The sequence below is a fragment of the Pseudomonas capeferrum genome (assembly GCF_013523055.1).
GTDB classification, from domain to species: domain Bacteria; phylum Pseudomonadota; class Gammaproteobacteria; order Pseudomonadales; family Pseudomonadaceae; genus Aquipseudomonas; species Aquipseudomonas capeferrum_A.
The window spans coordinates 1-112,370 of the sequence record NZ_JAAMQM010000018.1; the positions used below are offsets into that span (position 1 = coordinate 1).

At 61.2% G+C, this 112,370-nt stretch carries 105 protein-coding genes and 5 pseudogenes (1 of these 110 running past the window's edge); 55 read left to right on the plus strand and 55 right to left on the minus strand.

The window, feature by feature from the left end; genetic code table 11:
- A pseudogene (gene mhpE / locus G7009_RS19725) lies at positions 1–401 on the plus strand (4-hydroxy-2-oxovalerate aldolase); the annotation flags it as partial.
- Positions 402–521: 120 nt separating this feature from the next.
- Positions 522–1,436 (plus strand): SphA family protein, encoded by a 915-nt coding sequence (locus tag G7009_RS19730; protein ID WP_258197994.1) that lies wholly within the window; start codon positions 522–524, stop codon positions 1,434–1,436.
- Positions 1,437–1,554: 118 nt separating this feature from the next.
- Here G7009_RS19730 and G7009_RS19735 read toward each other — a convergent pair whose 3' ends face one another.
- Together G7009_RS19735 and G7009_RS19740 are read right to left on the minus strand one after the other, a co-directional pair.
- Positions 1,555–2,310, minus strand: coding sequence for an IclR family transcriptional regulator (locus G7009_RS19735; RefSeq protein WP_181131779.1), 756 nt, complete (start codon positions 2,308–2,310; stop codon positions 1,555–1,557).
- A gap of 57 nt (positions 2,311–2,367) precedes the next feature.
- A complete protein-coding gene (locus G7009_RS19740) occupies positions 2,368–2,919 on the minus strand; it encodes a VOC family protein (RefSeq protein ID WP_181131780.1) in 552 nt (183 codons plus the stop codon).
- 97 nt (positions 2,920–3,016) lie between these two features.
- On the opposite strand from G7009_RS19740, the gene G7009_RS19745 reads away from it, so the two are divergent.
- The 3 genes from G7009_RS19745 to G7009_RS19755 all read left to right on the plus strand — a co-directional run bounded on the left by G7009_RS19745 (position 3,017) and on the right by G7009_RS19755 (position 5,849).
- Positions 3,017–3,862 carry a fumarylacetoacetate hydrolase family protein gene (locus G7009_RS19745; RefSeq protein ID WP_181131781.1) on the plus strand — a complete coding sequence of 282 codons (846 nt, stop codon included), beginning with the start codon at positions 3,017–3,019 and terminating at the stop codon, positions 3,860–3,862.
- A gap of 53 nt (positions 3,863–3,915) precedes the next feature.
- Positions 3,916–5,445, plus strand: a complete 1,530-nt coding sequence (gene mhpA, locus G7009_RS19750) for a bifunctional 3-(3-hydroxy-phenyl)propionate/3-hydroxycinnamic acid hydroxylase MhpA (RefSeq protein ID WP_181131782.1) — start codon at positions 3,916–3,918, stop codon at positions 5,443–5,445.
- Between the two features lie 119 nt (positions 5,446–5,564).
- Entirely contained in the window at positions 5,565–5,849 is a 285-nt protein-coding gene (locus G7009_RS19755; protein ID WP_181131783.1) for a HAMP domain-containing protein, read from the plus strand.
- A gap of 35 nt (positions 5,850–5,884) precedes the next feature.
- Here G7009_RS19755 and G7009_RS19760 read toward each other — a convergent pair whose 3' ends face one another.
- The gene (locus G7009_RS19760) at positions 5,885–7,225 is read right to left on the minus strand and encodes an MFS transporter (RefSeq protein ID WP_181131784.1); all 1,341 of its coding nucleotides are present in this window, start codon (positions 7,223–7,225) and stop codon (positions 5,885–5,887) included.
- A 423-nt stretch (positions 7,226–7,648) separates the two neighbouring features.
- On the opposite strand from G7009_RS19760, the gene cfaB reads away from it, so the two are divergent.
- Positions 7,649–8,833 (plus strand): C17 cyclopropane fatty acid synthase CfaB, encoded by a 1,185-nt coding sequence (cfaB, locus tag G7009_RS19765; RefSeq protein WP_181131785.1) that lies wholly within the window; start codon positions 7,649–7,651, stop codon positions 8,831–8,833.
- A gap of 7 nt (positions 8,834–8,840) precedes the next feature.
- Here cfaB and cls read toward each other — a convergent pair whose 3' ends face one another.
- Positions 8,841–10,280 (minus strand): cardiolipin synthase, encoded by a 1,440-nt coding sequence (gene cls / locus G7009_RS19770; protein WP_181131786.1) that lies wholly within the window; start codon positions 10,278–10,280, stop codon positions 8,841–8,843.
- Positions 10,281–10,412: 132 nt separating this feature from the next.
- Between cls and G7009_RS19775 the strand changes: the two genes are divergently transcribed.
- Complete coding sequence (locus G7009_RS19775) at positions 10,413–10,940, plus strand: DUF3617 domain-containing protein (protein WP_181131787.1); 528 nt, start codon at positions 10,413–10,415, stop codon at positions 10,938–10,940.
- Positions 10,941–10,943: 3 nt separating this feature from the next.
- Here G7009_RS19775 and G7009_RS19780 read toward each other — a convergent pair.
- A pseudogene (locus G7009_RS19780) lies at positions 10,944–11,540 on the minus strand (GTP cyclohydrolase, FolE2/MptA family).
- 528 nt (positions 11,541–12,068) lie between these two features.
- Here G7009_RS19780 and G7009_RS27830 point away from each other — a divergent pair.
- The 3 genes and pseudogenes from G7009_RS27830 to G7009_RS19795 form a co-directional block, all read left to right on the plus strand.
- Positions 12,069–12,964 (plus strand): annotated as a pseudogene (locus G7009_RS27830) (GTP-binding protein); the annotation flags it as partial.
- The gene (locus G7009_RS19790; RefSeq protein ID WP_308813338.1) at positions 12,961–13,305 is read left to right on the plus strand and encodes a DUF1826 domain-containing protein; all 345 of its coding nucleotides are present in this window, start codon (positions 12,961–12,963) and stop codon (positions 13,303–13,305) included. The pseudogene G7009_RS27830 and the gene G7009_RS19790, both read left to right, overlap by 4 nt.
- Before the next feature lie 39 nt (positions 13,306–13,344).
- Positions 13,345–14,316, plus strand: coding sequence for a CobW family GTP-binding protein (locus G7009_RS19795; protein WP_181131788.1), 972 nt, complete (start codon positions 13,345–13,347; stop codon positions 14,314–14,316).
- 2 nt (positions 14,317–14,318) lie between these two features.
- Here the strand turns inward: G7009_RS19795 and G7009_RS19800 are convergent, their stop codons facing one another.
- On the minus strand, positions 14,319–14,711 hold the full coding sequence (locus G7009_RS19800) for a DUF3301 domain-containing protein (RefSeq protein WP_181131789.1): 393 nt from the start codon (positions 14,709–14,711) through the stop codon (positions 14,319–14,321).
- A gap of 116 nt (positions 14,712–14,827) precedes the next feature.
- Between G7009_RS19800 and pdxY the strand changes: the two genes are divergently transcribed.
- Positions 14,828–15,700, plus strand: coding sequence for a pyridoxal kinase PdxY (gene pdxY, locus G7009_RS19805; protein ID WP_181131790.1), 873 nt, complete (start codon positions 14,828–14,830; stop codon positions 15,698–15,700).
- Between the two features lie 15 nt (positions 15,701–15,715).
- On the opposite strand, the gene G7009_RS19810 is transcribed toward pdxY, so the two are convergent.
- Positions 15,716–16,201: an acyl-CoA thioesterase gene (locus G7009_RS19810; RefSeq protein WP_219856691.1), complete on the minus strand. Its 486-nt coding sequence runs from the start codon at positions 16,199–16,201 to the stop codon at positions 15,716–15,718.
- Between the two features lie 321 nt (positions 16,202–16,522).
- Here G7009_RS19810 and G7009_RS19815 point away from each other — a divergent pair, with 321 nt between their 5' ends.
- Positions 16,523–18,283: a cation:proton antiporter gene (locus G7009_RS19815; RefSeq protein ID WP_181131792.1), complete on the plus strand. Its 1,761-nt coding sequence runs from the start codon at positions 16,523–16,525 to the stop codon at positions 18,281–18,283.
- Positions 18,284–18,406: 123 nt separating this feature from the next.
- On the opposite strand, the gene G7009_RS19820 is transcribed toward G7009_RS19815, so the two are convergent.
- The 4 genes from G7009_RS19820 to zwf form a co-directional block, all read right to left on the minus strand.
- Positions 18,407–18,814 (minus strand): SMI1/KNR4 family protein, encoded by a 408-nt coding sequence (locus tag G7009_RS19820; RefSeq protein ID WP_181131793.1) that lies wholly within the window; start codon positions 18,812–18,814, stop codon positions 18,407–18,409.
- A 112-nt stretch (positions 18,815–18,926) separates the two neighbouring features.
- Positions 18,927–19,781, minus strand: a complete 855-nt coding sequence (locus tag G7009_RS19825) for a Tim44 domain-containing protein (RefSeq protein WP_181131794.1) — start codon at positions 19,779–19,781, stop codon at positions 18,927–18,929.
- A gap of 176 nt (positions 19,782–19,957) precedes the next feature.
- Positions 19,958–22,141, minus strand: coding sequence for a DNA helicase II (gene uvrD / locus G7009_RS19830; protein WP_181131795.1), 2,184 nt, complete (start codon positions 22,139–22,141; stop codon positions 19,958–19,960).
- Between the two features lie 144 nt (positions 22,142–22,285).
- The gene (gene zwf, locus G7009_RS19835) at positions 22,286–23,728 is read right to left on the minus strand and encodes a glucose-6-phosphate dehydrogenase (protein ID WP_181131796.1); all 1,443 of its coding nucleotides are present in this window, start codon (positions 23,726–23,728) and stop codon (positions 22,286–22,288) included.
- A 103-nt stretch (positions 23,729–23,831) separates the two neighbouring features.
- On the opposite strand from zwf, the gene hexR reads away from it, so the two are divergent.
- Positions 23,832–24,698: a transcriptional regulator HexR gene (gene hexR, locus G7009_RS19840; RefSeq protein WP_181131797.1), complete on the plus strand. Its 867-nt coding sequence runs from the start codon at positions 23,832–23,834 to the stop codon at positions 24,696–24,698.
- A gap of 112 nt (positions 24,699–24,810) precedes the next feature.
- Complete coding sequence (locus G7009_RS19845; protein WP_181131798.1) at positions 24,811–25,026, plus strand: PA3496 family putative envelope integrity protein; 216 nt, start codon at positions 24,811–24,813, stop codon at positions 25,024–25,026.
- Here the strand turns inward: G7009_RS19845 and G7009_RS19850 are convergent.
- Entirely contained in the window at positions 24,968–25,930 is a 963-nt protein-coding gene (locus G7009_RS19850) for a LysR family transcriptional regulator (protein WP_181131799.1), read from the minus strand. The two genes, G7009_RS19845 and G7009_RS19850, sit on opposite strands and share 59 nt — an antisense overlap.
- Positions 25,931–26,119: 189 nt before the next feature.
- Between G7009_RS19850 and G7009_RS19855 the strand changes: the two genes are divergently transcribed.
- The 4 genes and pseudogenes from G7009_RS19855 to G7009_RS19870 all read left to right on the plus strand — a co-directional run bounded on the left by G7009_RS19855 (position 26,120) and on the right by G7009_RS19870 (position 30,544).
- Positions 26,120–27,535: an acetyl-CoA carboxylase biotin carboxylase subunit gene (locus G7009_RS19855; RefSeq protein WP_181131800.1), complete on the plus strand. Its 1,416-nt coding sequence runs from the start codon at positions 26,120–26,122 to the stop codon at positions 27,533–27,535.
- A 10-nt stretch (positions 27,536–27,545) separates the two neighbouring features.
- Positions 27,546–29,354, plus strand: a complete 1,809-nt coding sequence (oadA, locus tag G7009_RS19860; protein ID WP_181131801.1) for a sodium-extruding oxaloacetate decarboxylase subunit alpha — start codon at positions 27,546–27,548, stop codon at positions 29,352–29,354.
- A 517-nt stretch (positions 29,355–29,871) separates the two neighbouring features.
- Positions 29,872–30,069, plus strand: coding sequence for a HipA domain-containing protein (locus G7009_RS27835; protein WP_258197996.1), 198 nt, complete (start codon positions 29,872–29,874; stop codon positions 30,067–30,069).
- A 195-nt stretch (positions 30,070–30,264) separates the two neighbouring features.
- Positions 30,265–30,544 (plus strand): annotated as a pseudogene (locus G7009_RS19870) (helix-turn-helix domain-containing protein).
- Positions 30,545–30,630: 86 nt separating this feature from the next.
- On the opposite strand, the gene G7009_RS19875 reads toward G7009_RS19870, so the two are convergent.
- From G7009_RS19875 to G7009_RS19885, 3 genes are read right to left on the minus strand one after another with little or no spacing between them, the layout of a single operon-like run.
- Positions 30,631–31,305, minus strand: coding sequence for a GNAT family N-acetyltransferase (locus G7009_RS19875; protein WP_181131802.1), 675 nt, complete (start codon positions 31,303–31,305; stop codon positions 30,631–30,633).
- Positions 31,306–31,318: 13 nt separating this feature from the next.
- Entirely contained in the window at positions 31,319–31,765 is a 447-nt protein-coding gene (locus G7009_RS19880; protein ID WP_181131803.1) for a GNAT family N-acetyltransferase, read from the minus strand.
- Positions 31,766–31,776: 11 nt separating this feature from the next.
- Positions 31,777–32,406 carry an FMN-binding negative transcriptional regulator gene (locus G7009_RS19885; protein WP_181131804.1) on the minus strand — a complete coding sequence of 210 codons (630 nt, stop codon included), beginning with the start codon at positions 32,404–32,406 and terminating at the stop codon, positions 31,777–31,779.
- A gap of 88 nt (positions 32,407–32,494) precedes the next feature.
- Between G7009_RS19885 and pdxR the strand changes: the two genes are divergently transcribed.
- The gene (pdxR, locus tag G7009_RS19890) at positions 32,495–34,018 is read left to right on the plus strand and encodes a MocR-like pyridoxine biosynthesis transcription factor PdxR (RefSeq protein ID WP_181131805.1); all 1,524 of its coding nucleotides are present in this window, start codon (positions 32,495–32,497) and stop codon (positions 34,016–34,018) included.
- 280 nt (positions 34,019–34,298) lie between these two features.
- Here the strand turns inward: pdxR and G7009_RS19895 are convergent, their stop codons facing one another.
- The 5 genes from G7009_RS19895 to aspA form a co-directional block, all read right to left on the minus strand.
- Positions 34,299–35,402 carry a polyamine ABC transporter substrate-binding protein gene (locus tag G7009_RS19895; protein ID WP_181131806.1) on the minus strand — a complete coding sequence of 368 codons (1,104 nt, stop codon included), beginning with the start codon at positions 35,400–35,402 and terminating at the stop codon, positions 34,299–34,301.
- Entirely contained in the window at positions 35,399–36,445 is a 1,047-nt protein-coding gene (locus tag G7009_RS19900; RefSeq protein WP_181131807.1) for a histone deacetylase family protein, read from the minus strand. Before G7009_RS19900 ends, G7009_RS19895 begins: the two co-directional genes overlap by 4 nt.
- A gap of 946 nt (positions 36,446–37,391) precedes the next feature.
- Positions 37,392–38,384 (minus strand): AraC family transcriptional regulator, encoded by a 993-nt coding sequence (locus G7009_RS19905; RefSeq protein WP_181131808.1) that lies wholly within the window; start codon positions 38,382–38,384, stop codon positions 37,392–37,394.
- 522 nt (positions 38,385–38,906) lie between these two features.
- Positions 38,907–39,161, minus strand: coding sequence for a hypothetical protein (locus G7009_RS28060; RefSeq protein WP_181131809.1), 255 nt, complete (start codon positions 39,159–39,161; stop codon positions 38,907–38,909).
- 395 nt (positions 39,162–39,556) lie between these two features.
- Positions 39,557–40,981, minus strand: coding sequence for an aspartate ammonia-lyase (aspA, locus tag G7009_RS19915; protein WP_181131810.1), 1,425 nt, complete (start codon positions 40,979–40,981; stop codon positions 39,557–39,559).
- A gap of 179 nt (positions 40,982–41,160) precedes the next feature.
- On the opposite strand from aspA, the gene G7009_RS19920 reads away from it, so the two are divergent.
- Positions 41,161–42,078 carry a LysR substrate-binding domain-containing protein gene (locus G7009_RS19920; protein ID WP_181131811.1) on the plus strand — a complete coding sequence of 306 codons (918 nt, stop codon included), beginning with the start codon at positions 41,161–41,163 and terminating at the stop codon, positions 42,076–42,078.
- Here G7009_RS19920 and G7009_RS19925 read toward each other — a convergent pair.
- Positions 42,070–42,693 (minus strand): hypothetical protein, encoded by a 624-nt coding sequence (locus G7009_RS19925; RefSeq protein ID WP_181131812.1) that lies wholly within the window; start codon positions 42,691–42,693, stop codon positions 42,070–42,072. The two genes, G7009_RS19920 and G7009_RS19925, sit on opposite strands and share 9 nt — an antisense overlap.
- Positions 42,694–42,959: 266 nt before the next feature.
- On the opposite strand from G7009_RS19925, the gene purE reads away from it, so the two are divergent.
- From purE to G7009_RS19945, 4 genes are all read left to right on the plus strand, one after another.
- Positions 42,960–43,451 carry a 5-(carboxyamino)imidazole ribonucleotide mutase gene (purE, locus tag G7009_RS19930; RefSeq protein ID WP_181131813.1) on the plus strand — a complete coding sequence of 164 codons (492 nt, stop codon included), beginning with the start codon at positions 42,960–42,962 and terminating at the stop codon, positions 43,449–43,451.
- Positions 43,452–43,461: 10 nt separating this feature from the next.
- The gene (locus tag G7009_RS19935; RefSeq protein ID WP_181131814.1) at positions 43,462–44,544 is read left to right on the plus strand and encodes a 5-(carboxyamino)imidazole ribonucleotide synthase; all 1,083 of its coding nucleotides are present in this window, start codon (positions 43,462–43,464) and stop codon (positions 44,542–44,544) included.
- 108 nt (positions 44,545–44,652) lie between these two features.
- Positions 44,653–44,898: a GlsB/YeaQ/YmgE family stress response membrane protein gene (locus G7009_RS19940; RefSeq protein ID WP_181131815.1), complete on the plus strand. Its 246-nt coding sequence runs from the start codon at positions 44,653–44,655 to the stop codon at positions 44,896–44,898.
- A gap of 46 nt (positions 44,899–44,944) precedes the next feature.
- Positions 44,945–45,478 (plus strand): DUF3299 domain-containing protein, encoded by a 534-nt coding sequence (locus G7009_RS19945; protein WP_181131816.1) that lies wholly within the window; start codon positions 44,945–44,947, stop codon positions 45,476–45,478.
- Between the two features lie 145 nt (positions 45,479–45,623).
- Here the strand turns inward: G7009_RS19945 and G7009_RS19950 are convergent, their stop codons facing one another.
- Positions 45,624–46,520, minus strand: coding sequence for a D-hexose-6-phosphate mutarotase (locus tag G7009_RS19950; RefSeq protein WP_181131817.1), 897 nt, complete (start codon positions 46,518–46,520; stop codon positions 45,624–45,626).
- Positions 46,521–46,591: 71 nt separating this feature from the next.
- On the minus strand, positions 46,592–46,990 hold the full coding sequence (locus tag G7009_RS19955) for an acyl-CoA thioesterase (RefSeq protein ID WP_003253317.1): 399 nt from the start codon (positions 46,988–46,990) through the stop codon (positions 46,592–46,594).
- A gap of 356 nt (positions 46,991–47,346) precedes the next feature.
- Here G7009_RS19955 and G7009_RS19960 point away from each other — a divergent pair, with 356 nt between their 5' ends.
- From G7009_RS19960 to G7009_RS19990, 7 genes are all read left to right on the plus strand, one after another.
- Positions 47,347–48,636, plus strand: a complete 1,290-nt coding sequence (locus tag G7009_RS19960; RefSeq protein ID WP_181131818.1) for an MFS transporter — start codon at positions 47,347–47,349, stop codon at positions 48,634–48,636.
- Between the two features lie 164 nt (positions 48,637–48,800).
- Positions 48,801–49,799, plus strand: coding sequence for a phosphate ABC transporter substrate-binding protein PstS (locus tag G7009_RS19965; RefSeq protein ID WP_181131819.1), 999 nt, complete (start codon positions 48,801–48,803; stop codon positions 49,797–49,799).
- A gap of 137 nt (positions 49,800–49,936) precedes the next feature.
- Positions 49,937–52,225, plus strand: a complete 2,289-nt coding sequence (locus G7009_RS19970) for an ABC transporter permease subunit (RefSeq protein ID WP_181131820.1) — start codon at positions 49,937–49,939, stop codon at positions 52,223–52,225.
- Positions 52,226–52,243: 18 nt separating this feature from the next.
- Entirely contained in the window at positions 52,244–53,914 is a 1,671-nt protein-coding gene (pstA, locus tag G7009_RS19975; RefSeq protein ID WP_181131821.1) for a phosphate ABC transporter permease PstA, read from the plus strand.
- A 79-nt stretch (positions 53,915–53,993) separates the two neighbouring features.
- Entirely contained in the window at positions 53,994–54,827 is an 834-nt protein-coding gene (gene pstB / locus G7009_RS19980) for a phosphate ABC transporter ATP-binding protein PstB (protein WP_181131822.1), read from the plus strand.
- A 119-nt stretch (positions 54,828–54,946) separates the two neighbouring features.
- Positions 54,947–55,717 (plus strand): phosphate signaling complex protein PhoU, encoded by a 771-nt coding sequence (gene phoU / locus G7009_RS19985; RefSeq protein ID WP_181131823.1) that lies wholly within the window; start codon positions 54,947–54,949, stop codon positions 55,715–55,717.
- A 335-nt stretch (positions 55,718–56,052) separates the two neighbouring features.
- Positions 56,053–56,949 (plus strand): response regulator, encoded by an 897-nt coding sequence (locus tag G7009_RS19990; protein WP_181131824.1) that lies wholly within the window; start codon positions 56,053–56,055, stop codon positions 56,947–56,949.
- Positions 56,950–57,040: 91 nt separating this feature from the next.
- Here G7009_RS19990 and G7009_RS19995 read toward each other — a convergent pair whose 3' ends face one another.
- The 3 genes from G7009_RS19995 to phoB all read right to left on the minus strand — a co-directional run bounded on the left by G7009_RS19995 (position 57,041) and on the right by phoB (position 60,640).
- Positions 57,041–58,381 (minus strand): hemolysin family protein, encoded by a 1,341-nt coding sequence (locus tag G7009_RS19995; RefSeq protein WP_181131825.1) that lies wholly within the window; start codon positions 58,379–58,381, stop codon positions 57,041–57,043.
- Between the two features lie 113 nt (positions 58,382–58,494).
- The gene (gene phoR / locus G7009_RS20000) at positions 58,495–59,769 is read right to left on the minus strand and encodes a phosphate regulon sensor histidine kinase PhoR (protein WP_375139566.1); all 1,275 of its coding nucleotides are present in this window, start codon (positions 59,767–59,769) and stop codon (positions 58,495–58,497) included.
- A gap of 181 nt (positions 59,770–59,950) precedes the next feature.
- Positions 59,951–60,640 carry a phosphate regulon transcriptional regulator PhoB gene (gene phoB / locus G7009_RS20005; protein ID WP_003253341.1) on the minus strand — a complete coding sequence of 230 codons (690 nt, stop codon included), beginning with the start codon at positions 60,638–60,640 and terminating at the stop codon, positions 59,951–59,953.
- A gap of 149 nt (positions 60,641–60,789) precedes the next feature.
- On the opposite strand from phoB, the gene G7009_RS20010 reads away from it, so the two are divergent.
- Positions 60,790–61,158, plus strand: coding sequence for a COG4315 family predicted lipoprotein (locus G7009_RS20010; RefSeq protein WP_181131826.1), 369 nt, complete (start codon positions 60,790–60,792; stop codon positions 61,156–61,158).
- Positions 61,159–61,231: 73 nt separating this feature from the next.
- On the opposite strand, the gene ubiA is transcribed toward G7009_RS20010, so the two are convergent.
- Both ubiA and G7009_RS20020 read right to left on the minus strand, forming a co-directional pair.
- On the minus strand, positions 61,232–62,122 hold the full coding sequence (ubiA, locus tag G7009_RS20015) for a 4-hydroxybenzoate octaprenyltransferase (protein WP_181131827.1): 891 nt from the start codon (positions 62,120–62,122) through the stop codon (positions 61,232–61,234).
- Positions 62,122–62,688 (minus strand): chorismate--pyruvate lyase family protein, encoded by a 567-nt coding sequence (locus tag G7009_RS20020; RefSeq protein WP_219856693.1) that lies wholly within the window; start codon positions 62,686–62,688, stop codon positions 62,122–62,124. The genes ubiA and G7009_RS20020 overlap by 1 nt, the downstream gene beginning before the upstream one ends.
- Positions 62,689–62,828: 140 nt before the next feature.
- On the opposite strand from G7009_RS20020, the gene G7009_RS20025 reads away from it, so the two are divergent.
- From G7009_RS20025 to G7009_RS20040, 4 genes are all read left to right on the plus strand, one after another.
- Positions 62,829–62,996: a rubredoxin gene (locus G7009_RS20025; protein WP_181131828.1), complete on the plus strand. Its 168-nt coding sequence runs from the start codon at positions 62,829–62,831 to the stop codon at positions 62,994–62,996.
- Between the two features lie 34 nt (positions 62,997–63,030).
- Complete coding sequence (locus G7009_RS20030) at positions 63,031–64,179, plus strand: NAD(P)/FAD-dependent oxidoreductase (protein ID WP_181131829.1); 1,149 nt, start codon at positions 63,031–63,033, stop codon at positions 64,177–64,179.
- Between the two features lie 189 nt (positions 64,180–64,368).
- A complete protein-coding gene (locus tag G7009_RS20035) occupies positions 64,369–64,716 on the plus strand; it encodes an HU family DNA-binding protein (protein WP_181131830.1) in 348 nt (115 codons plus the stop codon).
- A 383-nt stretch (positions 64,717–65,099) separates the two neighbouring features.
- Entirely contained in the window at positions 65,100–65,480 is a 381-nt protein-coding gene (locus tag G7009_RS20040; protein WP_181131831.1) for a helicase, read from the plus strand.
- Here the strand turns inward: G7009_RS20040 and G7009_RS20045 are convergent.
- The 6 genes from G7009_RS20045 to exbB all read right to left on the minus strand — a co-directional run bounded on the left by G7009_RS20045 (position 65,477) and on the right by exbB (position 72,190).
- Positions 65,477–66,880 (minus strand): aminoacyl-tRNA deacylase and HDOD domain-containing protein, encoded by a 1,404-nt coding sequence (locus G7009_RS20045; RefSeq protein WP_181131832.1) that lies wholly within the window; start codon positions 66,878–66,880, stop codon positions 65,477–65,479. The genes G7009_RS20040 and G7009_RS20045 overlap by 4 nt on opposite strands.
- A gap of 70 nt (positions 66,881–66,950) precedes the next feature.
- Positions 66,951–69,029 carry an ATP-dependent DNA helicase RecG gene (recG, locus tag G7009_RS20050; RefSeq protein ID WP_181131833.1) on the minus strand — a complete coding sequence of 693 codons (2,079 nt, stop codon included), beginning with the start codon at positions 69,027–69,029 and terminating at the stop codon, positions 66,951–66,953.
- Between the two features lie 3 nt (positions 69,030–69,032).
- Entirely contained in the window at positions 69,033–69,959 is a 927-nt protein-coding gene (locus G7009_RS20055; protein WP_181131834.1) for a hydrogen peroxide-inducible genes activator, read from the minus strand.
- Between the two features lie 93 nt (positions 69,960–70,052).
- Positions 70,053–70,787 carry an energy transducer TonB gene (locus G7009_RS20060; protein WP_181131835.1) on the minus strand — a complete coding sequence of 245 codons (735 nt, stop codon included), beginning with the start codon at positions 70,785–70,787 and terminating at the stop codon, positions 70,053–70,055.
- Positions 70,784–71,212 carry a TonB system transport protein ExbD gene (gene exbD, locus G7009_RS20065; protein WP_181131836.1) on the minus strand — a complete coding sequence of 143 codons (429 nt, stop codon included), beginning with the start codon at positions 71,210–71,212 and terminating at the stop codon, positions 70,784–70,786. Before exbD ends, G7009_RS20060 begins: the two co-directional genes overlap by 4 nt.
- A gap of 3 nt (positions 71,213–71,215) precedes the next feature.
- Positions 71,216–72,190: a tonB-system energizer ExbB gene (gene exbB, locus G7009_RS20070; protein WP_181131837.1), complete on the minus strand. Its 975-nt coding sequence runs from the start codon at positions 72,188–72,190 to the stop codon at positions 71,216–71,218.
- A 166-nt stretch (positions 72,191–72,356) separates the two neighbouring features.
- Here exbB and G7009_RS20075 point away from each other — a divergent pair, with 166 nt between their 5' ends.
- A complete protein-coding gene (locus G7009_RS20075; protein ID WP_181131838.1) occupies positions 72,357–73,214 on the plus strand; it encodes an SDR family oxidoreductase in 858 nt (285 codons plus the stop codon).
- 3 nt (positions 73,215–73,217) lie between these two features.
- Here the strand turns inward: G7009_RS20075 and G7009_RS20080 are convergent, their stop codons facing one another.
- From G7009_RS20080 to G7009_RS20100, 5 genes are all read right to left on the minus strand, one after another.
- Positions 73,218–73,952, minus strand: coding sequence for a hypothetical protein (locus G7009_RS20080; RefSeq protein WP_181131839.1), 735 nt, complete (start codon positions 73,950–73,952; stop codon positions 73,218–73,220).
- Positions 73,953–74,009: 57 nt separating this feature from the next.
- Positions 74,010–74,390: a RidA family protein gene (locus G7009_RS20085; protein WP_181131840.1), complete on the minus strand. Its 381-nt coding sequence runs from the start codon at positions 74,388–74,390 to the stop codon at positions 74,010–74,012.
- Between the two features lie 24 nt (positions 74,391–74,414).
- The gene (gene spoT / locus G7009_RS20090; protein ID WP_181131841.1) at positions 74,415–76,523 is read right to left on the minus strand and encodes a bifunctional GTP diphosphokinase/guanosine-3',5'-bis pyrophosphate 3'-pyrophosphohydrolase; all 2,109 of its coding nucleotides are present in this window, start codon (positions 76,521–76,523) and stop codon (positions 74,415–74,417) included.
- A gap of 59 nt (positions 76,524–76,582) precedes the next feature.
- Positions 76,583–76,846, minus strand: coding sequence for a DNA-directed RNA polymerase subunit omega (rpoZ, locus tag G7009_RS20095; protein WP_181131842.1), 264 nt, complete (start codon positions 76,844–76,846; stop codon positions 76,583–76,585).
- A 187-nt stretch (positions 76,847–77,033) separates the two neighbouring features.
- Positions 77,034–77,909: a LysR family transcriptional regulator gene (locus G7009_RS20100; RefSeq protein WP_181131843.1), complete on the minus strand. Its 876-nt coding sequence runs from the start codon at positions 77,907–77,909 to the stop codon at positions 77,034–77,036.
- A 202-nt stretch (positions 77,910–78,111) separates the two neighbouring features.
- Between G7009_RS20100 and G7009_RS20105 the strand changes: the two genes are divergently transcribed.
- The 3 genes from G7009_RS20105 (at position 78,112) to G7009_RS20115 (ending at position 81,929) form a co-directional block, all read left to right on the plus strand.
- Positions 78,112–79,494 carry a glutamine synthetase family protein gene (locus G7009_RS20105; protein ID WP_181131844.1) on the plus strand — a complete coding sequence of 461 codons (1,383 nt, stop codon included), beginning with the start codon at positions 78,112–78,114 and terminating at the stop codon, positions 79,492–79,494.
- A 3-nt stretch (positions 79,495–79,497) separates the two neighbouring features.
- The gene (locus G7009_RS20110; protein WP_181131845.1) at positions 79,498–80,271 is read left to right on the plus strand and encodes a gamma-glutamyl-gamma-aminobutyrate hydrolase family protein; all 774 of its coding nucleotides are present in this window, start codon (positions 79,498–79,500) and stop codon (positions 80,269–80,271) included.
- A 110-nt stretch (positions 80,272–80,381) separates the two neighbouring features.
- Positions 80,382–81,929, plus strand: a complete 1,548-nt coding sequence (locus tag G7009_RS20115) for an APC family permease (protein WP_181131846.1) — start codon at positions 80,382–80,384, stop codon at positions 81,927–81,929.
- 291 nt (positions 81,930–82,220) lie between these two features.
- Here G7009_RS20115 and gmk read toward each other — a convergent pair whose 3' ends face one another.
- The gene (gene gmk / locus G7009_RS20120) at positions 82,221–82,877 is read right to left on the minus strand and encodes a guanylate kinase (protein ID WP_181131847.1); all 657 of its coding nucleotides are present in this window, start codon (positions 82,875–82,877) and stop codon (positions 82,221–82,223) included.
- Between the two features lie 13 nt (positions 82,878–82,890).
- Positions 82,891–83,754, minus strand: coding sequence for a YicC/YloC family endoribonuclease (locus G7009_RS20125; protein ID WP_181131848.1), 864 nt, complete (start codon positions 83,752–83,754; stop codon positions 82,891–82,893).
- A gap of 221 nt (positions 83,755–83,975) precedes the next feature.
- Between G7009_RS20125 and rph the strand changes: the two genes are divergently transcribed.
- Positions 83,976–84,698 carry a ribonuclease PH gene (gene rph / locus G7009_RS20130; RefSeq protein ID WP_181131849.1) on the plus strand — a complete coding sequence of 241 codons (723 nt, stop codon included), beginning with the start codon at positions 83,976–83,978 and terminating at the stop codon, positions 84,696–84,698.
- 16 nt (positions 84,699–84,714) lie between these two features.
- On the plus strand, positions 84,715–85,083 hold the full coding sequence (locus G7009_RS20135; protein ID WP_181131850.1) for a DUF4870 domain-containing protein: 369 nt from the start codon (positions 84,715–84,717) through the stop codon (positions 85,081–85,083).
- 54 nt (positions 85,084–85,137) lie between these two features.
- Here the strand turns inward: G7009_RS20135 and G7009_RS20140 are convergent, their stop codons facing one another.
- The gene (locus G7009_RS20140; RefSeq protein ID WP_181131851.1) at positions 85,138–85,917 is read right to left on the minus strand and encodes an exodeoxyribonuclease III; all 780 of its coding nucleotides are present in this window, start codon (positions 85,915–85,917) and stop codon (positions 85,138–85,140) included.
- Between the two features lie 80 nt (positions 85,918–85,997).
- Here G7009_RS20140 and pyrE point away from each other — a divergent pair, with 80 nt between their 5' ends.
- Positions 85,998–86,639: an orotate phosphoribosyltransferase gene (gene pyrE, locus G7009_RS20145; protein ID WP_181131852.1), complete on the plus strand. Its 642-nt coding sequence runs from the start codon at positions 85,998–86,000 to the stop codon at positions 86,637–86,639.
- A gap of 337 nt (positions 86,640–86,976) precedes the next feature.
- On the opposite strand, the gene argB is transcribed toward pyrE, so the two are convergent.
- From argB to coaBC, 4 genes and pseudogenes are all read right to left on the minus strand, one after another.
- Positions 86,977–87,882, minus strand: a complete 906-nt coding sequence (gene argB / locus G7009_RS20150; protein WP_181131853.1) for an acetylglutamate kinase — start codon at positions 87,880–87,882, stop codon at positions 86,977–86,979.
- A 30-nt stretch (positions 87,883–87,912) separates the two neighbouring features.
- Positions 87,913–89,286, minus strand: a pseudogene (locus G7009_RS20155) (phosphomannomutase/phosphoglucomutase); the annotation flags it as partial.
- A gap of 132 nt (positions 89,287–89,418) precedes the next feature.
- The gene (gene dut, locus G7009_RS20160; RefSeq protein WP_181131855.1) at positions 89,419–89,874 is read right to left on the minus strand and encodes a dUTP diphosphatase; all 456 of its coding nucleotides are present in this window, start codon (positions 89,872–89,874) and stop codon (positions 89,419–89,421) included.
- A gap of 9 nt (positions 89,875–89,883) precedes the next feature.
- Positions 89,884–91,092 (minus strand): bifunctional phosphopantothenoylcysteine decarboxylase/phosphopantothenate--cysteine ligase CoaBC, encoded by a 1,209-nt coding sequence (coaBC, locus tag G7009_RS20165; protein WP_181131856.1) that lies wholly within the window; start codon positions 91,090–91,092, stop codon positions 89,884–89,886.
- 126 nt (positions 91,093–91,218) lie between these two features.
- Between coaBC and radC the strand changes: the two genes are divergently transcribed.
- Entirely contained in the window at positions 91,219–91,905 is a 687-nt protein-coding gene (radC, locus tag G7009_RS20170; RefSeq protein WP_181131857.1) for a RadC family protein, read from the plus strand.
- Here radC and G7009_RS20175 read toward each other — a convergent pair.
- On the minus strand, positions 91,889–93,478 hold the full coding sequence (locus G7009_RS20175) for an ABC transporter substrate-binding protein (RefSeq protein WP_181131858.1): 1,590 nt from the start codon (positions 93,476–93,478) through the stop codon (positions 91,889–91,891). The genes radC and G7009_RS20175 overlap by 17 nt on opposite strands.
- 361 nt (positions 93,479–93,839) lie before the next feature.
- Here G7009_RS20175 and rpmB point away from each other — a divergent pair, with 361 nt between their 5' ends.
- A complete protein-coding gene (gene rpmB, locus G7009_RS20180) occupies positions 93,840–94,076 on the plus strand; it encodes a 50S ribosomal protein L28 (RefSeq protein WP_181131859.1) in 237 nt (78 codons plus the stop codon).
- A gap of 11 nt (positions 94,077–94,087) precedes the next feature.
- Positions 94,088–94,243: a 50S ribosomal protein L33 gene (gene rpmG / locus G7009_RS20185; protein ID WP_013793373.1), complete on the plus strand. Its 156-nt coding sequence runs from the start codon at positions 94,088–94,090 to the stop codon at positions 94,241–94,243.
- A gap of 102 nt (positions 94,244–94,345) precedes the next feature.
- Here rpmG and G7009_RS20190 read toward each other — a convergent pair whose 3' ends face one another.
- Both G7009_RS20190 and G7009_RS20195 read right to left on the minus strand, forming a co-directional pair.
- Positions 94,346–94,549, minus strand: coding sequence for an I78 family peptidase inhibitor (locus tag G7009_RS20190; protein WP_181131860.1), 204 nt, complete (start codon positions 94,547–94,549; stop codon positions 94,346–94,348).
- A gap of 88 nt (positions 94,550–94,637) precedes the next feature.
- A complete protein-coding gene (locus tag G7009_RS20195; RefSeq protein WP_181131861.1) occupies positions 94,638–94,997 on the minus strand; it encodes a cupin domain-containing protein in 360 nt (119 codons plus the stop codon).
- 195 nt (positions 94,998–95,192) lie between these two features.
- Between G7009_RS20195 and G7009_RS20200 the strand changes: the two genes are divergently transcribed.
- Complete coding sequence (locus G7009_RS20200) at positions 95,193–96,686, plus strand: aldehyde dehydrogenase (RefSeq protein WP_181131862.1); 1,494 nt, start codon at positions 95,193–95,195, stop codon at positions 96,684–96,686.
- Positions 96,687–96,779: 93 nt separating this feature from the next.
- Positions 96,780–97,919 (plus strand): MFS transporter, encoded by a 1,140-nt coding sequence (locus tag G7009_RS20205; protein WP_181131863.1) that lies wholly within the window; start codon positions 96,780–96,782, stop codon positions 97,917–97,919.
- On the opposite strand, the gene G7009_RS20210 is transcribed toward G7009_RS20205, so the two are convergent.
- Together G7009_RS20210 and G7009_RS20215 are read right to left on the minus strand one after the other, a co-directional pair.
- The gene (locus G7009_RS20210; RefSeq protein WP_181131864.1) at positions 97,916–99,469 is read right to left on the minus strand and encodes a phospholipase D family protein; all 1,554 of its coding nucleotides are present in this window, start codon (positions 99,467–99,469) and stop codon (positions 97,916–97,918) included. The two genes, G7009_RS20205 and G7009_RS20210, sit on opposite strands and share 4 nt — an antisense overlap.
- 58 nt (positions 99,470–99,527) lie before the next feature.
- Positions 99,528–100,958: an aminotransferase-like domain-containing protein gene (locus G7009_RS20215; RefSeq protein ID WP_181131865.1), complete on the minus strand. Its 1,431-nt coding sequence runs from the start codon at positions 100,956–100,958 to the stop codon at positions 99,528–99,530.
- 171 nt (positions 100,959–101,129) lie between these two features.
- On the opposite strand from G7009_RS20215, the gene G7009_RS20220 reads away from it, so the two are divergent.
- Positions 101,130–101,354 carry a DUF1127 domain-containing protein gene (locus G7009_RS20220; RefSeq protein ID WP_181131866.1) on the plus strand — a complete coding sequence of 75 codons (225 nt, stop codon included), beginning with the start codon at positions 101,130–101,132 and terminating at the stop codon, positions 101,352–101,354.
- Positions 101,355–101,369: 15 nt separating this feature from the next.
- On the opposite strand, the gene G7009_RS20225 is transcribed toward G7009_RS20220, so the two are convergent.
- The gene (locus G7009_RS20225; RefSeq protein WP_181131867.1) at positions 101,370–102,662 is read right to left on the minus strand and encodes an NAD(P)/FAD-dependent oxidoreductase; all 1,293 of its coding nucleotides are present in this window, start codon (positions 102,660–102,662) and stop codon (positions 101,370–101,372) included.
- Positions 102,663–103,109: 447 nt separating this feature from the next.
- On the opposite strand from G7009_RS20225, the gene G7009_RS20230 reads away from it, so the two are divergent.
- The gene (locus G7009_RS20230) at positions 103,110–103,463 is read left to right on the plus strand and encodes a YkgJ family cysteine cluster protein (RefSeq protein WP_181131868.1); all 354 of its coding nucleotides are present in this window, start codon (positions 103,110–103,112) and stop codon (positions 103,461–103,463) included.
- 3 nt (positions 103,464–103,466) lie between these two features.
- Here G7009_RS20230 and dadR read toward each other — a convergent pair whose 3' ends face one another.
- The gene (dadR, locus tag G7009_RS20235) at positions 103,467–103,955 is read right to left on the minus strand and encodes a transcriptional regulator DadR (protein WP_008366790.1); all 489 of its coding nucleotides are present in this window, start codon (positions 103,953–103,955) and stop codon (positions 103,467–103,469) included.
- Positions 103,956–104,110: 155 nt separating this feature from the next.
- Between dadR and dadA the strand changes: the two genes are divergently transcribed.
- The 5 genes from dadA (at position 104,111) to G7009_RS20260 (ending at position 110,016) form a co-directional block, all read left to right on the plus strand.
- Positions 104,111–105,412 (plus strand): D-amino acid dehydrogenase, encoded by a 1,302-nt coding sequence (gene dadA / locus G7009_RS20240; RefSeq protein ID WP_181131869.1) that lies wholly within the window; start codon positions 104,111–104,113, stop codon positions 105,410–105,412.
- Between the two features lie 108 nt (positions 105,413–105,520).
- Positions 105,521–106,594, plus strand: a complete 1,074-nt coding sequence (gene alr, locus G7009_RS20245) for an alanine racemase (RefSeq protein ID WP_181131870.1) — start codon at positions 105,521–105,523, stop codon at positions 106,592–106,594.
- Positions 106,595–106,958: 364 nt separating this feature from the next.
- Positions 106,959–107,507: a cupin domain-containing protein gene (locus tag G7009_RS20250; RefSeq protein ID WP_181131871.1), complete on the plus strand. Its 549-nt coding sequence runs from the start codon at positions 106,959–106,961 to the stop codon at positions 107,505–107,507.
- A 155-nt stretch (positions 107,508–107,662) separates the two neighbouring features.
- Positions 107,663–108,067: a c-type cytochrome gene (locus tag G7009_RS20255; protein ID WP_181131894.1), complete on the plus strand. Its 405-nt coding sequence runs from the start codon at positions 107,663–107,665 to the stop codon at positions 108,065–108,067.
- A gap of 86 nt (positions 108,068–108,153) precedes the next feature.
- Positions 108,154–110,016 carry an acetyl-CoA hydrolase/transferase family protein gene (locus G7009_RS20260; protein ID WP_181131872.1) on the plus strand — a complete coding sequence of 621 codons (1,863 nt, stop codon included), beginning with the start codon at positions 108,154–108,156 and terminating at the stop codon, positions 110,014–110,016.
- Between the two features lie 71 nt (positions 110,017–110,087).
- On the opposite strand, the gene G7009_RS20265 is transcribed toward G7009_RS20260, so the two are convergent.
- Together G7009_RS20265 and rep are read right to left on the minus strand one after the other, a co-directional pair.
- A complete protein-coding gene (locus G7009_RS20265) occupies positions 110,088–110,660 on the minus strand; it encodes a xanthine phosphoribosyltransferase (protein ID WP_181131873.1) in 573 nt (190 codons plus the stop codon).
- Positions 110,661–110,723: 63 nt separating this feature from the next.
- A protein-coding gene (gene rep, locus G7009_RS20270) for a DNA helicase Rep (RefSeq protein WP_181131874.1) crosses the window boundary here: on the minus strand, positions 110,724–112,370 show its 3' portion. The gene runs 363 nt beyond the window's last position; the window shows 1,647 of its 2,010 coding nt (coding positions 364–2,010); the start codon falls outside the window, past its right edge; it ends in the stop codon at positions 110,724–110,726.

The following is a 112,370-nucleotide window of genomic DNA, read 5'->3' on the forward strand; positions in this document are numbered from 1 at the left end:
GCGTGGCCAATTCCATCGCCGCGGTGGAGGAGGGCTGCGACCGCATCGACGCCAGCCTCGCCGGCATGGGCGCCGGTGCCGGCAACGCACCGCTGGAGGTGTTCATTGCCGCCGCCGACAAGCTCGGTTGGAACCATGGCACCGACCTTTACGCGCTGATGGATGCCGCCGACGACCTGGTACGCCCGCTGCAGGACCGCCCGGTGCGGGTCGACCGCGAGACCCTGGCGCTCGGTTATGCCGGCGTCTACTCCAGCTTCCTGCGCCATGCCGAGGTGGCCTCGGCGAAGTATGGGATCAAGGCCGTGGACATCCTGGTCGAGTTGGGCAAACGGCGCATGGTCGGTGGCCAGGAAGACATGATCGTCGACGTGGCCCTGGACCTACTGAACCGAAGATAAACGTGAATACCCCGGTGATCTGCTCGGAATGCCGGGGGTGAGGTTGCTCCTTCCAAACGATCCCCACCGTTACCGACGGCAGTCAGTGACTCAAACCCTTGTGTGAAAGCTAGGTGAATTATGAAAAACAATAACAAAATAGCATTATTACGATCGGCCTCAGTTGGTTTTATTCTGCTGGTGACAAACCTCTTCTCTCCACAAGGTTCAGCCACCGAAGGTGGAGGGTCTATGTATCCCATGGGAGCGGACAACTACCTAACCGGTTTCCTGGCGCCGCCCGGTCTTTACGGTTTGGTGTATGGCGAGCATTATGAAGCAGACAATATGCGTGGTAACGATGGCGAAAAGTTGCCCATCAATTTTCATGCAAAAGTCGATGCAGTAGTGCCACGTCTGATTTGGGTAACTGACACCACTGTGCTTGGCGGGAGCCTGGCGGGACACGTGATGGCCCCCCTGGCCGACGTGAAGGTGCGGGTGAACGGCGTCAGCCAGCACAGACAAGGTTTGGGCGACATCACCTTCGGTGCTGGCCTGGGTTACCATTACAGTCAGAATCTTCATGTCATCTACGGAATGGATATTTCCGCTCCAACTGGCAGTTATGATCGCGACGACATTGCCAATCTTGGACGTAACTACTGGATGTTTGAGCCCGTTGCGGCTATTACGTACATTGACCCGCAAGGCCTGAATGCCGACCTCAAAGTCATGTACGACTTTAACTCGAAAAACCCCGACACTCACTATAAATCCGGCCAAGAGTTTCATGTCGATTATACCGTCGGCTGGGCGGTGTCTGAGAGTTTGGTTTTGGGGATAGGGGGATATGCCTACCATCAAACAACCGATGACAAACAAAATGGTGATCGTATAGAAGACAACAAAGGGCGCGCCTTTGCCATTGGCCCGTCAATCAAATATAGCTCTCCAAATAAATGGTTCGTCACTGCAAAGTGGCAGCAGGAGACTGAAGTTCGAAATCGGGCACAAGGGAATGCTTACTGGCTGCGACTAGTGATTCCTCTTTGATCCTGAGGTAGCGATAGCAGGCACCGGATTCGAAGAAAGCGCCGGTGCCTTAGGCTTCTCCTCGACAAAGGCACCATTGCTGTTTGTGGTCGAATTTTTGGCGGATTTGGGATTTGAATCAGAGGACAAGGCCAGAGCCGGCTGCTTCTGATTGAATTCGTTGGGCGGTCTGGTGCATCAACTCCAACAGCTTGGTGCGGTCGCTGAGTTCGAAGCGGCTGGTGGAGGCCACTAGGGCGAGGGCGGCGCAGTTCTCCTTGGCGGAGAACTTCACCGGCACCGACAGTGCCGAGATGCCGGCGTCCAGTTCGCCATGGGAGAGGTAGAAACCGTCGCGACGGATCGCCTGCATTCGCTGCTGGAAGCTTTCCCAGTCGGCACCAAGGCCGGCGGCGGCGATTTTCGCGATGTGGCGGTCGTACAGAGCGCGCAGTTTCTTCGGCGGGTAGTGGGCGATGATCACCTTGGGCGCGCCGCCGAGGAACAGTGGGCGCGGTCGGCCGCGCCCGTAGTTCAGCTGCACGTCGCGCTCCGGTCTTTCGTGGTGCAGGTCGAGGAAGAACTCGCCGTCCATGCGCGACAGCACGCAGCGGCACTCGGTCTTCTCCACCAGCTCGCGCATCAGCGGAATGCTGATGCCCAGCAGCGGGTCGGTGGTGCGGATGATGTAGTCAAGCAGGGCAATGCGCGGCCCCAGGGCGTAGTAGCCGCCATTCAGGCGTTGCAGCAGGCCGGCCTGCATCAGTTCCTTGAGGTAACGGTAGCCGGTGGGCGTCGAGCAGCCCAGCGTGTCGACAATGGCGTCGGCCTCCCACACCGGCCTGTCGCTGGTGAACAGGTCAAGTACCGACAGCATGCGATTCAGGCTGGACATAGGAGCTCCCCGGAGAAAAGAGCCCATTGTAGCCATTGCGCGGACGGCGGCGAGTCACTATGCCTGCATCAGCTCGCGCATCCGCGCTTCCCATTCCGCGCGCGTGCAGAAACCCGGCAGGCTGCGCGCGTGGCGCTCGACTTCGGCCAGCAGTTGCGACTCCGGCAGTTCCAGGTCCACCGGCACCTTCATCGGCTGACTGACATACCAGGGAGTGTCGACGAACAGTTCCAGGCGGTTGCCTTCCGGGTCGCGAACGTAGAAGGACACCGCATTGCCGTGGGTAATGGCGTCGATGTCGCGCGCGCCCAGTTCGACGAAGCGAAGATACAGCTCGCGCAGTGTGTCTAGGGAGTCGGCGGTCAGGGAAATCTGGTTAATCGGGTTGAACGCCAGGCTCGCCGGGCGGCCGCTGGCCAGGACGATCTGGTGGTGGGCCCGCGGGTCGCGGCTGAGGAACACTAGCTGCACCGGCCCAGCCGCGCCCTGCAGGCTGCCGCGGTCGGTGACGGTGAAACCGAGCACACCGGTATAGAACGCCTCCATGGCGGCCATGTCGTGGACGTAGATACCCATGTGATTGAAGGAAAGGCCTTTTTGATTCTGCATTTTTATCACCATTAGATAATTATTGACATAAATTTAGTTTAGTAGCAGCCTTTATGCAAGTAGTTATCGAATTGTGATAAAAACAAGGAGTACTAGGGTGAAATTTCTCAGCTTTGCCATCGCCAACCAGCCCAGCTATGGCTATCTCGCCGAAGACGGCATCGTCGATCTAGGCCGCCGCCTGGCTGGCCGCGCCGAAGACCTGCGCACGCTGCTGGCGCAGCCCGAACCGTTGGCCCTGGCACGCGAGGTCGGCGGTGCCGCCGATTATCGCCTGGAAGAGGTGACGCTGCTGCCGGTGATCCCGAACCCGGAGCAGATCTTCTGCGTCGGCCTGAACTACGCCGAGCACGTGGCCGAGACCAACCACCAGAGCACCGAGCAGCCGATGATCTTCCTTCGCGTGCCCGCCTCCCAAGTAGGCCACGGCCAGCCGCTGCTGCTCCCCCGCGAATCAGAGCGCTTCGACTACGAGGGGGAGATCGCGGTGATCATCGGTAAGCCCGGGCGGCGCATCAGAGAAGCCGACGCATGGGACCACATCGCCGGTTACGCCTGCTACAACGACGGCTCGGTACGCGACTGGCAGTTGCACACCGCTCAATGGGGTCCGGGCAAGAACTTCTACCGCACCGGCGGCTTCGGCCCCTGGATGGTGACCAGCGACGAGATCGGCCCGGACGCCGAGATGACCTTGGTCACCCGGGTCAACGGCGTCGAGCTGCAACGCGCCTCCACCCGCCAGATGATCCACAGCATTCCTAAGCTGATCGCTTACCTCTCCACTGTCACCCCGCTGGTTCCCGGTGATGTGATCGTCACCGGCACCCCCGGCGGCATCGGCCTCAAACGCACGCCGCCGCTGTTCCTCAAACCGGGCGACAAGGTCGAGATCGAAGTCGATCGCATCGGCATCCTGGTCAATGGTGTCGCCGACGACTGAGCCTAGTAGGAGACGGGCCCGCCACCGTCGGGCCCACCAGCGAAGAAAAGACAATGAATAACAACAATCCTCTCAACGAACAGGCCACTGCCCTGTACGACGTCGCCATCGTCGGCTACGGCCCTACCGGCGCCGTGCTGGCCAACCTGATGGCCGAATGCGGCCTCAGCGTGCTGGTCCTGGAGCGCGAGGCCGGCGTCGTGCAACTGCCTCGGGCGATCCGCTTCGACGCCGAATGTATGCGGGTGTTCCAGACCATCGGCCTGCTGCCGCGCCTGCGCGATCAGGTGAGCGCAGCGCCGGGCATGAAGTTCGTCAATGCCACCGACGAATTGCTGATCGAATGGCAGCGTCCGGTGACGCTCGGCAGCCACGGCTGGAGCGACTGCTATCGCGTCCACCAGCCCGACCTCGAACAGGCCTTGCGCGAGCGCCTGCAGGAGCGCGCGGGCGTGCAGGTGCTCAGCCGACACGACGTGTATGCCATTAGCGAGCAGGTCGACCACGTGGTGCTGAGCTACGAGAACATGCGCACCGGCGAGCTGCTCGCCAGCCGAGCCCGTTACGTGATTGGCTGCGACGGCGCGCGTTCGCTGGTTCGCCGGCTGATGGGCAGCGCCCTGGAGGATCTGCAACTGCACGAGCGCTGGCTGGTGGTCGACCTGATGCTCAAGCGGCCGATGCCCGAGCTGGGCGACTATTCAATCCAGTACTGCGACCCGCAGCGCCCCAGCACCTACATCTGCGGCGCCGGTGAGCGCCGGCGCTGGGAAGTAATGGTGATGCCCGGCGACGACCCGGCGCAGCTCAACACGCCGGAGTGGATCTGGCAGCGCTTGGCGCGCTGGATCGGCCCGTCGGACGCGGAGATCGAGCGCTCGGCGGTGTACATGTTCCACTCGGTTGTCGCCCGCCAGTGGCGCCGCGGGCGCCTGATGATCGCCGGCGACGCCGCGCACCAGACCCCGCCTTTCATGGGCCAGGGTATGGCCGCGGGAATCCGCGACGCGGCCAACCTGGCGTGGAAGCTGCGCGCGGTGTTGGCCGGCGAGGCCGGCGACGAGCTGCTGGACAGCTACGAGTCCGAGCGCGTCCCCCATGTCCGGGAGTTCATCGAAGGCGCGGTGCGCTTCGGCGACATTATCCAGACCACCGACAGCGACGCGGTCGCCTCGCGGGACGCCAGCTTGAGCCGCGCCATCAAGCGCTTCCGCACCCCGGAGCCGGTCCTCGGTCCTGGCGCCCACGATGGCGCACCCCTGGGCCTCGCGGGGCAGGTGACCCCGCAGTTCCGCCTGGCCGATGGACGCCTGATGGACGACGCCACCGGCTACCGCTACTTGCTGCTCTGCCGACCCGAGATCAGGGCAGTAGCCGCCGCCCTGCCTGGCCCTGCGCTCGTCTGCCGGGTCGCCGAGGAGCCGGCGGTGCTCGCCTGGCTCGATGGCCTGGGCGCATGCGCCGCGCTGATTCGCCCGGACCGCTACCTGCACGGACTGGCGCGCGCCACGGAGGACCTGGAACCGCTATTGTTCCGCGCCTTCCCGTCGTCCCCGGCCCTACGACGTTCGTACTGCCCGTAATCGCACGGCGGGAGAACGCCTCCCGCCACCCCACCACGTACCAGTACCATGGGAGGAGGAAGTCTTAATATTCGTGGCTCCGATCATCATCGGTGACACTGTAACCCCTTGGTCGTTGAGTGCCGTCTTGCCCACCGAAGGTGCTTGGCGAGTTCAAGGAGTTGGTGTTCAAGCTTTTGCTCATCGGCGTCGTCGCCATGCTGCTGTTTGGTGCCTTGACCTCGTTACTTGGCCAAGCCATGGCCCGACCGTTGAATATCGTTGTACAGGCCATCCAGCAATTGGCGTCAGGGGAGGCCGACCTGAGCGCGCGCTTGCCAGTGCGAGGGCATCCGCTGGGGCTGGCATTACAGCAAGCTGCTTCGATTGCTCGCACAGCGCCTGTTCAGGATGACGCCCACTGAATAAGCGCACACAACAAGCAGTGGGGTCCCGAGATTTAGTCCTGAAGGGCCTGGTGGGCAGTTTCGCGGCTGGCGATGACGGCTATTAGCGCCACCGCAGCGGCGGCCAGCAGGTACCAGGCAGGGGCGGCCTTGTTGCCAGTCAGTTGAATCAACCATGTCGCAATGAAGGGCGCGGTGCCACCGAACAGCGCGTTGGCGGTATTGAAGCTGAATGCGAAGCCACTGAAGCGCACGCGGGTCGGAAACAATTCGGCCAGGAAGCAGGGCAGCGTGCCGTCGTTCATTGCCAGTATGACGCCGAAGGCGATCTGGATCAGTAAGATCATTCCCAGGGTCTGGTTGTCGAGCAGGCTGAACAGCGGCACTGTCAGCACTACGAACAACACTGAAGCGGTGACCAGCATGGTCTTGCGTCCAAATCTGTCCGACAGTCGCCCCATCAAGAAAATCAGCCCGATGTAGGTAGCCAAGGAGACGGATGACGCAATGAATGAATCGCTTTCGCTCATGCCCATCTCGGTCGAGAGGTAGGTAGGCATGTAGCTGAGCAGTAGGTAAAAAGCGATGGCATTCAAGCAAGTCACGCCAATGCCGATCACCACGCTGCGCCGGTGCAAGGTCAGCAATTCACGAACAGGGGCAGGGGTGGCACATTCCTTGGCCTCCAGGCGTTGCTCCATCTCCAGGAACTTGGGGGTGTCTTGCAGATTTACGCGGATGTACCGACCCACCAGGCCGAATGGCGCAGCCAGCAGAAATGGCAGGCGCCAGCCCCAGTCATTCAGCGCTTCGGCTGACATTAAGGCATGCAGCGCGGCGACAAATATGGCACCGAACAGCAATCCTGCGGCCGTGCTTGCTGGCACGATGCTGGTGTAGAAGCCACGTTTGCCCTTGGGTGCATATTCGGCCAGGAACGCCGATGCGCCGGCATATTCACCCGAGGCGGAGAAGCCCTGCACCAACCTTATCAGCAGGAGCAGGGCAGGTGCCCATAGGCCGATGTGTTCGCTGGTAGGCAGGATGCCGATACAGAAGGTGGACACGGACATGATCAGAATCGACCATGACAGTGCGCTGCGGCGACCATAGCGGTCGCCCAGATGGCCCCACACCAGGCCGCCTAGAGGACGAACGATAAACGATAAGGCGAATACCGCGAAGGTTGCCAATAGCCCGGTGGTCTTGTCACTGTGGGGGAAAAAGATTGCGGCGATCACTGTCGCCAGATACCCGTAGGCGGCGTAATCGAACCATTCGACGAAGTTGCCCATGAAGCTGGCGCTGGCGGCTCGGCGCAATGCCTGACGCTCACTGGCTTGCTCACGGGCATCCCTGGCCAGGCTTGCGGACAAGGTAGGTGCGTGGGACATGACAATACCCTCTGTGTAATTGTAATTGGCAGGGTGAAAGGTCAATAAACGCTGCGCGCTCTGAGGACGCATGCGTCTGTGTCAAACACGTAGCAATTGGAACGACGTTAGCGCTGCCCTGGCTGGCCGATGTCTCGAACGAGCAGATATATAAGTCGTTCTGTTGTGGTATGAGGTGCACACTGCGGCGCTGTTCAAGCGTACCGCTGAAGACCATTCGAACAGAACGGCACGGGTGGCTTTTGTGCGAATCCGACCTGGAATTGACCAAATCCGTAGTCGGAGGCAAACCAGTAACTGCCGTTCCACGGCGAGGTGAGCACTAGCCCAGTTGTCAGCCGCTGATTGTCCGATTTAGATTTTCTGCCCGAATGGACTAACCTTTTCTGACAGCCACCGATACTGAAAGGGGAGGGTCACTTCATGCTGGCGCAACTTCCACCTGCCTTGCAGAGCTTGCAGTTGCCACTGCGACTCAAGCTTTGGGACGGCAAGCAATTCGATCTCGGTCCCAGTCCTCAGGTAACCATTGTGGTAAAGGAGCCTCAGCTGATTACACAGTTGACGCACCCCAGCCTGAATGAGCTGGGTGCGGCCTTCGTCGAAGGCAAGCTCGAACTCGAAGGCAGGATTGGGGAAGCCATCCGGGTGTGCGACGAGCTGAGTGAAACCTTGCTCAAGGATGCGCTAGAGGCTCCGCCAATTCGCTCCGCCCATGACAAGGCCACCGACGCCGAGGCCATTTCCTACCACTATGATCTTTCCAATGCGTTCTATCAGCTTTGGCTCGATCAGGACATGGCTTACTCCTGCGCCTACTTCAAGCACCCCGACAATGACCTTGATCAGGCTCAGCAGGACAAGTTCGATCACCTGTGCCGCAAGCTGCGGCTCACGGCAGGAGACCATCTGCTGGACGTCGGTTGTGGGTGGGGCGGCCTCGCGCGGTTCGCGGCACGGGAATATGGCGCTACCGTGTACGGGATTACCCTGAGCAAGGAACAACTGAAGCTGGGCCGCCAACGCGTTCATGACGAGGGGCTATCAGACAAGGTCGACCTGCAGATTCTCGATTACCGCGATATCCCTCAGGATGGCCGCTTCGATAAGGTGGTCAGCGTCGGCATGTTCGAGCATGTCGGACATGCCAACTTGGCGCTTTACTGCCAAAAGCTCTACGGCGCCGTTCGTGAAGGCGGCCTGATCATGAATCACGGGATCACCGCCAAGCATGTGGATGGACGACCTGTTGGCAGGGGCGCGGGTGAGTTCATCGATCGCTATGTCTTTCCGCATGGAGAGCTACCGCACTTGTCGATGATCTGTGCGGCCATCTGTGCCAGCGGACTGGAGGTGGTGGACGTCGAGAGCCTGCGCCTGCACTACGCCAGGACACTCAATCTGTGGAGCGAGCGCCTGGAAAACCAGTTGGACAAAGCTGCTGATATCGTTCCGGAAAAAGCCTTGCGGATCTGGCGGCTGTATCTCGCTGGCTGTGCTTACGCGTTTACCAAGGGATGGATCAATCTGCACCAGATCCTTGCCGTGAAACCCTATGCCGATGGCCGCATCGATCTGCCTTTGACGCGTGAGGATCTCTATCGTTGAGCGCCGCTCAGAGAATAGGTGAAATCAATCGCGCGATACGCATCCCGAGCTGTTGCAGGCGGTGCGTATCGCGGATGTCTTCGTTCGTGATTTCGCGCGATTGTTGAAAATCGTCCAATAGCATTGCTTCCACTTTGGCGGTGAATGTCTGGTCTACGGTCAGCAACATCACTTCGAAGTTGAGACGGAAGGAACGGTTGTCGAGGTTGGCACTGCCGATGGCGCTGATCTCTTCATCGATCAAGACCACTTTCTGGTGCAGAAAGCCCGGTTGATAACGGAACATACGCACACCCGCGCGAACCGCTTCGAAAGCGAACAGGCTGGAAGCGGCGTAGACGATACGATGGTCCGGTCGCGACGGTATGAGAATCCGTACATCCACACCGCGCAGCACTGCCAGCCTCAAGGCAGCGAAAATTGCTTCGTCCGGGATGAAATACGGGCTGGTGATCCAGACCCTGGATGTAGCCGAGTGAATAGCTTCCAGGAAAAACAGCGCGCAGGTTTCCTGCGAATCGGCGGGCCCGCTCGCCAGGAGCTGACATAGGACGCCGTTATCAGGATAAGTATCAGGCAGGATCAACGGTGGCAGTTCACGTGTCGCCCAATACCAGTCTTCGGCAAAAGACTCCTGCAGGCATGCCACTACCGGTCCACTGACCTGGATATGTGTATCTCTCCAAGGTGACAGCCGTGCAAGTCTACCTAGGTACTCGTCACCCACATTCAGGCCGCCGAGGAATCCTTTCACGCCATCCACGACCATTATCTTGCGATGGTTGCGGAAGTTGACCTGAAACCGGTTGAACCAGCCACGACGCGTCGCGAAGGCTTTGACCTGTACATTGCCTTCCCTGAGCGTGCGACTGTAGCGAGCGGGCAAGGCGTGACAACCGACACTGTCATACAGCAGGAAGACCTTTACTCCTTGCGCCGCCTTGCGTAGAAGCAACCGCTGCAAGTCTCGACCTATGGCATCGTCGTGGATGATGAAGAACTGGATCATCACCGTTTCCTTCGCGCTTTCGATCGCGTTGAACATGGCAGTGAACGTGGCATCGCCATTGATGAGCAGCTTCACTTCATTGTTCGCCAGACAGGGCATTCGACCCAGTTTCGGCATCGCTCTCAGCGCGGTGTAGGTTTCTGACTGCCGTGCTGCCAACGCCTCCTCTACCCAAGGCTGCCAATTGAGGTTGGCCATGGCCACGTGCATTTCCTGGTTGGCCTGACGCCGGGCAAGGATGTACGCATAGAAGGAGCGGGCGCCGAAGATCAGGTAGGGGATCAACGTCAGGTATGGGATGAAGAGTAGCGACATGGCCCAGGCAATTGCGCCTTGCGCCGTGCGCACGGTGAAGACTGCATGCAGCGCCGCTACGATCCCGAGCAGGTGAACCAGGCCGATCAGATAGCCGAAAAAGTAGGGACTGTGGTAATCCATGCGCGTCCTGCCTTGTTGAACCGATACCGTTTAACAGACCATGTTCACGGTGGGTGGTGCAACCCAGGACGGTAAATCGCGTCTAACCTTCTGTTCGGCTTTCGGCCGGGATCACTCTAGGAGCATTTTCAAATGATTAATCGCCTGCCACTGCTGGCCCTGGCGCTTGGCCTTGCCAGTCCGATCGTGAACGCTCAAATGCTGCAGCCCGGCCTTTGGGAACTGACCACCAGCAACATGCAGGTCGATGGAAAGCCTTTGCCAGATATGGACTTCATGCTAGGTCAGTTGAAGAACCTGCCGCCGGAACAGCGGGCCATGATGGAAGGCGTATTGGCCAAGCAGGGTATTACCGTTGCGGGGAAGGGGGTGCAATCCTGCCTGACACCGGAGCAGGTCCAGACCAACGATATTCCTTTGCAGGATCCACAATCCGGTTGCAACCAGAAAATTACCGATCGCACGGGTAATGTTTGGAAGTTCCAGTTCACCTGCCCGCGTGCTCAAGGGAGTGGGCAGGCTACTTTCCTCAATGACCGTGAGTTCGTCACGCAAGTCAGCGGCACGTTCAACGCGTCTGGCGTCCAGCAGCAGGGCAGCATGAACACGCGGGCTGTGTGGCTCGGCAGTGATTGCGGTACTGTCAAACCACGGACTTGAGTCTTACCACTGCCATTGGCTGACAGCGACTGCGTCGTGGGCATGCAGGCTTTCCGCATGTTCCACGCGCACTTTGAAGGCATGGAAGCACGGTGATGTCTTCAACCTTGCATGGAGTCGTCTGGCAGCATCTTCGCAGAACATCAGGTTCTGTCCATTTGCCAAGGCGAATGCCTGTTCGTCAGCCCGTTTCACAGCTGTTTGAACGGCTGTACCTAGCGTGGCTTCAACTTCATCAATCAGCTCGGTAACGGGAAGATGTTCCAGGACCGCGTCTAGCCGTGCCTGAGTCTTGCAACGCTGCGTTGGCTGTGCGGAGTTGCCACTATGCTTTGGCTTGTTTCTAGCTAGGCCAAAACCGACTCATAGTCCAACGCGCGCTCCGTGAAATCCTCGATAAACTGGTGCTGGATCAGTTGTCTAGCTAGCGCAGCGGAGCAGAGCAGAGCAGGGGCAAGTCGAGGAGTGCAAAGCCTCCACAAATAGTTCCACGTGGAACACTCCGCTTTTCAATGGCGCATCCAGACGTACTGGATAGCGTTTCCACCCCTCCAACGGGCTCGTCAACGCAGGTCGACTGAGAAGATGCTCGAATTTCAACGACAGGTAAGCACTGCTAAAAGGCCTTCATGGCAAGGAAGTAGTTCAGCAAAAGACGTAACGAAAAAAGCGTCAGCTCCTTGTGCTCGAGTTGAGATAGAGCCAGATACAAGCGCAACATGTGAATCCCACGCGATTCACCGTCGTCGAGACTGACCCCCCGCATCGGCAACTGCGCTCACATGCCGCCTCTCGAATTGTAGGGGCAGTGCGATGCCGCACATGCCGTCCCATTCGAGCGGCACTGCTTGCTGGCTGGTCTGAGCTGCAATATCGGGATGCTTCAGGCTGGTCATGATGATCGTTTTCACAGTGTGAACAAGCTTAGCGGCACCCGGTAAGCAGCTACATTGCGCTGCGCAAATCTAGGGCATGAAGGCTGCAATGACCATCCTCAGCTAGACAATCCGCAACTTCATGCATGTCTCCATGAGCATCACTGACGAATACAGCTTGGCGTAAGCTTATTGTTATACTATAACACCTTTAACGCATCGTCCGAATGCTTTTGCCTGATGAGGCACAGTCATGTCTACCCGTTTGCCCGTTCCTGTACTTTCCGGCTTCCTGGGCGCTGGAAAGAGCACCTTGCTCAATCACATGCTGCAAAATCGTGAAAGCCTGCGGGTCGCCGTGATCGTCAATGACATGAGTGAGATCAATATCGATGCCAGTGAGTCCAGCGGAACGTCGGTCTCAATCGCGCCAAAGAAAAGCTGGTAGAAAGGAGCAATGGCTGTATCTGCTGCCCGCTGCGGGAAGACTTGCTCGAAGAGGTCGCGCGCTTGGCGGAGAAAGGGCGCTTTGACTACCTGCTGATCGAATCCACCGGTATCTCCGATCCTCTGCCAGTGGCGGAAACATTTACCTTCCGTGACGAACAAGGGCGCAGTCTGTCGGTCATGGCCCGCCTGGACACCATGGTCACGGTAGACGATGCCTTGAACTTCATGCATGACTACCAGGCGGCTGACTGTCTCGCCAGCCGTGGGGAGACGATGGGGGAAGAAGACGATCGCTCACTGAGCGACCTGCTCATCGAGCAAGTCGAGTTTGCCGACGTCATCCTGTTGAGCAAGATCGACCTTGTCAGCGAACACGAGCGCAACGAACTTGCCGCGGTTCTGCGAAGCCTGAACCCTCGCACGCGAATCGTGCCCATGATCATGGGTCAGGTACCCCTGGCCACCGTGCTCGACACGGGCCTGTTCGACTTCGAACAAGCCGCGCAAGCGCCTGGATGGCTACAAGAGCTGCGTGGCAAAAATTTGCCTGAAACCGAAGCCTATGGAATTGCTGCCGATACCTGGCAGGCGCGGCGTCCCATGCATCCGCAGCGCTTCTTCGACTTTATCCACACGCCTTGGACGAACGGACGACTCCTGCGTTCCAAGGCTTCATCGCCGACGTCGCGTGGTTGGTGGCCGCCTATACCTGTCTGCTTGGTGCATATCGGGTGGGATTACGACTGCGAGTCCTGGAAGGCGCGATGTGTCCACGGTTCCATGTGGATCAAGTGCCCTTTGCGCCTGTTGATAACTTATACCGGGCTGGGAAGCGAGTGGCGGCCAGAGATTGCGTCGATCGCAGCCCTCCGCGATTGACTACAGTGCCTGTGGATAACATCAAGAAGCTGCAGCTTGGGGAAGTAGCTTTGCTCAAAGGGGAAAGATGGATCGGTAACGAGGGCAGGGGGCTTGTGCATCGTTCGCCTGAAGGCACGCGCAACAGACGTTTGCTGCTCAGCCTTGACTGGCTGGCCTGAGGGGGCATAGTTGAGTCTGACTCTTGCCGAAGCCATGACATGCTGCAGAACATTCCCACCCACGTGATCGCCGGCCCGCTAGGGGCCGGGAAAACCAGTCTGATTCATCACCTGCTAAGCCAAAGGCCTACTGGCGAGCGATGGGCGGTATTGGTCAACGAATTCGGGCAGATTGGCCTGGATGCGGCACTGCTGGCGCGCGACAGTGATGACATCGTGATCAGCGAGGTGGCAGGCGGATGCCTCTGTTGCGTCAATGGCATGCCCTTCCAGGTGGGCCTTTCGCGCTTGTTGCGCAAGGCACGTCCCGATCGTCTGTTCATCGAGCCGTCTGGCTTGGGGCATCCAGCACAATTGATGGCTCAGCTGACAGGTTCGCCCTGGCGTGGCGTACTCATCGTACAACCGCTGGTAATGGTTCTGGATACCCTATCCATGGCGCAAGGAGAGGTACTTCCCGAAGCACAGCAGCAGGCGTTGGCCGCCGCGAGGCTGTTGATAATGAACAAATCGGCAGCTGTGGATGAATCGAGCAGGCTGTTGATAACGGAAAGACTGCCGTTATTGCCAACGGTGTGGATAAATCACGGTGTAATAGCGATTGAACAAATTTTGCAGTTATCAACAGGAGAACTCAGGGGTGATATTGTTGATAAGTTGCCTGTGGAGAGTAATCCACAGCCGTTGAGTGCCTTGTGGATAGATCCCCGAAGCCCGTATTGCCGTGTGCATCAAGGTATAGATGCCTGGAGCATTGGCTGGCATTGTCACCCTCAACAAACCTTCGATCTTGCTCGTCTGCAGGCTTTTCTTGAAGAATGGCCCTGGCGTCGAGCCAAGTTGGTTATCCACAGCCCCGACGGATGGAAGTCCTTCAATGGACTTGGCCGCCAACCCATTGCCTGGCAAGCCAGCGAGTGGCGCAAGGACTCGCGCATAGAGCTCATCTTCGAGCATCCGCAACCGGTCGATGCTCTCAAGGTATCATTGCAGAGCTGTTGCCTGGTATAGGCTCAATTGCGCCAGCGGTTGTGTTCCTGGCGCCACTGCTTCATCTCGATGACATTATCCGCGTGCGGCGGCGTCTTGATCTCGAATGGATAAGGGGCCAGCTCGATTTGCACGGCATGAGCGCCGAACTGGGTGACGGTACCAGGGTGACGTTGCTCTCCGGTGACAGTGAACTCGAAACCATAGATACGGGCCAGGCGCTTGCGGCCATTGGCATCGCGAACGAAGGCGATGCGCTTGAGCGCGACGTTATCGTCCAGCAGCTCGAGCTCGAGTTTGGCGCAGTGTTGCTTGACCCTTTCCAAGGCTTTTTCACGCAGCCCATGGTTATGCCAACACCAGGCACCTGCTGTCGCCAGCAGCATCAGGACGAAGAGGTTTTCCAGGTCGAACATCTGTATAGCTCCAAACGGGTCGAATCAGCTTAACTGCGTCCATGGTCTGTCGTACAGGTAGCAATTGAGTCCATACTGCGCGGCGCATTTTCTTGAATAACTCGTGGAAACCCTGCATGAAACGCACACCGCACCTGCTCGCCATCCAGTCACACGTGGTTTTCGGTCACGCCGGAAACAGCGCCGCGGTGTTTCCGATGCAGCGAATAGGCGTCAATGTCTGGCCGCTCAATACCGTGCAATTCTCCAACCATACTCAGTATGGCCAGTGGGCGGGAGAAGTGCTCGCGCCTGCGCAAATTCCCGCGCTGGTCGATGCGATCGCCGGCATCGGCGAGCTGGGGAATTGCGATGCGGTGTTGTCCGGTTACCTGGGCAGCGCCGAGCAGGGGCGTGCCGTTCTTGCGGGCGTAGAGCGTATCAAGGCGGCGAACCCGCGGGCGCTGTATCTCTGCGACCCGGTCATGGGTCACGCGGAAAAGGGTTGCGTCGTACCGCCTGCCGTCAGCGAATTCCTTCTGCGGGAGGCGGCATCGGTTGCCGATATCCTCTGCCCCAACCAGCTCGAACTGGACAGCTTCTGTGGCCGTCGGGCCGAGTCGCTCGCGGACTGTGTCGTCATGGCCCGCAGCCTGTTGGAGCGCGGACCCCACGTCGTGCTCGTCAAGCACCTGGCCTACCCTGACCGCGCCAAGGAGCTTTTCGAAATGCTGCTGGTGACCCGTGAGGGAGCCTGGCATCTGCAGCGGCCCTTGCTGGCGTTTCCGCGCCAACCGGTCGGCGTGGGCGACCTGACCTCAGGACTGTTCCTGGCCCGCGTGCTTCTAGGCGACAGCTGGGTGGAAGCTTTCGAGTTCACCGCCGCTGCGGTACACGAGGCGCTGCTGGAAACCCAGGCTTGCACCAGCTATGAACTGCAACTGGTGCGCGCCCAGGACCGCATCGCGCATCCGCGCGTGCGCTTTGAAGCACATCGCTTGGAATATTAGTGGCCTGCGTGGCCACTAGAGGCTGTCGGTCTTTAGGTCGCGGTAGCGTTTTTCCAGCTCCTGTCGGATCAGGCGTCGCTGCTGGCCTTGCAGGAACCGGCGTTTCTCCTCGCTGTTCTGCGGCTGGCGTGGCGGCACAGGCACAGGCTTGCGATTGTCATCCACGGCAACCATGGTGAAGAAGCAGCTATTGGAGTGTCTTACCGAGCGCTCGCGGATGTTTTCGGTAACGACCTTGATGCCTACTTCCATCGACGTATTGCCCGTGTAGTTCACCGAGGCCAGAAAGGTCACCAGTTCGCCGACATGGACGGGCTCGCGGAAAATCACCTGGTCGACCGACAGGGTGACGACATAGCTGCCCGCATAACGGCTGGCGCACGCATAGGCGACCTCATCGAGGTATTTGAGCAAGGTACCGCCATGGACGTTACCTGAGAAGTTGGCCATGTCCGGGGTCATCAGGACAGTCATCGACAGCTGGGCATTTCCGGGTTCCATAGTGTGCTCACGGTGAGGTTGCGCTGAAACGGGGCCGGTATCTGCAGACACTTCTGTTCCCCTCTTGAATTATCCCATCCTGAAACGGGACGCTCTTCGGCTGGCCGCCGTCACGCGCATCGTGCCACCCATGCAAGTCAACGGGGCGATCTGTTTCTACATATTGCACCAGCCATCTGTGAAGGGACGCGATGGTAACCTGAGTACGTCCATGCAAGATGGACTTTCCTACATTTAAAACAGTATGTACTCGCTGCTTGATCGGAAGCTTTCTGATAGAGCAGCGGTGTGTCCGTGCATTGATACAAGGAGTACCCGGCCATGCATGCCATCAGTTTCATCCAGGACCTGGCAGTGATAATGCTGGTCGCCGGGGTTGTCACCATCCTTTTCCATCGTCTCAAGCAACCTGTCGTGCTCGGCTATATCGTCGCGGGCTTCATCATCGGCCCGCACACGCCTCCCTTCGGATTGATCCACGACGAAGACACCATCAAGATCCTGGCCGAGCTGGGGGTCATCTTCCTGATGTTCTGCCTGGGTCTGGAATTCAGCCTGCGCAAGTTGTTCAAGGTTGGCGCCACGGCCTTCATCGCCGCCTTCCTGGAAATCATCCTGATGATCTGGATCGGTTTCGAGATAGGCCGCTGGTTCGGCTGGAGCACCATGGACTCGTTGTTCCTGGGCGCAATCCTGGCGATTTCCTCGACAACCATCATCGTCAAGGCTCTCAATGACCTGAAGATGAAGAACGAACGCTTTGCCCAATTGATCTTCGGCGTGCTGATCGTCGAGGACATTCTGGGCATTGGCATCATTGCACTGCTCTCGGGCATCGCCGTCAGTGGAACGGTCAGCTCGGGCGAAGTCTTCTCCACGGTCGGCAAGCTCTCTTTGTTCATGGTCGTCGCCCTGGTCGTCGGCATCTTGCTGGTGCCGCGGCTCCTGGCTTACGTAGCGAAGTTCGAAAGCAACGAGATGCTGCTGATCACTGTCCTGGGCCTGTGTTTCGGCTTCTGTCTGCTGGTGGTCAAGCTCGAGTACAGCATGGTCCTCGGCGCGTTCCTGATCGGAGCGATCATGGCCGAGTCACGTCAGCTGGTGAAGATCGAGCGCCTGATCGAGCCGGTACGGGACATGTTCAGCGCCATTTTCTTCGTTGCCATCGGTTTGATGATCGATCCTCAGGTGCTGGTCGAGTACGCCTGGCCGATCGTCGTCATTACCCTGGCCGTGGTAATGGGCAAGATGTTGTCGTGCGGCATGGGGGCGTTCATTGCCGGCAATGACGGGCGCACGTCGCTGCGTGTCGGCATGGGCCTTTCGCAGATCGGCGAGTTCTCGTTCATCATCGCGGCACTGGGCATGACCCTGCAGGTCACGAGCGATTTCCTCTATCCGGTCGCCGTGGCCGTGTCCGCCATCACTACCTTGCTGACTCCCTACCTGATCCGAGCGGCGGATCCGCTGTCGATCAAGTTGGGTAACGTGATGCCGCAGCGGCTGTCGCGGGTGCTGTCGTTGTATGGCGAATGGTTGCGCAGCATCCAGCCACAGGGCGAGGGGGCGATGCTGGCGGCGATGATCCGGCGCATTCTCCTGCAGGTCGGTGTCAACCTGGCCCTGGTCATCGCGATTTTCTTCAGCGGAGGCTATTTCGCCGAGAGGATCGGCGGCTACCTGAGCGAGTGGATCAATGACGTCAGCCAGCAGAAGGCACTGATCTGGGGAGCGGCATTGCTCGTGTCCCTGCCATTCCTCATCGCGGCCTATCGCAAGCTCAAGGCCCTGTCGATGCTGTTGGCGGAGATGGGAGTCAAGCCGGAAATGGCTGGCCGCCATACACAGCGGGTACGACGTGTCATTGCCGAAGTCATACCGCTGCTGTCGCTGTTGGTGATCTTCCTGCTGCTGGCGGCATTGTCGGCCAGCATCCTGCCGACCAACGAGCTGCTGCTGCTCATTGCCGTGGTTGCGGCTGGGGTCGTGGCCTTGCTGTGGCGATGGTTCATCCGCGTGCATACACGCATGCAGATCGCCTTGCTGGAAACCTTGGAAAACAATCGCGACCACATCCCCTGAGGGTGAGGCACTCGAATGCCTCCCGGACAGCCCGGCAAGCATTGGAAACATATCGCCAGGCGTAGGGCGCCTGGCGATCAACAGGCAATCGACAGCCTGCCACCTACCCTGGAGCGGGGCAGATCAGCTTTCCAGCCAGACATCCCGCGCCCAGTGCCAGACCGATTCCCAGCTCTCTTCGGTGACCAGTTCTTCTTCAGCGGACCAGAGCACCACCGTGCCGTCTTCTTCGACGCAGTAGTAGTCGTCGCCGTTCTGACAGATCGGAATCAACTCGCGCGGTACCCCGGCATCCCAGGCGTTCGCAGCCACGTCGGGCAAATAGGTATGGGACTGTGGATCGGTGACGGTCACCGGCTCCAGGCTGCCATACACCACGTCGCTGACGGTCAGGAGATACTCCTTGAACACGAACGGGATATTGATGAACAACTGCTCCTCGATCTCGACAAGCACGTCTTCGTCGGGAAGCTCCAGGGGTACCGGTACCGGTTCATTGGCTTCACGGAGCTGCTCGATAACTTCTTCCACGGATCACATCCTCTGACCTTGATGACAACGCTGCGCGTTATACCCTAGTAGGGCACTCAGCTAAAAGCAAAAACCCCGAGGCAGGCCCGGGGTTTTTTGTACTGCAAGGTGATCAGTCGTTCTGGCGGATACCTGCGAGCATCCAAGGCTGGTTTTCGCCCGGTGCCCGTACCATGTGCCAGCTTTCGCTGAAGGCTTCGCCCTGATCGAAGCGCGAGGTCTTCGAAATGCCACGGAAGGTCAGGGTAGCGTCGGTCTTGTCGGCCCGATCCTCGATACCGTCGAGTTGCACGTCGAGGTTGTCGATGTAGGTCGACTGGAAGCCATCACCCAGGTCGGCGCGTTCGCGCTTGAGGAATTCAAGCATCTGCGGCGTGACGAACTCGGTGATCTTGTCCATTTCGTTGGCATCCCAGTGCTGCTGCAGCGACTGGAAGTGGTTGCGGGCTGCCGCCAGGAAGCTCTGCTCGTTGAACCAGGCCGGGGCGTTGATCGTTGGTGCCGCAGCCGCGACAGGAGCCGCGCTACCACCGAAGACCGACGACTGGGCAGGTTGTGCATGGGTTTCACGCTGGAAAGGCGCGTGGCCGGCTGGCGTCGCATGCGCCTGCTGCTGGCGACGACGCGCGGCGATGAAGCGGAACACCAGGAACGCGATCAGACCCATGATCAGGAAGTCGAGGATCTGCATGCCCTGGAAGCCATCACCCATGAACATGGAAGCCAGCAGGCCACCGGCGGCGAGGCCGGCCAGCGGGCCCAACCAGCGCGAGGCGCCACTGGCGGCTGCCGGGGCACGACCGGGGGCGGTCGGCGCGGCGGCTGGAGTGTTTGGTGTAGCCTGGCGAGTCTGGTGCATAGGCGCGGAGCCAGAGCTCTTGCCGCCGCCGAAACGCTTGGCGTTGGCATCGAGGCTCAGCGTCAGGCTGACGCAGAGCGCCAGGGCGATGCTAAGAAAACGTTGCATAGATGGGTATTCCCGTTTTGTGGATTGCACGCGCGTCATGTTGCACAGGTTGCGGGACACATGACCAGCGCCATAATGTTTCCAGCTTTTGCCTGACAGGATGTCAGGCATAGCTGGTGCAGCTGTGAGTCTTTTATCCAACAGGTGTAGGAAAGACCCCACAAGAGACAGAAAGGTCAGATGGCTTCCAGTTTGGCGTATCCCAGCATCAACCACTTGCTGCCTTCGGCGAAGTTGACCTGAACCCGCGCCTGGGCGCCAGAGCCTTCGAAGTTGAGGATCACGCCTTCGCCAAACACCGAATGCTGTACACGCTGGCCGAGGGCGAACGCGGTCTCCGGAATGCTGGCGTTGGCGAACAGACTGTTGCTCTGGGTCTGTGCCCCCCCGAATGGGCGGCTGACGGAGTTCGACAGGCGAACTTCCTGAATCAGGCCAGCCGGCACTTCGCGAACGAAGCGCGACACCTTGTTGTAGGTCTCGCTACCGTACAGCCGTCGCGTCTCGGCGTAGGTCATGACCAGTTGCCGCATGGCGCGAGTAATGCCGACATAGGCCAGACGGCGCTCTTCCTCCAGACGGCCGGGCTCTTCCAGGCTCATCTTGTGGGGGAACAGGCCTTCCTCCATGCCCACCAGGAAGACATAGGGAAATTCCAGGCCCTTGGCGCTGTGCAGGGTCATCAGCTGGATACTGTCTTCATGCTCGTCCGCCTGGGTATCGCCGGCTTCCAGCGAGGCATGCCCCAGGAACGCCGACAGCGGCGAGAGATTGCCGTCGTCTTCGCTGGTTTCGAAGTTGCGCGCGGCGCTGACCAGTTCCTCGAGGTTTTCCACCCGGGCCTGGCCTTTCTCGCCTTTCTCTTCCTGGTGATAGATGATCAGGCCGGACTGCTCGATCACGGTCTGGGCCATCAGGTGCAGCGGCATCTCCATGACCTTGGCGGCCAGGTTTTCCATCAGCTCGATGAACGCCCCCAGCGCGCTGGCCGCGCGGCCCTTGAGCGCCTTGTTGGCGAGCAACTGGCACATGGCTTCCCACATCGATACGCTGCCGTGCCGGGCATGGTTGCGTATCGCCTCGACGGTCTTCTCGCCGATGCCCCGCGGCGGCACGTTGATCACACGTTCCAGCGCGGCATCGTTGCCACGGCCTTCGAGCAGGCGCAGGTAGGCCATGGCGTTCTTGATCTCGGCTCGCTCGAAGAAGCGTTGCCCACCGTAGATCCGGTAGGGAATGCGTTCGCGCAGCAAGGCCTCTTCAAGCACCCGTGACTGGGCGTTGGAGCGGTAGAGAATGGCGACTTCGTTGCGTTTGGCGCCTTGCTTGAGAACGGCCTCGATGGTTTCCACCACGTAACGCGCTTCATCATGCTCGTTGTAGGCCGCGTACAGACTCAGGGGCTCGCCCTCGCCGACATCGGTCCACAGTTCCTTGCCCAAGCGTCCGCTGTTGTTGGCGATCAGGGCGTTGGCGGCCTTCAGGATGCCCGCGGTGGAGCGGTAGTTCTGCTCCAGGCGGATCAGTTCGGCGTCCGGGAAGTCGGCCGTGTACTGGTGGATATTCTCGATCTTGGCGCCGCGCCAGCCGTAGATGGACTGATCGTCGTCCCCGACCGCCATCAGGCTGTCGCCACCCGCGGCGAGCATGCGCAGCCAGGCGTATTGGACGGCGTTGGTATCCTGGAACTCGTCCACCAGCACATGGCGGAACCGCCGCTGGTAGTGCTGGAGCAGGCTGGGGTTGTCGCGCCACAGGTCCAGGGCGCGCAGCAGCAGCTCGGAGAAGTCGATGACACCCGCGCGTTCGCAGGCAGCCTCGTAGGCTTCATAGACACTGCGCATGGTCCCCAGGAACAGGTCGCCGCCGGCCTGGATGTGCTGCGGGCGCAGGCCCTCGTCCTTCTGGCCGTTGATGAACCATTGGGCCTGGCGTGCCGGCCAGCGCTGCTCGTCGAGGCCAAGCTCGCGCATCACCCGTTTGACCAGCCGCTGCTGGTCGTCGCTGTCGAGGATCTGGAAGTTCTGGTTCAGCCGCGCTTCCTGCCAATGGGCGCGCAGCAGCCGGTGCGCCAGACCGTGGAAGGTGCCGACCCACATGCCGGCCGGGTTGATGCCCAGCAGCTGCTCGATGCGATGGCGCATTTCCGCGGCGGCCTTGTTGGTGAAGGTCACCGACAGGATCGAATGCGGCGAGGCATGCTCGACCTGGATCAGCCAGGCGATACGGTGCACCAGCACGCGGGTCTTGCCCGAGCCGGCACCGGCCAGGACCAATTGACGCCCGACCTTGGCAGCTACGGCCTGGCGTTGGGCATCGTTGAGGGAGTTCAGCAGGAGGGAGAGGTCGTCATTGCGCATCCGGCCATTCTAGGGTCGGGGCGGGGGGAGGGCAAACACTGGCAGAGGAAATATGCCTTCCTTTTTGTCATGAGCCGTCGGGCGGTCATGCATGCCGCATCGTCGAAGCCCGGCAGACCCCGCCGCCCGTCAGTCCGAAAGCGCTCAGCTGTGCCAGGTACTGCCCTGACGGGCAAGCAGACTGTGCGCCTGCTCTGGGCCGTGGGTACCGGCCGGATAGGGCCTTGGCGCCTGGAAATGCGCATCCCAACCCTTGAGGATCGGATCGATCCAGGCCCACGCCGCCTCGACCTCGTCGCGGCGCATGAACAGCGTCGAGTCACCGTCCACGACGTCCAGCAGCAGGCGCTCGTAGGCATCCCAGCGACGGGTCTGGCCGAACACCTGCGCCAGGTTCAGGTCCAGTTCGACCGGTTCTAGGCGCATCCCCCTGCCAGGGCTCTTGGTCATCATGCGCAGGCTGATGTGCTCATCGGGCTGGAGCTGGATCAGCAGCTGGTTGACCTGCCCGCCAGGGAATAATTCATGGGGCACCGGCTTGAACTGGATGACGATCTGCGAGGAGCGCCGTGCCAGGCGTTTGCCGGTACGCAGGTAGAACGGCACGCCGGCCCAACGCCAGTTGTCGATGTGCGCCTGGACAGCGACGAAGGTTTCGGTGTCACTGTCGTTGTCGACATCCTTTTCAAAGTAGTAGGCGGGGACTTCCTGTCCGCCGATCTTGCCGGCGCTGTACTGACCGCGCACGGTCTTGTCCTGCACGTCCAGGCCGCAGATGGGCTTGAGCGCTCGCAGGATCTTCACCTTCTCGTCGCGCACCGCTTCGGCGTCGAATTGCGCGGGCGGCTCCATGGCCACCAGGCACAGCAGCTGCAACAGGTGATTCTGCAGCATGTCACGAGTAGCGCCGGCGCGGTCGTAGTAGGCGCCGCGGTTCTCGACACCCAGGGTTTCGCAGACACTGATCTGCACATGGTCGACCTGACCGTTGCGCCAGACCGGTTCGAGCAGCGCGTTGGCAAAGCGCAGGGCCATGAGGTTCTGCACCGTTTCTTTGCCCAGGTAGTGATCGATGCGAAAAACCTGCGATTCTTCGAAGACGGCGCCAATGGCCTCATTGATGACGGTTGCCGATTCCAACGAGTGACCGATGGGCTTTTCCAGCACGATTCGCGCTTCGCTATCGGCCAGACCGGCGATGCGCATGTGGTTGGCGATCGATACGAAAAGGTTGGGGGCGGTGGCCAGGTAGTAGATCCTCGTCAACCCGCCCGATTCGCCGATGTAGCGCGCCAGGCGGCCAAAATCGGCGCTCTGGGACGCGTCCATGGGGAAGTAGTCCAGGCGTGCCGAAAAACGGTGCCAGACGTCTTCCTCGAAATCGCTTCGGGCGATCTGTGCCCGGCAGCGGCGCTCGGCCAGCTTGATGTAATCGGCGCGTGGCAGGTTGCGCCGCGCCAGGGCGATGATCCGCACGGCGGTGTGCAGGCGGCCCTCGCGATACAGGTGATAGAGCGCCGGCAGCAGCTTGCTCAGGGCCAGGTCGCCCGTGCCGCCGAAAACCAGTATGTCACAGGGGATAGTCAATACCACCACTCTCCATGTTCGTTTAGCTGGGCGGGTCGCTGGTCATGTAGTATAACTACAAGAAAGCTACATCCGGCCAGCTGATCATAACCGAGTCCCGCCAGTGAATCTGTTGCAACACATCGCCCAATCGCGCCACTTGCTGCGCAAATCGGAACTCAAGGTAGCCGATCACGTACTTCTCGATCCGGCCGCCGTCATGCACAGTTCCATGGCCGATCTTGCCCACAGCGTCGGCATCAGCGAGCCGACCATCGTGCGTTTCTGTCGGGCGATCGGCTGTTCAGGGTTTCAGGATCTCAAGCTCAAGCTCGCGCAAAGCCTGGCCGCTGGCGCCAGTTTCGGCCAGTTCGCGATCCATGAGGACGACTCGGTCGCCGACTACAGCCTGAAGATCTTCGACACCACCCTGCATACCTTGATGGAAGTGCGCGAACACCTCGACCCGGAGGCCCTGCAAATGGCGGTCAGCGCCATGGCCCAGGCGCAGCGTGTCGAGTTCTACGGGTTCGGTGCATCAGGTGCCGTGGCCGCCGATGCCCAGCACAAGTTCTTCAGGCTGCTGCTCACCGCGGCCGCCTACAGCGATCCGCACATGCAGGCGATGTCGGCGGTGACGCTCAAGCCCGGCGACGTGGCGGTGTGTATTTCCCAGTCGGGTCGCTCCAAGGACCTGCTGATCACCGCCAACCTGGTACGCGAAAGCGGGGCCAGCCTGATCACCCTGTGCCCGAGCCAGACGCCGCTGGCCGAGCTGTCGACCGTGAACCTGGCGATCGACGTACATGAAGATACCGAGATCTATACCCCGCTGACCTCGCGCATCGCGCACCTGGTGGTGATCGATGTCCTGGCCATGGGCGTGGCGATGGCGCGTGGGCCGAGCCTGGTCAACCACCTCAAGAGCGTCAAGCGCAGCCTGCGCAGCCTGCGTCTGTCGCCCAAGTCCATCAAGGCCGTGGACGACTGAAGTCGAGCCCTGCGCAGGGCTCAACCTTCATGCATTTGTCATGGATTTTCCACCAAAGCGTAAAATCCCGAGGCCAGTCTGAAGCTCCCGCACTCGATCAGGGAGACAGGCAATGGCTCGTGATTTCGATGGCTCGCAACCTACCGCAAAAGCCCGCAAACAGCAGCAGAAGGACCAGCGTCGCATGGAGTTTCGTCGTGCGATCGAAAGCTACGACGAACAGCGTCAGCTGCTGCGTGAGCTGGCCGATTTCCCCGATCTGCGGGAAATCACTGTCTGGCAGGTATCGGCGGCAACTTCCCCGAAAATCGCTCCACAAGGGCGCTGATCTGCGCTCGCTCGCTTCTGATGAACGCCATGAACGCCAGCGCCACGGGTGACTGGCGCTTGGCCTTGGACTGCACCATGCACCAGCTGCGGTACAGCGGCAGTTCCTCGACCGGCAACTCGCACAGCACGCCCGTGGCCAACTCCATGTTCACCGCGTGGCGGGTCAGCAAGGCAAGGCCGAGACCGGCGATCACGCATTCGCGCTGCGCATCGTTCGAGGCCACTTCCAGAGTCTGGGTGAAGTGCACCCGCTTTTCCTTGAAGTACTCATCGCACGCCTTGCGTGTTCCGGAGCCTTGTTCGCGGACGAGCAACGTATGAGGTTCGAGATCCTGCAGGCGCAAGCGCTCGAGCTTGCACAACGGATGATCCGGCGGTGCTACCGCAACGATGGGATTGTTCAGGAACGGCATGAACTCCAACCCCATGTCCTGAGGCACCATGGACATGATGATCAGGTCGTCGCGATTGTCGGAAAGCCTGCGGATGGCCTGGGCGCGATTGACCACCGTCAGCGTCAGGTTGACCTCCGGGTGACATTGCTTGAAGGCAGCGAACAGGTGTGGCACGAAGTACTTGGCACTGGACTCGATCGCCAGTTTGAGCTGACCTTGCAATGAGCCCTGCATATCGGAGAGTTGCATGTCGAGGCTCTCCAGGCGCCCGAAGATATCCCTGCTGGCGCGTTGCAGCGCTTCGGCGGCCTCGGTCAGGTAGAGCTTCTTGCCCACATACTCGAACAACGGTTGGCCCACCAGTTCCTCGAGCTGGCGAATCTGCAGGCTTACGGCGGGTTGTGTCAGCGACATCTCTTCCGCCGCGCGACTGTAAGAGCGTAAATCACACACTTCATTGAAGATTTGCAACTGACGCAATGTCATACGCATCAATGACTTACGCATTATTTTATCCCATCCTGCAAAACCTTGTAACGTCACTATAAGCTTTTACTAATGCAGGCTCTAACAAATATTGATTTTTGTTTATCAACCTTCAGCGCTAGGGTGATAAGGCGACTGACCAGCAGCGCAGGGTCACGCGCCGACCGGTAATACCGGCTCGTCTGTTCCATCGGCTTTGGGAAGAATCCAGTGATAAAAAAAATCCTGATCGCCAACCGGGGTGAGATTGCAGTTCGTATCGTGCGTGCTTGCGCCGAAATGGGCATCCGCTCTGTCGCGATCTATTCCGACGCCGATCGTCACGCCTTGCACGTCAAGCGCGCCGACGAGGCACACAGCATTGGTGCCGAGCCCCTGGCCGGTTATCTGAACCCGCGCAAGCTGGTCAACCTTGCTGTGGAAACCGGCTGCGATGCGTTGCACCCAGGTTACGGTTTCCTATCGGAAAATGCCGAGCTCGCGGAAATTTGCGCGGAGCGCGGAATCAAGTTCATCGGTCCGTCCGCGGACGTGATCCGTCGGATGGGCGACAAGACCGAAGCACGCCGCACCATGATCAACGCCGGCGTACCGGTGACCCCGGGTACCGAGGGCAACGTCGCCGATATCCATGAAGCCTTGAGCGAGGGCGAGCGCATCGGCTATCCGGTCATGCTCAAGGCCACGTCCGGTGGCGGTGGCCGCGGGATCCGTCGCTGCAACAACCGCGAAGAGCTGGAACAGGCCTTCCCGCGGGTGATTTCCGAAGCGACCAAGGCGTTCGGCTCAGCCGAAGTGTTCCTGGAAAAATGCATCGTCAATCCCAAGCATATCGAAGCGCAGATCCTCGGTGACAGCTTCGGCAATGTGGTTCACCTGTTCGAACGCGATTGCTCGATCCAGCGTCGCAACCAGAAACTCATCGAGATCGCCCCCAGCCCTCAGCTGACCCCGGAGCAGCGCGCGTACATCGGTGACCTGGCGGTGCGCGCGGCCAAGGCGGTCGACTACGAGAACGCCGGTACCGTGGAGTTCCTGCTTGCCGATGGCGAGGTGTACTTCATGGAGATGAACACCCGGGTGCAGGTAGAACACACCATTACCGAGGAAATCACCGGTATCGATGTGGTTCGCGAACAGATCCGTATCGCCTCGGGGCTGCCTTTGTCGGTCAAGCAGGAAGACATCCAGCACCGCGGCTATGCCCTGCAGTTCCGTATCAACGCCGAAGATCCGAAGAACAACTTCCTGCCCAGCTTCGGCAAGATCACCCGTTACTACGCGCCCGGCGGTCCTGGCGTGCGTACCGATACCGCGATCTATACCGGCTACACCATTCCACCGTTCTACGACTCCATGTGCCTGAAACTGGTGGTCTGGGCGCTGACCTGGGAAGAGGCCATGGACCGTGGCCTGCGGGCGCTGGACGACATGCGCGTACAGGGCGTGAAGACCACCGCCGCGTATTACCAGGAGATCCTGCGCAACCCGGAATTCCGTAGCGGCCAGTTCAATACCAGCTTCGTCGAAAGCCACCCGGAACTGACCAACTACTCGATCAAGCGCAAACCCGAAGAGCTGGCCTTGGCCATCGCCGCCGCCATTGCCGCCCACGCAGGCCTGTGAGGAACCCATAATGTCCAAGAAAATTTTCGTAACCGACACAATCCTGCGCGACGCCCATCAGTCCCTGCTGGCCACCCGCATGCGCACCGAAGACATGCTGCCGATCTGCGAAAAGCTCGACAAGGTCGGCTACTGGTCGCTGGAAGTCTGGGGCGGCGCCACCTTCGACGCCTGCGTGCGCTTCCTCAAGGAAGACCCGTGGGAGCGCCTGCGCAAGTTGCGCGCGGCATTGCCCAACACCCGCCTGCAAATGCTTCTGCGCGGCCAGAACCTGCTCGGCTACCGTCACTACAGCGATGACGTGGTCAAGGCATTCGTCGCCAAGGCCGCGGTCAACGGCATCGATGTGTTCCGTATCTTCGACGCCATGAACGATGTGCGTAACCTGCGCGTGGCGATCGAAGCGGTCAAGGCCTCGGGCAAGCATGCCCAGGGGACCATCGCCTACACCACCAGCCCGGTGCACACCACCGATGCCTTCGTAGCGCAGGCCAAGCAGATGGAAGCCATGGGTTGCGATTCCATCGCGATCAAGGACATGGCCGGTCTGCTGACCCCTTACGCCACCGGTGAGCTGGTCAAGGCACTGAAGGCAGAGCAATCGCTGCCGGTCTTCATCCATTCCCATGATACCGCTGGCCTGGCCGCCATGTGCCAGCTCAAGGCGGTCGAGAACGGCGCGGATCACATCGATACCGCCATCTCCAGTTTCGCCTGGGGCACCAGCCATCCAGGTACCGAATCGATGGTCGCGGCCTTGAAGGGCAGTGAGTTCGACACCGGCCTGGACCTGGAGCTGTTGCAAGAGATCGGCCTGTACTTCTATGCCGTACGCAAGAAGTATCATCAGTTCGAAAGCGAGTTCACGGCGGTGGACACTCGCGTTCAGGTCAACCAGGTGCCAGGCGGCATGATTTCCAACCTGGCCAACCAGCTCAAGGAGCAAGGCGCGCTCAATCGCATGAACGAAGTGTTGGCGGAAATCCCGAAGGTTCGCGAAGACCTCGGTTACCCGCCGCTGGTGACGCCGACCTCGCAGATCGTCGGCACCCAGGCCTTCTTCAACGTGCTCGCCGGTGAGCGTTACAAGACCATCACCAACGAAGTGAAGCTCTACCTGCAGGGCGGCTACGGCAAGGCGCCGGGAACCGTGAGCGAGAAGCTGCGTCGCCAGGCGATCGGCAGCGAAGAGGTCATCGACGTGCGTCCGGCCGACCTGCTCAAGCCGGAAATGACCAAGCTGCGTGCCGACATTGGCGCCTTGGCGCGTTGCGAGGAAGACGTGCTTACCTTCGCCATGTTCCCGGATATCGGTCGTAAGTTCCTCGAAGAACGCGAAGCCGGCACACTGGTGCCTGAAACCTTGCTGCCGATCCCCGAGGCCGGCGCTGTCACGGCTCCAGGCGGTGAAGGCGTGCCGACCGAGTTCGTGATCGACGTTCACGGCGAGACCTACCGCGTCGATATCACCGGTGTCGGCGTCAAGGCCGAAGGCAAGCGGCACTTCTACCTGTCCATCGACGGCATGCCGGAAGAAGTGGTGTTCGAGCCACTCAACGATTTCGTCGGTGGCGGCGGCAGCAAGCGCAAGCAGGCCAGCGCGCCTGGGCACGTCAGTACCACCATGCCGGGCAATATCGTCGATGTGCTGGTCAAGGAAGGCGACGCCGTGAAAGCGGGCCAGGCCGTGCTGATCACCGAAGCCATGAAGATGGAAACCGAAGTCCAGGCGGCCATCGCCGGCAAGGTTACCGCCATTCATGTCGCCAAGGGCGATCGAGTGACGCCAGGCGAGATCCTGATCGAGATCGAAGGCTGATCGAAGCCTTCTTAGCAACGGTTAACCTCGGGGAGCGAAAGCTCCCCTTTTTTTGCTCCCGTTTTTGAGCGATCTATAGACTGTATCTGCAGCATAATGCAGATAAAACTCAATATGGCTTTTAGGTACGCATAAAAAATGCAGAAATAATGGGATTAGGTTAGAAGTGCATTAAAGTGCAGATCCCTATGTATCTATTAACCGTGCAGATCTATTCCTCAGGCCGTTGGCAGGATGCAATGACCTGTCGGTTCTCTCATCCGAAAAGTGGGCTGCGAAGTCTAGGCATCGAGACTGTTGCAACCGATGAGATGGCATTGGAGGAGGGCAGCAAGCCGAGCTTGTGGATGAGACGCTTCGATCCCGGGTCAGTGAGCAGGGCGCCTGGCAATCGAGTCGATCTACTCGGTGGCTGGTGTGGAGGAGCCAGGTAGCCGGATGAGCCACGTCGATGTCATCCACCTGTTAGGGCGGCTGTGGATAGAAGCCGGACAGCGTACGCAGGTGCAAGACTTGGTTGGGCAATACCTGCCGGGACCTGATCAACAAGACTCTGGGCAACTTCGATAATCATGGGCGCAATACCGCGATCATTCGTGGGCAGAACGGATTGTCCCTGGCGCCGATCTACGACCTTGCCCCAATGGTACTTGATGCGGAAGGCATCACTCGTACTACCAATGGCCTACCGGCATCGAGCGGAGTGGCGAAATAGATTGGCGCGCAGCCTGCGATACACTCGCAGGCTTGCTCAATCCTCTACAGGTGTTCGAGCAGCTGCGGCAGGATGCCCGGCTGTTGATGGCGCTGCCGGATTTGCTGGCTGACAGCGGTCTGCCCGACGCGGTCATGAATCATCCAGCCGTTGCCTTGAAACATCTGAAAAGCGCATGACAGCATGGGGACCGCTTTGACGCTCTCGATCGATGTTCGCCGCTTGCTGATCGAGGGTGTACGCGATGGCATAGCCGATGGCTCACTCGAATTGGGCGCCGGGGTTCGACGCTTGCGTATCGAAGTGGCAAAGATGCAGCAAAGCCAGTTCGCCCGTTATGTGCAAGATCTCGGTGCGCACACTCATCCAGATTGAGCAGGGTGAAGGCAATCCCACATTGAAATCGCTGAACGCCATGTTCCGCCCGTTTGCTCTGCAGATGAGGGTCGTTCGGCGTCAGCGAAACATCAATTGAACAGGAGCCTGTCTGGCTGCCTTGAAGTTGTCTCGCCGGAGCAAGGCCGGCACTTTGCGGCTGTACACCGCAAAGCCAATCCACCGTTACGGCTCCTTGCGGCAAGCCTCCAGCGTTCTGAGCTGGCCTTCGGGTCGCTGGTTCTCGGCGCTCAACCATTGTTCGAAACCCCGAGCGATCGCGGGCCACTCGTCATCCGTGATGGAAAACCAGGCGGTATCGCGGTTACGGTCCTTGATCACCATGTGTTTGCGGAACACGCCTTCGAAGGTGAAGCCGAAGCGCTCGGCGGCACGCTTGGAGCGGGCATTATCGTTGTTGCACTTCCATTCCAGGCGCCTATTGCCCAGCTCGAAAGCCAGCTTGCCAAGCAGATAGACCGCTTCCGTGCCCTTGGGAGTACGTTGCATCGCGCCGCCGAACGCGATGTGCCCGATCTCGATGCGGCCCTGGTCGGGCACGATCGACATCAGACTGAGAATGCCCTGGGCTCTGCCGCTTTGCGTGTCGATGACACTGAAGAACAGTGGGTCGCGGGTTGCGGCATTGCTGTCCAGCCAGTGGTCGAAGCCTTCTTCGTCGGTAAAAGGACCGTAGGCAAGGTATTTCCAGAGCTCGGGATCGGCGCCCGGGCCTTGGAAGACATCCCGCAACGCCTCGCGATGGCGATGGGCATGGAGTTTCTCGAGACGGATGAAACGGCCTTCGAGAGTCGTGGCCGTAGGTACCTTCGCCGCCTGCCAGTGTAGTGGATGATTCATGATCGACTCCGGGTCAAAGCGCTTTGCGAAACTGAATGAAGCCAGAGCGTTCGGCCACCTGTTCATACAGGCCAATGGCACCGGTGTTGGTCTGATGAGTCAACCAGTGAACCTTGCTGCTGCCCAAGGCCCCGGCCTCGGCATAGACATGCTCGATCAGTTGACGACCAATGCCTAGGCCGCGCTGCTCGCTGTCGACGTAGAGATCCTGCAGGTAACAGGAGTTCTCGATGCTCCAGTTGGAACGATGATAGATCCAATTGACCATTCCCACCGCCTTGCCATCCACCCAGGCCAGAGCCGAATGGGTAGGTTCGGTAGGGTCGAGCAGACGCTGCCAGGTGCTGGCGCTGACGTCTTCGGCAAGCTGCGCTTCGTAGAAGCGCAAGTAAGCTTGCCATAAAGGTAGCCAGGCAGCGTGATCGTCGATGCTGACAGGACGCAGGGTGACGTTGGGCATGGGCGATTCCTTCAAGGTTGGCGCATGTGCGCCGCGAGTTGGTTGTCCAGGTGGTCGGGACTGCTGGCCAGACGCGTGCGTACGCCTTCGATATCCTGGGCGGCACGGTTCTGGCTGAGTTTGCGGGCGCCTTGCAGACGATTGATGGGCAGGCGTATGCCGACGATCGCGCGTAGCATCCCCTGAATGTAGTCGGTGGGTGCGTCGGTCACTTTCCAGGGCTCGCTGCGGCCCTGTTCATGCCGGTCGGTAAGTCGGCTGACGATATCCAGCAGACGCGGACCGTCCTGAATGACCTCCGCCACCCCGTACGCGTGCACCGCGAGGTAGTTCCAGGTGGGTACCGTGCGGGGATCTTCTGCCTTGCTTGGATAATAGCCGGGGCTTACATAAGCGTCGGCTCCGGCGAATATCATCAACGCCTCGGTGCCTGCCTGCAAGTCGAGCCACTGTTGGTTGGCCCGAGCCAGGTGCGCGTAGATCGTGCCCTGGGTACCTTCGGTCGGATCGATCAACACGGGCAAATGAGTGGCCAGCAAGCCATGCTTGCCGTGGCTTGCCAATAGGGCGAGGCGGCTCAGCGACATCTGCCGGTGCAGATGCTCGAGATCGTGTTCCTGATGGGATCTGGCGTTGTACATGGCTTGGTCCTTGTCGAATGGCTCCATCCTAGGCAGGCTAATGGCTCAAGTTAAGAGCCATTAATGACCAATTCGATAGGTCCAATCTGTGAACGAGCATCCGCTTGACCTGTCCTTCGACCCTGCCGGAATCGTGCTCGACAGGCGCCTTGGCCTCAGTCGCCAGCTGTATCAGGCATTGCGCGAGCGTGTGCTGGACGGTCGTCTGGGCAGTGGTGCCCGATTGCCGGCCAGCCGCGATCTGGCCGCGATATTGAAGCTGTCTCGCAACAGCGTGGTGAGGGCCTACGATCAGCTGTATGCCGAAGGCTATATCGAAAGCCGAGTCGGTGACGGCACCTATGTGAGCCAGCTAAAAAAACTATCCACAAAACCATCCACAGGGTTATCCCTGGGTTTATCAACAGATTTATCCACATATTCTTCAAAAAATACTGAGGGTTCGTCCAGTTCCGATAGGTCGGGCGATACGCTGGAGCGTCTGAAAAATCATCATTTGCCACCGCCAAAAAGCGGACCGCCTCGCGCATTTCGGGTAGGCGTCCCGGCATTCGATCTGTTCCCATTCCAAGTCTGGGCCAGGTTGCAAGCGGGTTTCTGGCGCAATCCGGATCCAGCGCGGCTCGGTTACGGTGACCCGGCGGGCGAGCCACTGCTACGCGAGCTCATCGCCGCTTATCTGCGAAGGTCACGGGGGTTGTCCTGCAGTGCTGAACAAATAGTGATCACCAGTGGCGCACAGCAAGCCATAAGCCTTTGTGCACAGTTGCTGCTCAAGCCAGGTGACTGTGTCGCTGTGGAAAATCCAGGCTATCGCGCCGCCGCACATGCACTTTCGCTACACGGCGCACGCCTTGAAGGGATTCCCGTCGACGGCGAAGGCCTTGATTGCGAGGTGCTGGAAACCCTGGCGGACTGTCGGCTCGCCTATGTCACCCCTGCGCATCAATATCCAACGGGAGTGACCATGAGCCTGGCCCGGCGTCTGTCGCTGCTGGCTTGGGCCGAACGCAGCGGCGGCTGGATCATCGAGGACGACTATGACGGCGAATACCGCTACAACGGCGCCCCCTTGGCGCCGCTGGCGGCATTGGACCAACATGCCCGAGTGCTGTACGTCGGTACGTTCGGCAAGATCGCTTTTCCGGCGCTGCGGCTTGGTTATCTGGTGTTGCCGGAAGGCTTGGTGCAAGCGTTCTCCCAGGCATGCGCCCTGGCCGTACGACATTCCGAGGTCGGCGCCCAGAGCGTGATGGCGCAGTTCATGGCGCAAGGACATTTTCAGCGGCACATCCGCCGCATGCGCCGGGCCGCCTTGAGTCGGCGCAACGTGCTGCAGGCCGGCTGGCCTAGGGATGTGCCAGGTCTCGGGCCGATGCCCGAAGTCGCGGCGGGACTGCATGTGAAGGTAGACGTGGACACCCTGGCGCGTGAGGCGGAATTGGTGGCGCGAGCCGAAACGGCGGGTGTAGAAATCAATCCTCTGAGCAGCTATTGGCTGGACGATCAAACGCCTGTGGATAACCACGCCGGACTGGTGCTCGGCTTCGCCGCCGTGAGCGAAGCCGAAATCGCCAATGCGCTGATGCGCCTGCGCAAGGCCTGGCGCTAGTCGCTAATGCCAGTCAGTTAAGGGAAGTCGTCGATTCACATGCTGGCGCTCAGCCTTCGGCTCGAATTTCTTCAGAGAAGCTGATGGCCTATCGCGGGACAAGCCCGCTCGCCACCAGTATGCGCTGTAGCGAAGATATATATGCCTGGTGGCGAGCGGGCTTGTCCCGCGATAGGCCATCAGCTTCTCTGAAATTAGAAAGCCGAACATTTTCTTAACTGACTGACATTAGGCGCTAGTGCTTGTATTTCTGACTGGCACCCGAATCAGTCGAAGGCCTTCAGGTCCCGGACTTTATACGTGTCCACGCCCGCGTGCGGGCACGTTCGGCATCGCGCGACAAAGGCGTGAGGGTGTACAGCTTGGTCATGGCCTCGGCGGTCGGATACAGGTTGGGATTGTTGCGAATGGCCGGGCTGACCTTCTCGGTCGCATCCTTGTTGGGGTTGGGATAGCCGACGAAATCGCTGATCGGCGCGATGACTTCCGGCCGCAGCAGGTAGTTGATGAATACATGGGCATCTTCGGCATTGGCCGCGTTCTTGGGAATGGCCAGCATATCGAACCAGATCGGCGCGCCTTCCTTGGGCAGGCGCATGTCGACCACCACACCGTTCTTCGCATCCAGCGCGCGATTGGCGGCCTGGGAGAAACTGCCCGAATAGCCGACCGCCACGCAGATGTCCCCGTTGGCGATATCGGCCATGTACTTGGAAGAGTGGAAGTAGGTGATGTGCGGACGGATCTTCAGCATCAACGCCTCGGCCTTCTGGTAGTCGGCCGGCTTGTCGCTGTTCGGTGGCAGCCCCAGGTACTGCAAGGCCAAGGGCAGGATCTCCGACGGCGAGTCGAGCAGGGCTACACCGCATTGCTTGAGCTTGGCGATGTTCTCTTCCTTGAAGATCAGGTCCCAACTGTCTACCGGGGCATCGTTGCCGAGCGCGGCCTTGACCTTTTCCGGGTTGAAACCGATCAGGACAGTGCCATACATGTAGGGCACGGCGAAGCGATTGCCTGGGTCGCTCTTCTCCACCAGCTTCATCAACGCGGGATCGAGATGCTGCCAGTTCGTCAGTTTCGAGCGATCCAGAGGCTGGAATACGCCGGCCTCGATCTGCTTGGCCAGGAACACGTTGGATGGCACCACCACGTCATAACCGGAATTGCCCGTGAGCAACTTGGCCTCGAGCGCTTCGTTGGTGTCGAAGATATCGTAGACCAGCTTGACCTCGGTCTCGGCCTTGAAGTCGGTCAAGGTCTTCGGGGTGATGTAGTCGAACCAGTTGTAGACGCGCAAGGTGCGTTGCTCGGCCTGTGCCGGCAACGCTGCGCAAACGAGGCTGGCGCACATCAACGAGGCAAGCAGTGGCTTGAGACGGATCATGAATGAGCTCCTGGTTGGGCATGCTGGAAGCCTTCCAGCACGTTGACGGCGTTGATGCCGATCTCTTCCACGGCGTAACCGCCTTCCATCACGAACAACGTCGGCTTGCCCAGCCGGGCGATACGCTCACCCATTTGCAGATAGTCCGGGCTGTCGAGGCGAAACTGCGAGATCGGGTCATGCATGAAGGTGTCCACGCCCAGCGAAATAACCAGTACGTCCGGCGTATAGGCAGCTATACGCTGGCAGGCATCTTCCAGGGCCTGGCTCCAGGCGGACCAGTCGCTGCCAGCGGGCAAGGGATAATTGACATTGCATCCCAAGCCTTCGCCTTCGCCTTCCTCGTCCGCGTAACCCAGGAAGAAAGGAAACTCGGCCTGAGGGTCGCCATGGATCGAGGCGAAGAACACGTCATTGCGGCGATAGAAGATGTCCTGGGTACCGTTGCCGTGGTGATAGTCGACGTCCAGGATGGCGACCTTGCCGTACCCTTGGTCAAGGAAGGCCTGAGCGGCGATAGCGGCGTTGTTCAGGTAGCAATAGCCGCCCATGACCTCTGCCGCGGCGTGGTGTCCAGGTGGACGGCACAGGGCAAAGGCCGCATGTGCTCCCTCCTGGATAGCCGCCTGAGCGGTGAGGGCGACCTGCGCAGCGCTGTAGGCAGCCTGCCAGGTACCGGCGGTGATCGGTGCGCCGGCATCGAAACTGTAATAGCCAAGCTCGCCATGCAGCCCGACAGGTTTGACCTGGCGAAGCGTGCGCGCCGGCCAGGTGAAAGGCAGCAGGTCACCGTCGTGACCGAGTTGTGCCCAGCGTGCCCAGGCACCTTCGAAGAAGTCCAGGTAGTCGGCGCTGTGTACCCGGAGTAGCGGCGCTCGACCAAAGTCGCGCGGTGGCTGCACCGGGCCGAGTTCACGCTTGCGCACTTGTTCCAGCACATGGTCCGCGCGCGAAGGCATCTCGAAGCAGGGCATCAGCTGGCCATTGATCAGCTCGCAGCGGCCATGGTGCAAACGATGGTCATCGGAATAAACCGTCAGCATTTCTTGTTCTCCGTTTTTCACTGGCATGGGCCATTGTCAGGGCCTGCCAAAGAAGGGAAAACGACGCAAACGGCCAAAAGGGGATAGATATGGCCAACTGTGTCGCCCGCCGTTGTTCTTGGTTCTGACGCGTTTCCGGGCAGTTAAGGAAAAAAGCTCATGTTTCGAATTTTGAAGCTTTATTCCGGCCTCTCGAATCTTCGCTGAAGCTGATGGCCTCGTCGCGGGACAAGCCCGCTCGCCACCGTGACCATGTTCGGTCCGATCCAGTCCAGTCCAGTCCGGTGGCGAGCGGGCTTGCCCCGCGACGAGGCCCTCAGCCTCACCAAAGCTCCAATAGGCCAAAAAGCATCAACACTCCAGCTCACCACCGACGGTCCGGACACAACTCCAGTGGCGAGCGGGCTTGCCCCGCGACGAGGCCATCAGCCTCACTAAAGCTCCGATAAGCCAAAAAGCATCAACACTCCAGCTCATCACCGACGGACCGGACACAACTCCAGTGGCGAGCGGGCTTGCCCCGCGACGAGGCCCTCAGCTTCACTAAAGCTCCGATAAGCCAAAAAGCATCAACACTCCAGCTCACCACCGACGGTCCGGACACAACTCCAGTGGCGAGCGGGCTTGCCCCGCGACGAGGCCCTCAGCCTCACTAAAGCTCCAATAGGCCAAAAAGCATCAACACTCCAGCTCACCACCGACGGTCCGGACGCAACTCCAGTGGCGAGCGGGCTTGCCCCGCGACGAGGCCATCAGCCTCACTAAAGCTCCAATAGGCCAAAAAGCATCAACACTCCAGCTCACCACCAACGGTCCGGACACAACTCCAGTGGCGAGCGGGCTTGCCCCGCGACGAGGCCATCAGCTTCACTAAAGCTCCAAGAGGCCAAAGAGAAGCTTCAACATTTAAACCGCATGTTGTTCCTCAGCCGACTGGCATTGCCACTCAACTGCGAAAATGACTCGGCGCCACCCCGCTCCAGCGCTGAAACGCATGTCGAAAGCTGGCGGTCTCACTGAAGCCGAGGGTTTCGGCAATCCGATAGATCGGCATCTGGTCTTCGGCGAGCAACTGCTTGGCGCGCTCGAAGCGTAGTTCGTCCAGCAATTGCTGGTAGCTGCTGCCCAGCGCGTGCAAATGCCGGCGCAAGGTCCGCGAGGAGCAATTCATTTGCCGGGCCAGACCATCGATCCCCGGCGCGGCATCCAACTGCTGCTGCAGTAGCTGGCGAATACGTCCCAACCAGGCCTGACGGCCAGTAAATTCCATGTTCAGACGTCGACAGCGCTCGTTCATGGCCTGGTACGTGATCGGATCGGCCAACGGCAAGGGCGCCTCCAGCCAGCGACGATCGAAGGCGAAGGCATTGTCAGCGGCGGCGAACGCCAGTGGGCATTGGAATGCCTTGCCGTAGAGCGCGTGATAGCCCGGCTGCTCATGTTCGAAGCGTGCGCCCAGCAGCGGTAGTGGCTGCCCCAGCAGGTCATCGCAGATGACCTTCAGCGAAGTCAGGCAAAACTCGGCATTGAATGCGGCCAGTGCCGCCGATTCCCGGTATTCGCTGGCGCACAGCCAGATCCGCTGGCCATCGTCGGCCAGGCGCAGGTGGAAAAGTGTTCCCAACAATGCCGGATAGCCCATCGCCAAACGCAGGGCGTCACCTAAGGTGGCACTGGAGAGCAAGGCGTAACCGAGCATGCCGTAGCAGGACACATGCATGCGCTGGCCCAGGTGCAGCCCGATGTCTTCGCGTCGCGCCACGGCATTGCTGCAGACCGTCTGCTCCTGTTGCGTGGTGATACGCCCATCGGCATGGTCGAGGTCCGCCAGGCCAATGCCGCTGCCGACGAGCAGCTCGTCGACGCTGCCGCGTTCGTCCTGGAAAACCTTGAGAATCAGCGAGACGGCATTCAGGGTAGTCAGATGGGTAGGCAGCATGCTTGGCGTCTGGCGTTGAGGTGGAAGCATTGTGGAGCAATTTATGTGCCTTGGTTCCTGATTGGAGGAGGGCACGAAGGTTTCATGATGAACCGGAGCTGCACAGTTGAACTGGGCTGGAGTGGCAGATATCTGTCCCAAAAAGTTTCGCTCCTTCAGCATTTGGGAAAGTAACCTGCGCAAGCTTCCGCCGTTTCTGCGGTGTCAGGCTGGTTATTCAGGGCTAGTTTCCTCGGGTCGTCTTGTTTCTTGCTTGGCGATTAGGGGTGAGAATCTACCGAACGAATGAGCGGCATCCCGTTATGGCAGCCGTGCGCGGCCAGACCTCGGTCTGGCCGAGTTCCTTCGTTCCTCGGTTTTTCACCCCGTGTACGGCTGCCACCCTTATTCTGTGAGAAGAACAGGGGGCAGCTCCCGTAACGCATGGGGGCAAAGCCATGAAAAAGATCGTCCCCTGACCCCCCGCATACCCGTCCCAATCCCCTTATCACCACCCCATACTTTTCTATCCACAGCCATCTCTTACCGTCCGACTCTCAGGCCTACGCCAGCGAGCTCCTGCGCGGAATCTTCGAGACCACCGACGAATACTGTCGAGCGCGCGCCCTCGAGCCAGGGCAGGGCATGTTGGTGAACGTGCTGCACTCGGCGGAATTCGCGCGTGCGCTGGTCGAGCATGCGCTCACCAAACTTCAGACCACCACGGATCAAGGAGTGACGCCATGAGCCGGACAATCGAGCGAAAACGGCAACAACCCCCGGCACCGCGATCTTCATCCGCAGCAAGTATCCGCCCGGCGACCTGTTCCGCATCACACCGGACATCCCCTGCGACTATGCGCTGGAGCAGGCCGCGACCATCCTTGACAAGTTTTCCCTGGATGCCCTGGTGAATTTGCTGGCCTACGCAGATCTGGAAATCGATTTTACAGTTAAGAAAAAAGCGGCCTGATCCAGGATGCACAGCAACGTACTGGCTTTTGCGATAGCCAGTTTTGAGAAGCCATTAATCCCTGTCGCGGCGAGCCCTGCCGCTGCTAGAGGCAAGGGGATAGAGAATGGGCTCTTCAGATTGTCGGGTAACAAAAAAAGGGCCCGAAGCCTAAGCTTCGAGCCCTCAAACGGCTGAGAGGTGTCTAGTCCCTCGACCTGGTGAGCGGTGTATCGGTCGGTTACGCCTTCAGCGGAACCAGACGCGGTGCAATCATGTTTTCCGGACGCAGGATGTCGTTGAGCATCGCTTCGTCCAGCAGGCCTTCTTCACGCACCAGTTCCAGTACGCCGCGGCCGGTTTCCAGGGCGACGCGGGCGATACGGGTGGCGTTTTCATAGCCGATGTACGGGTTCAGGGCGGTGACCAGGCCGATCGAGTGTTCGACCAGTTCACGGCAGCGCTGCTCGTTGGCGGTGATGCCGACGATGCAGTGCTCGCGTAGCATGTCCATGGCGCGCTGCAGCAGGCGGATCGAGTCGAAGATCTTGTAGGCGATCAGCGGCTCCATGACGTTGAGCTGCAGTTGGCCGCCTTCGGCCGCGATGGTCAGGGCCAGGTCGTTGCCCATGATGGCGAAGGCCACCTGGTTGACGGCCTCCGGGATCACCGGGTTGACCTTGCCTGGCATGATCGAGCTGCCCGGTTGGCGTGCCGGCAGGTTGATCTCGTTGATGCCGGTGCGCGGGCCGCTGGACAGCAGGCGCAGGTCGTTGCAGATCTTCGACAGCTTGACCGCGGTGCGCTTGAGCATGCCCGAGAACAGCACGAAGGCGCCCATGTCGGAGGTGGCTTCGATCAGGTCGGCAGCCGGTACCAGCGGCTGGCCGCTGATCAGCGCCAGGCGCTGTACGGCCAGGCCCTGGTAGCCAGGGTCGGCGTTGATGCCGGTGCCGATGGCGGTACCGCCCAGGTTGACTTCGGTCAGCAACTCCGGCGCCAGGCTGCGCAGGCGGTTGAGGTCTTCGGTCAGTGTCGTGGCGAAGGCACGGAATTCCTGGCCCAGGGTCATCGGTACCGCGTCCTGCAGCTGGGTACGACCCATTTTCAAGACGTGGTTGAATTCTTCACCCTTGGCAGCGAAGGCTTGGATCAGGCTGTCGAGGCTGGCCAGCAGGGCGTCATGGCCCAGCAGCAGACCCAGGCGGATCGCAGTCGGGTAGGCGTCGTTGGTCGACTGCGCCATGTTGACGTCGTTGTTCGGGTGCAGGTACTGGTACTCGCCTTTCTGGTGGCCCATGGCCTCCAGCGCGATGTTGGCGATGACTTCGTTGGCGTTCATGTTGGTGGAAGTACCAGCACCGCCCTGGATCATGTCGACCACGAACTGCTCGTGGTAGTCGCCGCGGATCAGACGGGCGCAGGCCTCGCTGATGGCGGCATGCTTGGCATCGCTCAGGTGACCCAGTTCACGGTTGGCGTCGGCGGCTGCCTGCTTGACCATGGCCAGACCCACTACCAGCTTCGGGTAGTGCGACAGTGGAACACCGGAAAGGTGGAAGTTGTTGGCAGCACGCAGAGTCTGGATGCCGTAGTAGGCATCCGCTGGGACTTCAAGGGTACCAAGCAGGTCTTTTTCGACGCGGAACGATGCAGCGGAGGACATGACGGATATCATCTCGGTTTTGACCCGGCAACTGCCGGAATGCCGCCAATCCTAGGCCTGCGCCGATTTTGCCGCCAATGCTGTTGCGCGCTAACCTATGCACGAACGGCATAATGATTCATGTGACGCCGATTGATATTCGAGCGTGTTCCAATCTGGTGCATGCAAGGGAGACCATTGTGAACCTGGAAAGCAAATGGCTGGAGGACTTCAGCGCCTTGGCGGCTACACGCAGCTTCTCTCAGGCGGCCGAGCGACGATTCGTCACGCAGCCAGCCTTCAGCCGACGTATCCGCAGTCTTGAAGCTGCACTCGGACTGACGTTGGTGAATCGCTCTCGCACGCCGATCGAGTTGACCGAGGCGGGGCAGCTGTTTCTCGTCACGGCGCGTACGGTTGTCGACCAGTTGAGCGAAGTTCTTCGCCATTTGCATCATCTTGAAGGCGGGCAGGGCGAGGTGATCCAGGTGGCGGCAGCGCATTCGCTGGCCTCGGGCTTCTTCCCACGCTGGGTAGCGCAGCTACGCAACGATGGGCTGAACATCGCCACGCGCCTGGTCGCGACCAACGTCGGTGATGCGGTGCACGCCCTGCGCGAGGGTGGTTGCGACCTGATGCTGGCCTTCTATGATCCGGATGCTGCCCTGCAGATGGATGCCGAGATCTTCCCGTCGCTGCACATGGGTACCACCGAGATGCTGCCGGTGTGCGCGGTGGATGCCGACGGCCAGGCGTTGTTCGATCTTGAAGGTGAGGCCAGCGTGCCGTTGCTGGCCTACAGCGCCGGCGCCTTCCTGGGTCGTTCGGTGAGCCTGCTGCTGCGCCAGCGTAACCTGCGCTACACCACTGTCTATGAGACAGCGATGGCCGACAGCCTCAAGAGCATGGCCCTCGAGGGCATGGGCATCGCCTGGGTACCGCGCCTGTCGATGCAGGGCGAGCTGGCGCGTGGAGAACTGGTGGTCTGCGGTGGCAGTGCCTGGCACGTACCGCTGGAAATACGTCTGTATCGCTGTGCCTTGGTACGCAAGGCCAACGTGCGTCTCCTGTGGCGCAAGCTGGAAACGCCGGGCGTCCCCGCAGGCAGCTCAGTTTGAGTTGTACTTCAAGTAGTCTGCAATGTTCGCTCTGTTCTCGTCGCTGTAGCGGTAGCAATGTGAGCGAAGCGGGTTGCGGGGCGCCATGTAGGTCTCGCAGAACCATCCGTTGAACTGGGTTGCCGCGTGCTCATGCGTGGCATTGAGCAAGTGGCCGATTTCATGGGCAGGGGCCTTGAACGTATCGAGCGAAGCGATGGCGTGTGTACCGCCTTGCTCGGCAAGTCCGGCGTTGTAGTTCAATCCGCTGCGGTCGTAGACGTCCCGGGTAAGCAACACGTATTTTCGCATGAACGAAAAGGGCGCTGAAGAGCGATACCTGAGCTCATCCTTGAAGGCGTCGAGAATCTCGTTCGAAGGTTTTCCCGCATAGGCGAGGTCAGTAATCCCTGGGACGTTGCGCTGGAAGATGATTTCGATGGGATGACTGGTAAAGCTGCGCATTTCATCCAGCCATTGCTGGAAATAGTCGTTTCGCAGATCGTGTTCGCTGATATCGACAAGCTCATCGTGGGGATAAATCCAAATCTGCAGGGATTGGCTTGCCCAGGCAGCAGGCAGTTGCGACGCGCACATCAGCGCGATCCAACGGGCAATACACTTGCAAGTGATCATCGAGAATCTCTGGCGGGTTGGCGGGGGCCCTGATCGTGGGCGCGCGCAAGCCTCGGCAAAAGCTGGAAGCGTTTCTGAAGAAACAGGCTGCCTTTGATCTATCGAGTGCCATCAGGGGGTGGGCGGGCCGCTAGGCCATGGGCTATAATCTCGCGCCTTCGACCCCTCTGGTCGATTCAGAATCCGTATGACGAGCCACGCCGGTCCACCTGCGTGGCTTGTTGCTTTTTAGCGCGCCACAAGGCGCTTGCAGGAGAGGCTCGACGATGAGTGCACTGGTTGGCGTGATCATGGGCTCCAAGTCCGATTGGTCCACCCTTAGCCACACCGCCGATATGCTGGAAAAACTCGGCATTCCCTACGAGGTGAAGGTGGTTTCCGCCCACCGTACCCCGGATCTGCTGTTCCAGTATGCCGATGAGGCCGAAGGCCGCGGCATCGAGGTGATCATCGCCGGTGCCGGTGGCGCGGCCCACTTGCCAGGCATGTGCGCCGCCAAGACCCACTTGCCAGTGCTGGGCGTGCCGGTGCAGTCGTCGATGCTGTCGGGTGTCGACTCGCTGCTGTCGATCGTGCAGATGCCGGCGGGCGTGCCTGTCGCGACCCTGGCCATCGGCAAGGCCGGCGCGATCAACGCCGCGCTGCTGTCGGCGAGCATTCTGGGTGCCAAGCACCCGCAGTTCCACGCGGCGCTCAAGCAGTTCCGCACGGAACAGACCGAAACCGTCCTGGACAATCCAGACCCGCGTCAGGCCTGAGGCTACCAACATGAAGATCGGTGTAATCGGTGGCGGCCAGCTGGGTCGCATGCTGGCCCTGGCGGGCACTCCCCTGGGCATGAACTTCGCTTTCCTCGACCCCGCGCCAGACGCCTGCGCCGCGCCGCTGGGCGAGCACCTGCGTGCCGACTACGGCGACCAGGATCATCTGCGCCAACTGGCCGAAGAAGTCGACCTGGTGACCTTCGAGTTCGAAAGCGTTCCCGCCGAGACCGTGGCCTTCCTGTCGCAGTTCGTGCCGGTGTATCCAAGCGCCGAGGCCCTGCGCATCGCCCGTGACCGTCTGTTCGAGAAGAGCCTGTTCCGCGACCTGGGCATCCCGACCCCGGCCTTCGCCGACATCCTGTCCCAGGCCGACCTCGACGCAGCTGTCGCCAGCATCGGCCTGCCGGCAGTGCTCAAGACCCGCACCCTGGGTTACGACGGCAAGGGCCAGAAGGTCCTGCGTACGGCCGAGGATGTAGTCGACACCTTCGCCGAGCTGGGCAGTGTGCCATGCCTGCTGGAAGGCTTCGTCCCCTTCACGGGCGAAGTGTCGCTGGTTGCCGTGCGTGGCCGTGATGGTGAAACGCGCTTCTACCCGCTGGTGCACAACACCCATGAGAGCGGCATCCTGCGTCTGTCGGTGGCGAGCGAAGACCACCCGCTGCAGTCGTTGGCCGAAGACTATGTCGGCCGTGTGCTGGAGAAGCTGGACTATGTGGGCGTGATGGCCTTCGAGTTCTTCGAGGTCGATGGTGGCCTGAAGGCCAACGAGATCGCCCCACGGGTGCACAACTCCGGGCACTGGACCATCGAAGGCGCCGAGTGCAGCCAGTTCCAGAACCACCTGCGCGCCGTGGCCGGGCTACCGTTGGGCTCGACCGCCAAGGTCGGCGAGAGCGCCATGCTCAACTTCATCGGTGAAGTGCCTGCGGTGGACAAGATAGTCGCTATCGACGACTGCCATCTGCATCACTACGGCAAGGCTTTCAAGGTCGGTCGCAAGGTCGGCCACGCCACCTTGCGCTGTGCCGACATGACCGGCCTGAAGCAGAAGATAGCCGAGGTAGAGGCCTTGATAGGCGGCTGAGCGACCATTCCCGATTGAACCTGTGACGCTGCAATCCCTCTGAAATGACAACGAGCTTGAATACTGAACAGGATTTGGCTTGTTCCACTTCATTTCAGAGGGATTGTCATGGGAATCATCGGAACCATCTTCATCGGTCTCATCGTCGGTTTGCTGGCCCGCTTCCTGAAGCCGGGTGACGACAGCATGGGCTGGATCATGACCATTCTTCTGGGTATCGCCGGCTCCCTGCTGGCGACCTATGGCGGTCAGGCCTTGGGCATTTACAGGGCCGGTGAGGCTGCAGGCTTCTTCGGCGCCCTGGTAGGCGCAGTGGTGCTGCTGGTGATCTACGGCATGATCAAGAAGCGCTGATTACGGCTAGAATGTCCGGCAACTTTCACGTGTTGCCGGGCATTTCATGCGTCTTTCCCTACTTTTTCCGCTCCTGCTGGTCTGCACCCTGGCTCACGCCGAGCTTCCCGAAACCGACTGGCTGGAGCTGATGCCCAAGTCCGACCAGAAGGCCCTGGAGCTGATGCCCGAGATCGACCACGACTCGCCGGAAGCCATGGGCACCTTCACTGACAAGGGCGGCCTCAAGCAGAGCAAAGGGTTGCCGGCGGTGATGTACTCGACCAAGACCGTGCCCACCCTGAATGGCAAGCAGATCCGCTTGGGCGGCTATCCCGTTCCGCTGGAAAGCGACGCCAAGGGCAACAGCACCTTGTTCTTCCTGGTGCCTTACCCAGGTGCCTGCATCCATGTCCCGCCGCCACCGCCAAACCAGCTGGTGCTGGTGCGCTATCCCAAAGGCCTGAAGATCGACGATATCTACACGCCGCTGTGGGTCAGCGGCACGTTGAAGGTCGAGAAGGTGAGCAATGATCTGGCCGCTGCGGCGTATGCGCTGGATGCGCAGAAGGTAAGGGTGGTGGAGGAGGCTGACCTTTGAGCCTTTAGGCGCCTGCGCCGGCCTCTTCGCGGGCAAGCCCATCCCCACTGGTATCGCGCTGCTGCCGAGGCAGTGGAAATCCAATGGGTGTGGCGCTTCGCCGATGCGATTCACTCGCGAAAGGTCGGCACAGGGACAGCCAAGCTCAGGTCATTTCGCTGCCAATACTCACGCTCAGAGAACAACTGGCCCCCGGTTTCAGCACAACCACGTCATCCCATACATTCGCCGTCTCGATGCACAGCATCCGCTGCCAGCCATCATCCGCCATATCCGAAAGCTCCTTGGCCCGCTCGGTCCACGGGTTCCAGATCACCGCCGAGCGCGAGCCGCTGCTGGTCAGGGTGATGCGACGGTTCCAGTGCGGGTCGACAATGCTCAACTGCTCAGGCGTCTGCAGGTAAATCCGGTCGGTCTCACCGACGAAGGCCAGCGCATCGTTTTGCGTACGCTGTTCCCAGTCGGCCAAGGTCTCGATGTAGTTCAGCCCCTCCACACCCTCGACCCGCGCCTGGCGCACGTCGCTGACGGCGAAGTAGCTGTGCAGGGCTTGGCTGATGGTCACACTGTCGCTGCCGAGGTTATAGCTGGTTAGTGTCACCTTCAGTTGCTCACCCAGCTCGATCAGCAACTTCAGTTCGACCTCATGCGCCCAGCCGGGGAGATCGCCTTGAGCTTCGGGCAGCTCGAACTCGAGCTGGATGTTGGCGCCGACCTGTTCGGCTCCACGTAAATTCCAGTCACGACCACGCACCAGCCCATGCGCTGGCGCCTGCTCCCCCTTGTACATGCCTTGGACGGATTCGGGGTTGCGCTTCAAGTTGCCAAACCAAGGCCAGCACACCGGTACCCCGGCGCGCACGGATTTACCTTGGCGAAAAATGGCCTGGTCACTCAGCCACAGCAACGGTGGCTCGCCCACACGCTGGTAGCTGAGGATCTGCGCGCCCTGCTGGGCGATCAGTAGTTCGGCATGGTCGCTGGTGATGCGCCAGCAGTTGAGTTCGCCGTGTTGCTCGTTGTCGACCTTGAAGGTAGCCATTGCGCTCGTCTCATTGATTGCCTGTGGGTCTTGGACCCGGGCACATGCAATGAGTTTACCGCTCTCGGGGCTCAGCGACGAGGCACGGACCGGGTGCGGCCGCTGCCGTCGATGGCGACGAAGACGAACACGGCCTCGGTCACCTTGCGCCATTCGCTGGACAGCGGATCGTCGCTCCACACCTCGACCATCATCTGGATCGAGCTGCGGCCGATCTCCAGGGTCTGGGTATAGAAGGACAGCTGCGCACCCACGGCCACTGGCACCAGGAAGGCCATGCGGTCGATCGCTACCGTGGCAACGCGTCCACCGGCAACGCGGCTGGCCATGGCAGTGCCCGCCAGGTCCATCTGAGCGACCAGCCAGCCGCCGAAGATATCGCCAAAGCCGTTGGTTTCACGGGGTAACGCGGTGATCTGCAAGGCCAGATCGCCTTGCGGAATGGGATCTTCTTGTTCGAGTTCAATCATGCCGGGGGCCTCTGACCCTTGACGCTTCGTTGGTTGGCGCAATGATAGTCGCCGTGAAAACGTTCAGCTGAATGCATACTACGCTGATTTCGCTTTTCCAGGCGGCCTAGGGAAACTCTGCGAAACCGCCTGCAGCATACCGACCGGCGTTTTCGCACAACATCCCACAATTGACGCAACCTTTTCGTACTAGAGACCAGTATATAGTCCGATAAAGATAGCGACGACACGGATTGCTTAATATCTGCCGCCATTTTTCCGCACTATGAGCCTTGGACGGCAATTTGTTATCTTCGCAAGGTCCCACGCCAGAAGCCGCCATGCAAGCGGCCCGCATGACCTAAAAGAGAATGTCGATGACCTCCGTGCAGAGCAGTATCGAGCAGCCGTCGCGGCCGCTGACCCGCAGTGACTACAAGACCCTCTCACTGTCCGCCCTGGGCGGTGCGCTGGAGTTCTACGATTTCATCATCTTCGTGTTCTTCGCCACCGTGGTCGGCAAGCTGTTCTTCCCTCCCGACATGCCCGAATGGCTACGCCTGATGCAGACCTTCGGCATTTTCGCCGCCGGTTACCTGGCGCGGCCGGTGGGCGGCATCGTCATGGCCCACTTCGGCGACCTGCTCGGGCGCAAGAAGATGTTCACCCTGAGCATCTTCATGATGGCCTTGCCGACGCTGGTCATGGGCCTGCTGCCCACCTATGCGCAAATCGGCCTTTGGGCTCCGGTCCTGCTGCTGCTGATGCGAGTGATCCAGGGCGCCGCGATCGGTGGAGAGGTGCCAGGCGCCTGGGTATTCGTCTCCGAACATGTCCCGGCGCGCCACACTGGCTATGCGTGCGGCACCCTGACGGCCGGGCTGACGTCGGGCATCCTGCTCGGCTCGCTGGTCGCGACGCTGATCAATACCCTGTATACCCCTGGCGAAGTATCCGACTACGCATGGCGAATTCCTTTCCTGCTCGGCGGCGTGTTCGGGCTGTTCTCGGTCTATCTGCGCCGCTGGCTGCACGAGACGCCGGTCTTCGCCGAAATGCAGGCGCGCAAGGCGCTGGCCGAAGAGCTGCCGCTGCGCGCGGTCCTGCGCGACCATCGCGGTGCGATCCTCCTCTCGATGCTCCTGACCTGGCTGCTGTCGGCCGGCATCGTGGTGGTCATCCTCATGACCCCGGCGCTGCTGCAAAGCTTCTATCAAGTCAGCCCAACCGACTCGCTCAAGGCCAACAGCCTGGCCATCGTCCTGCTCAGCTTCGGCTGCGTGACCGCCGGTTCGCTCGCCGATCGCTTCGGTGCCGGCCGGGTATTCGTCATCGGCAGCCTGTTGCTCCTGGCATCCTCCTGGACCTTCTACCACACGCTGCCGACCCACCCCGAGCTGCTGTTCCCGATGTACGCCCTGACCGGCCTCTGCGTTGGGCTTGTCGGTGCCGTGCCCTACGTGATGGTCAAGGCATTTCCACCCGTGGTGCGCTTCAGCGGCCTGTCGTTCTCCTACAACCTGGCCTACGCCATCTTCGGTGGGCTGACGCCGATGGTAGTGACCGCGCTCCTCAAGTTCAGCCCGATGGCACCGGCTTACTATGTGGCCGGTATCTGCGTCATCGGCCTGTTGGTCGGTTTGTACCTGCTTGCCAAGCAGCGCTGAACGCCCTCGCTGCATCCCTCGCAACATTCTGTAAGGCCATCCCGCACGCACGGTGATGGCCTTTCATCCAATTGTCACATTCAAGTCATAGAGTCTTCACGCGGCCTGCAGATACTTGGGCCCGATCCATCCAACACCCCCAATATTCCTGCTAGGAGCAAGGCATGAAACTGAAGCGTTTGATGGCGGCCCTGACATTCGTCGCCGCTGGCGTAGCTACCGCCAACGCGGTCGCTGCCGTCGACCCTGCAATCCCGACCTACACCAAGACCACCGGTGTATCGGGCAACCTCTCCAGCGTTGGTTCCGATACCCTCGCGAACTTGATGACTCTGTGGGCCGAGGCCTACAAGAAGGAATATCCGAACGTCAACATCCAGATCCAGGCCGCCGGCTCTTCCACCGCGCCGCCCGCGCTGACCGAAGGTACCGCCAACCTGGGTCCGATGAGCCGCAAGATGAAGGACGTCGAGCTGCAGGCCTTCGAGCAGAAGTATGGCTACAAGCCGACCGCCATCCCGGTCGCTGTCGATGCCCTGGCCGTGTTCGTGCACAAGGACAACCCGATCAAGGGTCTGACCATGGCGCAGGTCGATGCGATCTTCTCCTCGACCCGCCTGTGCGGCGCCAAGGTCGACGTCAAGACCTGGGGTGACCTGGGCGTGACCGGCGACCTGGCCAACAAGCCGGTCCAGTTGTTCGGGCGCAACTCGGTATCCGGCACCTATGGCTACTTCAAGGAAGAAGCCCTGTGCAAAGGCGACTTCAGGCCTAACGTCAACGAACAGCCGGGTTCGGCTTCGGTCGTGCAGTCGATCAGCAGCTCGCTGAACGGCATCGGCTATTCGGGTATCGGCTACAAGACCGCCAGCGTCAAGACCGTGCCTCTGGCCAAGAAGGACGGTGGCGAGTTCGTCGAGGACAACGAAGCCAACGCCCTGAACGGTACCTACCCGCTGTCGCGCTTCCTCTACGTCTACATCAACAAGGCTCCGAACAAGCCTCTGGCCCCGCTGGAAGCCGAGTTCGTGAAGCTGGTCCTGTCCAAGGCCGGTCAGGAAGTCGTGGTGAAGGATGGCTACATCCCGTTGCCAGCCAAGGTAGCCGCCAAGGCCCTGGTTGACCTGGGCCTGGAGCAGTCTGCCAACGTCGCCAAGCAGTAAAGGGTAAAGCGGCCGGGCCGGTTGTTACCGGTCCTCGCCACGAATTCACAGTCCGCAGCCAGGAACCCTGAGCAGCGGGCTTTTTTGCGTCACTACATTGTCATGTTTCTGTCATACGGGACCGCTAGGGTGTGCGCATGAATGATCTGGCCAATTCCACAATGACTCAAAATCCTCCCGCCGTGCGGATTGACTTCAATACGCCCGAACTGAAACGCAAGCGCCGTATGCGTGCGCTCAAGGACCGTCTGACCCGCTGGTATGTATTGGTCGGCGGGCTGGCCGTGCTGGCAGCCATCACCCTGATCTTCTTCTACCTGGCCTATGTGGTATTGCCACTGTTCCAGGGCGCCGAGCTGAGCAGCAAGAAGGCCATGGAGCCGACCTGGTTGCAGCAGGATGCCGGCAAGCCGCTGATGATCGCGCTCGAGGAACAGAACCTGGTGGGCATGCGTGTGTCCGATCGGGGCCAGGCATTGTTCTTCGACACCAAGACCGGGGCCGAGCTCGAACGCGTCGACCTGCCGGTACCGGCGGGCATGCAGGTCACCTCGATCGGTACCGATCAGCCGGGTAGCCCCCTGGTAGTGCTGGGTATGTCCAACGGCCAGGCGATGGTATTCAGCCACAGCTACAAGATCACCTACCCGGACAACAAGAAGACCATTACCCCTGGTATCGACTTCCCCTATGGCCAGGACGCCTTCACCCTGGATGAACAGGGCAGGGCGCTGGAGCAGGTGAGCCTCAACGTCAATGGTGAAACCCTGGTATTGGCCGGTTCCACCGGCTCGCACCTGCAAGTGCTGCAGTTGACTCGTGAAGAAAACATGATGACCGGTGAGGTCACCAGCGAGCAGAACCGTATCGATCTGCCGCAGATGACCGAGGCGGTGAAGAGCATCTTCATCGATCCGCGCCAGCAGTGGCTGTACGTGATCAACGGTCGTGCCCAGGCCGATGTCTTCAGCCTGCGCGACAAGAGCCTGAACGGGCGCTACAAGCTGCTCGAGGATGGCCAGGCCGAGATTACCGCGAGTACCCAGTTGGTCGGCGGCATTTCGCTGATCCTGGGCGACTCCAAGGGCGGTCTGAACCAATGGTTCATGGCCCGCGATGCCGACGGCGAGTCACGCCTCAAGCTGATCCGCGGCTTCCAGCTGGGCACGGCGCCGATCGCCCAGATCGATGCCGAGGAGCGCCGCAAGGGCTTCATCGCCCTGGACACCGAAGGCAAGCTGGGCGTATTCCACAGCACCGCGCACCGCACCCTGCTGGTCGAGCCTGTTGCCGAAGGCGCCGGTATCCTGGCCCTGTCGCCGCGCGCCAACCGCATCATCATCGAGGAAGGCGGCAAGCTCCTGCCGCTGAGCCTGAAGAATCCACACCCTGAGGTATCCTTCAGCGCGCTGTGGGGCAAGGTCTGGTACGAAAACTATGACGAGCCGAAGTACGTCTGGCAGTCGACGGCCTCCAACACCGACTTCGAACCCAAGCTGAGCCTCTCGCCACTGACCTTCGGTACCTTGAAGGCAGCGTTCTACGCGATGATTCTCGCCGCGCCGTTGGCCATCGCCGCCGCCATCTACACCGCCTACTTCATGGCGCCCGGCATGCGCCGCAAGGTCAAGCCGGTGATCGAGCTGATGGAAGCCATGCCGACGGTGATCCTCGGCTTCTTCGCCGGTCTGTTCCTGGCGCCTTATCTCGAAGGCCACCTGCCCGGTGTGTTCAGCCTGTTCCTGCTGATGCCGTTCGGTATCCTGTTGGCCGGCTTCGCCTGGAGTCGTCTGCCGGAGTCGATCCGCTTGCGGGTCCCGGACGGTTGGGAGGCTGCGATCCTTATTCCGGTGATCCTGTTCATCGGCTGGTTCGCCCTGTCCATGAGCCCACTGCTGGAAACCTGGTTCTTCGGCGGCGACATGCGCCTGTGGATCACCAACGACCTGGGGATCACCTATGACCAGCGCAATGCCCTGGTCGTCGGTATCGCCATGGGTTTCGCGGTCATCCCGAACATCTACTCGATCGCCGAGGACGCTGTCTTCAGCGTGCCGCGCAGCCTGACCCTGGGCTCCCTGGCGCTGGGTGCGACACCATGGCAGACCCTGACTCGCGTGGTCATCCTGACCGCCAGCCCGGGTATCTTCTCGGCGCTGATGATCGGCATGGGCCGTGCCGTCGGTGAAACCATGATCGTCCTGATGGCTACCGGCAACACGCCGGTCATGGAAATGAACCTGTTCGAAGGCATGCGTACCCTGGCCGCCAACGTGGCGGTGGAGATGCCCGAGTCGGAAGTCGGTGGCAGTCACTACCGCGTGCTGTTCCTCGCCGCGCTGGTGCTGCTGATGTTCACCTTCGTGATGAACACCTTGGCCGAGCTGATTCGCCAGCGTCTGCGCAAGAAATACTCGTCGCTTTGATAGAAAGGTAGAGATTCCGTGAAAAAGGATTCCCTCAAGGGCTGGTTCAAGAGCGGCGCCCCTGGTGTCTGGGTCAGCGGTGGCGCGGTTGCCATCGCGGTGATCATGACCGTGGGCCTGCTGGCTGTGATCGCCGTCCGCGGCCTGGGCCATTTCTGGCCCGCCGATCTGATCCAGGCAACCTACAAGGTGCCTGGCCAGGCAGACCACGTGGTGGTCGGCGAAGTGGTGCAAAAGGAACAGGTGCCGCTGGCACGTCTGAAGGGCGCCGGCCTGCCGGTTCCGGATGACGGCCCGGAGTTCATGACCCGCGAGCTGATCAAGGTCGGTAACCGTGACCTCAATGGCAGCGACTTCAGCTGGGTCGTCGGCGACTGGCTGGTCGACCAGAAGACGCCACCGGAGCTGATGGCGCTGGAGCGCCGCGAGTGGGGCAACTTCTACGGCTATCTGGTCAGCGTCAAGGAAAATGGCCAGGTGGTTGCCGAAGGTGACGCGGTCTGGGCCGAGCTGCAGGCACGCCTCAAGCGCGCCAGTGCGCTGGCCGACGAGCTGCAGACCCTCGAGAAGACGGACATCGGTGCCATCAACCACGGCCTCGAACGGCTGCGCCTGCATAGCCGCAAGCTCGAGCTGAACGGCGAGCTCGATGCCGCCGCCCAGGCGGACATGGAATCCGAACGCGCCGAACTGAACAACCGCTACAAGGCGATCGAGGAGCGCCTGGCCGGTCTGCATCGCGACTTCAGCCGCGACAGCCTGGTCGCCCGCGATGGCAACGGTCGCGAGATCGAGATCAACCTGGACAAGGTCGTTCACGCCTACCAGCCGAACGCCATGGGTACCGCTACCAAGCTCAAGACTTACTTCAGCAAGGTCTGGGAGTTCCTCAGCGACGATCCACGTGAAGCCAATACCGAAGGGGGCATCTTCCCGGCCATCTTCGGCACTGTGATGATGACCCTGATCATGGCGGTCATCGTCACGCCGTTCGGGGTATTGGCAGCCGTCTACCTGCGCGAATACGCGCGCCAGGGACCGGTGACCCGACTCATTCGTATCGCGGTGAACAACCTGGCGGGTGTACCGGCGATCGTTTATGGCGTATTCGGCCTGGGCTTCTTCGTCTATGTGCTGGGCGGATCGTTGGACCGCCTGTTCTTCCCCGAGGCGCTCCCGGCACCGACCCTGGGTACCCCGGGCCTGCTCTGGGCCTCGTTGACCCTGGCTCTGCTGGCGGTGCCGGTGGTGATCGTGGCTACTGAAGAAGGACTTGCGCGTATTCCGCGCACCGTGCGTGAAGGCTCCCTGGCACTTGGCGCGACCAAGGCCGAGACCTTGTGGAAGATCGTCCTGCCCATGGCCAGCCCGGCGATGATGACCGGCATGATCCTCGCCGTGGCGCGTGCCGCGGGTGAAGTGGCGCCACTGATGCTGGTGGGCGTGGTCAAGCTGGCGCCTTCGCTGCCGCTGGATGGCAACTACCCGTACCTGCACCTGGACCAGAAGATCATGCACCTGGGCTTCCACATCTACGACGTCGGCTTCCAAAGCCCGAACGTCGAGGCCGCGCGCCCGCTGGTCTATGCGACCGCGCTGTTGCTGGTGCTGGTCATCGCCTCGCTGAACCTGTCGGCGGTGTGGATTCGTAACCACCTGCGCGAGAAATACAAGGCGCTGGACAGCTGATCCCGCGACCCGAATGCAAGAGTGCCGCCTGCGATGCGGGCGGCCCGATGAAACGAATTGATAGCGTATGGAGTTGACCATGCAGCATGAATCCCACACCCGCGGCATCGACATGTCGGCCTTGGGTCGCGACAAGCAGAGCTTGCGCCTGGCAGAAGAAACCGTAGCCATCGAAGTCCCTGGCCTGAGCCTGTACTACGGTGACAAGCAAGCCCTGTTCGATGTCAGCATGAACATCCCCAAACAGCGCGTGACCGCGTTCATCGGCCCGTCCGGATGCGGCAAGTCGACCCTGCTGCGCACCTTCAACCGCATGAACGACCTGGTCGATGGCTGCCGTGTCGATGGCGCGATCAATCTTTACGGCAACAACATCTACCGCAAGGGCGAGGATGTGGCCGAGCTGCGCCGTCGCGTGGGCATGGTGTTCCAGAAGCCCAATCCGTTCCCCAAGACCATCTACGAGAACGTGGTCTACGGATTGCGCATCCAAGGCATCAACAAGAAGCGCGTGCTCGACGAGGCCGTCGAATGGGCACTCAAGGGAGCGGCGCTGTGGGACGAGGTCAAGGACCGTCTGCACGAGTCGGCCCTGGGCCTCTCCGGCGGCCAGCAGCAGCGCCTGGTCATCGCACGGACCATCGCCGTGGAACCCGAGGTCCTGCTGCTCGACGAACCTTGCTCGGCGCTCGACCCGATTTCGACACTCAAGGTCGAAGAGCTGATCTACGAGCTCAAGTCCAAGTACACCATCGTCATCGTGACGCATAACATGCAACAGGCGGCACGGGTCTCGGACTACACCGCGTTCATGTACATGGGCAAGCTGGTGGAATTCGGTGATACCGATACCCTGTTCACCAACCCGGCGAAAAAACAGACCGAAGACTACATCACCGGTCGTTACGGCTAGCGGCTGCCGCACGTGACAGGCTGTAGCCTGTCGCTGGAGTAGCGCATATCAAGCCTGGGTACGACACGAAAAATTGAAGCTTGAAGCTTGTACCTTGAAGCTTTTCGCGGAGCGAAGCGATGATCAACAAAGAAAGCCTTACGCATCACATCTCCCAGCAGTTCAACGCCGAGCTGGAGGAGGTGCGCAGTCATCTCCTGGCCATGGGTGGCCTGGTCGAAAAGCAGGTCAACGACGCGGTGACCGCCCTGATCGAGGCAGATTCGGGCCTGGCTCAACAGGTTCGCGATGTCGACGAGCAGATCAATCAGATGGAACGCAACATCGACGAAGAGTGCGTGCGCATCCTTGCTCGTCGTCAGCCGGCGGCTTCCGACTTGCGCCTGATCATCAGCATCTCCAAATCCGTGATCGATCTGGAGCGTATCGGTGACGAATCCACCAAGATCGCCCGACGCGCCATCCAGCTGTGCGAAGAGGGCGAGTCGCCGCGTGGCTATGTCGAGGTCCGCCACATCGGCGACCAGGTGCGCAACATGGTCCGAGACGCACTCGACGCCTTCGCTCGCTTCGACGCGGAGCTGGCCCTGTCGGTTGCCCAGTACGACAAGACCATCGACCGCGAATACAAGACCGCATTACGCGAGCTCGTGACCTACATGATGGAAGACCCGCGCTCGATCTCGCGGGTGCTCAGCGTGATCTGGGCCCTGCGCTCGCTGGAGCGGATCGGTGACCATGCGCGCAACATCTCCGAACTGGTGATCTACCTGGTTCGCGGCACCGATGTGCGCCACTTGGGCCTGAAGCGGATGAAGGCGGAAGTGGAAGGCACCAGCGTCGTCGACAGCGAAATCGCTAATGTTCCGAGCGTACCGGACGATAAATAAGTCTGCGCCCGAGCACGAACGCCCGGCCTCGGCCGTAATGCTGCTCGCTTGAGCTTTATGGTGTTCACTTTGGCCTCATCGCGGGACAAGCCCGCTCGCCACCAGTGCGCGGTGCAGCGAAGACACTTCCCAAGTGGCGAGCGAGCTTGTCCCGCGATGAGGCCAGAGTGAGCACTGCACAGCCCAAGTGAGCAGCATTGCTGCCTGCCGGGCGTTTTCGTTTGCTCGCGCAGGCGCATCACCGCCGCGAACGACACTGGAAAAGCCGTCGCAGTCAGTTTTTGGCAAATGGCCATTAGTCGGCGGTATGCTAGTCGGGTTCATGAGGAGTGGCGATGAGTAAAGTCAAAGTGCTGGTGGTGGATGACGCGCCGTTCATTCGCGACCTGATCAGGAAATGTCTGCGCAATGCCTTCCCGGGGATCGTGGTCGAGGATACGGTCAATGGCCGCAAGGCCATGGTCCTGTTGGGTCGCGAAGAGTTCGACCTGGTCCTGTGCGATTGGGAAATGCCGGAGATGTCAGGGCTCGAACTGCTGACCTGGTGCAGGGAGCAGCCGCAGATGAAGACCATGCCTTTCATCATGGTGACCAGCCGGGGCGACAAGGAAAACGTGGTCCAGGCGATCCAGGCGGGTGTTTCGGACTTTATCGGCAAGCCGTTCACCAACGAGCAGCTGATGACCAAGGTCAAGAAAGCGCTGGCCAAGGTCGGAAAGCTGGAAAGTCTGATGGCGCAGCCTGTCGGCCGGGCCAACTCGGCGTTTGCCAACGACTCCCTGAATGCCTTGACCGGCAATCGCGCCGAAACCGGCCGGCCCGCAGCTCCTGCAGGGGCTCCGGTGGCGGCCAGACCTTCCGCAGTCAGCGCGCCCAAGGCTTCTGTGGCGCCCACGGGCCGAGGGCAAGGCCAGTTGCGTCTGTCCAGCGGCACCCATCCCTGTGTGATCAAGGCGTTGAGCCTCAAGGAGGCACTGCTGGTCGTGCGTCGCGGCGAGCTTTTGCCGCAGGTGCTGGAAAGCGCGGTACTGGACCTGGAGCAGGGAGAGAACACCGAAATCGCCCGCCTCAATGGCTACCTGCACGTGATCGCTGCCCTTGAGCCCAAGCCGGATAGCGACTGGCTGCAACTGACGTTCAAGTTCGTCGACCAGGATGCGCAGAAGCTGGACTACCTCTCGCGCCTGATTGCGCGCGGCACGGCGCAGAAGCATTTCACGCCTGGCGGCTAGTGGTCGTCGGGTTCGGTGCCTGTAGAGGGGACCTCCACCGGTCCGGCCGCCCGTCTCGCGGGCGACCGGAATTCGCAGTACGAAACCGCGCTCAATCGAGCTTGAGCACCTTGGCCAGGATGATCTTCGGCCCTTTCATCTTCTTGATGATGATGCGCAGGCCTTCGACTTCCAGCACTTCCTCTTCCTCAGGTACCCGCTTGAGCGTCTCGTAGACAAGCCCGGCAAGGGTTTCCGCTTCGATATGGTCAAGGTCGACGCCCAGCAGGCGCTCGACCTTGAACAAGGGCGTATCGCCACGGACCAGCAGCTTGCCCGGCTGATAGGCGAGCAGGCCGCGCTCGGCCTTGCGGTGCTCGTCCTGGATATCGCCCACCAATACTTCCAGCACGTCTTCCATGGTCAAGTAGCCGATCACGTTGCCATCGGCTTCCTCGACCAGCACGAAGTGCGCACCCCCTTTACGGAACTGCTCCAGCAACTGGGACAGTGGCATGTGCCGGGAAACGCGCTCCAGGGGTCGCGTCAGGTCATCGAGGTCGAGCGTCTCCGGGTTGTGGTCCAGGTCGGCCAGTTCCAGCAGCAGGTCCTTGATATGCAAAAGACCGGTGTACTCACCGCGCTCGGCGTCATACACCGGATACCGGCTGAACTTGTGGCGACGGAACATCGCCAGGATTTCCCGCAGAGGGGCATGTGCATCGAGGCTGATCATGTCCTCGCGGGAGTTGGCCCAATCGACTACCTCCAGCTCGCCCATTTCCACGGCCGAGGCCAGCACACGCATGCCTTGGTCGCTCGGATCCTGGCCGCGGCTGGAATGCAGGATCAGCTTGAGCTCTTCGCGGCTGTAGTGATGCTCGTGATGGGGTCCGGGCTCGCCTTGGCCGGCAATGCGCAGGATACCGTTGGCGCTGGCATTGAGCAGGTAGATGGCCGGGTACATCATCCAGTAGAAGAGGTACAGCGGCACGGCGGTCCACAGCGACAGCAGCTCCGGCTTGCGAATCGCCCACGACTTGGGCGCCAGCTCGCCGACCACGATGTGCAGGTACGAGATCACGAAGAAGGCGACGAAGAAAGAAACCGCCTTTATCAACTCGGGTGTGTCGACGCCCATCGCCGCCAGCAAGGGCTCGAGCAGGTGAGCGAATGCCGGCTCGCCTACCCAGCCCAGGCCCAGTGAGGCAAGGGTGATGCCCAACTGACAGGCCGACAGGTAGGCATCCAGCTGGTTGTGCACCTTGCGCAGGATGCTGCCACGCCAGCCATGCAGCTCGGCGATGGAATCCACGCGTGTCGAGCGCAGCTTGACCATGGCGAACTCGGCGGCGACGAAGAAGCCGTTCAGCAGCACGAGAACCAAGGCAAAGAGGATCATGCTGAAATCGGCGAACAGGGAGGTGAAGCTGATACCAGGGGAAGGGTCCATGATGGAGTTTTACGGGGTCCGTCTTCAGAAAAAGGTGATGAGGCAGTGCCAGTATGAACTGGCACGAGAAAGCCAATGTAGCGGCTGAAGTCGTAAATGCAAAGAGCTGTAGCTCAGGAGAGCCTGGCAGTGGCGATCTGCGTAGGCGGAAAATGGCAGGTGAACGTGCTGCCGTGCCCTGGCACGCTGCTGATCTCCAATCTGCCGCGATGGCGCAACAGCACATGTTTGACAATGGCCAGGCCCAGGCCGGTGCCGCCGGTATTGGAGGCGCGGCTGGAGTCGACGCGGTAGAAACGTTCGGTCAGGCGCGGCAGATGCTTGGCGTCGATGCCCATTCCCGAATCCTGCACGCTCAAGTGCGCGCCCTGTTCGTCGGTCCACCAGCGAATCCGGATCTGGCCTTCGTCCTGGGTATATTTGACCGCATTGAAGACCAGGTTGGAAAAGGCGCTGCGCAGTTCAGCCTCGCTGCCCCTGAGGTGCACATTGGGGACCGCTTCCAGGGAGATATGCTGGTTGCGTTGGCCGGAAAGGGCCTGCGCATCGCTTCGGATCGACTGCAACAAGGCGTCTATCGGTACCGGCTGGCTCTCGGAGGGATAGTCGGTGGCTTCAAGCTTGGCCAATAACAAGAGGTCGTTGAGCAGGGTCTGCATCCGGCCACTTTGCTGGTGCATTTGCTGCAGCGCGCGACTCCAGCGTGGATTGACGTCTTCGACATTGTCGAGCAGCGTTTCCAGGTAGCCCATGATCACCGTGAGCGGAGTCCGTAGCTCATGGGAAACGTTGGCAACGAAGTCCTTGCGCATCTGCTCCAGCTGGTGGATGCGCGTCACATCACGCACCAGCATCAAGTGCTCGTTGTTGCCATAACGGGTGATGTTCAGTTGCAGGCGCAGGCGATCGTTGATCGGGGAGGGGATCTCCAGGGGCTCGACATAGTTCTCTTGCTCGAAATATTCCTTGAAGCGCGGGTGACGGACCAGGTTGGTCACCGGCTGTCCGCCGTCCTGGGGTGTCTTGAGGCCCAGCAATGTTTCCGCGGCGCGGTTCCACCACTCCAGGTTGCCATCGCTGTCGAGCATGATCACGGCATCACGCAGGGCCGCCGTGGACTCCTGGACACGGTCGATCACCGCTTGCAGGCGTCCTCGCACGCGCTGGTCGCGACGCTGGAGATGGTAGATGCTGTCGAACACCTCGCCCCACAGGCCATAGCCATCCGGGGGAGCCTGATCAGGCTGGTGATTGCGAAGCCAGTCGTGCAGGCGCAGCAGTTGTTTGAGCGTCCAGCCCAGATAGATTGCCAGCCCGACGGCCAGGCTCCAGCCGTAGTAGCCGCTGACCAACCCGCCAAGCAGGCAGAGGGTAATCAGCACAAGCATGTGGCGAATCAGCGTCGCGTACCAGTTCTGGTTCAATTTCAGTCCTTAGGATCTGCCGCGCTTGGCAAGCGGACAGCCTGCAAGGTCAAGCGGATCGTGGTGTGGCTCCGTCGTTCGATCTGGATGACGACTATGAGGATCGACGACGCGCTGGCCTGGGCTTCGCGTTGCCGACTGGCCCTCAGCTCTTGGTCGAAAAGCGATAGCCGGTGCCCCGGACCGTCTGCACCAGGTTCTCGTAGGCCTCGCCCAGCGCCTTGCGCAAGCGTCGAATATGCACATCCACGGTACGTTCTTCCACATACACGTTGCCGCCCCAGACCTGATCGAGCAATTGGCCACGGGTATAGGCGCGCTCCTGGTGGGTCATGAAGAACTGCAACAGGCGGTATTCGGTCGGGCCCATCTCGGCGGGCTTGCCGTCGATGGTCACCCGGTGGCTGATCGGATCGAGCAGAAGGCCGCCAACCTCGATGGGAGCTTCGCTGTCACTGGGGCCGGTGCGCCGCAACACAGCCTTGAGCCTGGCGACCAGTTCGCGGGGCGAGAAAGGCTTGGTGATGTAGTCGTCGGCGCCGACTTCCAACCCCTGAATCTTGTTGTCCTCTTCACCCTTGGCGGTGAGCATGATGATCGGGATATCGCCGGTAAGCTCATCACGCTTGAGTCGACGGGCCAACTCGATGCCCGAAGTCCCTGGCAGCATCCAGTCGAGCAGGATCAGGTCCGGTTTGCGGTCGACGATGATGGCATGTGCCTGCTGCGAATTTTCCGCCTCGAGGCAGTCATAGCCGGCCATTTCCAATGCAACGGCGATCATTTCGCGAATGGGCGCTTCGTCGTCAACGATCAGAATGTTCCTGCCAACCATGCTCAAACCTCTCCTAATATGCGTTGTCTTGGCCCGCATTAGATAACGGAATTATTGCAGTCGTGTGACAGATCGGGACGCGCCATGGCGACATTCCTGGGCTGAACTAGGCTTTCAATCCCAAGCCCACGGTAAATATGGTGATTCCAATGACACGACAGACGCTGAACTGGATGACGCTTTTCGCGGTGCTGGCACTACCGGGCATGGCCTTGGCCCAGCCTGCCGAAGAAAAGGGGGGAGTCTGGGTCGACGACGATGGCATGACCTTGTACACCTTCGACAAGGACCAGGGGGCCAAGTCGATGTGCAATGGTGAATGCGCCAAGAACTGGCCGCCGCTGCTGGTCAAGCCGGGGATGGAAGCCGAAGGCGACTGGACGCAGATCCGCCGTGACGACGGTGCCATGCAGTGGGCCTATGATGGCAAGCCGCTGTATACCTTCATCAAGGATAAGAAGGCGGGCGACATGACCGGTGACGGCATGAAGGAGGTCTGGCACGCCGCCAAACCTTGATCCCATACAAGCCGCTTCTGGTTCGCACAACGGTAGTCGAGCCAGTCAGGACAGTCGTGCTCGGGTCGTTGCATCAGCGCAACGTGTAATCCAGCACCACGCCGATGAATATCAGCAGTCCGGCCCAATGATTGTGCAGGAAGGCCTTGAAGCATGACTCGCGGTCCAGGCCGCGGGTCGACCAGAACTCCCAGACAAAGCACAGTACGGCGGCGAACACGCCGAGATGGAACCAGCCGCCCAGTCCGAAGCGAGTGCCGGCCAGCAGCAGGCAGGCCAGCGACAGCATCTGCAAGGTCAGGATGATCGTACGATCCGCCTTGCCGAACAGGATGGCGGTGGATTTCACGCCGATCTTCAGATCGTCGTCGCGATCGACCATGGCGTAATAGGTGTCGTACCCCACGGTCCACAGCAGGTTGGCGATGTACAGCAACCAGGCGCTGGGCGGCACCTCGCCGTTCGCGGCGGTGAAGGCCATCGGAATGCCCCATGAATAAGCCGCGCCCAGCACCACTTGCGGGTAGTAGGTATAGCGCTTCATGAACGGATAGCAGAACGCCAGCGCCACTGCGCCGAACGAGAGCCACACGGTTTTCGCGTTGGTGCACAGCACCAGCAGAAAACTCACGCCGACCAGGACGGCGAACAGGGCCAGCGCCTCACGCGGCTTCATTCGTCCGCTTGCGAGGGGCCGATCGGCTGTGCGCTTGACGTGACCGTCCACCTTGCGGTCGGCATAGTCGTTGATGGTGCAGCCAGCGGCACGCATCAGCACCACACCGAGACCGAAGATGAGCACGTTGGCCAGGGTCGGCGAACCTTGTCCGGCGATCCACACGGCCGACAAGGTCGGCCACAGCAGCAGATAGATGCCGATCGGCCGGTCCATCCGGCTCAGTTGAATGAAATCCCAGGCTCGTGGGTGAAGCCGGTTGAGCGACTTGAGCAACTGCAGATACATCAGGGAGCCTCCTCGGCGGCCGCCTGCCACAGCGCCGGCAGGAATACCTCGGCGACGAGCAGGTTCAGGCCATCACGCTCGAAGCGCGAACGTCGCCCCCAGAGACTTTCGAGGGCGATTTCGGTGGCTGGCAACCACGCCTTGGGATACTCGCAGACCTCGATGGGGTGACGAATGAATGCCTGGTCACAGAAGAGCAATTCTCCCAGCGAGCGGCTGCCCAGGGTTTCCAGGTCGAGGCCTCCCTGCAGCAACGCGGCACGCGACGCTACACTGCGCGCGAAGACCCATGGCTGGCCGTGGCCGCGCAAGTGGACTTCGCGCACCCATCCCTCCTCGCCAGGAGCCAGGCCGAGCGCCTGGCACTCGTCCGCGCGCAGTGCCTGCCATCCTTCGAAGAGCGGGGTGACGGAGAAATGATTGCGGGACAGTCGTGTGAGGCGACGGGTCAAGGAACCCTGGTCGAAGAGCCAGTCCAGGGTTGCCGGGTCGACGCCAGGCGCCAGCTTCTGATACGCCAGCCAGGTGACAGCGGCGGTTTGCAAAGATTCGTACGGCACGTTCATAGGCTGATACAGGCCAAAGAGGCGGCGAGCTTAGCATGATGCCGCGGCTGCTTGCATACTGCTGCGGGGGCCAGTAAAACCCTGGCTTGATGGTCGCCCGCAGAGCGATCGCGCCCCCGAGCCGGTATGAGGAGTGTGTGATGAAGAAGTGGCAGTGCATCGTGTGCGGTCTGGTTTACGACGAGGCCGAAGGATGGCCGGATGACGGTATCGCGCCCGGTACCCGGTGGGAAGACGTGCCCGAAGACTGGGTATGCCCCGATTGCGGCGTCGGCAAGAGCGATTTCGAAATGATCGCGATCGGCTGATCGCGTCTTTTACCCTGTAGAGAGGAAGCACGACATGACGTCTCCCGTAGTGATCGTCGGCACTGGCCTGGCGGGCTACAACCTGGCCCGCGAGTTCCGCAAGCTCGATACCGATACGCCCTTGCTGCTGATCACCGCCGACGACGGGCGCTCCTACTCCAAGCCGATGCTCTCCACCGGCTTCGCCAAGCTCAAGGATGCCGGAGGGCTGTGCATGGCCGAGCCCGGCGCCATGGCCGAGCAGCTCAATGCCGAGATTCGTACCCATACCCGCATCAGCGGTATCGATCCAGGACACAAGCGCCTGTGGATCGGCGAGGAGGAGGTGTTCTACCGCGACCTGGTCCTCGCCTGGGGCGCGCAGACCGTGCGCGTGCCGATCGAAGGTGACGCCGACGACCTTGTCTTCCCGATCAATGACCTGGAGGACTATGCCCGCCTGCGCGCCATCGCGGCTGGCAAGAGACGGATACTGATCCTGGGCGCGGGGTTGATCGGCTGTGAGTTCGCCAATGACCTGAGCCTGGGTGGCTATGAGGTCGAGGTGGTCGCGCCTTGTGAGCAGATCATGCCCACCTTGCTTCATCCCGCCGCCGCTGGTGCGGTCCAGTCCGGGCTGGAGGCACTTGGCGTACGCTTCCATCTGGGGCCCGTGGTCACTCGCTTGCAGCGCAATGGCGGGGCTCTCGAGGCGCTGTTGTCGGACGGCGGCAGCATCGCCTGCGATCTGGTGGTGTCGGCAATTGGTCTGCGACCGCGCACGGATCTGGCGGCGGCGGCGGGACTGCAGGTCAATCGAGGCGTAGTGGTCGATCGCCTGCTGCAGACATCGCATGTCAACATCCATGCCTTGGGTGATTGCGCCGAAGTCGAGGGCCTCAACCTGCTGTATGTCATGCCTCTGATGCAATGCGCGCGAGCCTTGGCCCAGACCTTGACCGGAAACCCGACGCGCGTGGCGTACGGGCCGATGCCGATCACGGTGAAGACCCCCGCGTGCCCTCTTGTGGTTTCCCCACCGCCTTTCGGGCACGAGGGTACGTGGCGGGTCGAAGGCCAAGCGCCCGATCTCAAGGTGCTCTGTCATGGCGCCAATGGTGCGTTGCTGGGCTATGCGCTCACGGGCACTGCCGTGATGGAGAAGCTGACGCTCAATCGACAGCTGCCACCACTGATGGCCTAAGCGGCTTACCTTCTGTCGTAAATGCCGGGTATTTGCAGCCGTGTTGGCCGTCCTGATACTAGCGCGGCTTCGATGAGCGTGCCATTCTCACTTCCACCTACCGCAGGTTAGAGCCTGCGGCGGCTTGATGCCGCTCCTGGGGAGCGGCACGGCATAACAACAAGAACCCCGTCAAAGAGGCTTTAACCCATGCGTAAACCTGATCTCGTTGGCGTCATTGCCGAACAGACCGACCTGAGTAAGGAAAAGGCCAGAGAAACGCTCGACGCCATTCTCGACTCGATCACCAAAGCGCTCGGCAAGAAAGACTCTGTCACTCTCGTGGGTTTCGGCACCTTCGAGCAGCGTCACCGTGGCGCACGTACCGGCAAGAATCCCCAGACCGGTGAGCCCGTGAAAATCAAGGCAAGCAATACCGTCGCTTTCAAGCCCGGTAAACTGCTCAAGGAAACCGTCAATCCTGTCGCCAAGTCCGCATCACGCGAGGAGAGCGCCACGCCTGCCGCCAAGGCAGCGCCGCGCAAGAAGAGCAAGTGATTCGTCTGCCTTGAGGCAGACGAGCCCCCAAGCCGATTTCGATTGATTGGAGGAAGGGCTGGAGCTTTTGGGCTGCAGCTCGATTCGTTCAGTGTTTCCAGTCTTCTTGAGAGGCTGATGGTCCTGTCGCGGGGCAAGCCCGCTCACCACCTGAAATGTATCGCCGCTACGCCGCGCACCGGTGGCGAGCGGGCTTGTCCCGCGACAGGGCCATCAGCCCCTCAATAAAGCCCAAAGACTGTACAAATCAATCAGCATCACCACCCATAGCGCCTCAACCTCGCTTTGTGGTCATTACTTAGCCAATAATGATGCCAAAGCCACCTCGCGACCAATTAAGGGATAAACTGCGAAAACCAGTCATTTTCCGTCAGGACGTCTTGATGAAGTTTCGCTTTCTCCTTTGGGCCCTGGGTTTGTTGATGGCCCGTGCCAGTCGCACCAACGCTGCCTTCCAGCAGCAACTGCAGGGCAAGGACCTGGTCTTCCAGATGCAGACATTGGACGGCAGGATCGCCCGTCACTTCATCGTCAAGGACATGCGTGTAAGCAGCAGGCGCGGCATGCATTCAGCCCCAGCCTTCGCTATCGCCTTCAAGGATGCCATCTACGGGTTCGCCACCCTGCAGGCCGATAACAAGCAGCTCGCCTTCATGCAGGGGATCCAGGAAAAGAACATCCAGATCAAGGGCAATCCTGCCTTGGTCATCTGGTTCCAGGGCCTGATGAAATACCTCAAGCCCAGGAAAAAAAACCGACCTTAGTGGGAGGTGTTGAACTGCGAAGCCAATTCGCGCAGCAGGGCTTCGGCGTCCAGCACCTTGCCAACCACCTGCTCGGCCTTCTCGCGGGTTATGCCGAGACGTTCGAGCAGAGCGTCAGGGATAGGCATTTCCGGTCCTGAGCCGATACCCCGCGCGCGCAGCAGGCGAGTCGCGAGGCACACCAGGTTGGAGAAGGCTGAATACTCTCCATCGTAGGCGGCATCATGCTGGAAGCGCAGTGCGGTAGAAAGCTCCTGCGGCATGTCCCAGACCCCCATCAGCCAGGCACCGATCTGCTCGCGACTGATACCCAGCAGGTGCTGCTCGATATAGGTATGGCTCAAGTGCGGATTGACCTCGAGATGCCTGCAGATCAATGAGAAGTGCGGCGGGAAGACGTGCGCGAGCAGCAGGTAGCCGAAGTTGTGCAGCAGACCGGCCAGGTAGGTCAGGCCTGCCTCGGGGCGCTCCGCGCGAGGCATGGCGCGGGTCAGACCCTCGATCACCGCGGCGGTGTAGATCGATTGATGCCAGTAGGGTGTGGCCTGTTGCGGATGATCCTTCGGCAGGCTCAGGGTCTTGCCCAGTGCCAGGCCAAGGGCCAGGTTGATCACCAGGTCAAAGCCAAGGACACGGACGATGGCGTCCTCCACCGAGCGGATCTTGCCCGGCGAAGCGTAGTAGGGTGAAGCCGCCCAGCTGACCACTTGGGCCGCCAAGGCCGGGTCGGTCTCGACCACTCCGGTGATATCGTCGATGCTCGCATTGGGGTCCACGCGCAGCTTTATGATCTTCTGCGCGGTATTCGCCAGTGGTGGAATCTCGATGGTCTGCTCCAGGCGTTGCTGGATTCTACGAGCGGTAAAGGCCTGGACCGCGCGGGTGATCTCCCGGGGGTCATCATCCGGACGATCGAGATTCGGCCGAATGTCCTCGAGCTCTTCGCCGAAGCTGCCTGCACTGGCCTTGCGCAACAGGTGCTTGAAGTCCTCGGACTCGATTCGCAGCAGCAGCCCGGTCTCGCCTGACTGGATCAGCAAGGCACTTTCCTTGAGCAGGCTTTTCTCGTAGAGGCAAGGCGAGCTGGTCAATGCCGGGATACCGGGCAACGTCTTGAGCGAGTGCTTGTCCAGCATGTGCTTGAGGCGAGCCAGCGGTACGGCGACGAGCCTGCGACCGGTGAGCTCGGTCAGGCGCTTGAGGTCCAGCAGTTGGCTCTGTGGAAACAGCACCATCAGCGCACCGACTTCATCGTCGAGCAGGACCGCCTGGACCCGGGTGGCAGGCGGCAGTTGCGGGTGTTCGGACACCTCGGTGAAGGCGATGCCGAGCCTTTCGAGCAACAACCGGATGACAGACGGTACGTGGGGGGTTGCGGTGCCCAGGGCAACTTCAGTCATGGTCTGTATCCAAATTCGTATCAGTCAATTTTGTCAGCCTGCTCGGCAAGCTGGATGCATGGCGCGCGCGTCACACTTGTCCATATTGCTGGCCGTGGCGTAGCCAGCGATCGAGCAATGGGCTGACATGATCGGGCCAGCGAGCCAACAGCGCCTGGGCGGCATCGCGTACGGCCGGGAGCATGTCGGCATCGCGCATCAGGTCTGCAACCTTGAACTGTAGCAAACCCGTCTGCCGAGTCCCGAGCATCTCGCCCGGACCGCGCAATTCGAGATCCTTCTCGGCGATGATGAAGCCGTCGTTGGTTTCCCGCATGATGCCCAGGCGCTCGCGCCCGATCTGCGACAGGGGCGGTTGATAGAGCAGCACGCAATGGCTGGCGGCGCTACCGCGTCCGACACGCCCACGCAACTGGTGCAATTGCGACAGGCCCAGGCGTTCTGGGTTCTCGATGATCATCAGACTGGCATTGGGCACGTCCACGCCAACCTCGATCACGGTGGTGGCGACCAGCAACTGCAGCTTGCCTTCTTTGAACTCGGCCATCACCGCGGCCTTCTCCGCGGGTTTCATGCGCCCGTGGACAAGCCCCACGCGTAGCTCGCCCAAGGCGCTGCCGAGGTCTTCATAGGTGCTTTGCGCCGCCTGACAGGTCAGCTCTTCGGATTCCTCGATCAACGTACAGACCCAATAGGCCTGGCGCCCTTCGGCGCATGCCGCGCGCACACGGTCGACCACTTCGAAACGGCGGCTGTCGGCGACCAGCACCGTATTGACCGGCGTCCGGCCAGGCGGCAGTTCGTCGAGGACCGAGGTATCCAGATCGGCGTAGGCACTCATGGCCAGGGTCCGCGGGATAGGCGTCGCGGTCATGATCAGCTGGTGCGGACACTGCTCGCCGGCCACGCCTTTCTTGCGCAGGGCCAGGCGCTGCTGCACGCCAAAACGATGCTGCTCGTCGATGATCGCCAGTGCCAGGTGCTTGAACCGGACTTCCTCCTGGAACAAGGCGTGAGTACCGACAACCATGGGTGCGCCGTTGGCGATTTGCTCGAGCGCAGCTACCCGTGCCTTGCCCTTGAGCTTGCCGGCCAGCCACGCGACCTCGATGCCCAGCGGCTCCAGCCAGCGCTTGAAGGTGACGAAGTGCTGCTCGGCGAGAATTTCCGTAGGCGCCATCAAGGCCACCTGATAGCCGGTTTCCAGGGCTTGCAGCGCTGCAAGCGCTGCGACCACGGTCTTGCCGGCGCCGACATCGCCCTGTACCAGGCGCATCATCGGCTCCCGCTGACTCAGGTCGTAGGCGATCTCGTTCCCGACCCGCTGTTGCGCGCCGGTGGGCGTGAAACCCAGGTTGGCCAGGTACTGGGCCGGCAGGCGGCTGGCCTTCGGCAATACCGGAGCGCGCAAGGTGCGCAGGCTTTCACGCAGGCGCTGCTGGGACAGCTGGTGGGTCAGCAGTTCTTCGAACGCCAAGCGATATTGTGCCCAATGGCGGCCTTCGGCGAGTTCGTCGAGATCGGCATCCGGCGGCGGGTTGTGCAGGTAGCGAATCGCGTCGGCCAGAGGCGCCAGCTCATAGTCCCGAGCGAGCTCGTCCGGCAACCAGTCCGGCAGACTGCGCGGTTCCAGCTGGGCAAGGCTCTGCTGGCACAGCAGGCGCAAGCGTTGTTGGGTCAGGCCTTCGGTGCTCGGGTAGATCGGCGTCAGCGTCTGTTCGACCGGTGGCGCGGGTTCGCTGCCATTAAGGGCGCGGTATTCCGGATGGTAGATCTCAAGGCCCGAGGCTCCAGGACGGGCCTCACCGTAGCAGCGTACGTGAGTGCCACGCTTGAGGCCTTCCTTCTGCGCATTGCTGAAGTGGAAGAAGCGCAGGCTGATCACCCCAGTGCCGTCCCCCAGGCGCACCACCAGGCTGCGTCGCCGCCCCATGACAACGTCCGTCCCACTCACCACGCCCTCGATCACCGCATCCTGACCGGGCCTCAAGGCGCCGATGGGCACGACGCGGGTACGATCCTGGTAGCGCAGGGGCAGGTGAAAGAGCACATCCTGAAGGGTTTCCAGCCCGACCTTGGCGAGTTTTTCCGCCATGGCCTCGCCGACCCCCTTGAGCGCGGTGACGGAGACTTTCGACAACTCGCCCATGGCTCAGGCCGACTGTTCCGCGGGTGGCTTGGCCACCGAGCAGAGACGGATGGAATCGGCGAGGATCTCGATGGCCTTGGGCCGCGGGAAGCTGGCACGCCATGCGATGGCCACGGTGCGGAAGGGCGCCGGCTGCGTCAATGGGCGCACCTCGATGATGCCTGGAGCATAGTGATGGCTGTGTACGGCCGACAGCGGCAGGATGGATACCCCAAGCCCGGAAGCCACCATATGGCGGATGGTTTCCAGCGAGCTGGATTCCACGGTCGTGTGCTTGGACGCTTCGCTGCCCTTGGTCAGCGTCGGGCAGGCCTCGAGAACCTGGTCGCGGAAGCAGTGGCCCTCTCCCAGCAGCAACAGGCTCTTGTCATTGAGCAGGCTGGCGTCGATGGTCTGCTTGGCGGTCCAGGGGTGTTCGCTAGGCATCAGCACGTAGAAGGGTTCGTCGTACAGCGGCAGGGTCAGCACATCGGCTTCGTTGAACGGCAGGGCGATGATCACCGCGTCCAGTTCGCCGTTGCGCAGCTTGTCGCGCAGGATGTGGGTGAAATTCTCTTCGATGTACAGCGGCATCTGCGGGGCCACCCGGTGCAGCTGGGGAATCAGGTGCGGGAAGAGATAGGGGCCGACGGTGTAGATGGCGCCGACCTTGAGCGGGGCGGTCAACTGGTTCTTGCCGGCCTGGGCCAGCTCACGAATGCCTTGAGCCTGCTCCAGCACCTTTTGTGCCTGGGCCACGATGCTTTCACCGACCGGGGTCAGTCGCACTGCGCTCTTGCTGCGTTCGAAGATCAGTACGCCAAGCTCGTCCTCAAGCTTTTTCACACCGACCGACAAGGTCGGTTGGCTGACATGGCAGCGTTCCGCGGCGTGGCCGAAGTGCTGCTCCTGGGCGAGGGTGACGATGTAGCGTAGTTCGGTGAGGGTCATAACGTGCGTCCATGAAGTTGCAGCCCCAGGATAGCGGCTGCAATCGATAGACGCACGTTATCAGACTTGCCGATAGCTGGCGGAAACAAAGTGTCAGCGTCTGTCCAGCGAGTAGACGAAAGGAGCTACCACTTCGATACTGCCGTTGTTCAACAACTCCCGAGGCGGCTTGGGCACCGGTTGAGCCCTGCGGATCATTTCCATCGTTGCCCGATCAAGTGCCGCGCTGCCCGAGCCTCCGGCCAGGGAGTAGGAGAGGATCTTGCCATCGGCGTCGACCACGAAGCGCAGGCGATTGATGCCCTGCAAGCCACGTCGACGCGCGTCTTCCGGGTATCGCTTGTATTTCGCCAGGTGGCGCAGCAGATCACTTTGCCAGGTCGGCAGGGCGTTGCTGTTGGACGCGATGCTCGGAGCCGGCGCCGCCGCCTTTTGCGGTGGCGTATTGTTTGGCGGTGTATCCGCTACCTGCTCGGTCGGTGGCGTCTCTCGCGGCGGCTCAGGCTTTTTCTCGGGCTTGGGCGGCTGCGGCTTGGCTTTCGGCTTCGGCGGCTTGGGTATGGCAATTTTCGGTTTAGGGGCTTCGACCAGCTTCGGCAGCGGCGGCTCTTCGACCGGCGCTGGGGGCTGGGGTACGACCTTGGGTGGTGGAGGTGGCGGTGCGGGCTCGGGCAGTGGCGCCAGTTCGACCATCATGGCCGCCGGAGGCAGCTCGATGGCCTGGGGCACCGACCGGTCGAAGATCAGCAGCACGGCGATGGCATGGATACCCAGCACCATCGCCAGACTGCCGCCGTAACGCGCCAGATTATGCCGCGTCTTCGTCATTTCTTGGCTGCCGTCTCTAGACCCACCAGACCGACCTTCAGATAGCCGGCCGCCCGCATGTTGTTCATCACTTCCATGAGGTCACCATAGTCCACGCCCTTGTCTGCCTGGAAGAAGATGGTGGTCTCCTTGTCGCCTTTGGTCCTGGCATCGAGCATTGGGCCGAGCTGGTCGGGCTGGCTGACCAGGTCGTCACCGATATACAGCTTCTGGTCGGCCTTGACGCTGACGAACACTGGCTTCTCGGGCCTTGGCGCCGGCTTGGCGGTCGAGGCGGGCAGATCGACCTTGATGTCGACGGTCGCCAACGGCGCCGCCACCATGAAGATGATCAGCAACACCAACATCACGTCGATGAAGGGCGTGACGTTGATTTCGTGGTTCTCGGCGAGATCGTCGCCACCTTCGTTAAGATGCAGGCCCATGGTTTACCCCACTTTCACCATGTGCGGAGCGGTACGCTCGCCGGACTGATGGTCCAGGTCGCGACTGACCAGCAGCAACACCTGTGCCGAGGCGTCGGACACCTGCGCCTTGTAACCCGCGATGGAGCGGGCGAAGACGTTGTAGATGACGACCGCCGGAATCGCGGCAACCAGGCCCAGGGCGGTTGCCAGCAGGGCTTCGGCGATGCCGGGGGCGACCACGGCAAGGTTGGTGGTCTGGGTCTTGGCGATGCCGATGAAGCTGTTCATGATGCCCCATACGGTACCAAACAGACCGACGAACGGAGCAGTGGAACCAATGGTCGCCAGCACGCCGGTGCCATTGCTCATGTTGCGGCCGCTGGCAGCCACCAGGCGCTCTAGGCGGAAGCTGACGCGTTCCTTGATGCCTTCCTTCTCACGGGTGTTGGCCGACAGGCGCATTTCTTCCAATGCATCGTGAACCAGCAGGTGGGCCAGAGTGCCTTCCTTGCTGGAGGCTTCGCTGGCTTCCTTGAGGCTGGCGGACTTCTTCAGTGCGGCGATCTCGCCACGCAGGCGGCGTTTGGCCCCCAACAGCTCGAAGCCTTTGGCGATCCAGATGGTCCAGGTGATGATGGAGGCGATGGCCAGGCCGATCATGACGATCTTGACCACGATGTCTGCGTTCTTGTACATGCCCCATGGCGACAGGTCATGGGCCATGCCGAGCGTGGTGTCTTCGACCAGCGCTTCGACGTTTTCGCCGGCAGGCGACTGGGCGTCGGCGGGGGCCGGAGCAGCAACGGCGGGCGTGGCGTTCGTCGGCTGAGCGCTCGGGGTAGCAGGTGCGGCGGCAGCGACAGGCGTATTGGCAGCCGGGGCCACTGGCTCATCGGCCATGGCAACGGGGGCCAGTACCAGGCTGAACATCAGCGCGGCAATGGCGCTCCATGCGCGCGGCTTGGTTGGCGAAGCGGAGGGTTGAATACGTGTCATGCTGGCCGGACCTGCTGAAGAATTATAGGTGGAAGTTCCTCGCGGCCTCGAAACGGCCGAGAACAGACAGGCGGGCATTATTGCAATTAATTCTTGTTAGCAGAAGTAATAAAGTTGCTTTTTTTACGATTTGGCCCGCCATTGATCGATTCACAAGGAGTTATTGATGTCAGACCTTTTTGCCTTGATCGTAGGTTGCGGCGATGTCGGAGGGCGTCTGGCCAGCCGACTACTGAACAATGGATGGACAGTCCAAGGCTTGCGACGCTCGGTCGAGCAGCTCCCGACCGGCGTGCTGCCGTTAGCCGCCGATCTCCGCGACCCTCGCTGTCCGGACGCGTGGCCATCACGTGCCCCCGACTATCTGGTGTATTGCGTAGCCGCCAGCCAGCATGACGAGCCGGGCTACCAGGCGGCCTATGTCGATGGGCTTCGCAATGTCCTGCGCTGGCTGGACGAAAAGCGACAGCGCCCGCGTCGAATACTGTTCGTCTCGAGCAGCAGCGTCTATGCCCAGCAGCAGGGCGAGTGGGTCGACGAGACCTCCGCTACCGAACCTGCGGGCTATTCGGGTCGGATCATGCTGGAGGCCGAGCGGCTGGCGCTGGCGAGCGGCATACCCGGCACGGTGGTACGCCTGACCGGCATCTACGGGCCTGGACGAGAATGGCTGTTGAGCCAGGTGCGTCAGGGGTATCGGGTCGCCGAAGAGCCGCCGCTGTACGGCAATCGTATTCATGTCGAGGATGCGGCGGGACTGCTCGAGTTCATCCTGCGGGTCGATGCCCGTGGCGAGGCATTGCAGAGCCATTATATCGGTGTGGATGACGATCCCGCTCCGCTGGCCGATGTGGTCGCATGGTTACGGGCGTACCTGGGCGTTACGCAATGGTCGGATCAACAACGTGTACGGCGTACCGGCAGCAAGCGCTGCAACAATGCGAGGGCGCGGGCGCTGGGTTGGATTCCGCGGTATCCAAGCTTTAAGGATGGCTATGCCGCCATCCTTGAAGGACGTGACTGAGAGTCAGTCGCGTTGCAGCAGCCACTGGCGTGGACCTGGCGCCAGTTGCGGCATCTCGTCCGGCAGCGCACCGTTGCGCGCCTGCAGGATCTCCAGGGTGTCGCCATCGCGCTTGAAGATCCATGGTCCGCCACGCTGGTCACGCTCCAGCCACAGGCTATCGTGCTCGCCACTGATCGAAGTGCAGTCGCCAGCCAGGCACAGGGCGAAGCGGTCCAGTTGGGGCAGGCCATCCACGGTGCCGTTATCACGGAAGTGGGCAACGCCGCCTTTGCCTGGGCCTTCGACTATCTTCCAGTTGCCACCCAGGTAGGCCCTGTACAGTGCCTTCTCGAAGCTGGTGCCGATAGGAGCGTCGGCTGGCGCGGGATCCTGCGCCTTGTCGAAGACCTGTTCCTGTCCCGAAGTACCGGGGGCCTGCACCAGCTCATCACCGTCGAGTTCGAGCTGTTCCGCCTGGCCGCCGTCGAATGTCACTTGCCATTGATCATCCTTGGCAGTCAGTTGGCCTTCGGCAGCCTCGAAGCCGTTGCTGTAACTGGCCCGCTGGCCTGTCGTATCGATCTTCCATTCGAATACCGGGCCTTTGCTGGCCAGCGCCTGGCGCAGGCTCTTGCTGCCGACGGCGGCATCGATGGCGTCCTGGTTGATCCAGGTGCCGTTGTAGTCTTCAGGTTTATGGCTGGCGCAACCACCCAGGAACAGGGCTGCCAGCGCGAGAGGCAATGCTCGACGCATGGAGGGGACCTTCGTGAGGGAGAGGGGCGGCACGCACGGGGCCTGCCGCCGGAGGGATTACTCGATGACCAGGATGGCATCCATTTCGACCTGCGCGCCCTTGGGCAGAGCGGCGACACCGATCGCGGCGCGAGCAGGGTAAGGCTGTTCGAAGTAACGGCCCATGACCTCATTGACCGTGGCGAAGTGGCTCAGGTCGGTGAGGAAGATGTTCAGCTTGACGATATCCTTGAACGAGCCACCGGCGGCCTCGGCAACGGACTTGAGGTTCTCGAAGACCTGCACGGTCTGGGCTTCGAAGCCTTCGACCAGTTCCATGGTCTTGGGGTCCAGCGGAATCTGGCCCGACATGTAGACGGTGTTGCCTGCTTTGATCGCCTGAGAGTAGGTGCCGATGGCGGCTGGGGCCTTGTCGCTGGTGATGACAGTCTTGGTCATGTTGACTCCTTACGGTTGACGAAGCTACGCACGTGTACGGGTGATCCGGACCACACCGGTCAGGGTACGAAGCTTCTTGATCACGCGGGCCAGGTGGACGCGATCGCGTACGCTGACCACCAGCTGGACCACGCTGATGCGGCCGTCGCGTTCGTCCATGCTGATCTTCTCGATATTGCCGTCGGCGGCGTTGACGCTGCTGGCCAACAGGGCAATCAGGCCACGCTGGTGCTCCAGCTCGACGCGCAATTCGACATTGAATTCGCCAGTGACATCCTTGGCCCACGAGAGCTGCAGGCATTTCTCGGGGTTATGGCGGATTTCACTGATGTTACGGCAGTCTTCCAGGTGCACGACCATGCCCTTGCCCGCCGACAGGTGGCCGACGATCGGGTCGCCCGGAATGGGCGTGCAGCACTTGGCATAGCTGAGGACCAGGCCCTCGGTACCACGAATAGCAAGCGGGCCTTCCGGCGCGGGCAGGTGCTCGCCTTCCGCTGACAGCAGGCGGCGCGCCACCACGTAGGCCATGCGATTGCCCAGACCGATGTCTTCGAGCAGGTCTTCGATCAGCTCCAGGCGGTACTCGCTCAGAATGGCCTGTATCCGTTCCTGGGGGATCTTGTCCAGACTGCTTTCGAAGCCGGTCAGCACCTTGTTCAACAGGCGTTCGCCCAGGCTGACGGATTCGGATCGGCGTTGCTGCTTGAGGGCATGACGAATGTGCGTGCGGGCCTTGCCGGAAACCACGAAGTTGAGCCAGGCCGGGTTCGGACGAGCGCCAGGGGCACTGACGATCTCCACGGTCGAGCCACTCTGCAAGGGCTCGGACAGGGGCGCCAGGCGCCGGTTGATACGGCAAGCGATGCAGCTGTTGCCGACGTCGGTATGCACCGCATAGGCAAAGTCTACTGCCGTGGAGCCTTTTGGCAGCTCCATGATCCGACCCTTCGGCGTGAAGACATACACCTCATCGGGGAAGAGGTCGATCTTCACGCTCTCGATGAATTCAAGCGAGTTCCCGGCGCGCTGCTGCAGCTCGAGGATACCCTTGACCCACTGACGGGCACGCGCGTGGTTGCCCTTGGGCTGCTCATCGTCATTGGACTTGTACAGCCAATGGGCCGCGATGCCATTGTTGGCCATCTCTTCCATCTCGCGGGTGCGGACCTGGATTTCGATGGGCACGCCGTGCATGCCGAACAAGGTGGTATGCAGCGACTGGTAGCCGTTTGCCTTGGGGATCGCGATGTAGTCCTTGAAGCGGCCGGGCAAGGGCTTGTACAGGTTATGCACGGCGCCAAGCACGCGGTAGCAGGTGTCTACCTTGTCCACGACGATGCGGAAGGCATACACATCCATGATCTCGTTGAAGGCGCGGCGCTTGCCGCGCATCTTCTTGTAGATGCCGTAGAGGTGCTTCTGGCGCCCGCTGACCTCGCCCTCGATACCATCCATGGCCAGGCAATTGGCCAGGGACTGTTCGATCTTGTTGACGATTTCCTTGCGGTTGCCGCGCGCGCGCTTCACTGCCTGGAAGATACGCGCCGAGCGCATCGGATGCATGGCCTTGAAGCCCAGGTCTTCGAACTCCACGCGCACATTGTGCATGCCCAGGCGGTTGGCGATGGGCGCGTAGATTTCCAGGGTTTCCTTGGCAATACGCCGGCGTTTCTCGCCGGACAGCACTTCGAGCGTGCGCATGTTGTGCAGGCGGTCGGCCAGCTTGACCAGGATCACGCGGATATCGCGGGCCATGGCCATGGCCATCTTCTGGAAGTTTTCGGCCTGAGCCTCGGCCTTGGTCTCGAAGTTCATCTGGGTCAGCTTGCTGACCCCATCGACCAGTTCGGCAACGGTTTCGCCAAATTGCTGGCTGAGCGCTTCCTTGGCGATGCCGGTATCTTCGATCACGTCGTGCAGCATGGCGGCCATGAGGCTCTGGTGATCCATGTGCATGTCGGCGAGGATGCTCGCCACCGCGAGCGGGTGGGTCACATAGGGTTCGCCGCTACGGCGACGCTGGCCGTCGTGCGCCTGCTCGGCATAGAAATAGGCTCGGCGGACCAGGTTGACCTGTTCCGTGCCGAGATAGGTCGACAAACGTTCGGCGAGGGCGTCTATGCTCGGCATCGGATTACCTCCTGCCGAGGAATGGGGCCATGCGCCGTCCCACGTCGACCAGGCATGTCTCAGACAGCCTCGTTGGACTCGTCCTCGAACGCGGCAAACACCGGATCCTCGGTGACGATCTCTTCAGCGGCCAGGAACTCGGAGGTAATGATGCCTTCGGCGATCTCGCGCAGAGCGACGACGGTAGGCTTGTCATTTTCCCACGCTACACGCGGCTCCTTGCCACCGGTGGCCAGCTGACGGGCACGCTTGGTCGAGAGCATGACCAGCTCAAAGCGGTTATCCACGTGTTCTAGGCAATCTTCAACGGTTACGCGGGCCATGGTCTTCCTCGTAGCAAATGCATTATGCGCCCTGCCCAGGATGGGCGGGGGACTCGACAGTTTAAAAAATCACCAGCCAATAGGGAAGGACTGATTTCGGTTCGGCCGACGGAGCGAGCCCGCGATACGGGATCGTAAAGCCTGACGATACCGGGTCCGAGGGTATGCGCACAACAACCGTGATGCCCTAGCGCAACATGGCATCGCGCAAACGCGGGGTCAGCTCTTCGAACAGTGTCTGTACCGAACGCAAGGCGCGGCAGTCCGGTCTGGTCAACAGCCAGAGCTGGGTGTTGCAGCCGGGCAGCGGGCCGCTCAACGCTTCGACGCCTGGCAGGGTATGGACCATGTAGTCGGCCAGCGCAGCCACGCCCATGCCTGTGCTGACCAGCTGGGCGATGGTGGACATCCCGCTGCAGTGGTAGCGCGGGACAAGGCCGGGATACTGCTGGTTGCGCCAGATTACCGTGGGGTGGTCCTGCATGGCATCGTCGGGGGCTATCCAGGGCACGCTGGTTGCCGATTCGGCGAGGCGTTCGGCAAACCCGGGATGCCCGCAGACCACGTAGGAGGTCGAACCAAGACAGCGTCCCACCAGATGCTCCGGTGGGGTGTTGGTCAGCCGCAGGGCAATGTCGGCATCGCGACGGCTGAGGTTGGCAAAGGAGTTGGACGTCCCCAGTTCCAGGGAAAGCGCTGGATAGTTCGGCATGAAGGTCGCCAGCGCCGGCAGCAGCAGGCTATGCAGCACGGCCTCGGTGCACGTGACCCGAACCGTGCCGCTGACCACCTGCTCGCCGCTGGTCAGCGCCACCCGGGCCGCGTCCAGCGCATGCTCGGCGCGCTCGGCCTGCTCGGCCAGTGCCTGTGCGGTGTCGGTGGGCAGGTAGCCTTTGCGACTCTTCACAAACAACGCAGTGCCCAGCGCCGACTCCAGGCGGCGAATCGAACGAAACACCGTGGATACATCGACCTTGAGCAGTTCCGCCGCCTTGGCCAAGGATCGGCCGCGCTCCAGGGCGAGGATCAGGGTGAGGTCGGCATGATTGATCTGATATTGCATGGGTGCATGCTCTGCTTGCCGAAATGCCAATGTCTGTTGCGTGGATGCCATTTTATAGTGGAACGGCAGCCGGTAATCAATGACCTGTTGCCACCCCCTGCGATGGGAGCGTGACAAGAACAATAGCAACGACCCTCGACCCTTCGGGCGCAAGCCTTGCCTGCCACATTGCCGCTCCATTGAAATCAAAGGATGTACTGTCATGACGTCGGTATCCCCGTGCGCCAGTTCCTCGAGCGAAATGAATGATTTCCTGCTGGCCAACCCGGAGACGCAATACGTCGATCTGCTGATTTCCGACATGAACGGGGTCGTGCGGGGCAAGCGAATCGAGCGCGCGAGCTTGCACAAGGTCTATGAACGGGGTATCAACTTGCCGGCATCCCTGTTCGCGCTCGACATCAATGGCGCGACGGTCGAAAGCACCGGCCTGGGCCTGGATATCGGCGATGCGGACCGCATCTGCTTTCCGATCCCCGGCACGCTAGCGAACGAGCCGTGGCAGAAACGTCCGACAGCCCAGTTGCTGATGACCATGCATGAAGTGGACGGGACGCCGTTCTTCGCCGACCCGCGCGAGGTCCTGCGCCAGGTAGTCGAGAAGTTCGATGCGCTCGGGCTGCAGATCTGCGCCGCCTTCGAGCTGGAGTTCTACCTGATCGACCAGGACAACCTCAATGGCCGTCCGCAGCCGCCGCGTTCGCCGATCTCCGGCAAGCGCCCGCATTCGACCCAGGTCTACCTGATCGACGACCTCGACGAATATGCCGAGTGCCTGCAAGACATGCTCGAGGCAGCCACGGAGCAGGGCCTGCCCGCCGACGCCATCGTCAAGGAGAGCGCGCCGGCGCAGTTCGAGGTCAACCTCCATCACGTCGCCGATCCTTTCAAGGCCTGCGATTACGCGATTCTGCTCAAGCGCCTGATCAAGAACATCGCCTACGACCATGAAATGGACTCCACCTTCATGGCCAAGCCCTATCCTGGCCAGGCGGGCAACGGGCTGCATGTGCATATCTCGCTGCTGGACAAGAAGACCGGCCTGAACATCTTCGCCAGCGACGACCCCTTGCAGAGCGATGCCTTGCGGCATGCGGTCGGCGGCGTCCTCGAAACCCTGCCGGCATCGATGGCTTTTCTTTGCCCGAACATCAATTCCTATCGTCGCTTCGGAGCCCAGTTCTATGTGCCCAATGCCCCGAGCTGGGGCCTGGACAACCGCACGGTGGCCGTGCGCGTACCGACCGACAGCAGTGACGCCGTGCGCATCGAGCACCGTGTCGCGGGTGCCGACGCCAATCCTTACCTCATGCTGGCGGCCATTCTTTCAGGCATCCATCACGGGCTGACCCAGCGTATCGAACCTTGCGCTCCGATCGAAGGCAACTCCTACGAGCAACTGGAGCAAAGCCTGCCCAACAACTTGCGCGATGCGCTACGGGCGTTGGATGACAGCGAGGTACTCAACCGCTACATCAGCCCGGAATACATCGATGTCTTCGTAGCGTGCAAGGAAAGCGAGATGGCCGAGTTCGAAGTCTCCATCTCCGATCTCGAATACAACTGGTATCTGCATACGGTGTAAGCCATGACCACGAATGCGCCACCCTTGATCGGCGTCAGCGCCTGTCGCCAGCAAGTGGGCAGAAACCCATCGCACACGGTGGGCGACAAATATGTCGAGGCGGCCGCCTTCGCGGGCACGCCATTGATCCTTCCTGCTCGGGACATGCCTGGCGACGCGCAGGCACTGCTGGCAACGCTGGACGGTATTCTTTTCACCGGCTCGCCTTCAAATGTCGAGCCGCATCATTACAATGGCGCCCCCAGCCTGGAAGGCACCCGGCATGATCCGGCGCGCGACCGGCTGACGTTGCCGTTGCTGCAGGCCGCCATCAAGGCGGGTGTACCAGTGTTCTGCATCTGTCGTGGGTTTCAGGAGTTGAACGTGGCGCTGGGCGGAACCTTGCACCAGCGCGTGCACGAATTGCCCGGTTTTCTTGACCACCGCGAGCCCCAGGAAGCCTCGCTGGAGGTGCAGTACAGCCCTCGGCATGCGGTCGATACTGCGCCTGGAGGGTTGTTCGACCGCCTGGGCCTGGCGACTCGTTTCGAGGTCAACTCGCTGCACAGCCAAGGCATCGACCGCCTGGCGCCGGGCCTGCGTGTCGAAGCGCGCGCCCCGGATGGGCTGATAGAGGCGGTTTCCATGGCTGACGCACCCGGTTTCGTGCTTGGGGTGCAGTGGCATCCGGAGTGGCGCTTCGCTGAAAACCCGGTTTCGTTGCGTCTGTTCGAGGCGTTTCGCGAGGCTTGCACCGCCCGCGCCGAGGAGGTGGGGATGCGACGCACGAACGCCTGAAATTGTTCAAGGGTCTGGGAAGACTCTGCTGTGCACCAAGCTTTCAATGAGTGAAGGCTGCTTCCCTCGGGAAGACCTGAAAACAATACCAATATCGATGGCAAATACTCATGAGCGAATACACTGAAGCAGGACGCCCACCCGACGCGGCCGCAAAAGCAGACGGTTCCGGCAAGGCAGTCGGCAAAGGCCTGGCCAAGGGCCGCCTGGGGCTGCTGGCCAGCGTGGTGCTGGGTATCTCCACCATCGCGCCGGTCTATACCCTGACCGGCGCGCTCGGTCCGACGGTGCGCGAGGTCGGGGCTCACTTGCCAGCCGTGTTCATCGTAGGTTTCCTGCCGATGTTGCTGGTGGCCCTCGGGTACCGTGAGCTGAACGCGGCGGAGCCGGACAGCGGCACCTCCTTTACCTGGTCGGCCCGCGCCTTCGGCCCGATGATAGGCTGGATCGGCGGTTGGGGGCTGGTGACTGCCACGACCATCGTTCTCTCCAACCTGGCCGGTGTCGCGGTCGATTTCTTCTATCTCTTCCTCGGGCAGATCACCGGCAGCCACGAGGTGGCTGCGCTCAGCGACAACCTGCTGGTCAATATCACCACCTGTTGCGTATTCATTGGCCTGGCGGTGTGGATCTGCTGTCGCGGCATGGGTACGACCATGACCGTGCAATACGGGTTGGTAGCCTTGCAGCTGCTGGTCCTGATCGGTTTCGCCTTCGCCGCGTTCGGTGAAACCACGGCTCCGCCGCCCTTGCAGTTCGACTTCGAATGGTTCAATCCCTTCGGCGTGGAGTCGTTCTCCGCCTTCGCCGCCGGGCTGTCGCTCTCGATCTTCATTTTCTGGGGATGGGATGTCTGCCTCACGGTCAGCGAGGAATCGGTCGGAAGCGACGAAGTACCGGGCAAGGCGGCGACCTGGACGGTATTGTTGATCCTCGGGCTGTACCTGCTCACGGCGATCGCCACACTGCAGTTTGCCGGTGTCAGCGACGTGGGCCTCGGCCTGGGCAACCCGCGTATCCAGGAGAATGTCTTCGCTCACCTGGCGGGTCCGGTCATGGGGCCGCTGGCGATCCTGATGTCTATCGCGGTTCTGGCCAGCACCGCGGCCTCGCTGCAGTCGACCTTCATGTCGCCGGCCCGCACCCTGCTTGCCATGGGCTACTACGGCGCGGTCCCGCAGCGCTTCGCCAACATCTGTCCGCGTTCGCAGACCCCACGCTATGCCACCATCTGCGCTGGTGTGGCCGCCGGCCTGTTCTACGTGACCATGCGCACGCTCAGCGAAAACGTGCTGGCCGACACCATCACGGCCTTGGGCATGATGATCTGCTTCTACTATTCGCTGACCGCCTATGCCTGCGTCTGGTATTTCCGTCGCAGCCTGTTCGGCAGCCTGCGTCACTTCCTGATGCGTGGCCTGTGCCCGTTGCTGGGTGGCGCCATCCTCTCGGTGATCTTCATTCGCACCGCGATCGACAGCGCCTCGCCGGACTTCGGCAGCGGCTCGCATGTAGGTGGTCTGGGGCTGGTGTTCGTGATCGCGATGATCATCTCGCTGCTGGGTATCCTGCTGATGGTGCTGTCACGTTGGCGCGCCCCGGCGTACTTCCTCGGCGCGACCCTGCGCCAGCAAGCCGCGCTGCCGCTTCAGTCATAAAAAAAGCGCCTCGCGGCTAATGCTGATCAGTTGAAAAGTCATCAAATTTTGTTGGTTGGAGTTCTTGTCTGGCTTCCGAATTTTTCAGTGACGCTGCTGGCCTATCGCGGGACAAGCCCGCTCCCCACCGGGACGCGCCATAGCAAGGACGCACCCTCCGGTGGTGAGCGGGCTTGTCCCGCGATAGGCCAGCAGCGTCACTGAAGATTCCAGAAGCCGAAGGCTAAGAGCCGGCACTTGAACCGACTGCTTTCCCTTGACCGACCGGCATTACGCCTCGCGGCGCGTTGTTCAGGCAAGCAGCTGTTTGAGCAACGTGCCGTTGCGTTGCTGTTGCGGTTCGAGCCTGAGCCGCTCGGCGCGCGCGACCGCCGTCGGGTCATTGTCTCGATTGGCCTGGAAGATGGCCTTGAGGTCTTCAAGCGCGGTGCCGAACTCGTCATTGATGATGACGTAGTCGTATTCGTCGTAATGCACCATCTCGCTGACCGCCTCCCTCATCCGCCCTTCGATGATCTCGTCGCTGTCCTGCCCACGCCCGTCCAGACGGTGACGCAGAGCTTGTTGGCTCGGTGGCAGAATGAAGATCGACAGGGCTTCAGGCATCAGCCTGCGCACCTGCTGGGCACCCTGCCAGTCGATCTCGAGGATCAGGTCCAGGCCCTGGGCCAAGGTCTGCTGCAAGGCACTGCGCGAGGTACCGTAGAAATTGCCAAAGACTTCGGCATGCTCCAGGAAATCGCCCTGTTCGATCAGGGAGTGGAAGTCGGCGTGCTCGACGAAGTGGTAGTTCACTCCATGCTGCTCACCCTCGCGCTTGGCGCGGGTGGTGTGGGAGACCGAGACGCGGATGGCCGGGTCGGCTTGGGTCAGTGCCGTGACCAGGCTGGTCTTGCCGGCACCCGAAGGTGCCGAGACGATGTAGAGGGTGCCGCTGTCGTGTTTCATGGTAGGGGTGGCCTTACTCGATATTCTGTACTTGTTCACGCATCTGTTCGATCAGCACCTTGAGGTTGACTGCCGCTTGCGTACTGCGTGGGTCGAAGGCCTTGGAGCCCAGGGTGTTGGCTTCGCGATTGAGTTCCTGCATCAGGAAGTCCAGGCGCCGTCCGGCAGCCCCGCCGGACTTGAGCACGCGACGCACTTCGGTGACGTGGGTGCTGAGCCGATCGAGCTCTTCGGCGACGTCGCTCTTCTGCGCCAGCAGGACCATTTCCTGCTCCAGGCGCTGCGGGTCGAGCTCGGCCTGCATGTCGTGGAAGCGGTCCAGGACCTTCTGCCGCTGGGTGGCGAGCATCTGCGGCACCAGCGTGCGCAGGGTGGCGACTTCGCCGGACATGCTGTCCAGGCGCTCGTTGATCAGCCGCGCAAGCTCGGCACCTTCGCGATTGCGACCGGCCTTGAGTTCCCGCAGGGCTTCCTCGAAGAGTGACATGGCTTCGGCGTTCAGGGCTTGCGGGTCGCTGGCATCGGCTACCAGCACTCCGGGCCAGGCAAGCACCTCCAGGGGATTGAGTGGCGCCGGCTGCTTGATCAGGCTGGCCACGGTTTCGGCGGCGGCAACCAGCTGCGCGGCGCGTTCGCGGTCGACCTGCAGCGGCTTGCCGGTGCTGTCCTCGTTGAGCCGCAAGGTGCATTCGATCTTGCCTCGCGACACGCCCTGGCGCAGGCCCTCGCGCACGGCGCCCTCGAGATCGCGTAGCGCCTCTGGCAGGCGCAGGTGCGGCTCGAGATAGCGGTGGTTCACCGAACGCAGCTCCCAGACCAGGGTGCCTTGGCTACCGGCGCGCTCGACACGAGCAAAAGCGGTCATGCTGTGCACCATGGGGAGTACCTCGCGATTAAGGGAAAGAAAGAGCCTTCGGGCTGCAAGGCGCAGGATTGTAACGCAGTGCGGCTTCGGCGCCCAATCCGGCCGTGCCATGAATCCGCCAAGGCCTTGCGCGAAAGTCGACGGGTGGCGCGCCTGCGACGATAGGCATGTCTTCACCGGGCGTGGAGCTCTATAATGCTCGTCAGATTCGAATTCCGGTACAGGTATCCCAGATGAAACGTCCAAGTGGTCGCGCTGCCGATCAACTCCGTTCGATCCGCATCACCCGCAACTACACCAAGCATGCCGAAGGTTCGGTACTGGTCGAGTTCGGCGACACCAAGGTCGTCTGCACGGTCAGCGTCGAAAATGGCGTACCTCGTTTCCTCAAAGGCCAGGGTCAAGGCTGGCTGACGGCCGAGTACGGCATGCTGCCGCGCTCCACCGGCGAGCGTAACCAGCGCGAGGCCAGCCGCGGCAAGCAGGGTGGCCGCACCCTGGAGATCCAGCGCCTGATCGGTCGTTCGCTGCGCGCGGCCTTGGACATGAGCAAGCTGGGTGACATCACCTTGTACGTCGACTGCGACGTGATCCAGGCCGATGGCGGCACCCGTACCGCTTCGATCACCGGCGCCATGGTTGCCCTGGTCGATGCGCTGCGCATGGTCAAGAAGCGCGGCGGCCTCAAGGGCGGTGATCCGCTCAAGCACATGATTGCCGCGGTCTCGGTGGGCATGTACCAAGGCGAAGCGGTACTGGATCTGGACTACCTCGAAGACTCGGCCGCCGAGACCGACCTGAACGTGGTCATGACCAGCTCGGGTGGTTTCATCGAAGTGCAGGGCACCGCCGAAGGCGCGCCGTTCCAGCCCGAAGAGCTCAACGCCATGCTGGCGCTGGCGCAGAAAGGCATGACCGACTTGTTCGAGCTGCAAAAGGCCGCATTGGCAGACTGACTAAGAGGCAGGACATATGAGCGACCCGATCATTCCGGTACCGCCGCCCACTGCCGAAGTCCGGCAGTGGGCGATGTTCTGCCACTTGTCCGCATTCCTTGGGCTGCTCATACCCTTTGGCAGCCTGATAGGCCCACTCGTCATGTGGATCTGGAAGCGCGAACTCGATCCGTTCGTCGATGCTCAGGGCAAGGAAGCGCTGAATTTCCAGATCAGCGTGACCATCGCCGCGTTCATCTGCTTCCTGCTGGCATTCGTGCTGGTGGGGATGGTGCTGTTCGGCATCCTGATGGTCGCGGTGCTGGTCCTGATCATCATCGCCGGCGTCAAGGCCAACGAAGGGCAGGCCTATCGCTATCCGCTGATCTGGCGCCCGATCAAGTAGACGACAGACATGAAAAAGCCGACGCGAAGTCGGCTTTTTCATGTCTGTCCATCCTCAGATGGTCAGTGTCCAGTCGTAGTCCACGATCAGTGGCGCGTGCTGGGAGAACCGCGGCTGACGAGGCAGGCGCGCGCTGCGCACGAAACGGCGCAGGCCCGGCGTCAGCACCTGATAGTCGAAGCGATATCCCAGGTTGAGCATTTCGGCCTGCTCGTTGTCCGGCCACCAGCTGTACTGGTCACCTTCACGGCTGACTTCGCGCAGGGCATCGACATAACCCATGTCGCCGATGATGGTATCCATCCAGGCACGCTCGGGCGGCAGGAAGCCTGGCGACTGCTGGCTGTCGCGCCAGTTCTTGATGTCCAGCTTCTGCTGCGCCACGTAGAGCGAGCCGCAATAGATATATTCACGACGCTTGCGCCGCTGCTTGTCCAGGTACTTGGCGAAATCGTCCATCAACTTGAATTTCTGATTCAAGTCTTCGTCGCCGTTCATTCCGGAAGGCAGCAGCAGGCTGGCGATGCTTACCTTGTCGAAATCGGCCTGCAGGTAACGCCCGTAGCGGTCGGCTGTCTCGAAGCCCAGGCCTGTGATGACTGCCTTGGGCTGCATCCGCGAATACAGAGCCACGCCACCTTGGGCAGGCACCTCCGCGTCGCAGGCATAAAGGAAGTAGCCATCGAGTTGAAAAGCTGGGTCGTCGAGTTCAAAGGCCGAGGCGCGGGTATCCTGAAGGCAGATGACGTCGGCATTCTGGGCTTGCAACCAGCTGAGCAATCCGCGCTCGGCCGCAGCCTGAATACCATTAACGTTCACACTGATGATCCGCATAAATGGCCCCAAAAATCTCGTGCGTGTATGATACCCGAGCTCAACTCATTTAGCTAAATCCGTGGTGTCCGGGACCCTTCATGCAGCCGTATCAGCGCGACTTCATCCGTTTTGCCATCGATCGCGGCGTTCTGCGCTTCGGTGAATTCACCTTGAAATCGGGGCGTATCAGCCCGTACTTCTTCAATGCCGGCCTGTTCAACAGCGGTTCGGCCCTGGCCCAATTGGGGCGTTGCTACGCGGCGGCCATCGTCGACGGCAAGATCCCCTTCGACGTGCTCTTCGGCCCGGCCTACAAGGGCATACCCCTGGCGGCCGCCACTGCCGTGGCGCTGGCCGAACAGCATCAGCTCGACGTGCCATGGTGCTTCAACCGCAAGGAAGCCAAGGATCACGGCGAAGGCGGCAGTCTGGTGGGCGCCCCGTTGGCCGGCGATGTGCTGATCATCGACGACGTGATCACTGCCGGTACCGCTATCCGCGAGGTCATGCAGATCATTCAGGCCCAGCAGGCTCGCGCCGCTGCCGTCCTGATCGCCCTGAACCGCGAAGAGCGTGGCAATGGCGAGCTTTCTGCCATTCAAGAGGTGGAGCGCGACTTCGGCATCCCGGTCATCAGCATCGTCTCGCTGACCCAGGTACTGGAATTCCTCGCCGACGACCCTCAGCTCAAGCAGCACCTGCCGGCTGTCGAGGCATATCGGGCGCAGTACGGGATCTGAGATCCGGCCTGACATAGAAAGGCGACCCTGGGTTAATGCCAGTAAGACAAGGGATGCAGTCGATTCAATGCTCGCTTAGCCATCGGCTCTTGGAGTCTTCAGTGATGCTGCTGGCCTATCGCGGGGCAAGCCCGCTCGCCACCGGTGCGCGGTGTAGCCCTCTCCGGTAGCGAGCGGGCTTGTCCCGCGATAGGGACAGCAGCATCACAGACAATTCCAGGAGCCGGAGGCTAAGCTCCAGCATTTGAATCGACCACTAGTTCCTGACTGACCGGCCTTGACCCTGAGGTCGCCTTTTTTGCGGAGGCGAGGGCGGCTACCGAGCCGCCCTTAGCACTTAGTGCTGCTTGCTGTTGCTGATCAGCGTGCCCACACCGGTATCGGTGAAGATTTCCAGCAGCACGGCATTGGGCACGCGGCCATCGATGATGTGCGAACTGTTCACGCCGCCCTGGACGGCCTCCAAGGCACATTTGATCTTCGGCAGCATGCCGCCATAGATGGTACCGTCGGCGATCAGGGCATCGACTTGCTCGGTGCTCAGGCCGGTCAGGACCTGGCCTTGCTTGTCCATCAGGCCGGCAATGTTGGTCAGCAGCATCAGCTTCTCGGCCTTCAGGGCCTCGGCGACCTTGCCGGCGACCAGGTCGGCGTTGATGTTGTACGACTCGCCGTTGGCACCGACGCCGATCGGCGCGATGACCGGGATGAAGTCGCCCCGGACCAGCATGTTGAGCAGTTCGACATTGACCCCGACGACTTCGCCGACATGGCCGATATCGATGATTTCCGGGGTGGTCATTTCGGGGGTCTGGCGGCTGACGGTGAGCTTCTTCGCACGAATCAGCTCGGCGTCCTTGCCGGTCAGGCCGATGGCACTGCCGCCATGACGGTTGATCAGGTTGACGATGTCCTTGTTGACCTGGCCGCCGAGGACCATTTCAACCACGTCCATGGTCTGCGCGTCGGTGACACGCATACCATCGATGAAATGGCTCTCGATCGAAAGACGCTTGAGCAGGTCCCCGATCTGCGGGCCGCCACCGTGCACCACGACCGGATTGATACCCACGGCCTTCATCAGCACGATGTCCCGGGCGAAGCCGGTCTTGAGCTCCTCGCTCTCCATCGCGTTGCCGCCGTACTTGATCACCAGGGTCTTGCCGACAAAGCGGCGAATGTAAGGCAGCGCTTCGGACAATACCTGGGCGACATGGGAAGCGGCATCGCGATCGAGGGTCATGCAGGGCTCCAGCAGGCAACAGTTGGTCGGTCAGAACGGCAGTTGCAGGGCAGGTTCGACCCGCAGCAACTGCGCACGGAAAACATCCTTGATACGTTGCAACTCGGCGTCACTGTCGGCCTCGAAGCGCAGCACCAGCACCGGTGTGGTATTGGAGGCGCGCACCAGACCCCAGCCATGGGGGTAGTCGACCCGCACACCATCGATGGTGGTCAGGCTGGCGTCACCCCAGTCGGCATCGCGTTGCAATGCATCAATGATGCTGAATTTACCTTCGTCGGTCACATCAATGTTGATTTCCGGCGTGGAAATATCATTCGGGAACGCGGCGAACAGGGTTTCGGCATCATCCGACGCCCTGCCGAGGATCTCCAACAAGCGAACGGCGCTGTAGATACCGTCGTCGAAGCCGTACCAACGCTCCTTGATGAAGATGTGCCCACTCATCTCGCCGGCCAGTAGCGAGCCGGTCTGCTTCATCTTCTTCTTGATCAACGAGTGACCGGTCTTCCACATCAGCGCACGACCGCCGTGCTGCTCGATGAGAGGGGTCAGGCGACGAGTGCATTTGACGTCGAAGATGATCTCGGCGCCTGGGTTGCGGGACAGCACGTCCTGGGCAAAGAGCATCAGCAGACGGTCGGGGTAGACGATAGTGCCGGTGTTCGTCACCACGCCGACGCGGTCGCCGTCGCCATCGAACGCCAGGCCGATATCGGCGCCGGTCTCTCGGACCTTGGCGATCAGGTCCTGCAGGTTCTCGGGCTTGCCTGGGTCCGGATGATGGTTCGGGAAGTTGCCGTCGACCTCACAGAACAGCGGAATGACCTCGCAGCCAAGCGCCTCGATCAATTGCGGGGCAATGACACCCGCGGCGCCGTTGCCGCAATCGACCACCGCCTTCAAGGGTCTGGCCAGTTCGATGTCACCGGTGATCTGCTGGAAGTAGCGCTCGAGAATCTCGACCTTTTCGACACGGCCTTCGCCGCGACTCAGATCATTGCGTTTCAGACGGGTCAGCAAGGCCTGGATCTGTTCGTTGGCCAGGGTGTCGCCAGCGATGACGATCTTGAAACCGTTGTAGTCGGCAGGGTTATGGCTGCCGGTGAGCATCACCCCCGACTTGCCCGCCAGCACGTTGGCCGCGTAATACAGCGCCGGAGTCGGCACCAGGCCGACATCGCTGACGTGGCAGCCGGCGTCGACCAGGCCCTTGATCAATTGCTCCACCAGCATCGGACCGGACAGTCGACCGTCGCGGCCCACTGCAATCTGCGGCTCGTTCTGGGCCAGGGTTTCGGCACCAATGGCGCGGCCGATCCAATAGGCTGTGTCGGCGGACAACGTCTTGCCGACGATCCCACGGATGTCATAGGCGCGGAAGATGCTGTCTGGTAGCGCGGGTGGCAGATCGGCCACGTCGTTCATGTCTGGACTCCAGCGGTCTGAGGCTTTTTGGGTAGCCACGAATGGTCGCTTGGACGATGGTTTCGCCAGAGAGTTCGCCATCCATGGCCCAAACAGGAATTACTGAGATCAGTGGCTGCCAGAGTGACCGAAGCCGCCAGCACCGCGTTGGCTCTCATCGAAGGCTTCGACGATATCGAAGTGTGCCTGCACCACAGGCACCAGCATCAACTGGGCGATACGCTCGCCGACGGCAATGGTGAACGGCGTCTGCCCGCGGTTCCAGCACGACACCATCAGCTCGCCTTGGTAGTCGGAGTCGATCAGGCCCACCAGGTTGCCCAGCACGATGCCGTGCTTGTGACCCAGGCCCGAGCGCGGCAGGATCAGCGCGGCCAGGCCAGGATCGCCGATGTAGATCGACAGGCCGGTAGGGATCAGCAAGGTCTGGCCAGGCTCCAGGACGGTGTCCTGCTGCAGCATGGCGCGCAGGTCGAGGCCGGCGGAGCCGGGTGTAGCGTACTGAGGCAGCGGGAAGTCGCTGCCCAGGCGTGGATCGAGGATCTTGGCTTGTAGAGCGTGCATCGGGAGCTTTTATACCTGGTTGAGCCGTTGGGCGATGAAGGCGACCAGCTGGCGGGCGATCTTGCCCTTGCTGGTCTGCGCGAAGAGGGTCTGGTGCTGTTGGCGATCAATCACCGTCAAGGCATTTTCCTCGCTGTTGAAGCCGATGCTGGGGTTGGCCACATCATTGGCGACGATCAGGTCGAGGTTCTTGTCCTTGAGCTTGCGCGTGGCGTAATCGAGCAGATGCTCGGTCTCGGCGGCGAAGCCTACGCTGAACGGACGATCCGGGCGACCGGCAAGGGTAGCGAGGATATCCGGATTGCGCACCATCTGCAGTAGCATGCCGTCGCCGGACGTAGGATCCTTCTTGAGTTTTTGCGTGGCGATGACTTCGGGGCGGTAGTCCGCTACCGCGGCAGATGCGATCAACAGATCGCAAGGCATGGCCGCCTCGCAGGCCGCGAGCATATCGCGTGCGCTCACCACGTCGATACGGGTGACCCGATCGGGTGTCGGCAGGTGGACGGGGCCGGTGACGAGGGTCACCCGAGCACCGGCTTCGGCTGCTGCCTCGGCCAAGGCAAAACCCATCTTCCCCGAGCTATGATTGGTGATGTAGCGCACCGGATCGATGTTTTCCTGGGTAGGGCCCGCGGTGATCAGCACGTGTTTTCCGGTCAGCGACTGGCGCTTGAAGCTTTCGGCGGCGCACCAGGCCAGGTCGCTGGCCTCGAGCATGCGGCCCAGGCCGACGTCGCCACAGGCCTGGCTGCCCGAGGCGGGGCCGAATACCTGGATGCCACGGCTTTGCAGCAGGTCGAGGTTCGCTTGCGTGGCCGGGTCGCGCCACATGGCCTGGTTCATCGCCGGGGCGACGGCCACGGGAGCATCGGTGGCCAGGACCAGGGTGGTCAGCAGGTCATCAGCCATGCCTTGGGCCAGACGCGCCATCAGGTCGGCAGTTGCCGGGGCGATCAATACCAGGTCGGCCCACTTGGCCAGCTCGATATGGCCCATGGCAGCTTCGGCTGCCGGATCGAGCAGGTCCATGTGCACAGGGTGGCCGGACAAGGCCTGCAGGGTTAGCGGAGTGATGAACTCGGCACCACCGCGGGTCATGACGACACGCACCTGCGCACCCTGTTCGAGGAGTCGGCGAATCAGCTCGGCGCTCTTGTAGGCGGCGATGCCGCCACCCACGCCGAGAAGGATGCGCTTGCGATACAGCCGCTGCATAGGCTTGCCTTTTTCCAGTGAAAGCGTGCGGCGACGAATTTTTGCCTGCGGCAGATCGTCGCATTAACGAGACGAAATAGATTACCACAGCGCTGAAACGCGCCGTAGTACACGCAAGGAGCGCGTATGAATATCAGGGAATGGCCCTTGGCGGAGCGCCCCAGGGAGAAATTGTTGCGGCGTGGCGTCGCAAGCCTATCGGATGCAGAACTACTGGCCGTTTTTCTTGGGTCGGGCACCCGTGGGCAGAACGTGGTTGATCTGGCACGGACCCTGCTGGCGAAGTTCGGTGGCTTGCGCCAGTTGCTCGAAGCCGAACGCTCCGTATTTCTGCGGGAACTGGGGCTAGGGCCCGTGAGGTACAGCCAGTTGCAGGCCATGTTGGAAATCGGTCGCCGCCATCTGGCCGAGGTGATCGAGCGTGAGCCCGCCCTGGAAAGCCCCGCGGCGGTCAGGCGCTATCTGAAGTCGATGATGCGCCATGAGCACAGCGAGGTGTTTGCCTGCCTTTTCCTCGATACCAGGCATCGCCCCCTGAGGTTCGAGGTACTGTTTCGCGGATCGATCAATCGAGCGAACGTCTACCCAAGGGAGGTTGTGCGTCGATCACTGGCACACAACGCCGCTGCGCTGATCCTTTGTCACAACCATCCTTCGGGCAACCCCGAACCCAGCTCCGACGACCTCAGCCTGACACTCATGCTGAGGGAGTCTCTGGCGTTGGTGGATGTACGTGTGCTCGATCACATCATCATCGGCGAGGGCGAGCCGCTGTCGATGGTCGAGCACGGCTGGTTCAGCGCGTCACCGTGACCTTGGTGAAGTCCACACGACCAAACGGACTCACCCGATAGCCCTCCACCCCCTCACGCGTCAGGGTGGCCGCGGTCGGGTGCGCCAGTGGCAACCACAGGGCCTGCTGCTGGATCAGCGTCTGCGCCTGCTGGTAAAGGCGGCTGCGCACGCTCTGGTCATTGGTGGTACGACCGGCGCTGATCAGTTGGTCCAGGCGGTTGTCGCAGTAGCGGGCGAAATTGGTCCCCGACTTGACGGCCGCGCAGCTGAATTGCGGTGTCAGGAAGTTATCCGGATCACCATTGTCACCTGCCCAGCCCATGAACAGCAGATCATGCTCGCCAGCCTTGGCGCGGCGGATCAGCTCACCCCATTCGATGACCCGGATCTCGGCCTTGATGCCGATCTTGGCCAGATCGGCCTGGAGCATCTGCGCGCCAAGGTTGGGGTTGGGGTTGAGCAAGCTGCCGGACGGGCGCGTCCAGATCGTGGTGGTGAAGCCGTCGGCAAGACCGACCTTGGCCAGCAGGGCCTGGGCTTTCTTCACGTCCATGGGGTAGCCAGGCAGGTTCTTGGCATAGCTCCAGGTGTTGGGCGGGAAGGGGCCATCGGCAGCCGTACCGGTATCCTCGAACACGGCCTTGAGATAGTTCGCCTTGTCGAACGCCAGGTTGATCGCCTGGCGCACTTCGGGCTTGTCCAGCGGTGGATGCTGACTGTTGATGGCAACGAAGGCGGTCATGAACGCCGGGGTGCTTTCGACCTTCAGGCTGCTGTCCTCGCTCGCTTCGGCGATGTCCATCGGCTTGGGCGACAGGGCCACCTGGCACTCGTTGCGCTTGAGCTTCTGCAGGCGCACGTTGGCGTCAGGCGTGATGGCGTAGATCAGAGGGTCGACCGCAGGCTTTCCGGCGAAATAGTCCGGGTTGGCGCGATAGCGGACCACGGCATCCTTCTGGAATCGCTGGAAGATGAACGGACCGGTGCCGATCGGCTGGCTGTTGAGCTTCTGGGGCGTACCGGCCTTGAGCAGCTTGTCGGCGTACTCCGCTGAGTAGATCGAGGCGAAGCCCATGCTCAGGGTAGCCAGGAAGGTGGCATCCGGGTGTGTCAGGGTAAAGCGCACGCTGTTCGGTTCCGCGGACTCGATCAGCTTGATCAGGCTCGCCAGCTGCAGTGACTGCGCATGGGGATAACCCCCTGGCGCGGTCTTGTGCCAGGCATGAGCGGGATACAGCATGCGCTGGAAGGTGAACATCACGTCATCGGCATTCAGCTCGCGGGTAGGCTTGAAGTACGGCGTGCCGTGGAATTTCACCCCAGGCCGCAGCTTGAAGTCGTACACCAGGCCGTCGTCCGAGACCGACCAGCTTTCAGCCAGGCTGGGCACCACCTTGCCTTGAGCGGCGTCGAAGTCGACCAGGCGATTCATCAACACATCGGCCGACGCGTTGGTGGTGGTGAGCGAGTTGTACTGGACGACGTCGAAGCCCTCCGGGCTGGCCTCGGTGCATACGCTCAGCGGGGCGGCCTGGGTCGCGGCCGAGGCGAGCAGGGAGGTGAACAACAGAGAAAGGGCAGCGGCACGCATTGAAGACTCCTTGGCTGGTCAGTGGCCCATCTGCCCGTGCAGTAGGAAGCGTCCTACCCTAGTGCGCCTGCAGGCAAATGACCACATCCTTTTTTACACATTCAGCGACGAGTGGTCGACAGCCCACGAGCCTTGTCGCTATGCTGGCCGCGAGCATCCAGACCTGTGACAACGCTGATCTTCTATTGTTGTGGTGGAGTCTTTCTGGTATAAAGCAGCGCTCTTTTCTAGGGGCTCGATCTGTCGCATTAGCGAATCCGGTCGATAAGACCTCTGGAATCACGGCGCCTGGCGCCAAAGACTAAGAGATTAAGCGGCCAACCCATGCCGGGTTGGGCATGTGGTTTTAGAGGGCTGAGTCATGTCGAGAGTCTGTCAAGTTACCGGTAAGGGTCCGGTAACCGGGAACAACATTTCCCACGCAAACAACAAAACCCGTCGTCGTTTCCTGCCGAACCTGCAGCACCATCGCTTCTGGGTCGAGGCCGAGAAGCGTTTCGTGCGTCTGCGCGTTTCCGCCAAGGGCATGCGTATCATCGACAAGCGCGGCATTGACGTCGTTCTGGCCGAAATCCGCCGTAACGGCGCCAAGGTTTAAGGGAGAGCATCATGCGTGAATTGATCCGTCTGGTATCGAGTGCTGGCACTGGCCACTTCTACACCACCGACAAGAACAAGCGCACCACTCCGGACAAGATCGAGATCAAGAAATATGATCCGGTCGTTCGCAAGCACGTTGCGTACAAGGAAGCCAAGATCAAGTAATTGATCCGGCGACCAATAAAAAACCCGCATCGAAAGACGCGGGTTTTTTATTGCCCGGACGAAGCGTTTCGTCAGGCCTGGGTCCCAGGTACGGCAGCAGGATCAGCCAAAGCGAAATTCCTTAATCATGTTCGCCTGGTCAACGGCTATCTGGATTCGTTGCGGATCGAACTCACAAGTCGTAATGTCCTTTGGGCCAACGACACGGGCGCGCCCGGTTCGCTGGCTGATGACTTCCTTGATGGATGGCTCGTAGGTGGTGCCGATCAAGGCTTTCAGGGTTTGCAGGATTTCTTCGTTGGTCATGGCATGATTCCTTTCTTTGGGATTTGCCCGGATTGGGCAACCCATCCTCGCCAGACCGCGTCCTGTATGTGTGGTATTTAGGTATTCGCTACTTCTGCTCGAACATCGCATAGATCTTGCGACAAGGTTCGAGTACCTCCCACGTTCCCTTGAAGCCTGCCGGAATCACGAAGCGATCACCCGCACGCAAAGTCCTGGCGTTACCTTCTTCATCGCGCAGGACTGAAACGCCCTGAACGATTTCACAATACTCGTGCTCGGTGTAGTTCACCGTCCATTGGCCCACTTCGCCTTCCCATACCCCTGCGGCAAACTGTCCACAAGGGCTACTGTAGTGGTTGTAGACCGTCTGGTCGGGCTCGCCCTTGAGAATTTTCTCGGGCGCCGGGCGATAGCGTTCCACGGGTGTGGTGCTTTGGGTGAAGTCAATGATGGTCTCGATGCTCATGGTATATTCCATCGCTTGTTAAAAAAAATGCACATCACTAGGCTTTTGGGCAGCTGCTGTCAAATATATTGATAGTTTGCACCGCCTGGTTTAGGGTGGCGAGTGCCTGTGTGCGTTTTCCGCCCGGCCAGAATTCGACAGCGCCCGTGAGTCCTCAGTGCGGCGTTGCACCTTAACAAGAGGAGGAGTTTTCGTATGACCACCCTGACTCGTGCCGACTGGGAACAGCGTGCCCAGCAACTGAAGATCGAAGGCCGTGCCTTCATCAACGGCGAGTACACCGCGTCCGCATCCGGTGAAACCTTCGAGTGCCTGAGCCCGGTAGACGGGCGCATGCTGGCCAATGTCGCCAGCTGTAATGCCGCCGATGCCCAGCGCGCGGTCGAGAACGCCCGCACCGTCTTCGAGTCTGGCGTCTGGTCGCGACTGGCTCCTGCCAAGCGCAAGGCCGTGCTGATCCGTTTCGCGGAGCTGCTGCGTCGAAATGTCGAAGAGCTGGCTCTGCTGGAAACCCTGGACATGGGCAAGCCGATCGGCGACTCGTCGTCCATCGACATCCCTGGTGCGGCCCAGGCCTTGCACTGGAATGCCGAGGCCATCGACAAGGTCTATGACGAAGTCGCACCGACGCCCAATGACCAGCTTGGCCTGGTGACCCGCGAGCCGGTCGGCGTGGTCGCCGCCATCGTGCCGTGGAACTTCCCCCTGCTGATGGCGTGCTGGAAACTGGGCCCGGCGCTCGCGACCGGCAACTCGGTGGTGCTCAAGCCTTCCGAAAAGTCGCCACTGACCGCCATCCGTATCGCTCAGCTTGCCATCGACGCCGGTATCCCTGCGGGTGTGCTGAACGTTCTGCCTGGCTATGGTCACACGGTCGGCAAGGCCCTGGCCCTGCACATGGACGTCGATACCCTGGTATTCACCGGCTCTACCAAGATCGCCAAGCAACTGATGATCTACGCGGGCGAGTCGAACATGAAGCGTGTCTGGCTGGAGGCGGGCGGCAAGAGCCCCAATATCGTCTTCGCCGATGCGCCGGATCTGCAGGCCGCCGCCCAGGCTGCCGCCAGCGCCATCGCCTTCAACCAGGGCGAAGTCTGCACCGCCGGTTCTCGTCTGCTGGTCGAGCGCTCGATCAAGGACCGGTTCCTGCCCATGGTGGTCGAGGCGCTCAAGGCCTGGACGCCGGGTAACCCGCTGGACCCAGCCACCACTGTCGGTGCGTTGGTCGATACCCAGCAGATGAACACCGTGCTGTCCTACATCGAGGCCGGTCACAGCGATGGCGCCAAGCTTCTCGTAGGAGGCAAGCGTACCTTGGAGGAAAGCGGTGGCACCTACGTCGAGCCGACGATTTTCGACGGCGTGACCAATGCCATGAAGATCGCCCAGGAAGAGATCTTCGGCCCGGTGCTGTCGGTGATCACCTTCGATACCGCCGAGGAAGCCGTGGCCATTGCCAACGACACACCGTACGGCCTGGCCGCCGGTATCTGGACTTCGGACATTTCCAAGGCACACCGTACCGCTCGCGCCGTGCGCGCGGGCAGCGTATGGGTCAACCAGTACGATGGCGGCGACATGACTGCGCCGTTCGGTGGCTTCAAGCAGTCCGGCAACGGTCGCGACAAGTCGCTGCATGCGCTTGAGAAGTACACCGAGCTCAAGGCTACCTGGATCAAGCTGTAAGCCTAGTCAGGCGTCTTCTCCCACAGCCGGGGCGACACTTGTCGTCTCGGCTGTGTCGTCTTTGCCATACGCGCTTCTAGCCAGGGGGCTGTCATGCGTTGGGGTACGTATTTCGCCGTGCTGGCATCGGTGCTCAGCGTCGGGCTGGCGCTGGGCGTCAGCATGCCGCTGGTGTCATTGCGTCTGGAAAGCTGGGGCTACGGTGCATTCGCGATCGGTGTGATGGCAGCGATGCCGGCCATCGGCGTGCTGCTTGGCGCCAGTCTGGCCAGCCGCTTGGCCGGTTGGGTCGGCGTACCGACCGCCATGCGCCTTTGCCTGTGGGGCGGGGCGCTGTCGATCGGCCTGCTCGCGGTCTTGCCCGGCTACCCACTCTGGTTGTTCCTGCGCCTGCTGATCGGCATGTGCCTGACCGTGGTGTTCATCCTTGGTGAAAGCTGGATCAACCAGTTGGTGGTCGAACGCTGGCGTGGCCGACTGGTAGCGCTTTATGGCAGCAGTTACGCACTGAGCCAGCTGGCCGGGCCTTTGGTGCTCGGCTTCCTCGGATCAGAAGACGATTTCGGCTTCTGGGCCGCCACTGGCCTGCTGATCTGCGCGCCATTGCTGCTGTTCGGACGCAGCGGCGCGCCCATTACCGAGGCGTGCAGCGTCACCTTCGGCGATCTGGTCGATTTCTGTCGACGTCTGCCTGTGATCGCTTGGGCCATCGCCCTGTTCGCGGCCTTCGAAGCGATGATCCTTACCTTGTTGCCGGTCTATTCCCTGCAGCAGGGTTTCAGCACCGAAGTGGCCTTGTTCATGGTCAGTACCGTGGTGGTGGGCGATGCCGTCCTGCAACTGCCGATCGGTGTATTGGCCGATCGCATGTCGCGACGCACCTTGTTCAGCGGCTGCGCCCTGACTCTGCTCTGCTCGAGTCTGGCGATCCCGCTGTTGCTGCATACACCGGCCATCTGGCCGTTGTGGGTACTGTTCGGCGCAAGCGCCGGTGGCCTGTTCACTTTATCCCTGGTGCTGATCGGCGAGCGTTACCGTGACGATGCGCTGGTTCGCGCCAATGCCCATGTGGCGCAACTGTGGGGGATAGGGTGTCTGCTCGGGCCGCTGTTGGCTGGCGCGGGCGGTCAGTGGATCAGTGGTCACGCCTTGCCGCTGCTGATGGCAGCGGGGGCGTTCGGCCTGGTCCTGCTGACCCGCCAGCGGGATGCGTTCGAGCCAGCAGCGACCTAGAGCATCCTTTCCAGCCCGACCACTTTGCTGATCCAGGCATTGAAGCGACGCCAGGCATCGCCCGGCTCGCGGTCGAGGGAGTGGACCTGGCCATTGTCCTCGGTGAGCCATACCACCTTGCCCTGCTCGATACGCGGTTGGTAGCTCAACGCAGGAGCCATGCCCTGGAAGGCCAACTCGCGGGTGTATTCGGCCAACTCTGGACTGTCCACCATCACGCCGACTTCGGTGTTCCACAAGACCGAGCGCGGATCGAAGTTGAAAGAGCCGACAAAGGTCTTGCGACGATCGAAGACGATCGCCTTGCTGTGCAGGCTGGAATTGGAACTGCCTTGGAAGCTCAGACGGCTGGCGCCAGGGTCGCCGGGCTGGCGGCGCAGTTCGAACAACTGCACGCCGTGCTCCAGCAGGGCCCTGCGATAGGGTGCGTAGCCGCCGTGGACCGCCGGTACATCCGTGGCTTCCAGGGAATTGGTCAGCAGCTTCACCGAGACACCGGCATCGGCTTTGCTGGTCAGGTAGCGCAAGCCATACTCGCCCGGCACGAAATAGGCGGAAATCAGGACAAGCTCGCGATGAACCTCCTTCAGGTCCGGCGCCAGCTGCTGGGTGATCAGCAACTGCGGATCGGGCTCGCCTTTCGCCAGTACCTTGCTTGGCGCGTCCCATAGCGCCTGGCCATGGGCCCAGATCAACTCCTTGCGCCAGAGGTCCAGCCGCGGCTTCGACCGATAGGCCATCAAGCGGTCATACAACGTCTTGCGCTCGATGCGTGCCTGCGCCAGCGAGGCTTCCAGCCGCTGCCGACTGGCGCGCAGGTCGCTGGCATCTGGCTGGCGCCAGAGGAAGTCGCCGATCGGTTTGCTCAACGCACTGTTCCAGTACTGGTCGAAACTGTGCCCCAGCTGTTCGGCCACCGGGCCGGCGCTCAGCATGTCGATATCGGTGAAGTTGAGATTGGGTTCGGCATCGAAATACTCGTCACCCAGGTTGCGCCCTCCGACGATGGCCATGCTGCCGTCGATCATGAACAGCTTGTTGTGCATGCGGCGATGCTGCAACGACAGGTTGAACAACCGCCCCATGGATCGGGTGAACGCGGTACTGCGCCCCAGGTGCAACGGGTTGAACACGCGAATATCGATAGCCGGGTGGGCCGCAAGAGTGCCGATCAGGCTGTCCAGCCCGTCACTGGTGGTGTCGTCGAGCAGGATGCGTACCCTGACGCCGCGGTCGGCGGCCAGCAGCAGCTCGTGGACCAGCGCCCGCGTACTCAGGCCGTCATGGACGATGTAGTACTGCAGGTCGATGCTGGACCGCGCATGGCGGATCAGCTCGGCGCGAGCGTGAAAGGCTTCGGTGCTGTTGGGCAGCAGACGAAAGCCCGAGCGTCCTTCGTGAGCGGCCGAATCGCGCAGGACCGAGCGGCCGAAGGTGGAATCGCTGGCAGGCAGGGCCTGGCTGACATCGCGGGGTGGGCTGACGCTGGCGCAGCCCGAGAGGCCGAGCAATATCGCCAACAAGTAGGGGAGAGCTCGCTGGAGTCTCAAGAAAAAGAGTCCTGTACGGTCGGGGTCGTGGATATGGACCACGAGAGCCGCCGCAAGGTCACTCGCCGCGTTCATCCTCGGCCAGCAGCGCGCTGGCGGCTTCGCCGACCTTGCGCACGGCGGCCTCGATCTGCGTGGTGGGACGCGCCGCGAAATTCATGCGCAGGCAGTTCCGGTACTTGCCCGAGGCGGAAAAGATGCTGCCGACGGCGATCTGCACGCCCTGGCCCAGCAAGACCCGGTTGAGGCGCAAGGTGTCGAAGCTTTCCGGCAGCTCGACCCACAGCAGGAATCCCCCTTGGGGGCGACTGGCGCGGGTCCCGGACGGGAAATAGCGAATCACCCAGTCACTCATCTGGTCGCGCCCACGCTGGTACTGGCTGCGCATGCGGCGCACGTGCGGCTGGTAATGCCCGCCCTGGATGAAATCGGCGATGGCCAGTTGCGGCTGGCTCGCGGTGCATCCGGTACTGATGTATTTCATGTGCAGCACGCGTTCCAGATAGCGCCCAGGCGCTACCCAGCCAATGCGCAAGCCTGGGGCCAGGGTCTTGGAAAAAGAGCTGCACAGCAGCACGCGGCCGTCTTCATCGAAGGACTTGATTGTCCGTGGTCGCGGGTAGGTATAGGCCAGGTCCCCATAGACATCATCTTCGAGGATCGCTACGTCGTAGCGCTGCGCCAGGGTCAGCAAGGCCTTCTTGCGAGCTTCGGGCATGATGTAGCCGAGCGGGTTGTTGCAGCTGGGGGTGATCTGGATGAGTTTGATGGGCCACTGTTCCAGCGCCAGCTCGAGCGCTTCGAGACTGATGCCGGTAAGCGGATCGGTAGGGATCTCCAGGGCCTTCATGCCCAGCCCCTTGAGTGTCTGCATGGCGCCATGAAAGCTCGGCGAATCCACCGCAACAATGTCACCCGGTTGGCAGACGGCGCGGATGCTGGTCGACAACGCCTCATGGCAGCCGGTGGTCACTACCAGGTCGGAGGCGTCCACTTGGCAACCGGAGTCGAGCATCAGGCGGGCAATCTGCTCACGTAAGGCCAGGCTGCCATGGATATTGTCGTAGTAGAAACCAGGCATGTCCTGCCGCCGACTGAGCTTTGCCAGGCTGCGCAACAGCGGCTTGAGTGTGGGACTGTCAATGTCGGGCATGCCGCGGCCAAGCTGGATCACCCCTTGTTGTGGCGTACTGCGCACCAGTTCCAGAACCTGCTCCCACTGCGAGATCTCCACCGGTCGCTGGGCCGGACGGCTGATGTCGGGCAACGCCGGCAGGCTGCGATGCTCTGGAACGAAATAACCCGACTTGGGCCGTGGCAGGGCCAGGCCATTGTCTTCGAGCACGCGGTAGGCTTGCTGGACGGTACCGAGGCTTACCCCATGTTCCAGGCTCAGGGCACGCACCGACGGCAGGCGCTCGCCGGGTCGATACAGGCCCTGTTCGATACGCGCGCCAAGCAGTTCGGCGAGATTCACATAGAGTGTCACGGCATACTCCTGCATCCGGTTTCACGGCTGGCCATACAGATGGGGCGAAAATACAGCATTCAGTCGCGCACGCGCCAAAGCTGTATGGAAATAATAAGCCCAATTTGGATCTGTATCGTACAAGTGCTACCCGTCAAGCTTTCTCCAGGGATCAAACAAGGAGAGGCAGTAATGAACAGCATCGGCGATATGCGCGTGCAACTGGACAAGCAAGGGATCGGCGATGCGCCTTCGGTAGCCAGCGCCCAACCCGGACAAGGCCGCTGGTCCTGGATGATGCAGCGCAGGCGCACCCGTAGCGTATTGCTGCAGCTGGACGACGCCCAGCTGCGAGATGTCGGCCTGACGCGTGAGCAGGCGCGTCAGGAGGGCGGTAAACCATTCTGGCGCGATTAGTCGCCTGTATGGCCGCTAGACCAGTTCTTTCAGACGATGCCAGAGCATTCCCATGGCCAGCAAGGGCGAGCGCAGGAGCTTGCCGCCAGGGAAAGTCATGTGGGGTACCTTGGCGAACAACTCGAAGCGTCCACTTTCCTGGCCGCTGATGGCTTCGCCCAACAGGCGCCCGGCCAGATGGGTCGCATTGACGCCATGGCCCGAATAGGCTTGGGCATAGAAGACGTTTGGTCGAGCGGCAAGGCGGCCAATCTGCGGCAGGCGATTGGCACCGATTCCGATCATCCCGCCCCATTGGTAGTCGATGCGCGTATCGGCCAATTGCGGGAAGACCTTGAGCATCTTGGGGCGCATGTAGGCGGCGATGTCCTTCGGATCGCGCCCCGAGTAGTGACACGCGCCACCGAACAGCAGCCGTCGATCGGCGGAAAGGCGGTAGTAGTCGAGGGCCACGCGCTGGTCGCATACAGCCATGTTCTGCGGTAGCAACTGATGCGCAAGGTCCTCGCCGAGCGGTTCGGTGGCGATGACGTAACTGCCCGCTGGCAGCACCTTGCCGCCCAGCTCGCGGTCAAGATCGTTGTGGTACGCGTTGCAGCACATCACGAGTGTCTTCGCGCGCACCTGACCTTTTTCGGTATGAACCCGCACCTGCGCTCCATGATCGATGCGCGTGACCGCGGAGTGTTCGAACAGCCGCGCGCCCAGTTGGCTTGCCACCGTCGCTTCGCCCAGGACCAGATTGAGCGGGTGCAGATGGCCCGAGCCCATGTCGATCAGCCCGCCCACGTAGCGCTCCGAGCCTACCACTGTGCGGATCTGCTCGGCGGGTACCAGGCGCATTTCATGGCGATAGCCCAACTCGCGCAGTCCCTCGGCCTCTTCGGCAAAGCCTTCCAGCTCCCCCGGTTTGTTGGCCAGGTCGCAATAGCCCCAGGTCAGGTCGCAAGGGATGGCGTGGCGCTCGACCCGCTGACGCACGATATCCACGGCTTCCAGGCCCATCAGCTTGAGGCTGCGTACACCGTCCGCGCCCAGCAGCGGCAGAAACTGCTCGAGGCCATGACCGACCCCGCGGATGAGCTGGCCGCCGTTGCGTCCACTGGCGCCCCAACCGATCTTGCGTGCCTCGAGCAGTATTACGGAGAGCCCGCGTTCGGCCAGTTCGATGGCAGTGTTCACACCGGAATAGCCCCCGCCGACGATGCAAACATCGCAGCTGTGCTCGCCTTCGAGCACCGGATGATCAGGATGCGGTGCGCTGCTGGCGGCGTAGTAGGAGGCGGCGTGCTGAGCGCTGGAAGTCATCTGGGCGTCCTGATCAATGGGTCGAAACCGGCGCAGGATAAGCCGGGCCATTCGGGCCGGGCAACCGTGCCTCGTCGCGCAGGTGGAGGTAGAGGTACTTGGCGGTCAATGCCAGTCAGTTAGGAAGAGTATTCGATTTGATATGCCGAAGCTTATCTGTCAGCTCTTTGATGGCCTCATCGCGGGTGGTTCGGCATTCCGGCAAACCCGCTCGCCACCGGTGCGCGGCATAGCAAAAGCTGGTAGTGAGCGGGCTTGCCTGAATGCCGAACCACCCGCGATGAGGCCATCAGTATCACAGACGATTCTACAGGCCGAAGGCCAAGCTTAAGCATGTGAGAATCGCCTGCTTCCTAACTGACTGGCATTGCGCTTGATGGCGGTGTTTGGCGCACGTGTCGGCATTGGGCAGAATAGGCGTTCATTTCCATGGGTCCGGCCTTCTTCATGAGTTGTAACAGTCACAAGATCCACTTTCTGCGTGAGCTGATCCCATCGTTCGAATGCGAGCGCGGCTGCCACGACTGCTGCGGCCCGGTGACCACCTCGGCCGAAGAGATGGCGCGCCTGCCACGCAAGGGTCGTGAAGAACAGGCCGCCGCACTGGAGCGTCTGGATTGCGTCCACCTGGGGCCCCAAGGTTGCACCGTGTACGAGGAGCGCCCGCTGATCTGTCGCCTGTTCGGCACGACGCCTCGCATGGCCTGCCCGCGAGGGCGCGGGCCGGAGCAGATGATCGAGCCCGAGGCCGAGCGCCTGGTCCACCAGTACATCGCCAGCACCCGCCAGGTACTGGTCTGAAAGTCAGTCCGGGATCGGCAGGTTGAGGCTTTCCTTCACCTCTTCCATGACGATATAGCTCTTCGATTCGCGCACGTGGGGCAGCTTGAGCAGGATGTCCCCAAGCAGCTTGCGGTAGGAGGCCATCTCCGAGATCCGGGCTTTCACCAGATAATCGAAATCGCCGGACACCAGATGGCATTCCAGCACGTGAGGCAGCTTGAGCACGGCGCGGCGGAATTCTTCGAAGGTGTCACCGGACTTGTAATCCAGGCTGATCTCGACGAATACCAGCAAGCTGCCTTTCAGATGCTGCGGATTGAGCCGGGCGTTGTAGCCCATGATGATGCCTTCGCGCTCCAGCCGCCGAACGCGTTCGGTACAAGGGGTAGTGGACAAGCCTACTTTTTCGCCCAGTTCGGTGAAGGAAATCCGCCCGTCCGCTTGCAGGATCCGCAAGATATTACGGTCGATCTTGTCCAGTTCACGCTTGCTCTGATGCTGGGTTCTCACAGGGGATGCGCCTCCGTAAAAGGGAAAAATGCCAAGAATTGTCGCCAAATATAGGCGTTTATATAGTGAAAAGCACTGCCTTTTCCTTCTTATACTGCGCCCATTCATGTCATCTCGATAATAATCCGCTGTGTGGCGCGTGCGAGGAATAAACGATGCGAGTATTGGTACTGGGTAGCGGTGTGATCGGCACGGCCAGCGCCTATTATCTGGCCAGGCAAGGGTTCGAGGTCGTGGTGGTCGATCGCCAGCCGGCGGTGGCCATGGAGACCAGCTTTGCCAATGCCGGCCAGATCTCGCCAGGCTATGCCTCGCCCTGGGCCGCGCCGGGAGTACCCCTGAAAGCGATCAAATGGTTGCTGGAGCGCCACGCCCCACTGGCGATCAAGGCGACGGGCGATATTGGCCAATACCTGTGGATGGCGCAGATGCTGCGCAATTGCACGGCAAGCCGCTATGCGGTGAACAAGGAGCGCATGGTGCGTCTGTCCGAGTACAGTCGCGACTGTCTTGACGAATTACGCGCCGAGACCGGCATCGCCTACGAAAACCGCGCCTTGGGAACGACCCAGCTGTTCCGTACCCAGGCGCAAGTGGATGCGGCGGCCAAGGACATTGCCGTCCTGGAGCAGTCCGGGGTCCCGTATGAAGTGCTCGACCGCGAGGGCATCGCTCGCGTCGAGCCGGCCCTGGCCAGCGTCAAGGGTATTCTCGCCGGCGCCTTGCGTCTGCCCAACGACCAGACAGGTGATTGCCAGCTCTTCACCACGCGCCTGGCGGAAATGGCGCTTGGCCTGGGGGTCGAGTTCCGTTTTGGCCAGGATATCCAGCGCCTGGACTTTGCCGGTGACCGTATCAACGGCGTATGGATCGACGGCAAGCTGGAAACCGCCGACCGCTACGTTCTGGCCCTGGGCAGTTATTCACCGCAGATGCTCAAGCCGCTCGGCATCAAGGCACCGGTCTACCCGCTCAAGGGCTATTCCTTGTCCATCCCGATCACCGATCCGGCCATGGCGCCTGCCTCGACGATTCTCGACGAGACCTACAAGGTGGCCATTACCCGCTTTGACAACCGGATTCGTGTAGGCGGCATGGCCGAGATCGCCGGCTTCGACCTCTCGCTGAACCCGCGTCGACGTGAAACGCTGGAGATGATCGTCAACGATCTCTATCCTCGTGGCGGCGATCTGACCCAGGCTGACTTCTGGACCGGCCTGCGTCCCGCCACGCCAGATGGAACGCCGATCGTGGGTGCCACCCCGTACCGCAACCTGTTCCTCAATACCGGACACGGAACGCTGGGCTGGACCATGGCCTGTGGTTCGGGCAGATTGCTGGCCGACCTGATCGCCCGCAAAAAGCCACAGATCAGCGCCGAGGGGTTGGATATCTCGCGTTATGGAAGCCAGCAGGAAACCACGAAACAGACCTCCTCGACCCCGGTGCACCAATAAGCCTGAAGCAAGGGCTTGCGCGCGAATCCTGAAACCGCTTTTCCCTGGTCGGGTGATGATCGTCCGACCAGGTTCCTCTGAAAACAGATTGCCAAGAAGGCTGCAGCCATGCGTCCCGCCCGTGCCCTGATCGACCTCCAAGCCCTTCGTCATAACTACCGTTTCGCACGCGAACTGTCGGGGGCCAAGGCTCTGGCAGTGGTCAAGGCCGATGCCTATGGCCATGGTGCCGTACGCTGTGCCCTGGCGCTGGAAAGCGAGGCCGACGGTTTCGCGGTCGCCTGCATCGAGGAGGCACTCGCGCTGCGCGCCGCCGGTATCAAGGCACCAGTGCTGTTGCTGGAGGGGTTCTTCGAGGCCAACGAGCTGCCGCTGATCATCGAGCATGACCTGTGGTGCGTGGTCCACTCGCTGTGGCAGGTGGAGGCGATCGAGCGCGCCCAGCTGCACAAGCCGCTGACCGTCTGGCTCAAGCTCGATACGGGCATGCACCGCGTCGGATTGCATCCGAAGGACTATCAACCGGGCTACCAGCGCCTGCTCGCCAGCGGCAAGGTGGCCCGTATCGTACTGATGAGTCACTTCGCCCGTGCCGACGAACTCGATGCCGACGCTACGGAGAACCAGCTGGCGGTGTTCGAGGAGGCGCGCCAGGGCTTGGTCGCCGAGTGCAGCCTGCGCAATTCGCCGGCGTTGCTGGGATGGCCACAAGTGCCCAGCGACTGGGTAAGGCCCGGCATCATGTTGTACGGCGCCACCCCCTTCGAAGTGCCCCAGGCCCAGGCCGATCACCTGCAACCGGTGATGACCTTGCAGTCCCGGGTCATCAGCGTGCGTGAGCTACCGGCTGGGGAGCCGGTCGGCTATGGCGCGAAGTTCGTCGGCCAGCGACCCACGCGGGTAGGAGTGGTTGCCATGGGCTATGCCGACGGCTATCCCCGTCACGCGCCGACCGGCACGCCGGTCATGGTGGCCGGCAAGCGCAGCCACCTGATCGGTCGCGTCTCCATGGACATGCTGTGCATAGACCTCACCGAAGTCCCGGGGGCCGACATCGGCAGCCCGGTCGAGCTGTGGGGCAAGCAGATCCTGGCCAGCGATGTCGCCTTGCAGGCCGAGACCATTCCGTACGAGATGTTCTGCAACCTCAAACGAGTGCCGCTGGACTATCAGGGCGAGTGAGCCACTGAGCTGGACGGACTGGGGCCAATGTCGATCAGGTCAGGGAAAAGCGGTCGACTCCAGATGCTGAAACTTTCCTGGCAACTTTTAAACTCTTTGTGGAGCTGCCGGCCCTGTCGCGGGACAAGCCCACTCGCCACTGGGACATGCGCGCACCAGTGGCGAGCGGGCTTGTCCCGCGACAGGGCCGGCAGCTCCACAAAAGATTCTGGCAGCCGGAAGCCAAGCTCTACTATTGAGCATGAGTAGTTTTATTGAGCGACAGAAAGTAGAGCCAGGGCCTGAGTGTTGTAAATACTGAACGCTGTTGCCATGATATCGTTCACATTCGACATCATTCCGCTCGTTTCAGGAGGCTCAAGCTTTGGACGTTGGCGAACGATTGCAAGCCATCCGCAAGCTCAAGGGGCTGTCCCAGCGTGAACTCGCCAAGCGCGCGGGCGTGACGAACAGCACCATCTCGATGATCGAGAAGAATAGCGTCAGCCCTTCGATCAGTTCGCTGCGCAAGGTCTTGAGTGGTATTCCGATGTCGATGGTCGAATTCTTCTCCGTCGAGCTCGAACCTGAAAGCCCCACGCAGATCGTCTACAAGGCCCATGAACTGATCGACATTTCGGACGGCGCGGTGACCATGAAGCTGGTCGGCAAATCGCATCCGAGCCGCGCCATCGCCTTCCTCAACGAGATCTACCCGCCGGGCGCCGATACCGGTGAGGAGATGCTGACCCACGAGGGCGAAGAGACGGGCATCGTTCTCGAAGGGCGGCTGGAACTAGTGGTGGGACACGAGACCTTCCTGCTCGAGGCAGGCGACAGCTACTACTTCGAAAGCTCCCGACCGCACCGTTTTCGAAACCCCTTCGATGAACCGGCCAGGCTCATCAGCGCGGCGACTCCAGCCAACTTCTGAATCGCGGCGCGGTGGATTGTCGCGCCTATACCCATTTTGAATGTAGGGTTGTTTCGCGGCCTCAGTGATCCCGCTATACTTTTCATCGCCAGCGAAACCGTGGTCGCGGGCATGATCAGCCACCATGAGGGTGTAGCGTGAAACCAACCAAGAAGATGCTGGCCGTACCAGCAGTCCTGTTTGCCCTATGGGCAGCCAACACCTATGCAGCGATCAACGACGAAATTGCCAAGCGCCTGGAGCCGGTGGGGCAGGTCTGTGTCCAGGGTCAACCCTGCCAAGGCATGGAAGTGACTGCCAGCGCCACTGCGAGCGCGGCCAGGACGCCCGATGAAATCATCGCCAAGCATTGCAACGCGTGCCACGGCACCGGCCTGCTCGACGCGCCCAAGATCGGTGATACCGCCGCCTGGAAAGAACGCGCGGACCATCAGGGCGGCCTGGACGGCATCCTCGCCAAGGCCATTACCGGCATCAACGCCATGCCGCCCAAGGGCACCTGCGCGGATTGTTCGGATGAAGACCTCAAGGCTGCCATTCAGAAGATGTCGGGCTTGTAACCAACTGTTTGCAAACTCGCAGCAATGCAGCAAAGCTCGACTAAGCTCGGTCCAAGCCCTGATGCCCGACGACACAGGAGGCCGAGATGGCTGACAGCTGTTCCATCGAACAGGCGGTAGAGCAGGCGCTGGCCCGGCTGCCAACGCATATTCACCTGGGCTTGCCGCTCGGCCTCGGCAAGCCCAATGCCTTTGTCAACGCGCTCTATGCGCGGATGCGCGATCTGCCGGAGCGAAGGCTGACGATCTACACGGCCCTGACCCTGGGCCGTCCGCCCCTCGGGGACGGCTTGCAACGGCGCTTTCTCGAACCCTTCATCGAGCGTGTTTTCGGCGACTACGAAGAGCTCGACTACCTCGCCGACCTGCGCAGCGACACGCTCGCGCCCAACATTCGCGTCGAACAGTTCTTCATGCAGCCTGGCAGCCTGCTGAACAGCGCCGCCGCCCAGCAGGACTATGTCAGCAGCAACTACAGCCATGCCGCGCGGGACATCAATGCCAAGGGCCTGAATCTCATCGCCCAACTGGTCGCCGAAAGCCCTGAAAGGCCGGGCTACCTGAGCCTGTCCTGCAATCCCGACATCACCCTCGACCTGATGCCCCTGGTCGCCAGGCGCCGTGCAGCAGGCGAGACCATCCTGGTTCTTGGCCAGGTGCACGCGGAACTGCCCTACATGCCAGGCGCCGCGGAACTCGAGCAGGATGCTTTCGATCTGCTGATCGATGTCCCGGAGCGTCGGCGATTATTTTCCACACCGAACATGCCGGTCACCGCACAGGACCATTTCATCGGCCTGCATGCCAGCACGCTGGTGCGCGACGAGGGCACGCTGCAGATCGGCATCGGGGCCATGGGCGATGCGGTGTCCGCCGCCCTGCTGGCCCGCCAGGGCGACAATGCTGGCTATCGCGCGGTGCTGGATGAGCTCGATCTCACGCCTTGGCAAAAGTTGATCGATCAAGAAGGCGGCACGGAGAGCTTCGGCCAAGGGTTGTACGGTTGCAGCGAAATGTTCGTCAGCGGCCTGCTCGCGCTGGCGGAAGCCGGTGTCGTGCGGCGACCGGTCGACGAGCAGGGCACCTTGGTCCACGGCGGTTTCTTCCTGGGGCCGCAGGCTTTCTACCAGCGTCTGCGCGAGATGCCGCTCGAGCGCCGGGGGCAGTTCTCCATGTGCGCCATCAGCTACATCAACGAACTCTACGGACAGGAAAAACTCAAGCGTCGACAGCGCCGCCACGCGCGGTTCATCAACACGGTATTCAGCGTGACATTGCTCGGCGCGGGCATCGCCGATCAGCTGGAAGACGGCAGGGTCCTCAGTGGTGTAGGCGGGCAATACAACTTCGTGGCTCAAGGCCATGCCCTGGAGAATGCGCGCTCTATCCTGCTGTTGCGCAGCTGGCGCGAGTCAGGCGGAGAGGTCAGCTCCAACCTGCTCTGGGAGTATGGTCACTGCACGATTCCGCGGCATCTGCGCGACATCGTGATTACCGAATACGGCATTGCCGACTTGCGCGGCCAGACCGACAGCGAAGTCATCGCCCGACTGCTGGCAATCAGCGACTCTCGCTTCCAGGCGTCCTTGATGGAGCGGGCGAAGGAAGCCGGCAAGCTCCCCCGTGATTTCCGGCTGGAGGCGCGCTACACCGACAACACACCGGACCGGCTCGAGGCGATACGCCGACGCCACCCACGGCTATTCCCCGAGTACCCGCTGGGCTCTGATTTCACGGCCGAGGAACGCGATCTGCTACGCGCCCTGAACTGGCTCAAGAGCAAGTTCAAGCTCAGCGAGGCCCTGGAACTGGGCAAGGCCGCGCTGGAGGCGCCCGACCCGCAAGCCTACCCCGCGCACTTGGCGCGCATGGGCCTGGAGCAGCCACAAGGCTTGAAGGAAGACCTCTACCAACGGCTATTGCTGGCGGGCCTGCAGGCCACTCGATAGTAGGCGCGCGAGCCATCGTTCGCCATGAGGCTTGCCGAGCGGCGCCTCATGACTTGCGACGGCGCGTGCGATCATTCGATGAAGCTGACCACACCATCAGCCAGCGACTTCACCCGCGCCAGCGATTCGACGCGATAGCCCTGCGCGTCCAGTTCGGCGCGGCCGCCCTGGAACGATTTCTCGATGACGATGCCCAGGCCCGCCACGGTAGCCCCGGCTTGGTGGATGATCGAGATCAGTGCTTGCGAGGCCTTGCCATTGGCCAGGAAGTCATCGATCACCAGCACGCGATCGCTGCTGTTCAGATGGCGTGGCGAGATGGCCACGGTGTTCTCGGTCTGCTTGGTGAAGGAATACACCGAGGCAGTCAGCAGGTTCTCGGTCAGGGTCAGCGACTGGTGCTTGCGCGCGAAGATCACCGGAACGCCGAGCTTCAAGCCGGTCATTACCGCAGGGGCAATACCCGAAGCTTCGATGGTGACGATCTTGGTCACGCCCGAATCGGCGAACAGACGGGCGAACTCATCGCCGATCAGTTGCATCAGCGCAGGGTCGATCTGATGGTTGAGAAACGCATCGACTTTGAGAACGTGGTCGGAAAGCACGATGCCTTCTTCGCGAATCTTCTGGTGCAGTGCTTCCACTGTGGTAGTTCCTCGATGTAGCAAAAGTGGCCGCAGCGAAGGGCCACGGCAAAGGTTGATTGTCTATCGTTTGAGCATGGCGCGGATATCGGCCAACGCATTGTTGCCACGTGCGGCCTTCACTTCGACGGGCGCGTCGTCGAGGCCTTCCCAGGCCAGGTCGTCCGGCGGCAGCTCGTCCAGGAAACGGCTGGGCGTGCAGTCGATGATCTCGCCATATTGCTTGCGCTTGGCCGCGAAGGTGAAGGCCAGCGTCTGCCGTGCACGGGTGATTCCCACGTACGCCAGGCGTCGCTCTTCCTCGATGGTGTCGGCTTCGATGCTGGAGCGGTGCGGGAGGATTTCCTCTTCCATGCCCATGATGAACACGTAGGGGAATTCCAGGCCCTTGGAGGCATGCAGGGTCATCATCTGCACGCCCTCGGCATTTTCTTCCTCTTCCTGCTGGCGCTCGAGCATGTCGCGCAGCACCAGCTTGCCGATAGCATCCTCGATCGTCATCTCACCCTCTTCATCCTTTTCGAGGGTGTTCTTCAAGGCATCGATCAGGAACCAGACGTTGCCGATCCGGAACTCGGCGGCCTTGTCGCTTGAACAGTTCTGGCGGATCCAGTTCTCGTAATCGATATCGCGGACCATCTCGTGCAGCGCGGCAATCGGGTCCTGCAGGGCGACCCGCTCGCGTACACCGTCCAGCCAGTGCTTGAAGCGCTGCAGACGCTCGGTGTAACGGCTGTCGAGACATTCGCCAAGCCCGAGCTCTTCGCTTGCGGCGTACATCGACACGCCACGCTCGGTGGCATAGTTGCCAAGCTTTTCCAGGGTGGTCGAGCCGATCTCGCGGCGCGGCACGTTGATCACTCGCAGATAGGCGTTGTCGTCGTCCGGGTTCACCAGCAGGCGCAGGTAGGCCATCAGGTCCTTGACCTCCTGGCGACCGAAGAAGCTGTTGCCGCCCGACAGGCGATAAGGCACCTGGTGATGCTGCAGCTTGAGCTCGATGAGCTTGGCCTGGTAGTTGCCCCGATAAAGGATAGCGAAGTCGCTGTACGGGCGATTGGTGCGCAGGTGCAGGGTGAGGATCTCCATCGCCACCCGCTCGGCCTCGGTGTCTTCGTTCTTGCACCGGATCACGCGGATTTCATCGCCGTGGCCCATGTCGCTCCACAGCTGTTTCTCGAACGCGTGCGGGTTGTTGGCGATCAACACGTTGGCACATCGCAGGATGCGGCTGGTGGAGCGGTAGTTCTGCTCCAGCATCACCACCTTCAGGGACGGGTAATCGTCCTTGAGCAGCATGAGGTTTTCCGGGCGCGCGCCACGCCAAGCGTAGATCGACTGGTCATCGTCGCCGACCACGGTGAACTGGTTGCGCAGCCCGATCAGCATCTTCACCAAAAGGTACTGGCTGGCGTTGGTGTCCTGGTATTCATCCACCAGCAGGTAGCGCACGCGGTTCTGCCACTTCTCGAGCACGTCGGGATGCTCTTCGAAGAGTTTCACCGGCAACAGGATCAGGTCGTCGAAGTCCACTGCGTTGAACGCCTTGAGCGTGCGCTGGTAGTGGGTGTAGACGATGGCGGCGGTCTGCTCGCGAGGGTTGCGAGCCTTTTCCAGCGCTTCGGGCGGCAGGATCAGGTCGTTCTTCCAGGCGCCGATCATGTTCTTGATCTCGTCGACGCCGTCGTCGCCCGAGTATTCCTTCTGCAT

Excerpts from the sequence above, each read along its gene's own strand:
- G7009_RS20190 (WP_181131860.1), bottom strand. The coding sequence starts at position 94,549 with ATGACCAACGAAGAAATCCTGCAAACCCTGAAAGCCTTGATCGGCACC.
- coaBC (WP_181131856.1), bottom strand. The coding sequence starts at position 91,092 with ATGCAGCGGCTGTATCGCAAGCGCATCCTTCTCGGCGTGGGTGGCGGC.
- G7009_RS20055 (WP_181131834.1), bottom strand. The coding sequence starts at position 69,959 with ATGACCCTCACCGAACTACGCTACATCGTCACCCTCGCCCAGGAGCAG.
- rph (WP_181131849.1), top strand. The coding sequence starts at position 83,976 with ATGAAACGTCCAAGTGGTCGCGCTGCCGATCAACTCCGTTCGATCCGC.
- G7009_RS19955 (WP_003253317.1), bottom strand. The coding sequence starts at position 46,990 with ATGATTGAACTCGAACAAGAAGATCCCATTCCGCAAGGCGATCTGGCC.
- G7009_RS20175 (WP_181131858.1), bottom strand. The coding sequence starts at position 93,478 with ATGCGTGCCGCTGCCCTTTCTCTGTTGTTCACCTCCCTGCTCGCCTCG.
- purE (WP_181131813.1), top strand. The coding sequence starts at position 42,960 with ATGAGTGCACTGGTTGGCGTGATCATGGGCTCCAAGTCCGATTGGTCC.
- G7009_RS20115 (WP_181131846.1), top strand. The coding sequence starts at position 80,382 with ATGAGCGAATACACTGAAGCAGGACGCCCACCCGACGCGGCCGCAAAA.
- G7009_RS19810 (WP_219856691.1), bottom strand. The coding sequence starts at position 16,201 with ATGGAACCCGGAAATGCCCAGCTGTCGATGACTGTCCTGATGACCCCG.
- G7009_RS20060 (WP_181131835.1), bottom strand. The coding sequence starts at position 70,787 with ATGACGAAGACGCGGCATAATCTGGCGCGTTACGGCGGCAGTCTGGCG.
- G7009_RS19945 (WP_181131816.1), top strand. The coding sequence starts at position 44,945 with ATGCGTCTTTCCCTACTTTTTCCGCTCCTGCTGGTCTGCACCCTGGCT.
- G7009_RS20220 (WP_181131866.1), top strand. The coding sequence starts at position 101,130 with ATGAACAGCATCGGCGATATGCGCGTGCAACTGGACAAGCAAGGGATC.
- cfaB (WP_181131785.1), top strand. The coding sequence starts at position 7,649 with ATGCTGGCGCAACTTCCACCTGCCTTGCAGAGCTTGCAGTTGCCACTG.
- aspA (WP_181131810.1), bottom strand. The coding sequence starts at position 40,981 with ATGTCCTCCGCTGCATCGTTCCGCGTCGAAAAAGACCTGCTTGGTACC.
- G7009_RS19740 (WP_181131780.1), bottom strand. The coding sequence starts at position 2,919 with ATGCAGAATCAAAAAGGCCTTTCCTTCAATCACATGGGTATCTACGTC.
- oadA (WP_181131801.1), top strand. The coding sequence starts at position 27,546 with ATGTCCAAGAAAATTTTCGTAACCGACACAATCCTGCGCGACGCCCAT.
- G7009_RS20040 (WP_181131831.1), top strand. The coding sequence starts at position 65,100 with ATGAAGTTTCGCTTTCTCCTTTGGGCCCTGGGTTTGTTGATGGCCCGT.
- pyrE (WP_181131852.1), top strand. The coding sequence starts at position 85,998 with ATGCAGCCGTATCAGCGCGACTTCATCCGTTTTGCCATCGATCGCGGC.
- G7009_RS19970 (WP_181131820.1), top strand. The coding sequence starts at position 49,937 with ATGAATGATCTGGCCAATTCCACAATGACTCAAAATCCTCCCGCCGTG.
- exbB (WP_181131837.1), bottom strand. The coding sequence starts at position 72,190 with ATGACACGTATTCAACCCTCCGCTTCGCCAACCAAGCCGCGCGCATGG.
- G7009_RS19995 (WP_181131825.1), bottom strand. The coding sequence starts at position 58,381 with ATGGACCCTTCCCCTGGTATCAGCTTCACCTCCCTGTTCGCCGATTTC.
- cls (WP_181131786.1), bottom strand. The coding sequence starts at position 10,280 with ATGGATTACCACAGTCCCTACTTTTTCGGCTATCTGATCGGCCTGGTT.
- G7009_RS19880 (WP_181131803.1), bottom strand. The coding sequence starts at position 31,765 with ATGCCCAACGTCACCCTGCGTCCTGTCAGCATCGACGATCACGCTGCC.
- rpmB (WP_181131859.1), top strand. The coding sequence starts at position 93,840 with ATGTCGAGAGTCTGTCAAGTTACCGGTAAGGGTCCGGTAACCGGGAAC.
- G7009_RS20020 (WP_219856693.1), bottom strand. The coding sequence starts at position 62,688 with ATGAACGTGCCGTACGAATCTTTGCAAACCGCCGCTGTCACCTGGCTG.
- G7009_RS20035 (WP_181131830.1), top strand. The coding sequence starts at position 64,369 with ATGCGTAAACCTGATCTCGTTGGCGTCATTGCCGAACAGACCGACCTG.
- exbD (WP_181131836.1), bottom strand. The coding sequence starts at position 71,212 with ATGGGCCTGCATCTTAACGAAGGTGGCGACGATCTCGCCGAGAACCAC.
- spoT (WP_181131841.1), bottom strand. The coding sequence starts at position 76,523 with ATGCCGAGCATAGACGCCCTCGCCGAACGTTTGTCGACCTATCTCGGC.
- G7009_RS20200 (WP_181131862.1), top strand. The coding sequence starts at position 95,193 with ATGACCACCCTGACTCGTGCCGACTGGGAACAGCGTGCCCAGCAACTG.
- G7009_RS20025 (WP_181131828.1), top strand. The coding sequence starts at position 62,829 with ATGAAGAAGTGGCAGTGCATCGTGTGCGGTCTGGTTTACGACGAGGCC.
- G7009_RS19850 (WP_181131799.1), bottom strand. The coding sequence starts at position 25,930 with ATGCGTAAGTCATTGATGCGTATGACATTGCGTCAGTTGCAAATCTTC.
- G7009_RS20195 (WP_181131861.1), bottom strand. The coding sequence starts at position 94,997 with ATGAGCATCGAGACCATCATTGACTTCACCCAAAGCACCACACCCGTG.
- radC (WP_181131857.1), top strand. The coding sequence starts at position 91,219 with ATGAATATCAGGGAATGGCCCTTGGCGGAGCGCCCCAGGGAGAAATTG.
- G7009_RS19905 (WP_181131808.1), bottom strand. The coding sequence starts at position 38,384 with ATGCTGCCTACCCATCTGACTACCCTGAATGCCGTCTCGCTGATTCTC.
- G7009_RS19760 (WP_181131784.1), bottom strand. The coding sequence starts at position 7,225 with ATGTCCCACGCACCTACCTTGTCCGCAAGCCTGGCCAGGGATGCCCGT.
- dut (WP_181131855.1), bottom strand. The coding sequence starts at position 89,874 with ATGCACGCTCTACAAGCCAAGATCCTCGATCCACGCCTGGGCAGCGAC.
- G7009_RS19795 (WP_181131788.1), top strand. The coding sequence starts at position 13,345 with ATGCTGCAGAACATTCCCACCCACGTGATCGCCGGCCCGCTAGGGGCC.
- G7009_RS20100 (WP_181131843.1), bottom strand. The coding sequence starts at position 77,909 with ATGCAATATCAGATCAATCATGCCGACCTCACCCTGATCCTCGCCCTG.
- G7009_RS19965 (WP_181131819.1), top strand. The coding sequence starts at position 48,801 with ATGAAACTGAAGCGTTTGATGGCGGCCCTGACATTCGTCGCCGCTGGC.
- rpmG (WP_013793373.1), top strand. The coding sequence starts at position 94,088 with ATGCGTGAATTGATCCGTCTGGTATCGAGTGCTGGCACTGGCCACTTC.
- G7009_RS19960 (WP_181131818.1), top strand. The coding sequence starts at position 47,347 with ATGACCTCCGTGCAGAGCAGTATCGAGCAGCCGTCGCGGCCGCTGACC.
- G7009_RS19825 (WP_181131794.1), bottom strand. The coding sequence starts at position 19,781 with ATGCAACGTTTTCTTAGCATCGCCCTGGCGCTCTGCGTCAGCCTGACG.
- G7009_RS19875 (WP_181131802.1), bottom strand. The coding sequence starts at position 31,305 with ATGAATCATCCACTACACTGGCAGGCGGCGAAGGTACCTACGGCCACG.
- G7009_RS20205 (WP_181131863.1), top strand. The coding sequence starts at position 96,780 with ATGCGTTGGGGTACGTATTTCGCCGTGCTGGCATCGGTGCTCAGCGTC.
- G7009_RS19895 (WP_181131806.1), bottom strand. The coding sequence starts at position 35,402 with ATGATCCGTCTCAAGCCACTGCTTGCCTCGTTGATGTGCGCCAGCCTC.
- G7009_RS20010 (WP_181131826.1), top strand. The coding sequence starts at position 60,790 with ATGACACGACAGACGCTGAACTGGATGACGCTTTTCGCGGTGCTGGCA.
- G7009_RS19775 (WP_181131787.1), top strand. The coding sequence starts at position 10,413 with ATGATTAATCGCCTGCCACTGCTGGCCCTGGCGCTTGGCCTTGCCAGT.
- recG (WP_181131833.1), bottom strand. The coding sequence starts at position 69,029 with ATGGGCGAGTTGTCGAAAGTCTCCGTCACCGCGCTCAAGGGGGTCGGC.
- G7009_RS19900 (WP_181131807.1), bottom strand. The coding sequence starts at position 36,445 with ATGCTGACGGTTTATTCCGATGACCATCGTTTGCACCATGGCCGCTGC.
- argB (WP_181131853.1), bottom strand. The coding sequence starts at position 87,882 with ATGACCCTCGATCGCGATGCCGCTTCCCATGTCGCCCAGGTATTGTCC.
- gmk (WP_181131847.1), bottom strand. The coding sequence starts at position 82,877 with ATGAAACACGACAGCGGCACCCTCTACATCGTCTCGGCACCTTCGGGT.
- G7009_RS20075 (WP_181131838.1), top strand. The coding sequence starts at position 72,357 with ATGTCAGACCTTTTTGCCTTGATCGTAGGTTGCGGCGATGTCGGAGGG.
- phoB (WP_003253341.1), bottom strand. The coding sequence starts at position 60,640 with ATGGTTGGCAGGAACATTCTGATCGTTGACGACGAAGCGCCCATTCGC.
- G7009_RS19845 (WP_181131798.1), top strand. The coding sequence starts at position 24,811 with ATGGCTCGTGATTTCGATGGCTCGCAACCTACCGCAAAAGCCCGCAAA.
- G7009_RS20260 (WP_181131872.1), top strand. The coding sequence starts at position 108,154 with ATGGCTGACAGCTGTTCCATCGAACAGGCGGTAGAGCAGGCGCTGGCC.
- G7009_RS19815 (WP_181131792.1), top strand. The coding sequence starts at position 16,523 with ATGCATGCCATCAGTTTCATCCAGGACCTGGCAGTGATAATGCTGGTC.
- G7009_RS19950 (WP_181131817.1), bottom strand. The coding sequence starts at position 46,520 with ATGGCTACCTTCAAGGTCGACAACGAGCAACACGGCGAACTCAACTGC.
- G7009_RS20080 (WP_181131839.1), bottom strand. The coding sequence starts at position 73,952 with ATGCGTCGAGCATTGCCTCTCGCGCTGGCAGCCCTGTTCCTGGGTGGT.
- G7009_RS28060 (WP_181131809.1), bottom strand. The coding sequence starts at position 39,161 with ATGAAGATCGCGGTGCCGGGGGTTGTTGCCGTTTTCGCTCGATTGTCC.
- G7009_RS20230 (WP_181131868.1), top strand. The coding sequence starts at position 103,110 with ATGAGTTGTAACAGTCACAAGATCCACTTTCTGCGTGAGCTGATCCCA.
- G7009_RS20030 (WP_181131829.1), top strand. The coding sequence starts at position 63,031 with ATGACGTCTCCCGTAGTGATCGTCGGCACTGGCCTGGCGGGCTACAAC.
- G7009_RS19735 (WP_181131779.1), bottom strand. The coding sequence starts at position 2,310 with ATGTCCAGCCTGAATCGCATGCTGTCGGTACTTGACCTGTTCACCAGC.
- G7009_RS19885 (WP_181131804.1), bottom strand. The coding sequence starts at position 32,406 with ATGTACAACGCCAGATCCCATCAGGAACACGATCTCGAGCATCTGCAC.
- G7009_RS19990 (WP_181131824.1), top strand. The coding sequence starts at position 56,053 with ATGAGTAAAGTCAAAGTGCTGGTGGTGGATGACGCGCCGTTCATTCGC.
- G7009_RS19925 (WP_181131812.1), bottom strand. The coding sequence starts at position 42,693 with ATGATCACTTGCAAGTGTATTGCCCGTTGGATCGCGCTGATGTGCGCG.
- phoU (WP_181131823.1), top strand. The coding sequence starts at position 54,947 with ATGATCAACAAAGAAAGCCTTACGCATCACATCTCCCAGCAGTTCAAC.
- G7009_RS19940 (WP_181131815.1), top strand. The coding sequence starts at position 44,653 with ATGGGAATCATCGGAACCATCTTCATCGGTCTCATCGTCGGTTTGCTG.
- G7009_RS19935 (WP_181131814.1), top strand. The coding sequence starts at position 43,462 with ATGAAGATCGGTGTAATCGGTGGCGGCCAGCTGGGTCGCATGCTGGCC.
- G7009_RS20225 (WP_181131867.1), bottom strand. The coding sequence starts at position 102,662 with ATGACTTCCAGCGCTCAGCACGCCGCCTCCTACTACGCCGCCAGCAGC.
- pstB (WP_181131822.1), top strand. The coding sequence starts at position 53,994 with ATGCAGCATGAATCCCACACCCGCGGCATCGACATGTCGGCCTTGGGT.
- G7009_RS20085 (WP_181131840.1), bottom strand. The coding sequence starts at position 74,390 with ATGACCAAGACTGTCATCACCAGCGACAAGGCCCCAGCCGCCATCGGC.
- uvrD (WP_181131795.1), bottom strand. The coding sequence starts at position 22,141 with ATGCGCAATGACGACCTCTCCCTCCTGCTGAACTCCCTCAACGATGCC.
- mhpA (WP_181131782.1), top strand. The coding sequence starts at position 3,916 with ATGAATAACAACAATCCTCTCAACGAACAGGCCACTGCCCTGTACGAC.
- alr (WP_181131870.1), top strand. The coding sequence starts at position 105,521 with ATGCGTCCCGCCCGTGCCCTGATCGACCTCCAAGCCCTTCGTCATAAC.
- G7009_RS20045 (WP_181131832.1), bottom strand. The coding sequence starts at position 66,880 with ATGACTGAAGTTGCCCTGGGCACCGCAACCCCCCACGTACCGTCTGTC.
- G7009_RS19800 (WP_181131789.1), bottom strand. The coding sequence starts at position 14,711 with ATGTTCGACCTGGAAAACCTCTTCGTCCTGATGCTGCTGGCGACAGCA.
- rpoZ (WP_181131842.1), bottom strand. The coding sequence starts at position 76,846 with ATGGCCCGCGTAACCGTTGAAGATTGCCTAGAACACGTGGATAACCGC.
- G7009_RS20135 (WP_181131850.1), top strand. The coding sequence starts at position 84,715 with ATGAGCGACCCGATCATTCCGGTACCGCCGCCCACTGCCGAAGTCCGG.
- pdxY (WP_181131790.1), top strand. The coding sequence starts at position 14,828 with ATGAAACGCACACCGCACCTGCTCGCCATCCAGTCACACGTGGTTTTC.
- G7009_RS20255 (WP_181131894.1), top strand. The coding sequence starts at position 107,663 with ATGCTGGCCGTACCAGCAGTCCTGTTTGCCCTATGGGCAGCCAACACC.
- G7009_RS20125 (WP_181131848.1), bottom strand. The coding sequence starts at position 83,754 with ATGGTGCACAGCATGACCGCTTTTGCTCGTGTCGAGCGCGCCGGTAGC.
- G7009_RS20140 (WP_181131851.1), bottom strand. The coding sequence starts at position 85,917 with ATGCGGATCATCAGTGTGAACGTTAATGGTATTCAGGCTGCGGCCGAG.
- ubiA (WP_181131827.1), bottom strand. The coding sequence starts at position 62,122 with ATGTATCTGCAGTTGCTCAAGTCGCTCAACCGGCTTCACCCACGAGCC.
- G7009_RS20110 (WP_181131845.1), top strand. The coding sequence starts at position 79,498 with ATGACCACGAATGCGCCACCCTTGATCGGCGTCAGCGCCTGTCGCCAG.
- phoR (WP_375139566.1), bottom strand. The coding sequence starts at position 59,769 with ATGCTTGTGCTGATTACCCTCTGCCTGCTTGGCGGGTTGGTCAGCGGC.
- G7009_RS20105 (WP_181131844.1), top strand. The coding sequence starts at position 78,112 with ATGACGTCGGTATCCCCGTGCGCCAGTTCCTCGAGCGAAATGAATGAT.
- G7009_RS19730 (WP_258197994.1), top strand. The coding sequence starts at position 522 with ATGAAAAACAATAACAAAATAGCATTATTACGATCGGCCTCAGTTGGT.
- dadA (WP_181131869.1), top strand. The coding sequence starts at position 104,111 with ATGCGAGTATTGGTACTGGGTAGCGGTGTGATCGGCACGGCCAGCGCC.